Raw genomic sequence first — 115,343 nt, 5'->3', positions numbered from 1 at the left:
GGGCTGATCAACGGCGTCATCAGCCGCTACGCCATCCGTACCGGCCTGTCGGTGGCGCTGTTCTCGCGCCGGCTGTTCGGCACCTCGGGCGCGGCGCTGGCCACGCTGATCTTCTTCGCCACCGCCATCTACTACGCGGTGTTCGAAGGCGCGGTGATGTCGGTCGCGGCGCATCATCTCTATCCGGCCGTGCCGTACTGGCTGGTGGCGCTGGTGGTGGTCATCTACAGCGTGCTGCTGATCTTCGGCAGCGTGCAGCGCTGGCTGGACAAATTCAACGGCGTGCTGCTGCCGTTCTATCTGCTGGGCCTGTTGCTGGCCGTGGTGATGGCGACGCAGGAATACGGCTACAGCGACGCCTGGCTGTCGTTCGGCCCGCCCGAGGGCCCCGTCCCGGGAGGCTGGTGGGACGCCTTCGTCTACTACATGGGCGTGTGGGTCCTGATGATGTTCACCTTCGACTACGCCCGCTTCGGCAAACGCGAGGACCAGGCGTATCACAGCCGCTACAACTTCGGCATGCCGTTCTACCTGGTCACCTTCCTGCTCAATGGCGTGGCCGGCATCTACCTGGTCAGCACCATCCCCAGCGACGCCGCGCTGTCGGAAGTGTCGGTGGTGCTTGCGCTCCTCAAGCTGATGGGGCTGGGTGGACTGCTGTTCGTCTGGATCACGCAGACCCGCATCAACACGGCCAACTATTACCTGGCCACCATCAACATGCAGGCGTTCTTCGCGCGCTGGCCGGGCATGCGCTGGCCCAAGGCGATGTGGGCGGTCATCGTGGGCGCGGTGACGTATGCGCTGATGCTGCTGGACGTGTTCTCGTACCTGCTGCAAGCCCTGGCCTATCAGGGTATCTTCGTGGTGTCGTGGGTGGCGGTGGCGCTGGTGCACATCCTGGGCGATCAGGAGTCCGCACCGCGCCACGGTGACGGCACGGCATTCAACCGCGCCGGCCTGGCCGGCTGGTTCGCAGGCGCGATCTGCGGCCTCGCGCTGATGCACATGGCAGGTTTCGCTGCGACGCTGGCCGCGCCGGCCAGCTTCGTGGTGTCGGCGCTGGTGTACCGGATCTGCTCCACGGCGGCGGAACGGATGCAGGCGCAAGGCGGCTGATGCCGCGCCCGGGCCGCGCCGCGCGCCGGCGCGTCCCGAAAGCGCCCTGTGTACACTTTCCCCCAGTCCCGAACCTGGTGGAAGGAAGTGAACATGCGTGTGGATTTGGCGGCATTGCGGCCGCAGCTCATACAGATCGCCCAACGCGCCGATACCGGCGACGGCGCGCATGACCTGAGCCATCTGGAACGCGTGTGGAAGGCCGCCAACCGCATGCTGGCGCACCATCCCGAAGCCGACGCCATGACCGTCATGGCCGCCAGTTACCTGCACGACCTGGTCAACCTGCCCAAGAACCATCCCGACCGGGCGCGCGCTTCGACCATGGCCGCCGGCCAGGCCGTGCGCGAACTCCAGGCCATCGGCTATCCGCCAACCCGGCTCGAAAGCGTGCATCACGCGATCGAGGCCCACAGCTACTCCGCCAACATCGGCCCCCGGACCATCGAGGCCCGCATCGTGCAGGATGCCGACCGCCTGGACGCGCTCGGCCCGGTGGGACTGGCCCGCATGTTCCATGTCGGCGGGCTGTTGGGGCGCGCGCTGGCGCACCCCACCGACCCCATGGGTGCGCACCGGCAACTGGACGACGGCGTCTATACGCTGGATCACATCGAATTGAAGCTCGCACGCATCGCGGGAACCATGCAGACGGAAGGCGGCCGCGTGCTTGCGGCCGCCCGGCTGGACTGGATCCGGCGCTTCCGTGACGAGTTTGTGACGGACTGGTCCGCATGACGGCAGGCGGCGGCGCCAGGACTTTTTGGAAACAAGAAGCAAGCGCCGCCAGGGAACGCCGTAGGGCCCGGGGGATTTCCGCCATGGCGCAGATGTGCCCGCTCTGACTATCTTGGATAGCCCAGCCTACCGAGTCAGGAGATCTTCCATGGCACAGCAAACGGACAGCAAGCAGCCCACGCCGGACCCCGCCGAGCGCAACGCTTTTTTTCCTTCGCCCTACTCGCTATCGCAGTTCACTTCGCCCAAGTCGGATCTGTCGGACGCCGATTATCCAGACGCCTATCGCGGTGGCCGCTGGAAGATCCTGATGATCGCGGCCGACGAGCGCTACCTGCTCACGGGCAACGACACGTTCTTCTCGACGGGCAATCATCCGGTCGAGACCCTGCTGCCCATGTACCACCTCGACCAGGCGGGCTTCCAGATCGACATCGCGACGCTGTCGGGCAATCCGGTCAAGTTCGAATGGTGGGCATTCCCCTCTGAAGACACCAAGGTTGCAGCGCTGTACCAGAAGTATGAACAGCAGTTCCGGCAGCCGCAGGTGCTTGCCGACGTCGTCAAGGCGCTGGATCGCGATTCCGACTACCTGGCCGTGTTCATTCCTGGCGGCCATGGCGCGCTGATAGGACTGCCGTCCAGCGCGGACGTCAATGATGCGCTGCAATGGGCGATGCAAAACGACAAGCATGTCATCACGCTGTGCCACGGCCCCGCGGCGCTGCTGGCGACCGGCCTGGACGGCGCGAGTCCGTTCCATGGTTACCGCATCTGCGCCTTCCCCGATGGCATGGACAAACAGACGCCGGACATCGGCTACATGCCCGGCCCCTTGCGCTGGTTCTTTGGAGAAAAGTTGGCGGGACTGGGCATCACCGTCACGAACACCAAGGTCGACGGGAGCACCCTTCAGGACCGCAAGCTGCTCACGGGCGACAGTCCCTTCGCGGGCAATAATCTTGGAAAGCTCGCGGCGCGGGCCTTGCTGGATGAGGCGGCGGCCATCGAGCGCCCCCGGAAGTAGCCCCTCGCGCCAAGGATCTGCAGGGTTGGCGGGCGTCCCGGATCACGGCATGCCCGCCCGCGCGGCATGCGTTCGGAATTTCTATATGCAATAATAATTCTCATAATCAATTGCAACAATAAAATCCAGGTCCGATGCGCGGAAGGGGATTCGCCATGGCGGCCAACAAATACGCATTACCGCAGCAATGCATAGAAGGCCTGTACGTCGAACACGGGGGGTGGCTGAGAGGCTGGCTGCGGCGCAAGCTGGGTGATGCCGGCACGGCGGCCGATCTTGCGCACGACACATTCGTGCGCGTGCTCTCAAAGGACGCGCTGCCCGAAATGCGCGAGCCGCGCGCGTTCCTGACGACGATCGCTCATGGACTGGTCCTGAACCTGCGCAGGCGCCAGCGCATCGAGCAGGCCTATCTGGAGGCACTCGCGCTCCTGCCCGAACCCCAGATGCCGTCGCCCGAAACCCAGGCCATCCTGTTCGAAACCCTGCTCGAAATCGATCGCCTGCTTGACGCCTTGCCCCGGCTGGTGCGGCAAGCATTTCTGCTATCGCAGATCGACGGCAAACGCCAAGGCGAGATCGCGGCGGAACTGGGCATTTCGATTCCCACCGTCAAGCGCCACATCGCCCGCGCGTTGGCCCATTGCTGTTTCACTTGAATCCGGACTCGAGGCCCTCAGGCTCATGAGCCCGTCGCCCCCCTTCGCTCCCGACATCCGCCTCCAGGCCGCGCACTGGCTGGTCGAACTGCAATCCGACCGCGTGGCCGCAGACACTCTCCTGCGCTGGCGGGAATGGCGCGAGGCGAACCCCGAACACGAGCGCGCCTGGCAACACATCGAGAGCTTCCAGGCCCGGCTGCGCGGCGTGCCTGCGCCTGTGGCTCGCGCGGCGCTCACGGCGCCTGGTTCACCAGCACGGCGCAAGCTCGTCAAGGCGCTGGCGCTGGCCTTGTTTGCCGGCGGCGCGGCGTCGATGCTGGACGAGCAGCGCACCTGGCGGCGTTGGATCTCCGATAGCCGCACCGCGGCCGGAGTACGCCTGAGCCGCAGCCTGCCCGACGGCACGCAAGTGGTGCTCAATGCCGGCACCGCCATTGATATCCAGTTCACGTCGACGGAGCGCGCGCTGCGTCTCATCAACGGCGAGCTGCTGGTCGCAACCGCGCCGGACCCGGCATTGGGCGAGCCTCGCCCCTTCCTCGTGCGCACCGGCCAGGGCAGCATCCGCGCCCTGGGCACGCGCTTTTCCGTGCGCGATCTGGACGGACGCAGCAGCGCGGAAAGCCTGGTCGCCGTGTTCGACGGCGCTGTGGAACTCACACCCGCCAGCGGCACGCCGGCTCTCCTGCAGGCCGGCGAACAGGGCACGCTGAGGCGCAATACGGCCGTCGCAACGGGTTCGGCCAACGAGGACATGCTGGCCTGGACGCAAGGCATCATCGTCGCCCAGGATATGCCGCTGCCGGCATTCCTGGCCGAACTCGGGCGCTATCGCCCTGGACGCCTGGCCTGGGACGAAGAGCTTGCCCATATCAAGGTGACGGGCACCTACCCCACCGCCAACACCGACCGCGTCCTGGAGTTACTCGCCGACACCCTGCCCATCTCCGTGAGCTACCTCACGCGCTATTGGGTGACCGTGCAACCTCGTCCGGCCCGGCCGACCGGAAAATTCCGCAGCGGTTGATCCCTTTTCGCTTTTCGCGGGGCAAGAAGAGTAGGACCACACATTGCCTTCACTCTTGCATCCGGGGAACTGCACATGGGTTTGAACCGCCCGACACCAACGCCTTTCATCGCAACCGGCAGACGCTTGCGCCTGCATGTCCTAACCAGCATGGCTACTCGCGGCCTGCTGGGTTGCGCCGCCATCGCTGCGCTTGCCCTGAGCGCCCCGACCGCGCAAGCGCAAATTTCGGATGAACAACGGTACTACGACATTCCCGCCGGTCCACTGACCGCCGCGCTCAACCGCTACGGCCGCGAATCCGGCCTGATGCTGTCCTTCTCGACCGAACAGACCAGCGGCCTCCTGAGCAAGGGCATCCAGGGCCGCTACACGGCGCACAACGGCTTGCAGGCATTGTTGGCCGATACCGGCCTCGAGGCTACCGCAAGGCCTAGCGGCGGCTATGTACTGAGGCCTAGCGGCGCCCACGAGCTCTCTCCCGTCGAGGTGGTCGGCGCGCACGAGACGGCCACCGGCCCCTTCTACGGCTATGCCGCCACGCGCAGCGCCACCGGCACCAAGACCGACACGCCCCTGATGGAAACACCGCAGTCCATCACCATTGTCGGCGCCGAGGAAATCGAAATGCTCAAGCCGCAGAACCTGCAGGACGCGCTGGGCTATGTCGCCGGGGTCAACCGCTCGGAAGGACAGGACCGCACCTCGGACACCTTGATCGTCCGCGGCTTTCAGCTCGATGGCAACGGCAACCAATACCGCGACGGCACCAAGTACACGGTCAATATCTTCAACGGCCAGCAGGAACCCTATGGCCTGGAACGCATCGAAGTTCTAAAAGGCGCATCCTCGGTGCTCTATGGCGCCGCTGCGCCCGGCGGCATCATCAACACCATCAGCAAACGGCCTCCGGCCGCGGCCCTGCGCGAACTAAACGTCGAAACCGGCAGCTTCGACCGCAAGCAGGTATCAGGCGATTTCGGCGGACCGTTGGACGAAGAAGGCGTCTGGTCATACCGGCTTACCTTTCTCGGCCGCGATGCGGACACATTTATCGACCACATTCCGGACCGACGCGCCTACGTGGCGCCCGCATTGACCTGGCGGCCCAGCGCAGCCACGTCCTTGACCTTGCTCGCCGATTATCAGAAGGACAGGACAGGCTATGTCTACGGCCTGCCCGAGAGCGGCACCATCCTGCCCAACCCCAACGGCAAGATTCCCCGCGAACGCTTTACCGGCGAACCCGGCTATGACAAGTTCGACCTGGAACGCTATTCGGCCGGGTATCTGTTCGAACATGCCTTCAACGACCAGGTGAAGCTGCGCAACAGCCTGCGCTACATGCATGCCAGCAACGAATACCGCTCGGTCTGGATCAGCGGCCTGCAGGATGACGGCCGCACGACCGCCTATCGCGGCGCGGCGCCGCGCTGGGATCGTTCAACGGGCGTCGTCTCCGACACATCGCTGCAGTACCAGTCCCGCACAGGTCCGGTGGAACATACCTTCCTCGTCGGTGTCGACTATTCCGTCGCCCACCACGAATCCGAACGCTACCAGCGCGAACTCGGCAACATCGACATCTACGATCCTGTGTATGGCAGCCCGATAGGCAGCATCGAAACGCAAAACCCCTACTCCTGGAAAAGCGATACCAAGCGGCTGGGCCTGTACGTCCAGGATCAGATGAAGATTGCGGATCGCTGGGTCGTGCTGCTCGGCGGACGCCAGGACTGGGTACGGTTCGACTCCAGCAATTTCTTCACCGGAGAAAAAACCGCCGACAACGAGAAGAGCAAGGCCTTTACGGGCCGCGCCGGACTGGTCTACCTCGCCCCGAACGGCCTCGCGCCCTTCCTCAGCTACAGCGAGTCCTTCGAGCCGACCGAAGGCAACGACCGCAGCGGCGGCCGCTTCAAGCCCACCACCGGCCAGCAATACGAAGCCGGCCTGCGCTATCAGCCGCCGGGCTCCAGCACCATGGTGTCGGCGGCCGTCTACCAGATCACCCGCAAGAACGTGCTGGTCGCCGATCCCTCCGATCCAACGATGACGCACTCGATACAGGCAGGCGAGGTACGCTCGCGCGGCTTCGAACTGGAAGTCCGTTCGGCCCTGACCCGCAACGTCAACCTCATCGCCGCCTACGCCTATACCGACGCCCGGACCACGCAAGCCAGCCCCTTGCAGCCCGAGCAGGAAGGGCTCCGCGCGCCTGGCGTGCCGTACAACCAGCTCTCGCTCTGGGCCGACTACAGTTTCGGCAGTCTCGGGCTGCCCGGCCTGAAGGCAGGCGCCGGCATGCGTTATGTCGGCAGCACCCGCAGCCAAACCAACGCCGAGGTGCCCGCCTTCACACTGTTCGACGCCATGATCAGCTACACCACCGGCCCATGGCGCTTGGCGCTCAATGGCACCAATCTTGCGGATAAGACCTATATCGGGAATTGCACCTACGGGTGCTTCTACGGCGAGCCCAGGCGAGTGATCGGGACGGTGAGCTATCGGTGGTAGGCGAACTCAGAACTTCACCGAACAGCGGATGCCTGACGGAATCACATTCCCCTCGTTGGGCACGCGCAGCAGCACGGTGAAGGTGCCGCTGGCGGCGTCCATCACCCGGTCGATCCGCCAGACCTTCGCTTCCAGCGGCTTGTCGGTGATCGCCTGGTTGACGCTGACCTGCGCCTGCGCGTCGGCCTTGATCTGGCCATACAGGCCTTCCGGCATCACTACCCTCACCAGCAAGGGATTGATCTGCGCCAGCTTGACGATCTTGTTGTCATTGACGCGGTCCCCCGGACCGGCGTAGCGCTCGGCGACGACACCATCGAAGGGGCTCTTGATGCTGCGTTCCGCCAGGATTGCCTGCTGCAGCGCCACCTGCAGATGCGCCTGGCGACTGCGCGAGGTCATTTCGTCGTAATCGCCTGCGGGCAGCAACTGGCGCTTGAACAGGTCGGTGTTGCGGTCGACGACGCGGCTCAGGTAGGCCGCTTCGGCGCGGCGCAGTCCCAGCGTGGCCTCGTCGACGCTGGTGTTCAGCTCGGCCACCACCTGGCCTTTCTTGACCACGTCGCCGCGTTGCACCAGCACGCTGCTCAGCACGCCCGCCGAGGCGCTGCCCAACTCGGACACCTGGAAGGGTTCGATCAGGCAGGCCATGGGGGCATGCGGATTGCCGGCCTGCGCCGACAAGGCGGGCTCGGCCAACACCGGCAAACGGGCATCGGGCGGCAAGCCCTGCGCGCCCGATGCGGTGGCGGCGGCGAGCATGCAGGTCAACACGAGCGGGCGGAAACAGCGATGGCGGGTCGTCATGGGATCGGGTCTTTGCATGTCAGTCGCCCTGCCCCGAAAAGGACAGGGAATTCTCCAGTTCTTCATCCGCGGCCACCATCTGGCGGCGCTCGCGGGCCAGTTTTCGTTCGGTGCGGGCCTGCGCGAATCGCAGCCAGCGTGCGGCCAGCCAGTTGCTGTCCTGCCGGCTTCGTGCGCGCAGCAGCCGAGAGGGAGCGGCCCAGACACCGTTTGCGACGCTGTCCAGCACGGAGTCTTCCAGCGACAGGATGGCTTCGACATGGCCGGGATCGCCCTGGCGGCCACTACGCCCTTCCAGCTGACGGTCGATGCGGGCGGATTCGTGCCGCTCGGTCAGGATGACGTGCAGGCCGCCGGCTTCGCGCGCGGCCTCGGACAAGGGGATGTCCGTACCCCGGCCAGCCATGTTGGTGGCGATCATGATGCTGCCCAGTTCGCCGGCGCGCGCGATCATGTCGGCCTCGTCGGCATCCTGCTTGGCGTTGAGCACCACGGCGGGCAGGCCGGCCTGGGTCAGCACCTGCGCCACCTGCTCGGAAGCGGCGACCGAGCGCGTGCCGATCAGGATGGGCACGCCTTGCTGGTGCAGGGTGCGCGCGCGGTCGCGCACGGCGGCCCACTTCTGGTCCAGCGTGGGGTACACGGCATCCGGCGCATGGCGCCGCCGCGACTTGCGGTGCGTGGGGATGCGGACCACCGGCAGGTCGTAGACGCGGCCCAGCTCGGCGCGGATTTCGGCGGCGGTTCCCGTCATGCCGGACAGCAGCAGATAGTGCTTGAAGAAGCGCTGATAGCTGATGCTCTTGAGGGTGGCGCGCGGTTCGCTCAGTTCCAGCCCCTCTTTGTGTTCCAGCATCTGGTGCAGGCCCTGGCCCCAGGACCGGTCCGGCATCACGCGTCCGGTGAACTCGTCGACGACCATGATCTTGCCGTCGCGGATGATGTACTGCTCGTCCAGCCGGTACATGTGCAGCACGGTCAAGGCGCTGAGAACCAGCTCTTCGCGCCGGAACGGAATGCTCCACGGAGCCGGCAGCGCGGCGCACAGTCCGCGCAGATGCTCCCGTCCCAGTTCGGTCAGAGTCACTCGGCGTTCGCCGCGGTGCAGGCGGTAGTGCTCCGGCGCCATGCCGCCGGCCAGCTCCATGGCCTGGCGCGTCACCTCGGCGGTGTCGTCCTCCTGCACGCCGGAAATGATGAGCGGCGTGCGCGCCTCGTCGACCAGCACGCTGTCCGCCTCGTCGACGATGGCGTAGCACAGGCCGCGCAAGTACAGCTGAGCCAGCCTGCCTTGTTCGCCGCGCAGCCGCTCCAGGCGCAGGGCGTCTTCGTCCTTGTCGCTGTCCAGCACGATCAGGTCGCGCAGATAGTCGAATACCAGCGTCTTGTTCGAGCAGTAGACCACGTCCGCCTGATAGGCCTTGCGCCGCGCGGGTATGTCCATTTCCATGCTGACCCAGGCCACCGACAGGCCCAGCGCCTCATAGATCGGCCCCATGATCTGCGCGTCGCGCTCGACCAGGTAGTCATTGGTGGTGATGACGTGCACCGGCAGGCCGGCCATGGCAACCGTGGCGGCCGGCAGGGTAGCCGTCAGCGTCTTGCCCTCGCCGGTGTTCATCTCCGCCACCATGCCCTGCAGCATGGCCCAGCCGCCCAGCAGCTGCACGTCGAAATGCGCCTTGCCCAGCGCCAGCCGGCCCGCCTGCCGGATCAGCGCGAAGGCGCGCGCCGCGCTTTCCTGGTTGATGCCGTTGGCGCGCAGGTCGAACGCGATCTCGTCCGCCCGCTGGCGCACGCCTGCCAGATCGATGTCGCCCAGCGCCTGGGTCTCGCGCCGCACCCGCGCCAGGATGCGGCGGGTGCGCCACAGGGGCTGGCGGCGCTTGCGGCTCAACCAGCGCAGGGCGGCCGTACCCCAGGCCTCCAGCTTGTTGGCGTGGCGCTCGCTTTCCTTTTCAGGATAGAGCGGGTCGGGATCCAGGGCGTCGAAGGCGCGCATATCAGAGGCGGAACTGGCGCAGCACCATCTGCCGCACCGCGTCGTAGGCTTGCAACGCCAGCGGCCGGGGCTCGTGCGAGAACTTCACGTAGACCCTGGCGCCCAGGTAGGCGCGCGGCGCGTCCTCGGGCAGCGCCAAGTCCATCACGAACAGGTTCTCGGCGGACTTGGCGCGCCCTTCCTGGGACTTGCGCGGGTCTACCCCTATGCTGCCCCCGCCCTGCAGGCTGAGCGCCAGGCTGGGCAGTTCATCGGTGGCGGCCGGCACCTCGCGCGCGATCGTGGCCGGAAATTCCTCGCCGCTGTCCTGCACCAGCCGCACGCGCACGTTCCTGAGCGATCGATGGATGCGCTCCAGGCTGGATTGCGGCACCACCACGCGCACGGCTTCGGCGTCGGTCAGCACATAGCCCAGCAATTCGCCGCGCTGCACGTAGCGGCCCGTCATGTCCTCGGGCTGTGCCGGCACATAGCGCCCCGCGTGCGGGCTGCGCACCTGCTGCGCCTGGACCTGTTCCTGGATCGCCCGTCTCTCGGTCTGCAGGCTGGTCCATTGGTGGCGCATGATGGCCGCCTGCACCTGGTTCTGCGCGTAGGCCTGCACATAACGCGCCTGGTACTCGTCGACCTGGGCGGCCAGCATGGCGTCGCGGCGGATCAGCTCGTCGTTTTCCAGCGTCAGCAGGGGCGCTCCCTGCCCCACCGGCGCATCGTCGGCCGCTTGCCGCGCGCGCACGAAGCCGGCCACCGGCGCCCTGACCTGGGCGGAAGGCGGCACCCAGACCACGCCCTCCGTGTCGGTGGACGAGGGCAGCGGCACCGCGCCCACCAGGCCTGCCGCGCCCAGCACGCACAGCCCGCAGATCAGGTAGGAGCGCAAGCGGTGCGCCTGGATCTGCGGGTCGGCATAGAACTGCCGGCCCAGGCGCCACAGCGGCATGACGATGGTGTTGAACAGCGCCCACATGGCCAGCAGCACGCCGAAGAAGAAAAACTGCCCGGCCATGATGAAGATGGCGAGGAACATGATGAACATGCGATAGCAGAAAGACAGCACCGCATAGCCCGCGAACCAGGCGCGTTCTCCCGGCGTGGCGCGCGGCGCTTCCACCCCGCGCAGGCCCAGCGCATAGCGCTTGAACAGATAGCCCAGATAGCCGTTGGCCCGCTGGCCCAGATTGGGAATCTCGATGGCGTCGGACAGCACGTAGTAGCCGTCATAGCGCAGCAGCGGATTGCCGTTCATGAACAGCGTGGAAACGCCGCACAGGACGATGACGGTATAGGCCAGCGAACGTCCCAGCCCGGGGTCCAGCTGGGTCCAGACTATCATCGCCACGGCCGCCAGGAACAACTCGACCAGGATGCCGGCGCCGCCCGCCAGCATGCGCCAGCGCTTGTCGGCGAAGGCCGACGCCGCCGAGGCGTCCACGTAGGGGATGGGCACCAGCAGCAGGAACATCAGGCCTATCTCGTGCACCTCGCCCCCGCGCGCCTTCACCGCGCAGGCGTGGCCGAGTTCATGGATGGCCTTCACCACCGGATAAACCAGCGCCATCGCCAGCACGTTGCCCGTGGAGAACACTTGGTCCCAGATGTTGTGCGTCAGGGTCTGCCAATGCATGGCGCCCAGCGCCGCGCCCGCGCCGACCACGCCCAGCCAGAGCAAGGCGCCCAGCCAGGTGAACAGCCAGCGGTAATACGGCAGCGCCCGCGTCAGCCAGCGGTCCGGATCCAGCAGCGGCATCTTCAGCGCGCTGGGGTTGCCGATGTACTGCTTGATCTTCTGCATGCGCTGGCGCTTGCGTCGCTCGACCAGGTCGCGCACGTCCGGCGCGCGGTCGGTGGTCAGCACATCGGCCCGGTGCAGCTGGGCCATCAGGCGGATGACCTCGTCCTGCGGCATGGCGTCGCCGTCCAACTGGCCGCAGGCGATCTCCCAGATCTCCTGCACCGTGCGGCGGCCGTCCATCAGGCTGATCATCAGATTGGCCTCGGGCGTATAGCGATGGAATTCGCCATTGCTCTGGTCCTGCATCACATACCAGACCTGCTCGCGGTACACGTGGCGGTGGATGTGGATGTGCGAGCGCAGCCGCGGGCGCAGCGCGCTGACCCGGTGCCAGGAATTGCTATAGAGCGCGGTACCAGACATCTTCTGCTCTTCAGCCGAACCAGGCCCACCATTTCAGGCGGAGCCAATCGAAAAATCCGTGCGTCCAGATCCAGACGTAGCGGCGCTCGTCGATATCGATGCGGCCCACGCCTTCCATGCCCGGCCGCAGCGTGGGCGCCGCCTTCTCATCCAGGCTGGCCTCCAGCCGAAACACCGTCTTGCCCTCCTGCACCTGGGCCAGCGGCACGATGCGCGTAACTGTGAATGGGATTTGCCTGTCGGGCATGGCTGCAAGCGCCACCCGCCCCGTCTGGCCCACCGCCACGTCGTCGATCAACCGGTCCTCCACGTCCAGCCACAGCCGGTAGCCGTCCGGCGGCGACAGCTTGAACAGCTCCTGCCCGCGCTTGACGGCTTCGCCCAGCTGCTGGCTCAGGTCGCCGCTGACTATCGTGCCGTCGAACGGCGCGCGCAGGGTCGAACGCTGGATCTGTTCGCGATGGAACTGCATCTGCGCCATGGCCTGGCGCGCCTGCGCCTGCGCAATCGCGGCCGCCGCGCTATCGCCGCGCGCCGAGGCCTCTTCGGCCTGGCGGCGGTACTGCACTTCCAGATTGCCGGCGCGCAGCAGTTCGAGTTCGGTCTCGCGGGTATCCAGAGCGGCCAGGGCATCGCCCTGCTTCACCTCGTCGCCGGCCCGGCGCGTCGCCTCGCTGATGTAGCCGTCGAAAGGAGCCGCCAGCACCCGCTGCACCACGCCCTGCACCGTGGCGGTCGCGCTGATGCGGTACGGCCCGTGCGCGAACACGCCCAGCGCCACCGCGGCCACCAGAGCCACCGCGGCCAATTTCCGGCCGATGTAGCGCGGCCCCAGCAACCGGCCCGCTTCACGCAGCGTGCCATCGCGCCATTTGCGCCAGAAGGGGCGCTCCTGCCGCAGCCGCTGATACAGCACGCGGCCAGCCAGCAGCACCACGCTCTGGCACAGTTCCACGCTCTGCCGGTCGAACGGCAGCTTGTCCGGCCGTTCGAAAACGAGTGCGCCGCGCGCCTCGTCCTCGGGCGCGAACGGCACGGTCAGCACATTGCCGTTGCCGAACTCGCGCGCCAACTTCTGATGCGCGCGCAGCTGGATGGTGCGCGCTTCATCCTGTGGCAGGCACAGCGTCGTGTTCTGGTCGATGGCTTCGTCCATGGCCTCGGCCACGGCGCGCATCAGGTTCATGTTCTGCACCAGCCGGCTGCTGTGCGACAGCGCATATACCTTGGAGCGTCCGTCCTGGCGAAAGCCGATGCTGACGCGATCGCACTCCAGGCGGGTCGCCAGATCCGTGACCAGCGTCAGCGCCACGTCCTTGAACTGCCCTTCCTTGAGCGCGCGCGCCACGCTGTTGATCACCACCATCAGCCGCTCGACCGTCTGCGCGCTGTCGGTATCCTGGCGTTGCAACAACCAGAGTTCCAGCACGCCCGCGCCCCAGCGCAGAGCCTGCACCAGCGGTTCGGGCGCCTGCATGGCGGTTTCGAATGCGGCCACGCCATGGATGCGTCCATCGAGCACGATGGGATAGGCGACCACCAGCCCGGTCGCGTCGGCCGACACCACGACCTCCCGTCCTTGCAGCGATTCGTCGACCGCGCCATAGAACACCGCGCCGGCGCGGCTTCCCGGCGGGTATTGCGAGGCCACTTCGAACGGACCGGCATCCGGTTCGCCCAGGATCAGCGCCGCATGACGCACACCCGCCAACTGGCCGGCCTGCAAGGCCAGCCAGGCGTCCAGGAAAGACTGGCGGTCGCTGGCGGCCGACAGCGCCGACCACCAGGCCAGGTCCGCGCGCTTCACCTGCGCGGGCACGACTGCATCATTCATCCTCGCTTCCAACCTCCGTCAGCTCGGGTTCCTGGCGCCGCACGCTCAATCCGCGCTTGCGGGCCGCCTTGGGTTCCCACGTATTGGTCTTCGAATTGAACACGACCGTGCCCTTGCCCGCCGCGCCCAAAGCCCCGCTCAAGCCCAGCAAGCCCACCCCGGCCGCCATCGCCGCCCGCTCGGCCGCGGAAGCGTCGGACACCGGAACCTGGGCGTGCGCCCTGGCGTCCGGCTGCACGGCTTGCGCCGCGCCCTCAGCCGCCGGCGCGGCATCCAGTGGCACGGAGTCGGCCGCCGGTTCGGACTGCGGCGCCGGAACCGCCGATGCAGCCTGCGCGCCGCCGGCATGGCCTTGGCCGCCATCCTGCACCGTCTGATCCGTGCGCATCGACACCTGATGCGGCGCGGCCGACGAAGCATAGTCGGAAAGCCCGCCGTCGTGGCGATCGATCACGATGTCGGGTCGCGCCGGGCCCAGGCTGACGCGGACGGCCAAGGCATGCCCATCCGCGCTCGGGTGGCCGTCCGTGGCCCCCCTGCCGGCAAGCGCGCCGGACGCGGGCAGCGGCCAGTCGCCGAAGTTGCCGCTCCAGGAGTACAGGTTCTCCATGGCCCGCGTGATCAGGTCAGGCGTATTGCCGCCCTGGCCGAAGCGGATCAGGTTGATGATGCGACCGCTCGCCGGGTCGATGTAGATCGCCGCGAAGTCGCCCACCATCACATCCTTGGAGAAGTCGCCGCGGAACTTGTCCGCGCCCAGGCCGCCCAGCAGGTAGTTGCCGCCCGGCCCCGCCAACAGAATGTCGTCGCCGCCAAAAGCGATATCGGTGGTTTCGATCAGGCTGACGCGGTCGTTGACGAAGGCCACGCGGCCGTTATCGCCCAGCATGACGTTGTTGCCGGCGCCGCTTTCCAGCTGGTCGGCTCCCATCCCGCCCAGCATCACGCCCTCGCCATTGTTGTACAGACTGTCCGCGCCGCCCGCCGACGGGTACAAGGATTCGAACAGAGCGATGCGGCCACCGGCGGTGTACAGCGCCCGGGCGCCATCGCCGGCGATCAGGTTGAAGCCGCCTGCGCCCGCCGCGCGGATGACATCCTCGCCCATGCCGCCAAACAAGGCATTGCGGCCCGCGCCCACCGTGATGGTGTTCAACCCGCCCGCCGGCAGATTGATCGTCTCCAGCATCCGCAACCCAGCGCCCGCCAGATAGCGCGCACCGACGCCCGGCGCCGCCGCGTCGATGAAGTCGCCGCGGTCGCGCAGGTAATTCACCGGATCCACCGTCACGATGCGGCCGAAGTTGGCAAACACGATGTTGTTGCCGTCGCCCGCCGTAATCGTGTTGCCACCGGCGGCCAGCCTGTCCGCCGCACCGCCCACGGCCAGGCCCGCGGCTTGCTCCGGCGTCAGCGCCAGGGTCAGCGCCGCCAGCGATTGCAGATCCGCTCGCGCCGCCGCGCCCATGTCCATCGGCGCGCCCAGGTCGATATTCATGCCGGCATTGCCGAACACGATATTGTTGCCCTGGCCCGCATCGATGACGTTGCTGCCGCCGCCGCCCGCGATCAGGTCGTTGCCCTGGCCGCCAAGAATGCGGTCATTGCCCGCGGCGCCGTACAGGATGACGCCCTGCGTGGTCGTGCGCGCGTCCAGCACGTTGTTGCCGGCCGCGCCGAAGCTCAACGCCTGGCCCGCCTGGCGCTGGCCGGGCTGCGCGGTGTAGTAGGCGTCGTCCTGGCTGGTCGAACCGAACAGCAGCACAGGACGGTCGGCGCCGCCCACCGTGCCGCCTTCGGCCGCCAGCAGGTTGTTGCCGCCGCCGCCCTGCACCAGCGTCACCGTCCCGACCGTGGCGTGGCGCACCGTGTAGGTGTCATCGCCCTGGCCCAGCATGGTGTTGACCGACTGCACGCCATGGAAGATGACGCCGCGGTCGTACACGTGAGTGCCAGCCTGGCCGGACAGCGACACCGTGCCGCCCGCGCCGCCCTGGCCCGGCGTCATGCCCAGTCCGGTGATGCGGCCGAAATCGGCCGCCTGCGCGTTGTCGTACAGCCGGCCCAGGCCGCTCAGGTTGTCCACCTGGTCCTGCATGCCGGCCTTGCCGGCCGTGGTGCCGTCGTCGAAGATCCGGATGCGGTCATTGACGGGCGCGGTCGAAACCGCCCCCTGATCGCGCGCGGCCAGCGCGCCGTCCGACTCGCCCGGCAAACCCACGCCCGCGTGCAGCGCACCGTCGTAGCCCGGACGGTCCAGGGTGCCGCCTTCAACCAAGAGGCTGCCCTGGATGCCCGATACGTCGTGCGGCTGATCGCCATAGTTGGCATAGCTGACGCCCGTGGCCGGATCCACCGCGATGACCGCCTGGTCGGTGGCGCGCGGACTGCGGACCTTGCCCGGCTCGTTGGCCGCACCGGCATAGGCCGGATCCGCCACGCGCACCAGGATCGGCGGCAGCGCCACGTCCTGCATCCCCGGCAAGGTAGTAAAGAGCGACGCCGACAGATGCAGGTCCTGGCCGGCCAGGCTCAGCGGCGGCAGGCCGACGCCGGCTCCGCCCTCGACCTTGATCAACACCTGCTGCGCAGCGCCCCAGGCGTGCGCGCCTGCGCCATTCGCGTCGAACGCCAGCACCACGCTCTGGTGCCAGGTCTGTCCGCCGTCGGTCGACAACAGCACGCCGCGGCCCTGCAGGCTCTGCATGGCCGCCGCCAGCGCATCCGACGAAGACAGGCCGGCGCCCTGCGACACCGATCCATACAGCGCCGATGCCACCATGGCGCTGCTCAGGGACACGTAGGCCTGGCCGGATGCCGGGCGTGGCAGCACACCGGCGTCCAGGCTCACCGACAGCGACAAGGTATTGCCGCCATCGGCGTTCAGTTCGCCCGGCTGCGCCGTGATGCTGACCGGCTGCGCGCCATCGAACACATCGCGCGAACCCCTGCGGCCCGTGACGATGGTGTTGCCCGCCACATCTCCCGACAGGTCGAAGGTATCGCTGCCACTGCCGCCGATCAGGGTCGTGATGACGTTGCTGCGGGTGGACAGCACATAGATGTGGTCATTGCCTTCGCGCGCATCCAGATTGACGCGCTGGATGTTCTGGTAGCTGGTGTTCAGCCCCGCGCCGCGTATGCCTTCCTGCGTCAGCGCAAAGGCGTCGGCGTCCTCGGAACCCAGCATGGTGTAGGTGTTCAGGCCCGCGCCGCCGTCGATGGCCACCGGGCCATTGATGACATAGCCGCGTTCGCCGTTGGCCTGCGCTTGCGCCTCCTTGAAGGCGTACACCATGAACTCGTCGTCGCGCTTGCCGCCGTGCAGGGCCAGTGGCGCGGCATTGCTGTAGATGCGGAACACATTGCTGCTGTTCTCCGCCCCGTACAGCGTCATGCCATAGCTGTTGCCGCGCGACAGATAGCCCTGCGTCGTCAGCACCGTGTCGATCTGGTCGCCGGCCGCCACTTGCGGAAGCTGGCGGTCCAGCGCGTACAGCTGCCCGACCTGGTACTCGTTGCGCTTGGCCGGGTCGCTGCCCAGGCCGCCGTCGATAACCACATGGGTGCCGGTATCGTCGATATAGAAGCGGTTGCCGCCATCCACCGCATTCAGGCGCAGGCCGCCCGTCATGCTGCGGTCATAGTTCACGCGCTGCACCGCATCGGCGTAGCCGACGCCTTGCGGCGTGATCCTGGCAACGTAGTTGGCGCGGACCAGGAAGCTCTCGTCCTGCGCCGTGCCGTTGATGGTCAGCTTGTTGACGTCGGCCAGGTTCTCGCGGCCGTTGTCGTCGGAATCGTGAACGTTGACGATGATGGAGGTCAGCGCCGCGTTCAGGTTCACGACGATGTGATCGGCCCCTCGGCCCGCGTCCACGTCCACCCGGTCCGTCACGCCTGGAGCGCCTTGCAGGCTGGTCAGCGACGGCAGTTGATCCAGCACGATGAGATCGTTGCCGTCGTTGCCACGCAGCGAAATCCCGCCCGCCAGCGCGCGCGCCGACAGGTAGATGTAATCATCGCCCTCTCCCCCTTGCACGGCGGCGCCCCGGGCCAGCAGGATCCGGGACATCCAGACCTTGTCATCGCCCGCGCCGGCATCCACGGCCAGATGGCCCAGGAAGTCGGACTCCAACAGGGTAAGCAGGTCCGCACCGGAACCCGTCGTGATGACGGTATTGCCGCCTACGGTCACGGTGTCCAGCAGCACAGCATTGCCGCCATCGCCCGCGTCCACCGTCAGTGCGCCGGCCAAGCCGGTATCAAGCAAAGTGATCTGATCGACGCCAGAGCCGGTCGTGATCAGCGTATTGCCTGCGACTGTCACCATGTTCAGCAGAATGGCGTTGTCGCCCCCGCCCGCATCCATGGTAAGAGCGCCGGTCAAGCCGCTATTCTGCAGGGTGATCTGATCGACGTCAGAGCCGGTCGTAATGACGGTATTGCCGCCTACGGTCACGGTGTGCAGCAAAACGGCGTTGTTGCCATTGCCCGCATCCACCGTCAGTGCGCCGGCCAGGCCGCTAGCCAACAAGGTGATCTGGTCGACGCCAGAGCCGGTCGTGATCAGCGTATTGCCTGCGACTGTCACCGTGTTCAGCAGAATGGCGTTGTCGCCCTCGCCCGCATCCATGGTAAGAGCACCGGTCAAGCCGCTATCCCGCAGGGTGATCTGATCGACGCCAGAGCCGGTCGTGATGATGGTATTGCCGCCTACGGTCACGGTGTGCAGCAGCACGGTGTTGCCGCCATCGCCCGCGCCCACCGTCAGCGCCCCCGTCAGGCCGGAATCGCGCAGCGTGATCTGGTCTACGTCGGAACCGGTCGTGATCAGCGTATTGCCTCCGACTGTCACCGTGTCCAGCAGAACGGCGTTGTCGCCATCGCCTGCATCCACCGTCAGTGCGCCAACCAGGCCGCTATCAAGCAAAGTGATCCGATCGGCGCCAGAGCCGGTCGTGATCAGCGTATTGCCTCCGACTGTCACCGTGTTCAGCAGAACGGCGTTGCCGCCATCGCCCGCATCCACCGTCAGTGCGCCAACCAGGCCGCTATCAAGCAAAGTGATCCGATCGGCGCCAGAGCCGGTCGTGATCAGCGTATTGCCTGCGACTGTCACCGTGTTCAGCAGAATGGCGTTGCCGCCATCACCTGCATCCACCGTCAGTGCGCCGGACAGGCCGCTATCAAGCAAAGTGATCCGATCGGCGCCAGAGCCGGTCGTGATCAGCGTATTGCCTCCGACTGTCACCGTGTTCAGCAGAACGGCGTTGTCACCATCGCCCACGCCCACCTTCAGCGCACCCGTCAGGCCACTATCCAGCAGCGTGATCTGGTCGACGCCGGAGCCGGTCGTGATGACGGTATTGCCGCCCACGGTCACAGTGTTCAGCAAAACTGCGTTGTCACCATCGCCCGCACCAACCGTCAGCGCTCCCGTCAGGCCGCTATCCCGCAAGGTGATCTGGTCGACGCCAGCACCGGTCGTGATGACGGTATTGCCGCCTACGGTCGCGGTGTCCAGTAGAACAACGTTGCCGCCATTGCCCGCATCCACCGTCAATGCGCCGGCCAGGCCGCTAGCCCGCAGCGTGATCTGGTCGACGCCAGAACCGGTCGTGATGACGGTATTGCCGCCCACGGCCACGGTGTCCAGCAGAACGGTGTTATTTCCATCGCCCGCGTCCACCGTCAGTGCGCCCGTCAGGCCGCTAGCCCGTAGCCTGATCTGGTCGACGCCGGCGCCGGTCGTGATGACGGTATTGCCGCCTACCGTCGCGGTGTCCAGTAGAACGATGCTGTCACCATTGCCTGCGTCCACCGTCAGTGCGCCGACCAGGCCGCTAGCCAGCAGGGTGATCTGGTCGACGCCAGAGCCGGTCGTGATCAGGGTGTCGCCGCCCACGGTCAAAGTGTCCAGCAGCACCGCGTTGTCGCCATTGCCCGCATCCACCGTCAGCATGCCGGTCAGGCCGCTAGCCAGCAACGCGATCTGGTCAGCGCCGGCACCGGTCTTGATGGTGGTATTACCGCCTACGGCCACGGTGTCCAGCAGAACGATGTTATCGCCATCGCCCGCGCCCACCGTCAGCGCCCCCGCCAGGCCGCTATTCCGCAGCGTGATCTGATCAACGCCGGAACCGGTCGTGATGACGGTATTGCCGCCTACGGTCACCGTGTTCAGCAAAACGGCGTTGTCACCATCGCCCGCGCCCACCGTCAGCGCTCCCGTCAGGCCGCTATCCCGCAAGGTGATCTGGTCGACGCCGGTACCGGTCGTGATGACGGTATTGCCGCCCACGGTCGCGGTGTCCAGCAGAACAACGTTGCCGCCATTGCCCACATCCACCGTCAACGCGCCGGCCAGGCCGCTATCCCGCAAGATGACCTGGTCGACGCCCGCCCCGGAAACGACCAGGGTATCGCCGCCCACGGCAGTCGCATCCAGCAGCACTGCATTGTCGCCTTCTCCGGCCTGTACCGTCAGCGAGCCGGCAATGCGCGTGTTCAGCAAGGACACGGCATCATCGCCCTGCCCGGTCTGCACCAGGGCATTGCCGCGCAGCTCGGCGGTATCGAACACCACCGTATCGTCGCCGTCCAGGGTGCGCACAACGGTCTCTTGCTGATCGATCAACTGCGCCCGCAGCATCACGCGATCCCGGCCCGAACCGCCGGTCACGTCCAGCAAGACGCCTTGGGTCAAGGCCCCATTTCCATCCACGCCGCCGCCGATCTCGGCGGTGGTGCCGAATATGATGGTGTTATCGCCGGTCTGGCTGCCGTAGACATGGACCTGCGGCGCCAGCAAACGGCCATTGATGTCCGCCACCGCGGCCTTGCCGTAGCCGGCCATGCCGCGGTCGTCGCGATCCACCCTCAGGTTCATGCGTAGTCCCGCCTGAATCAACGCGCCCGGCAGCAAGCCGCCGCGGCCCGCCGCCGACAGATTGTTGCCCGCCAGCAGACTGAGCACGCCCACGGCGCTGATCACGGAATCCGCCGCCAGGACGATGTCGCCCGACGCCGTGGCCTGGCCGGCTTCGTGGCGCGCCACCAGCCATGCGTTGTTCGCCTCGATGCGGCCGACGTTCATGGACAGCGCCTGCGACACGCCTTGCGCGTCATCGGCCGCGCCCACTTGCACCAGCGCCACATCGCCGCCCGCCAGGGCGTTGATCGTGGCCTGCGGCCCCACCGCCGCCACGATCAGCGCATCGTTGACCTGCGCGCCAGCGGTGTCGGATTGCGCGTAGCCACCCACCGAGCCGCCCGCCCTGAAGTACAGGCTGCCGCCCGTCACGACCGCGCCCGTCCGGCTGCTGGAAACTCCCGGATGCGCCGTCTTGTCGTTGACGATGCTGGCCTGGCTGGCCAGATGCACCTCATCGCGTGCGCGCGACTCCACCCGCGACAGCGTCAGGTCATGGACGCCCAACTGGCTGAGCGATATCGAGCCCTGCGCCGACGCCACCAGATAGCCGGACATGTCCGTCAGCAGCGGCGAGCCCAGCTCGCCTATCGTGCCCGACAGGGTTTCCAACCACACATTGCGCGCCGTGATGGCGGCCTGGCCGGACGGCGTGCCGTTCAGGATCGAATCCAGCGCGTAGATGCGCGCATCCCCGCGAACCCCGTTGGCATCGACCACATCGATGCCGCCCAGGCGCAGGCTGTGCATGCCGTACAGATTGACGCCTTGCGCCGCCGAGGCGCGCACCACCGCCTGCGCGTCGCCCTGCGAGATGCTGATCAACAGCGGCGTGCCCTGCTGCGACAGGTCCGCGCCCAACTGGCCCACGGACTTGCCGGCGATCAGGACCACCTCCCGCGCGTAGCCCAATGCGGCGAGCTCCGCCGCGCTCAGATCCGACAGCACCACGTTCGCATACTGCCGCTGCCCTGCGGCCGTGGCGTTCAGGATCGATTGCCCCGCCTGCAACGTCACGCTGCCGGCCGACACCACCTGACCGACCAGCAGATTGGCATCCGCCTGGTAGGACGAGCCTCCTGCCGCCGTGCCCTTGGTGTGTGCCAGGACCAGGTTCAGGTCCTGCCCGCCCAGCTGCGACACGCGCGCCACGCCGCCCGCTTCCACGTACAGGGAATGGCCGGCGCCCAGATTCAGCTGCAGATGCTTTTCGCCATCGTATTGATAGATGCCGTTGGCGTCGCGCGTGCTGCCCACGACGTCCTTGTCGGCCACCAGGCTGACCTGCCCGGCGCTCTCCAGCGTGCCGGCGTCCGTGCCGATAACGGAGCCGCCCTGCGCGCTGACCGTGATGGTGATGCCTTCCTTGGCATGGATGTCGCCCAGGCGGATGCTGCCCTGCGGCGAGTCCAGGCCCACCGTGGTGTCACTGTACGCGGAGACCACGCCATTGACGGCCTGCACCGCGAGCGAGCGCGTCAGCTTCAGCGTCAGATAGCGCGGGTCACGCATATCGCCCACCAGCATGCCGGCGCTCAGCGCCTGCGGGCTGGCGCCGTCCTGGGCCATGTACGGCACGCTGATCTGGCTCCAGACCGGATCCAGGAAACCGCTGCCGATGTCCACCACCTGCACGCCGTTGGCGCGCGCGGCATCGATATTGGCCTGCAGCTGGCTGCGCTGGCCGGCCGTTGCGCCTTCCAGCATCTTGCTGTTGTAGATGAAGACGTCGCGGCTGTTCTGGTACAGGTCGAAACGGTCCGCAAACAGGAACTGGACGGCGCCATTGGCCGCCAGCGTCCTGCCCAGCATCAGCGACGCATCGTTGGAGAACAGCGGTTCAAAGCGCTGCCACAGCGACGTGTCGGAGAAATCGACGCTGGCGCGGTCCAGCGGCATGGTGCCGGCCGGGCCGATGTAGCGGTAAAGCGTGTGGTAGACGCCCGCCAGATTGACCGCATTGGCGCGCGACAAGATGGCCTTGTCGGCCTCCGGCAACGAGTCGAATACGTTGGCGCGGTCGGCTTCCGACAGCCCGCCCAAGCTGGGCAGCTGCAAGGTGTAGTCGCCGAGTTCGGCGCCGATCGAGCCCTGGCCCGAGGTGCGCAGCACGATGTCCGCGCCCGCCTTCACATTCAGGAAACGATCGGCCGGTGGCGCGCCCTCGCCGCTACCCTCCAAATCGAAGACCTGTTCGTTAATGGCCGCCGACACCGGATACAACAGGTTGTTCTCGATATTGCGCAGCGTTGCCGTCGAGAAATAGAAGAAATGGCCCGCGTCATACGTCTGGCCGTACAGGGCAATCTCCTGCGCGGTTTGCGCGGGCGCGTCGGCACGCATCGAGTAGACGCGCGTGTACGCCTCCACCCCCGCCCCGTTCAGGCTGGACGCGTCGAACGCCAGCGTGATGGCCTGGCCCATGTTCGGGTACAGGGCCAGCAGGCCGTCGTTCTGCCCCGCGCCAGTCTGGTAGAGCATGGCGTCGGCCAACGATGCCGCCAGCCGGATCGTGCCGTCCGCGCCAACGATGGCGTAGTAGGCCGTGTCCGCCCGCACGTCGCCCACGGAGTGCCGGAAGTAGATCTCGTCGCCCGTGCGCAAGGCACGCAATTGCCCGGTGCCGTCATCGACGATGTTCATGTTGGCCAGCTTGAAACTGCCATCGGCCACGGCTATCAGTCCGGAGACTGCCGTTCCAACGGTGGATTCCAGCCGATCGCGCCAGTAGTTGTGGTACTCGGCCGTCTGCGCCAGTTCCTTGTCGACCACATAGTCGTAGACGACCTGATTGCGCGTCGACTTGACCAGGTCCTTGGCCGCGGCGATATCCAGCGCGGCAGGCAGGTAGTTGGGATCGAAGCCCTGATTGCGCAACTGTTCATGCAGCGCTTGCAGCTGGGCGCTCAGGCCTTCGGTGGAACCCGCCGCCTGCGTCTGGAACAGATGCGTGGAGACGGTGAACATCCCGCGCACGTCCGCCGCCGCGAAGCCGCGCAGCAATTCGCCGGTGATGCCGGCATCCGTGAACAGCGCCTTGGCCAGCGCCCGCCCTTCCGCCGTCTGGTTCAGCGCCTGGATCTGCTGGTACAGCACCGCCTGTTCCTTGGAGGCGAACAGCTGGATCGTGTTGTTGGCGCCCACCAGCACGTAATAGGCCACGTTGGTCTGCAGGCTCGACACCTTGCCCGTCTGCAGGCGCACGTCATTCAGGTACACCCGGTCGAAGTCCTGCAAGCCGCGGTAGCCCGTCACCTGGCCGTTGGCATCCGTGACCGGCACGATGTTCATGTCGGTCAGCGTGATGACGTTGTCGGCCTGCACCGAAGCGCCGCTGGCAGCGGCGTCCAGCAGCCTGACGGTGACCGCTCCCGGGGAGTTGCCCGCCAGGGCCAGGATCTTGCCCAGCGTGACGGGGTCGCCGCCGTTGAAGGCGCCGTCCACGCTGTCGGACAGGGTCACCACGCGCCCGTTCACGCTCTGCACGTAGAAGATGGCGATCTGCGTCGAATTCGCGAAGCTCAGTTCGACGCGTTGGCCCTGCACCAGGCGGTCCGTGCCCGGCAGCGTCAGCGTGGCCACGCCGAACTGCGTCAAGGACTGCTGTGCGAAGCCCGAATCGACCAGGCGGATGCCCGCGTTGACGGTCTTGCCCTGCAGGGTCGGCGTATAGGCGCCGGTCGAGGCCGGGTCGTGGACGTTGGTGTTCTTGTATACGTCCAGGTCCATCAACTGCGACTTCTGTGCGTAGACCTTGCCGCTGAAGGTGATGCGGCCGGTCAGCCAGTCGCTATCGGAGCTGGAGGACGTCAGCGGATTGCCGTTGGCGTCGACGACGGTCAGGATGTGCAGCGTGCCGTTGTCGTAGACGCCCAGCTCGTGGCCCTGCAAGGCGCCATTCTGGTTCGTCATGTACAGCTCCAGGCCCGCCAGCGAGATCGACTGCCCGCTCTGCAGCAGCGCCTTGATGCTGTTGGCCAGCTGCGTGCGTGCGCTGTCGCTCAAGCCCGCGCTGGTCAGATCCCAGCTGAAGCTGTTGCCCATGTCCACGTATTCGGCGTAGCCCGCGCCAGTGCCCGACTTTTCCGTATAGGAGTGGAAGGGCAACAGGTTGCTGCCGTACCAGCCCCAGTAGGATGTCGGCGTGTCCGAGGTCAGCACGCCCTGCTTGAGCGCCGAGGCGCCGAAGCCGCGCTGCACCGTGTAGGCCACGGCCAGCGAGGCCGCGCCCGAACTCGTACCCATGCCCAGACCGGTCAAACCGTACACCAGTTCCGTCGGCAGGCGAGTCGAGACCACCGTGCCCAGACCGTTGCGGATGTAGTAGTTCTTCGTCTCCACCGCCGCGCCGGAGAAGGTCACGGACACGTGGTTCTGCGAGTTGTACAGGCCATTGGCGGGCGAACCGTCCGCCTGGACCAGGCTCAGGGACTCGATGCGGCGGGTGTAGTTCACGCCGTCTATCGTGAAGGTGATCTCGCTGCCGATCAACCCGTTGCCGGCATTGTTCATCCACTGGTTGTAGGCCTGCACCGAGGAGACGTTGCCTGGCATGCTCCAGCCCAGCTGTGTGCCGGAAAGCAGCAGCTGATTGGAAACGACCGAGCGTTCGATGACGGACCATGCGCTGTTCGGCGCGGTGGCAGTCAGGTTGGCGTACAGCGAACCTGCGCCCGTGCCGATCTGGTCGTTCGGGTTCGCCAGGTTGTGCTGCAGGATCGCGTTGACGATGGCCGACGTGATGTCCTGGTCCCCCGCCTGCGGCATGCCGCTGGCCCCCGTGGCCGGCACCACTGGCCGCACCGTGTCGGTGGTGCCGGTGTAGCTGCCGGCCCCGACCGTATCGGCGCCATTGCTCAGCACGATGTTCAGTTCGCGGTGACCGTTGGGATCGGCAATGGTCAGATCGCCCACATACGGCGACTTGAGCCGGATGAGGACGGTATCGAAGCTGTTCGATCCCCACCACGATCCCGTGGGCAAGATCTGGTCGATCGCCAGCACCTGCCCGCCCACCAGTATGGTGGTGTAGCCGCGCATTCCCGCCAGCACGCGCTGGGCGTAATCGACGATAGCTGGATCCGCCTTCGCGGCGAACTTCGTCATCTGATCGGCGGTGAGCTGCAGGCGCAGCGTGTCGGAGCCCTGCTGCGTGGTCAGGGCGCCCGTAGGCAAAGTAAAGGAGATTGGCAGATTGGCGTTGGACTGCTCCGCCGCGCCCGCAAGCGCGTACGACGGTCCGTACAGCACGCCCTGGCTGCCGGCGGTATAGCCCAGCGAGGCCAGCGACACCGCGCCCGCGCCCGGGTTGGACGGATCATACGGCGTGAAGCTGAACTGATAGACGCCATTTGCGCCGCTGCCCGCCACCAGTCCCAGATACCCCAGAATTTCGGTGCGGGCGTTGCCGTTCAGGCTGTTGTTGTACGCCAGGCGCACCAGGCGATGACCGTCGACGGCCGCCTGCAAGACCGCGGCATACTCGGCGGCCGTCATGCTGATCGCCAGGTACTGGCCGCCTTCAGCCTGCGTGCTCAGGTAGGTACCCGCGCCGCCCAGCGTCACGCTGGCGGTCTGCAGCGAACGCACGCCGGACCAGTAACTGTCGTACTGCGCCAGCTGCGCGCGCAGTTCGGCCAGGATCTTGGCCGTGACCGTGGGGTAGGCTTTTTCCGTCGCGGTCCGCGTGTCGGCCAGTTCGCCGTCCAGCAGCGAGCCGCCGTTCAGGCTGATGTGCACGCCGCCCAGTTCCGCATACACGGCTGCCTGCGGGTTGCTCCAGTTCACCGGTTTGACCAGCGTGAGGTCGGCGTTCAGGACGTTCTGCGCCAGATAGATGCTCTTGTCGGCGCCAGCGGGGCCGCCCGCCAGGCCCGCCTGGGCCGCGAAGCCCTGGCGCGCATGGATGACCAAGGACTTGGACGCCGTGCCGATGGCGCCATAACCGGCGTTCAGCTCGATCCGGTTGCCCGAGACCACCGTATCGTTGCCGGCGGACGCGTGGCTGAAGATGCCGTTGAGCGCTTCGATGTAGACCGTGCCCGCCGACGAGGCGACCTTCTTCAGCGAGGCCCAGGAACTGGCGCCGCCGTCCGAGAAGTAGTTCAGGCGGATGTCGTTGCGCGCTTCGGCCCGGGTATAGCCGTTCGATCCCATGATGTTCAGGTTGATCGCGCCGCCCAGCGCGATGGCGTCGACGTTGACCACGGCGGATGCGCCCGACGGCATCTGGCCGTTGGCCTCGCGCGCCATGATGCCGACTTCGCCCTGCATCGTGATGGAGGTCGGCTTGGAAGCCGACACGGCCTCGATATGCACCGTCTTGCCGTTGCCGACGATCAGATTGCCGGCCAGCGTTACGTTGCCGTTGCTGCGGATGTAGATGGCGTTGTCGCTGTTGCTGGAACCCAGGAAGCTCAGCGTGATCTCCTGCGACGCCGGCACATAGAAGGTGAACAGTTCCTGCTGCTTCTTTTCGACCACTTGCGTGAGCGTGGTGGTCTTGGTGCGCAGCCAGCCGCCGCCGCTGGTGTGCGGGCCGTCGTTGCGCACGATCACGCCGGTGTTGAACTTGCGGTAGGCCACGCTGAACGCGGATGTGTCCAGCGCCGTTCCGCCCGACGATTCCAGGCGGTAGTGCTTGCCGTCGGGGCCGACGATGTCGCCGTTGGCGTCCTCGACCAGGCTCTGCGTGCCGCTGCCTTCGATCGTGGACGGCAGCAGCGCTTCGTTCAGCTTGCCGCTGGCCTGCAACTGCTGCTTGAGCGCGTCCGGCACCGAATTGATGCCATCGTAGGCAAGAACAGTGGACACCAGCACCGGGCGCGGCGTCTCGTAGACCGTCACCGGGCCGGACTTGGTCGTGTCGTTGTCCGTCAGCCAGCCCAGCGGGTCCCAATCCCCGAACAGATTGAAGCGCTTGGTGGTGTAGACCGTGGTGGTGGTCTCTCCCGACGTCCAGCCCATGACCCAGACCATCATCTGGCCGGTCTGCGGCTTGTATGACAAGGTCAACGTCCGGCCGTCCTGCAGCGTGCCGGCGGAGTTCTGCAACCCCGCCGCACTGCGCTGGCCGGCGCCGTTCTCGTAGACCCAGATCCAGCTCAGCGCCAGGGGATCCGCCGGATCGGGCGTGACCTGCACGAACTTGTTCCAGACTGTATGCACGACATTGTTCAAGCCTTGCAGCTCGTACAGATCCTTCTGTCCGCGCGATGTATCGATGATTTCGATGCGGCCACGGCGGTAGGTGCTGACGTCGATGTCGTGCGTCACCAGCGCATAGGTGGTCTGGTTATCGATATGGACCGAGGCGTAGCCGTTGGCCACGACCAGGTTGCCGTTGCCCACCGACACGATCTGTCCGGTCAGTGAAATGCTGCCGCCCGCCAGCCTGATCGGGTCCAGGATGATGGTCTGCGTGGCGTAATCGAAGCGGCCCGTGATGGCGCCATAGCGGTTCAGGGAGCCGTCCGCGCTGAACGATACGCCATTGATGGCGTAGCCATTGCCGTCCTGCAAGGCCTTGTCCTGATCGCCGCGGAAAGAGCTGTCGATCTTGATGTAGGCATCCGTGACGCCGCTCTGGATCTTGCCGTCGATGTTCAGCGTCAAGGCCGAAATGCTGATGGCGCCCAGGGCGAAAATGCGCGAATCCCGCGCCGCCGAGTTGTCGTTCAGGTACTTCGAGAAAGGATCGAGCTTGGTGTAGCCCCATTTCAACAACACATTCTGCATCGTGTCGTCGATGCCAGTACTCGCGCCGTTGTTCTTCAGCGCATTGATGACGTTCTGCCACTTGTCGTTCAGGAACGTGGGATCGGCGCCCGAGTTGTACCAGCCCTCGCTTTGCAGGCTGAAGTTGCCCTTGGCCACGATGTCCAGGCTGAGCGCCTGGATGGTGCCCGACACGTTGATGCTGCCCAGCGCGTTGATCACCGACACCTTGCCCAGCGGGTTGACCACCGCGCCCATCAGGCTCAGGTCGACCGGCGCGTTCGCAATCATCTTCGCCACGCTGTTGGTCGGATCCGCCGGGTCGTTCAGGGCCCCGCCGAACGGGTCCGCGGCCCAGCCGTTCTTGAGCTGGCTGATGCTGACCTCGGCCGTCTCGGCGCCCGACGCGCCCTTCACCGACACGTCGTTGACGTACAGGTGCCCGGTCTTGAAGACCTTGAGCTGGCCGTCGGAACCCGGGCGGATGATGGTGCCGTCCAGCACGACCGCGTCCCTGACGTTCATCAGCATCGGCGAATCGTTGACGATATTGATCTGGGTGTTGGCGCGGGCGTCGATGCCCGAGCGGTACACGCCGCCGGTATCGGTCGCGTTGACATAGACCGAACCGCCGGACGCATACATGTCCGGCATGTCGATGAAGAAGGTGCTGAACGAATCCAGGTAGCGGATCTGACCGTTCTGCAGCTTCACGCCCATCTGGATGCTTTGCAGCTGCTGCTGCAAAGCGGCGATATTGGCCTGATAGCGCGCCACGGCCTGCGGATTCGAGGCATGCTCGGCCTGCATCCGCGTCAGCGTGCGGATCTGCTCGCTGATGACGTTCTGCTGGCTGGCGTAGCGCAGCGTGGGCTGGGCGATATCCACCGTCTTCAACACGAAATACAGCCTGCCGACATTGCCGGCGGCAAACGCCCCGAAGCCCGATGTCAGGGCATCTTCCTTCTGCGCTTGCGTCGGATTGCTCAGCCGCATCCAATAGCTGTTATTGACGTAGTCTTCCGCCGCCAAGTCCAGGTCGCGGCTGTTCGGGCTGTTGTACCGGTAGTAGCTGCCGTTGTGCTCGATGATCATCCCGGCCGTGACGTTGACCTTGATGTCGCTGGCGCTGAATGCCGTCAGCTCATAGCGCACGTCGATGTTGACCGTGCCCGGCGCTCCGTCCAGGCTGGTCTTGCCCGCGCCCAACAGTTTCTCCAGGATCGCCCTGACCGCGGGCGAATTCGAGTCGAACCGCAGCGGTGCGCCCGCGGCGGGCAACGTGGCGCTGGTGTAGCCCAGTTGCTCCAGCAGTTCCGCCGGAATGACGAACAGGTTGGCCGCATTGTTCACGCCCGCGATGATGCGCGTGGCCGCGCCCGTCGCCACCCTGCTGGACGTGGTGTCCACCACGCCGTCGGCCAGTTTGACCGTGGGATTCAGGTTCAGGCCGATCACCTGCACCGAACCGTTCACGCGCGCCTGGTCCAGCGTCGAGGGATTGGTCTCCAGCCGCACGTTGCGCTGGGCCTTGAGCAACGAACCGTTGGCCGCCACCCCGTCGATCAGCACGGTGTTGATCTGGCGCGCCTTGGCGCCGCTGTCCACCGCCGGCACCTGGGCGATGCCCACCAGCGTGAACGATACGTTGTCGTTGGCCAGCAGATAGCCGGTCGACAAGGGATCGGTCGCCTTGCCGTTGCCCGCCAGCGCCAGGATGTTGTCGCCTTCGATCGAGGCGTTGTCGATCTGGATGGCGTTGCGCACCGTCAGATTGTTGTTGCTGTCCGACTTGCTGAAGCTGGACACGGACACCACCAGCAGATCGCTGATGGTGGTCGTCACGCCGCGCGTGTTGGCGGCCATGACCACGTCGCCGAAGGCATTGCGCAGGAACGCGCCGTTCACCTTGACCTGGGCCAGCGCGCCGTCGGTACTGAGCTTGTTGGTCGACAGCGTCACGGACACGCCCGCCACGCCGGTGATCTTGTTGCGCTGGGTGTAGATGATGTCGTTGGTCGCCACCAGGTCCAGCATGCCCGGCGTATCAAAATTGCCCCGCGCCTGCACGACGGTCATGCCCGCCGTATCGATGGTGCTATTGGCCTGCCGCGCGCCACTGACGGTGATGCTCGACTCGGGCTTGATCGTCACCGTGTGCTTGCTGATGTCGGCGCCCGCCACCCTGACCGAATAGCCGCTCAGGGTGGACGTGCCGCGCACGGTGTTGTTGCTGCGGATGTCCAGCTTGTTGCCGATCACGTGCGCGCCGCCGCCGATGTCGATGGCGGCCTTGCCGCCCAGGTCGACGTCGACCTTGCCTTGCCGTCCAGCCACCAGCGCGATCGTGCCGGCGTCCATTTTGACGTCCACGGACTGCACCTGGTCCGCCGTGATGCTCAGCAGGGTGCCGTCAATGCGGGCGTTGTTGCCGATCTGCACGCGCGTGTCCAGCGTGGTCGTGAGCGTAGCGCTGTCTATCGATACCGTCACGCCGCCCACTTCCAGCGAACGGGCCTCGGCCAGCAAGCCGGCCTCGCCGTTGCGCTCGGTGGTTCCCTTCGCGGTCACGCCGATAATGGCGCCCTGCAACGTCGCATTGTCCACCGATGCCTTGAGCGAGCCGCCCAGGCGGGTTTCGGCGCTCATCACACCCACGCCGATCACGCCGCCGGTGATCGCCTTCGAATAGGCCCGGCCGTAGTACGTGCCCTGCGCATTGATATTGACCATGCCCGGGGTCTCGCCCAGGCCGGGCATGGTGACCGACAGACCCTGCAACGTCGCGCCGTTGCGCGCTTCGGCCAGGGTCGTCGTGGCGATGTCCACCAGCGCCTTGTTCACGTTGACGGCCAGGCCGGTGGTGGCGGCCACGCCGGCCGTCTGCGTCTGGGCGAAGTCCACGCTGACCAGCGCGTTCATGTCCACCAGCGGCGCGCTGACGGTCGCTGCATCCACGGCCGCCGTGGTCACGTCGCGCGCGATGTTTTCGGCGATGCCCACGCCGATCGCCGCGCCCACCATGCCCACCGCCACGCTGACCTGGGTCAGGTCGATTTCGGCGCGGACCTGGGTATCGGCCTTGATCTCGACCTTGCCCAGCGCCCCCACCTTGCCTGCGCCCGTAATCCGCGCGCTGACATTATTGCGGGTGGTGTTGGTCACCCGTACCCCCGCGCCCGCGGCTGCGATGCCGCCGCCCACCGCCACCGAGGCGGTGACCGCGTCCAGGCCCCTGAAGTCGGTCTTCTCGACGGCCACGACGGAGACGGCGTCTTGCGCGCCAACATTCTTGCCGTTGGCGGTTTCGATATAGGCGCTGACTTCGTTGGCCGCCACGCTATCCACCAGCGTCACCGCCAGGGCCAGGTTCAAGCCAAAATTGCCCGGCACGGGCAGCGAAGCCGCCACGGCCACGCCGTAAGCGGCGGACTTCAGAATGGTGCTGCTGTCCTGGGCACGTACATTCACGGACCCGGCCCCGCCTGCGATGCCGGCAATGGCCTGCGAACCCGCGACATAGGCCGAGGTGGCCGTGGCAAAGCGGTTGCTGACCTGCACCCCGGACCCGGCGGCCGATCCGCCGAAGCCCGCCACCGCCACGCTGCCGGCGAAGTTGACGCTGGTCAGCGTTTCGCTGGACGTGGCCAGCACGTCCACATTGCCGCGGTTGACGGAGATGGCGCTGTTTTCAATATAGGCCAGCGCGCGGTTGGCGCGGTTCACGCCGTCGCCGGCATGGACGCCGAAGGTGTTCCGGGCGATCGACACCCCTATGCTGGCCGCCAGGCCCGCGCCCGTGGCGCTCACCGACACCGCGCCGGTAACCGCCTTGATGCTGGAGCTGTTGTCCGCCTTGACCGACACGCCGGTGCCGGCCGTGACGGCGGACCCGCTGATGTAGCCGCCCACGTCGTTGGCAACCGTCTGCGTGCTCTCCGCTCCCGCGCCAGACACCGCCACGCCCGCAAAACCCGCGGCCACGGATGCCGCGACCGACACGCCGTCCAGCGTCGCCGTTTCCTTGGCCGACACCATCACGGCGTCCGACACGTTCAGTGTCGACCCGGTCACGGAGGACTGCACGCTCATGGCAACGACGTTGCGCGCCACCGAGGCGCCCACCGACAGCGATCCGCCCTGCATCGCGAACGCCAGCGATGCGCCGATGGCCTTGGCCTCCAGCGTCGTGGTGTCCACGGCCGTGATGGCCGCCCGCGTCATCTGCGCGCCCGCGCCGGCGCTCAGCACCGAGTTCGACAGCGCCGCCTCGACTGCGCCCAGCGCCTTGTTGCTGGCCAGGGCCACGCCAACCGACAGCGCCAGCCCTTGCGAGGTACCCGCCAGGCTCGCGCCCGCGGCAGTCGCCTTGAGCGTGGACTGGTTCGACGCCCTGATGCTCAGGCTTGCCGCGCCCCGTACGTTGGGGTCGACCTGCGTCAGGCCGTTGACCTCGGCGCGCGTGACGGCGCGAGAGGTGTTGTAGGCCGATGATCCGGCTGCGGCGAGCGCCGCCCCTTGGTACGCAATCCCCACGGCGCCAGCCACCACTACCGCTTCCAGCGTCTGCACGGTATCGGCAGTGACGTTGATGGCGCCCAGGTGGAACACGCGGGTGTTGACGAGGCTGGCGCGCGCGCCTGCCGCCTGCGTGATCTCATTCTCGGCCAGCGAAGCGCCAATGGCCAGCGATCCGCCCGCGACCGTGAAGGCCACGCTGGCGACCACTACCGTGGCCTTGATGGTGCCGCTCATGTCGGCGTCTATCGTCAGCGCATTGGCGCCATCGCCGCTGACGCGCGAGTTTTCCATGATCGCCACGGCGGACGAGCCGATCACGTTGCGCGCATCGGCGCCTCCGCCCGCCAGCGAAATTCCGCCCAGGCTGACGCCGGCCGCGATCGACACCGCCACCGCAACGGTATGGATGTCGGCCTTGCTGTCGGCCTTGACGGCGATCACCGGAGCGCCGGTGAAATTCACGCCGTCCACCTTGGCCAGCGTGTCGTTGGCGATCTCGTTCTGGGCCAGCGACACAGCCACCGACAGCGACGCGGTCGCGCCCAGCGACACCGCCACGGAGATCGCCACCGCGGCGATCGTGCTATCGATGCGCGACTGATCCGTCGCCATGACGGACACACTGGCCGCGTTCCAGGCATGGGTCTGGTTCTGGTCGGTGATGCGGGCGGTGATGGCGGTCTTGATCTTGTTGACCGCCCGCGCGCCCGCGCCCGCGCCCGACACCGCCAGACTGGCGCCGTCGACGATGGGCGGTGCGTAGGCCACCGATACCGCCACCGCGCCCGCCACCACCACGGCGTCTATGCCTTGCTGCCGGTCGACGCTGCCGTCGGCCTTGAATTTCACATTACCGGCGTTCACCGTGACCGCGCCCGCGGTCACGGTGCTGCGGTCGATCGACGCCGCGATTTCATTGGCCGGACGGCCCGCGCCCAGCGCGACCACCTGGCCGGCGCTGTTGACCTCGTAGCCGATGACGTTCTCGGCCATCGCCACGCCGACGGATGCCGAAGCCGCGGCGTAGTGGCTGACCGAGACAGACGCGGACATGCCTAGCACCACCGCGTTGATCTGCGACAGGCCCAGCGCTTGCACATCGAGCGCGCCCTTCGCGCCGCCCGAGCCCTCGGTGCTGATGAATGCATCCGAGATACCCGCCTGCACGCTGGCCGAGATGACATTGCGTGCCAGCGCGCCACCTCCGCCAATGGCTGCATTGGCGCTGTCGCCCACCGACACCGCCACCGAGGCGCCCAACACCACCGACAGAATGTCGGCCTGCTGGCTCGCCCTGACGGACAGCCCGGCTCCTGCCGTCTGGATGTTGCCGCCCCGGATATTGGCGTGCACCGTATTGAAAACCTTGTTGACCGCGACGCTGGTGCCAACCGCGATCGCCACGCCTGCGCTGCCGGCCTGCACACTGACCGCGCCGCCAACTGCGATGGCCGTGATCGTGGCCCGGTCCGACGCCAATACCGTTACACCCTGACCCGCGCCATTCGTCCAGATCACGGCGTTTTCGACCAGCGCACGCACCGTCGTGCTGATTTCACTGATCGCCACCGACACGCCCACCGACGCGCCCGCGCCCATGCCGCCGGCGGAAACAGCCACCGCCAAAGCGCCTGCGACCGTCACGATGCTGCCCGTGTTTTCGGCGTTGACGCGTACGTCTCCGGCGATGTATCCATTGTTCAGCGGCACCACATTCTTCAGCGTGGCCTCCACCGATCCGCCGATGGTATTGCCGCTGCCCGCGCCGGCGCCCGCCCCGGCGAATCCTTGCCCCACGGCGACTGCCGCCGCGACGCCTATCGATACCGACACGATGCGCGATTCGTTGATCGCGTCCACCGCGATGCCATGCGCCGACCCTATGGCCGTGTTCAGGTTGCCGTTGCCGGCGCTGCTGCCATCGATATAGGCCCGGGTCTGGTTGTTGACGGCATTGTGGGTAGCCGACACGCCGGCCGCGATGCCCGCGCCGCTGCCCGGCGACACCGCCACGCCCAGACCGCCAGCCACGGCCAGCACGTAGCCGTCGTCGCGCGCCTGCACGGCCACGCCCGGCGCACCGCCCGCCGACAGCGCCTCGACCAGGCGCGCGTTGCGGATGCCGGCCTCGTTCTTGCTGTTCAGGCGGTTCACCGACACCGCGCCGCCCACCGACACCGCCGCCGTGCCCACGGCCACGCTGCCCGCCACGGTCACGTTATGAATCTGCCCCTTGAAGAGCGAGGCTACCTGCACGTGCGCGCCGCGCACAGCGCCCTGCGTGTCGCGGATCTGCGCCGAAATCGAATGCTCGCGCGCGTTGCCCGCGGGCGCGCCGCCCAGATAGTTGTAGGACAGGCTGGCGCCCACCGCGACGCTCGCGCCCTGCGATCCCAGCCCCAACGCCACCGCGCCAGCCAGGCTGTTGATGGTGGATTCATCGCTGGCTTGGACCACGATGTCGCCGCCAGCCGTGATGTCCTGCCCGGCCGCGGTCTCGCCGATCTCAGCCTTGATGCTATTGGCAATCCAGTTCAGGACAGCCGATCCGCCAAAACCCACATTGGCGCCGGACCCGCCGGCCGCGACCGCGCCGCTGACCGCCATGGCCGAAATCTGCGCGTTCAACCCCGGCGACAGGTCATCGGGCTTGGCAAAGGTGGCCAGCGCCACGATATCGCCCGTGGCCGACAGGGAAGAACGCAGCGCGCCCGCGTACACCGTATCGAAGATCTGGTTGACCGCGAACGCCATGCCGGCGGCCACCCGGCCGCCCACGGATACCGCCACATTGCCGGCCAGCGCCGCAATGCTGGCGACGTCGCGCGCCGCGATGCGGATATCGCCCGAGGTCGCCGTCACCGACGAGTCGCGGATCTGCGCATGCACCGTGTTCTTGATCGTGTTGACGGCCAGCGATCCGCTGACCGCCACGCCCGCGCCGCCGGCCAGACCAACGGAGACGTTGTAGATGCTGGCGCGCTCTTCTGCGCGCACCTGCACGGCCTGGGCCTCGACGCTCGCCTGCGCGATCGCCGCGCGCACATCGTTGCGCATGTCCGCCACGCTCACGGACGCGCCGATGGCGGCCGATGCTCCCTGGGTGAGGGAGATGCCCAGCGCGCCCGTGGCCGTCACGATGCGGCTGGCGTCCTGCGCCGACACCGACACCGCGCCAGCCTCGGCCCGCACCTTCTGTCCGGCCGCCGCGCCCGTGTTGTCGATGATGGCGCTGACCTCGGAGCGCGAGATGTTCACGCCCACGGCGCCCGCGCCGCCGAGCGACTTGCCGCCCGCGCCGGCCACCGTGATGCTCAGCATGCTGTTGCTCAGCGCATGGCCCTGCGTCAGCGAACCGATGTCCAGCGAGATCAGGCCGCCGGACGTGATGCGGTCCACCGCCTTCTGCAGGCTGATGCCGCCCGCGCCCGTGGCCGCGCCCAGCTTCATGGCGATGCCGTCGCGGGCATTTTCCAGCGAGCTCGCCAGCTGATAGCGGAAGGCGCCGCCTTGCGAGGCGTTGATCACGTAGTAGCGCTGGCCATCGACCAGGCCGGCGATGTTCGCGCCCTGGCTGCGGTAGATGACCACGTCGCCCGTGGCCAGGCCCGCGTCGCTGGCGAACGAGAAGCTGTTTTCGCCTATGACCTGGCTCTGGGCCGCAGAAGCCGACAGCGTCGCGTCGGTCGGCGTGCCCTGGGTGATGCTGGTGTTCTGGGTGCCGTCGCTGCCCGTGCTGGTCGAGGTCTGCGAAGTCTGGCGCACCAGGGCCACCTGCGTGAACGCGATCATCGCGTCCGGGTTGACCGAAATCGGCTTGTTCTGCGCGTCCAGCTGCTTGACGCCGTTGGCGTCCGCCAGGAAATACTCGTAACGCTTGGTGCCGGCGTTGAACTCCGACACGTAACCCTGCGCCCCCAGCGCCACCGGCGCGCCGTTCACGTCCTTGAAGCGCAGCGTGGTGCTGTTGACGACTTCGACCACATAGACGTGGTCATTGGACAGGCCCGTCAGCACGCCGTTTGCCGCCAGGTTGACGACCACCTTGTCGCCCGTGGCCAGGCCATGGGCCTTGGGCAGCGTCAGGCTGCCGTCCGGGTTCAGGGCCGCACCCGCCGGATTGTTGACGCTGAAGCGCTGCAAGGCGCCGCCCACGGCCGCGCCGCTGAAATCAACCAGGTTGCCCTGGCCGTCGCGCAGCTGGAACGAGCGCTGGTCTGCGCTCAGGTTGAACACGTAGTAGGTCACGCCGACCTTCAGCACATCCTTGCCCTGGGCCAGGATGCGATTGGCCAGCACGTCCTCGATCTGGCCGTTGCCGCCGACAGAGCCGCTGTAGACGATGGCCGAGCCTTCCTGCACGCCCGCGAACGGCTGCACCAGGGTCAGCGTATGGGTGGCGGCGTTCACCGTCACGCCGGCGTCCACGCCGTGGAAGGGCTGCAGGTTGACGCTGGTGGCCTCCTGCATGCGCACATGCGCGAAGCCTATGGCGGACAGGTTGGCCACGCTGCCGAATTGCAGCGCCTTGCCGCGCAGCGCGTCTTCCTGGGTGTCCGCCAGCTGGATGATGGCCTGGCCGTTGGGGGCTTCGCGCCGGATCACGTAATACACGCGGTCGTTGCGCAAGGCCGTGCCGTTGGCCAGCGTGATGTTGCCCGCGCCCGAACTCAGGTAGACGCCATCGCCGGTCTGCCAACCCGAGAACTCGCCGCCCGTGGCGCCGGCTGGCGCCGGCATGCCGGCGTTGCCGCTGTCGTCCTTGGTGCCGTTGATGACGGCCGCAGCTTGACCGGTGAAGGTCAGCGTGCTGCCGCCCTGGTCCACGCGGATATCGCCGTCGCCCACCGGCAACTGGCCACCGCCGTTGAGCTGGGCATTGCCGCCCGCGGCCATGGGGTCCACCAAGCCGGCGAATACGTTGACGTTGCCCTGCACCGCATGCACGTCGCTGCGCAGGATGGAGGCCGCGACCTTGGGATTGGCGGCGGCGCCGCCGTTGTCGGCCACGCCCACCGTGGTGACGGCCGCGCCCGAATCGGCCAGCGTCGTGTTATCGAAGGCCAGCAGATTGCGGTCGAAAGCCGTGTTGCCGCCCATGATATTGACAGCCACGGCCAGTCCCACCGCCGCGCCCTGGGTCGCGATCGCGCCCGCCACCGTGATGGCGTAGAGCGCCGAGGCGTCCGAGGCATTGACGCGCACGGCGTCGCCCGTGAAGCCTGCCCGGCTGCCGGCCTTGACGGTGCTGTCGCCGATGCGGGCCTCGGTGGCCGCGCGCATCATGTTGACGTTGACTGCGCCGGCCAGCGCGAACTTCTTGGACAATGCGCCCGCCGCCCCCACCGATACCAGCAACGGCGACGAATGCGCCGATACGTCCACCTTGCCGGTAACGTCCACATCCGCATGCTCGACCAGCGCACTGGTGCGCGAGCTGAACTCGTTGACGCTGACCGACGCGCCCACGGCCACCGAGCCGCCGGCCGTGACCGCGACCCCGCCCGTCACCGCGACCAGCGTATTGTTCTCGGTCGCCTCGACCGTCAGCGACGAGGCGTCGATGCGGCTGCGCGCCGTGACCGCGCCGTTGATGTCGCGGCTGGGCAGCACATAGGCCGCCACGGCGGAGCCGACGCGGTTGACCTGCACCGAGCCCGCGCCCGCGAACTTCGCCTCGCCCATGCCCACGCCCACGCCGACCGCGCCCCCACCCAGGGAGGAGGTATCTTTGGCGCTGACCTTTACCGCGCCATGCCCGCCGGTATCCACGGTCGAACCCTGGATGCCGGCCATGACGGCGTTGCCGATCTCGTTGTAGCTGACGGCGATGCCCACGCCCGCCTTCTTGCCTACGCCCGCGGCGCCGGTGACCGCGACCAGCGTGGTCTTGTCCTGCGCCCGCACGGTGACGTCGTGGCTGCCGCTGGCCGCGCCGTTGTAGACGACCTTGCTGTTGACCAGATAGCTTTCGACGCGGTTGGACATGACGTTGACGGATACCGATCCGCCCACGCCCGTACCATCGCGCGCCGCGCCGAGCGCGCCCGCGAAGCCCACCGCGACCTGGGTCGATTCCGCCGACACATCGACACGGCCCGTGTACAGCAGCTCGGTCACCTGGTGGATGCCCGCCTCGACCTTGCTGGTGCTGACATTGACCGCGACCGCCGCGCCCACGCCCGCCTTGCCGTCCGAACTGGCGACCGCGCCCGCCACCGTGGCCAGCACGCTCAGGTCGCGGGCCTCCAGCGTCACATCGCGCGCGCTGACCTTGGCCGCATTGCCCAGCAGCGCGATGTTGGCGTAGTCCGCCAAGCCGACAGCGGCCGAACCGGCCACCGCCACGCCCTTCTGCCCCTTGGCACCCGCCATGCCGGCGGCGATGGTCACAGCCACGCCTGTGCGTCGCGCCGCCAGCGCCAGATCCGCCGCCACCACCAGTTCGCCCACGGCCAGCACCTGGGCGCGCGCCTCGCCGCCCAGCATGTTCATGCTGTACGCACCCGCGACAGCCACATTGGACTTGGCCGTATCCGATTGCGCCAGCGCGGCCGAACCCGACAGCGCCAGACCATGGGTGCCGTTCAGCGCCTCGATCTTGGCGTCTCCGCCTATCGTGATCGTCATGCCGGCCGCATTCACATAGCCCTGCGCGAAGTCGTTGACCATGTTCACGGCCACGGCACCGGAAATCGCCACGCCCGTCTTGGACTGCTGGCTGGCGGCGCCGCCTCCTGGCGCTGGGCTACCCGGCGCCGCGCCCGCGTCCTGCGTCAGTTGCGTGGCCTGGCCGCTCAGGCCTTCCAGCTTGTCGCCCAGATTCGTGCTCGGCGCAGGCGCGGGATCGCCCTGGCCCTTGGGCAGCTTGATGTCATCGATGCTGGTGCCCGTGCCTCCCGCGCCGCCCGTGCCGCCGGCGCCCGCCCCCGCGCCGCCGCCCGCGCCGGCCACCGGGCTGGACACACGCGAACCCGCCACGGCCAGATTGCCGACGAAGCCCTTGTTCTCCGCCCGGATCGTCAGCGAAGCCGCCGAGAACGAGCCTACCGGCAAGCCCGTGGGCGCGCCATCGGCCACGCGCAGCGTGTCGCCGATCAGGGCCTGCGTCCAGCGGTTGACGTCATTGATGGACACGCTCATGCCCACGCCCACGGCCTGCGATCCGGCGGCGGCGCCCGCCACCGTGCCGACCCAGGTCGCGTCCGTCGCCTGGATGTCCGCCGCGCCCGCGGCCGCGATCCGCGCGCCCCGGCCGACCTGCGCCAGGGTGGTCGCGCTGGTGGAATTGACCAGCACCACACCGTTGAGCGCCAGGGTCTTGGCCTGGCCGCCCGATGCGCCCAGCGTCACCGAAATCAGTTCATTGTCCGCATCGACCGTCAACTTGCCCGAGTTGATCTCGGCCGTGTCGCTGACCACCGCACGGGTTTCGTGCTTGGCCGCGTTGACGTACACCGACACGCCAATGGCCGACCCTTCCTTGGAGCTGCTGCCGTAATCGAAACCCTGGAATTTCGGAGTCAGGAAGCCCTTGACCCGGTCCTTGCCATAGCTGAAGCGGCTCTCGGACGGGCCACGGGGAGCGGCCTGCTGGAGCGACTTGGCCCCGCCCAGGGAAATCGACGGCAGGATGATGTTGCCGACCAGGTTCAGGCGCTGCGAGGAGTTCTCCGCCTGGACTGTCACATCGCCCGCCGTACCGCCGGACAAGGTGGTATTGATCTTGCCCGCCACCTGCGCCTGCGTCTTGGTGTCCTGCACCAGCACCGTGAACGCGCCGGACAGGGCCAGCTTCTTGCTCTTGGCCGTGGCGCTGGCCCAGCTGCTGAAGCTGGACGAGATGCCGCCCGTGCTGGTCAGCGTGGCCTGCAGATTGTTCAGGAAGGACGCGGCCGCCTTGCCCGCGACCTCTGCCTTGGCCTTGGTGCCGTCGGCATCGTTCCACTTGGTGTTGATGCCGTCGAACGGGGCGTACAGATTGACCAGCCACAGCTTCTTCGGGTCGATCTGGTTCAGGGTGCTGGCGGTGACCGCCACGTCGCCGCCCTGGGTGGTGATGGTGGCCAGCGGGTTGACGGTCGCTCGCGTCGCGACGTCGTCGATGCCGATGACCACGGCCGCCGCCGCGCCGAAATCGGAACCGTCCGGGCCAGCCGCACGCTCGGGCTGATTGGTCGTCAGGTTGTTCTTTTTGTTCAGGAACGCCTGCTTGTCGGCAATCGCCTGGTCGTCCACCCCGCTCATGATGGTGAGCCGGGTGTTGTATTGCGTCTGCGCGTTGACGGTGACGTCGCCGCCCGCGGTGCTGACCGTGGCAGCCGTCACGCCGTTGCCGATGCGGGAGGTCGTGGTGATGTTGTTCATCGACATGCCCAGCGCCGCGCCGATCTGGAACTCGGTGGACGGATTGTCGATTTCCTTCTGGATGTCCGAATCGTATTCGGCGCGGTCCGCGAAATCCTTCTCCTGCTTGATCTGCTTGATCTTGTCGCCGAACTTGCCGCCCCGGCTTTCCGACACCAGCGCGCCGAAGAAGCTCTTGACGTACTGCACGCCCGTCCCGAGGCCGCTCACGGCGCCGCCCACGACGGGACTGACGGTCTTGGCGATGGCTGCGTTCTTGGCCTCGGTCTGCGCCGCCGTAAGGAAGTCACTGCCGGTGGCCGCGCGGCCGCCCAGGATGGTCTTGACGGCGATCGCGCTGCCGGCGTCCTGCGCCCGGGCCTCGACGGTCACCTTGCCCGCATTGCGCGTCACCACCGTGCCGTCCATATAGGCTTCGGTGGTCAGTCGGTTGTACGCAAAGCCCACCGCCACGCCGACCTTGGCGTAGCCGGCCTTGTACTTGCCCGTCTCCTTGGACGGATCGATCTTGCCGTCGGCGCCGGTCACCGGCTTGGTGTCGTCGCTTTCGGCCATCGCGCCGGCGGCGGTTATGGAAATCGTGCTCTTGTGGCTGGTCAGCGCCTGGATCGTGACGTCTCCGCCCACGCCGCTGACGGTGCCGGTGTCCGGATTGGCGGTATGCAGCAGACCCGTTTCCAGCCTCGCGCCCGTGCCTATGTGCACGGTGGATTCGCTGATGATCACCGCCACGCCCACGCCTATCACCGCCGGCACCGCGCCCACGTGGCCCGGCAGCAACCCGATCTCCATCTCGTTGGTCAGGTCGGACTTGATCGTGATCGCGCGGGACGCGATCACCGTGCCCTGCACATCGATGGTGGACTTGTTCTGCAGCACGCCCACGGCGATGCCGGCGATCTTGGCGACCAGCGGGCTCAGCTTGACCGTGGCCGACGTGGTGGACGTGATGGTCACATCGCCGTTGGACACCAGGCGCGCCTGCGTGCCGACCTTGATCGACGAGTTGTATTCGATGCCGGCCCAGGCCGCCATGGCGCCGGCGCCGTCCAGGAACTTCAGCAAGGCGTCGAAGGCCGAGTTCACGCCGCTCGCCAGCGTGCCCAGCACGCCGCCCTGGTTCGCGCCGTTCTTGATCAGCGGATCCAGGTCGTAGTCCTTGCTGTCGATCTTGCTGGTCAGGCTGACGCCGGATCCGCCCGTATCCTTGGCCCACAAGGTCGCGTTGTTGATCGTGATGGCGGCATCCAGCTTGTAGATCTGGGCCACCGCGCTGCGCCACGGACGGTAGCGCTGCGCGGCCAGTTCGACCGCGCCGGCCGCCAGCACGATGTTGGCGCCGCTGCTGGCGCCGACGGTGATTTTCTCGCCTTCCAGACGCAGGGCGTAGCCCGCATCCAGCGTGATGTTCTGCAGCACCGAATACGACTGGCCGCGGATGATCACGTTGCGGCCGCCGACCGTCAGCGCCTGATCCAGCGTGCCGCTACCGATGTCCAGCACGTAGTCCAGCTTGTCCGTGTTCGCGCCCAGCGTCACCCCGGCGATGGTGCCGGTGGTGGAGATCAGGTTCGACAAGGCGGCGCTGCCGCCCAGCGCCATGACCTGCAGGCTGTTGCCGCTGCCGCTGTTGGACGCCAACGTCACGGTCACGCTGCCGCCGGCGGTGTCCGCCGGCTGCGTCACCACGAACGACACATTGTTGGTATTGCCCTTGAGCGTGTCATAGCCGCCGCGGGTGGCCAGTGTGACGGCCGGGGTCCAGGCGCTGGCGTCCAGCGTGGTCGCGCCGCTGGTGTTGGTGGCGATGACCGTGGCGTCCGAGAACAGCGCGCCCGCGAACGTCACCAGGCTCGCATTTGAGCCACCGTCGACGTAATGCACGTTGCCATTCGACAGCACCGCGCCGACACTGGTACTGACCAACAGGCTGTTGCGCGCCCCCGCTTGCGTGGCGATGCTGTTGCCGACGCCGGTGTTCAGGGCAGGCTGGCCGTAATTCACGACGAACGTATTGTCGCCGCCGCCCGAGCGGATGGCCGAGTTGGAACCCGCCAGCACGAACTGCGTCTGATGGCCGATGGCGAGCGCCGCGCCGGTCAGGATACCGGCGCCGTCGGAGCTGCTTTGCACCTGGCCCTGGGCGATCAGGCCCAGCTTGTAGGCTGCGTCCGACAGGCTGACCGTGGAGTTCGACACCGTGCCGTCGGCATTCAGCGCCGTCTGCATGCCAGGGGCCAGCGAGAACACACCGGAGAAGCCGGCCGCGATCGCGGCCTGGCTGTAGCCGATCTGGAGGCGCCCCTGCGCGTCCAGGCTGGCCGTCAGCGCGTAGAGATAATCCCAGGGCGTGGTGCTGTCGCTGGCCGGAATCAGCTTGCCGGCATTGGACCCGCCGACCGCGATGCGCAGCGGCTCGCCCGCCGCGTTGACCATGATGCCGGCGCCGATGGCGTCGAGCAGATCCTGGATGGTACGCACGCCTTCCAGGCCGACGTCGACCCGCGCGTTGGCGTGGTTGGGAAACAGGAACGCCAGCGCCGGCCCTTCCGCCGGCGTGTAGCCCGAGGTCAGATTCGACAGGTAGGTCCGCGTGGTCACGCCCGTGTAGGCCGTGGTGTCCACCGTGTTGGCGCTGCTGCCTTCCACCACGAAGCGGAAGTCGTTGACGTTGGTGTAGGCGCTGCCGATCTGCGCCCCGACCGAGCCGATCTTCACCTGGCTGTTGTCCAGGGCCACGCTCTTGCCGCCCGTGGACAGCTCTATCGTGTTCGCCCCCGCGGACCCGATCACCTGGGTGGCGTAGGCGTTGCTGATGATGAAATAGTTGGACAGCCCCGCAGTGCCGTCCAGCACCGCCGTCCCGGCGAACCTGGAGGTATCGATCCAGTTGCCATACTCGCCGCCGATGACGCGCACACTGGTGATGCCGGCATACGTCGATGCCGTGGCCTGGGTCTCGTCGGACGTCCGCTTGATCCAGCCGGCGGCTCCCGCCTGCTGGAACGACACATAGCCCACGCCACCGCTGATATCCAACTGCGCCTTGTATCCCGTGCCGTCCGTGCCGGTCAGGCCGTCGGCCGCCACCGCCAGTTCGGTGGTCGCATTGGCTCCCACGCCGCCATAAACACCGTAACGGCCGCCCAGCAGCATGATCTGGTGCCGGGTGTTGTCGCCCGAGCCCGCGCGGATCACGCCGCCCGCCATCAGGCCGCTGACCAGCACGGTATTGCCACTGAAGGCCGACGCGTCTATCAACGTCGAACCCAGGCCGCCGTTCAGTCGCGCGTCGCTGAAAGTGCCATGCAGCGAGTTGCTCAAGGTCGGGACCGGCAGCCCGGTACCCAAGGGCGTGCCGTCGGAAGCGTAGCTCGTCGATAGCTGCGTGTTGGTCAGGGTGTAGTTCCACTGACCGTTTTCATCCAGCGTGTTGCTGAGTGCGCCGGCCTGCGCCCACAGTTCGTTCGCACCCTGGTAGCCGGTAAAAACGTTGTGGCCCAATCCGCCGCGCAAAACGTTGGCGCCGGCGCTGCCGATCAGGGTCAGGTCGCCACGGTAATTCGAGCCGTCCAGCGTGACGCTGGTGGCGGCGTGATTGCTGCTGCCCGCCGCAGCCGCGGCGTCGATGGTGCGGTAGTCCTGCAAGGTTACGGCGTTCACGCCGCGCAGGGTCACCGTGGTCGCGCTGCCCGCGCCCGGCTGCGTATTCGTCAACGTGGCCCAGGTCTTGTCGCCACTGAGCAGGGCGTCGCTTTCCAGGCCCGCGATGTATTCGGTTGCGCCGCCCACGGCCAGGTTGCCGATCACCAGATCGTTGCCACCGCCGCCGCTGATGCGGTTCTGGCCGCGGCTATTGGCCACGGTGATGATGTTGTCGCCCAGGCTGCCGACGATGTCGTTGCCGTACTCGCCGCCCGCGCCGATGACGTTGCTGATGTTCAGCACGCCCGCCAGGCCACTGGCGTCGTAAAGGCCGGTATTGCCGTCCTGGAAGTTCAGGTTGACGGTGACGTTGTCTTCATAGGCCGAATAATCCAGCGTGGTCTTGCCCGCCACGCCGAAGAACATCTGCACGTCGAGATTGCTGACCAGCGCGGTCGTCAGGCCGTTGACACTTGCGTCGGCCGCCAGGCCCGCGCCCATGAAAACGCTGATGCCCCCGCCGGTCTGCACGCGAGCCGTGACGTCTGCACCGAATTGGGAAAGGTCCAGTGTGTTGCCGCTTTGGCCGGCCTGCTGGGTCAGGTTGAAACCGAAGGTGCCGCCGGCGGCGATGTAGGTGTTGCCGCCGCCGCTACCCTTGATGATGTCTTGCGAGCTGTTGATTGTGACCGTGGTGTCGCCCACCACGGTAATCCTGTTGCCGCCTTGCGTGGAACCCTTGACGCCGCTGATCGCCCGCACATAGCCGAACCCGGTCGGCGGCGGCGGCGGAATCTCTTCGCCATTGGAGTCCGCCGTGGGGCCGGACAGGTCCACCGTCACGCCGGTGGCATAGCCGCTGTAGTCCAGTATCGTCTTGCCGCTCTGGGCCGTGCCGATCAGGTTGAAGGTCTTGTCGCCGATCTTCAGGCTTTGCGAGCCATCGGCGGACTTGAACACCACGTTGACGACGCGCTGGGTCCAATTGTTGCCAGCGTCGACCGTCGAGTATGTGATCTGGTAGGCATCGTTGTTGCTGATGAGAGCCGTGACGTTGCCGCGGATGCCCGAGAAATCCAGCGTGTTGTTGCTGTTGTCGTCGTCTTCGTTGCGCACCCAGACGCCGTTCTCCAGCTTCATTCCCTGGCGCACTTCGATCGTCGTCACCGCCGCGGTCGAATTGTTGTCGAACACGAATGTGTTATTGCTGCCGTAGCCGATCAAATGGTCATTGACCGCCACACCCTGCAGGGTCGAGCCGCCGCTTTGCAGGCCGGCAGCGCTGGCCATCACGCCGTTCCAGCTGGCAACCGTCACCGTGTTGGCATCGATCACGCCGTTGCGGTAATCCAGCGCCCAGTCGCCGCCCAACGCGGCGCTGCCCACCGTGTGGGTGGCCGCCGCCACGTCGGCGCGCGTGATGGCCGCGAGGCTGTCGACGAAGGCGATGCCGCCGCGGCCGGCCGCCACGTTGCAGCCGTAGAGCAGGATGTCGCCATCTTCCGACATGGCGTCGCCCCAGGCGCGCAACTGGTTCTTGTAGGCATCCAGCTGGCCCGAACCCAGGGTGGCCGTGCCCAGCGTCAGGGATCCCACGCTGCCGTGGCTCATGATCTGCACCGCGGCCAGGTCCCGGTGCTGGCCCAGCACCTGCGTAATCTGGTCCACGCCGTCATAGCGGCCATCCAGCACGATGATCTCGGTGTCGTGGCTGCGCAGCACCTGCAATTGCGGGCCATCGCCGGTGGGCCTGGCCAACCCGTCCAGGCCTTCCGTCTTACCGCTGATCAGGCCGTACAGGCCCTGGACAATCTGCTCGGCATTGTCCACCGCCGGATCCACGAAGATGATCTGGCGCACCGGCGTCTGTTCGGAGTTCGTGGTGTAGCCGGGGATATTCGCGGCCGGCTTGGGCTGGCTGGACTCCTGCCCAGGCAGCCAGGCCTTGGCGTCGCCCTGGCGCGTGGCGTTGGCCTTGGCGTACTGCTCCAGCGTCAGCATCTCGCTGTGCTGCGTGACGGCCTTGAAGGCAGCCCGTTCCACCAGATAGGGATGCGAGCCGGGCGCGCTGGGCTTCTTGCCCTGGGCGCCGGCCGCGGGGTCGGCGGGCGCCACCACGGGAGCCTGGTCGCTCGTGGGCGGAGGCGGCGGCACCAGCAGTTCGGCCGACATGAGATAACGGCGCTCCAGCGCCTCGAAGAGCGGCCGCCTGCGGAACAGGGACTGCTGCACCTCGCGGGAGGAACGGCCGGTCCAGAGTTTGCGCGCCAGTTTCTTCATGCTCATATCGTCGCTCGACATTTCTTATGCGGGCGCATGAAACGCCCTGATTTAAACGATTCCGAGCCATCCGGCTGACCGCCGGATGGCCCTGCTGTTGTCTTGCCTGCGTACCACCCCGGCCTGCGTGTCGTGCCGCAAGCCCCCCTCTTGTGCTACAGCATCTGCTGGCTGATCGCCGCGATGTCCGCCGCGTTCAGCGTGCCGGCCGCCTGCTTGAGCTTCAGCCCATCCAGCAAGAAGTTGTACCCAGCCTCGGCCTGTTGACGCTTGGCGTTGTACAGATTGCGCGATGCGTCCAGCACGCTGACGATGTCATTCAGCCCCGCCTGGAAGCCCTCTTCCTTGAGCTTCAGCGCCAGTTCGAACGATTCCACCGAGCTGTTCAGCGCCTTGATCCGATCGATGCCGATCACGATGTTCTGGAACGACGAGAACACCTGGCGCTGCACTTTGCGGCGCGTCAGGCTCAGGTCGGACGAAGCCGCGCTCAGGCGGCTCGCGGCCGCGTGGCTCATGCCATACGTGTAGCCGCCCTGAAAGATCGGCACCGACAGATTCACCGTGAAGCGGGTGTCGGCAACCGTGCTGCCGCCGCCGAACAGGCTGCCGCCGGTTTCGTTGCGGCCGGTGGAAGCGCGCAGATTGACGCTGGGGTAGTAGCCAGCCTTCTGTACCGACACTTCCTTTTCCGCCACCGCCACACCCGCCGAGGCCGCGCGGATCGACCAGTTCTGGTCCAACGCCGTGCGCAGCCAGGTCTGGGGATCGTTGGGCACCGGCAGCGTCATCGGCAGGTCCTTGCGCACCGGACGCAGCTTCAGGTTGCCGTAGCCGACGATCTCCTGCACGGCCTGCTGCTTGTCCAGGTAGTCGTTCCTTGCCAGCAATGTGTTGGCATCCTGGATGTCCAGGCGAGCCTGCACTTCGCTCAGGCCGACGCGGGTTTCCTGGCCGCTGTGAAAGCGCGCCTGCACCAGCTCCTTCTGCTTCTGGGTAGTGCGGCGCTCCGCCTCGGTCAGGTCGATCTGGTCCTGCGCGGCCAGCACGCTGAGATAGGCGGTTGCCGTGCGCAGCATCAGGTCTTGCTGCGCGTAGGCGTAGCTGGCCACTTCCTTGCGCTCGGCCTCCTGCGACTGGCGCCACTTGTGATAAGCGCCCAGCTCGAAGATCGGCTGGTTCAGGGTCAGCGCCCAGCCATTCTCGGCCCAGTTGGCGCGGCCGGTCTGGTAGACGGTGTTTTCGCTGTCGACCACGTTCTGGCGGACGCGGCTGCGATTGACTTCGCCGCTCACGCTGGGCAGAAGGCCCGCGCGCGCGGAGATCACGCCATAGCCCACGGCCTGCAGTTCCTGGTAGGCCCCCTGCATCTGCGGGTCGTTCTGCAGCGCCATCATGTAGATCTGGTCCAGCGTCATGGGATCGGACTGGTCCGGCAGCTGCGCGCCGTTGTACGCCGGCATGTCTTGCGCCAGATACGACGCGGGCGCCGGGAACACGGTGTTCTCGTCGAAGCGCGGCGCGGGCGCGGGCGCGACTTCGTCCATCTGGGCGCTGGGCGTCGTCTTGCCGAAGCCGGAATCCTCCTGGGGCGTGGGCTCCCCCAGCTTGAGCGGGCCGCTTTCGGTTTGCGGCGCCGCAGAAGCCGCCGGCGTCGTCGCAGTGGCTGGCGCGGATGCCGCCGGCGTCGCCGGGCCGCGCGAAGCGCAGCCCGCCATGCTCAATGCGCCCATGACCGCCGCCACCAGCATGCCCTGCCGCGCGAGCGCCGGACGGAAGAAAAACTTGTCGTTATCAGTCATAGTAAACAGTCAAGAATTCATGTCCGTCGCGCGCGGCGCCCGCAGCCAGGCTGTAAAGGCTGCGGGGTTCGTCGGGCAGCAGGAAACCAAGAACATCGCTTTCCGCCAAAGCCAGACTGGCGGCCAGACGCAGAAGATCGGGAATGAACGCCCGCAACGGCAGGTCAGCCCCACGAAAAGTCACCGTGAACGAATCGCGCCGGGTATCGGCCTCGTCCACTTCCAGGAACATGAAGCCCGCCGGATCGGCCTGCCCGCAAGCCTGCGCCACGATGGTTTGCGCGACCTGCCGCAGCACCGGGTTGGCAAGCCTGGCCAGATAAGGTTCCAGGTGCGCATCGAATGCCGCACGGTCTTGCAGATAGCGCATGCGGTAAGCCGTCACCGCCGCCTCGCGCTGCGTCGCCGGATGCCATTTGTAGCCGCAGCCCAGGGGCAGGACGCCGTGCTGGCGCAACGCCTCGGGCGTGGGCATGAACTCCAGGTAGACGCGGTACGTGCCGGCCGCGCCATCGGGCTCGTAGGCGAAGAACATGGCACGCGCGTGCTCCATGTCCTGCGCGACCCGCATCCACAGCGACTGAGGCATGGCGAGCGCGCGCGACAAGGTGGCCAGATCCAGCTGGCGCCAGTTTTCGCGCTGTATGCCCAGCATGAAGCGATTGCCGACCAGGCCCGCGGCCGAGAACTTCATCGACCATTCGACCCCGTCGATCCGCCTATCCTTGAAGACCGCGAGCAGGCGGTCCGCCCAGATCCGCTGCTCCCCCCGCAGCGTATGCAGGGGGATGTGGATCTCGGGTTCGGCGCCGGCTTGGCTGGGGGCCGGGCCGATCGCGGGAGTCAATGTGGCGGTCAGCATGGCCCAGCGGCGGGAATCAGGCCGCGGACTCGACGGGCGCGGCGTCCTGCTGCTGTGCCTTCAGGCGGCGCTGCTCGTCCAGCTGCATCGCCAGGCGCTGGACGTTGCCCAGCGAGGCGCGATGCAGTTCGATCAGGCGCATGATGCCGGCGCGGTGCAGTTCGAGCACGCGGGCGTCATCGATGCCGGCAAACTTCTGCTCGTCCACGACCCAGAAGCCGCTCAGATAGCGGTCGCCGTCGGCCTGCGAAATCGTGATGGTCTTGGCCGTGAGCAAGCCCAGCTCGTTCAGGCGCTGAGCCATGTTCTTGGTCAGTTCCATCTCGCCCTGGAACACCCGCAGGAATTCCATCATCTGCGTCAGGTAACCGGTTTCCTTGCCGTCCTCGAACAAGGCCACGCCATCCGCGGCATTGACGCCGGGATAGGACTCGTCGATGCACACGGCCAGGCGGTCGGCCTCGGCCGTGGTGCCCAGCACGAAGGGATAACGACGGGCAAAAGCGGGCACGTAGGTGTCGGCCTTCCAGGTGCCCAGCTCGGTCACGAACAGATTGGACTTGTCTTCCAGCCCCAGCAGCACGGCCACGTGGAAATTACCGGCGTCGTCACCCACGAACACGATGGGATAGTGGCGGCCGGCATCCGCGAACTCGCTGGCGGCGATGGGCAAAGCATTCGTGTCCTGCGCGAATGCGTAATGATCCGGCTGAATCTGGATCTTGGTGTCCTGGTGCGCCGCCCGATCCAGCGCCACAGCCCGTTCATAAAACACAGTCGCTGACATGCCTCTACCCTCCTTGCCTGTTTTTTCGCCATTCACCAACCCGAGCATCGCGTAAAGATTGCATACACTGTTGCTGATAAGCAGCCTTTTTCGCTCAAGTCAATGCATCATTTTGTCTATTGACTGCAAGCATTAGACGAGGATTGAAACTCTTCGTCTATACCTGAAACTAGGTATATCTGCTTATGGCATAAGGGCTTTTTTTGAGTTACAACTGATAACATTGCAATAAATTGACGTATTCCGCATTAATGCGATGGGTCGGCTAGCGGGAAAAATCGACAGGCAACATTTAGCCTCGTCAGACGGGAGCCATCGGCATATTGGGCGTGGTCGCCCGTCCCGGCATCCTCGACCTCAATGAGGTCAACTGCGGAACCGACCAGGATGTAGCGCTCATGGAGACCGGACAGCAGGCGTGCGAGATCCGGGAAGCGCGCACCCGCCGGCGCCTGGCGGGTGGCGTACCTGCTTATAGAGTGCGACTGATGATTTCCTTCATGATTTCGGACGTGCCGCCATAGATGCGCTGTACTCTGCTGTCGACAAACGCGCGGGCAATCGGATATTCCCGCATGAAGCCATAGCCCCCGTGCAACTGCAGCAGCTCGTCCACGATCTGGCCCTGCAATTCGGTGGCGTAGAGCTTGACCATCGCAGCCATCTCGGATGTCAGCTGCTGTTTGAAGTGCAGCGCAATGCAATGGTCCACGAACACGCGGCAAGCGGTCGCCCGGGCCTTGACCTCAGCCAGTTTGAAGCGCGTGGCCTGATGATCAAAAATGGCTTGCCCAAAGGCCTTGCGATTGCGCGTGTAGTTGACCGTCTCCTCCAACATGGCTTCCATGACGACGGGACTGCGCGTGGCGACCATCAGGCGCTCCTGCGCCAGTTGATGCATGAGATAGCCGAAACCCTTGCCTTCGTCGCCCAGCAAGTTGCCGACAGGCACTCTCACTGCATCGAAAAACAGTTCGCAGGTGTCTTGCGCCTTCAGACCGATCTTTTCCAGCAATGGACCTTTGGTGTATCCCGCGGCGCCGGCTTCCACCACGATGAGGCTGATGCCGCGCGTTCCCTGCTCCGGGTCGGTCTTGCACGCGAGGATTACCAGGTCCGAGTTGGAACCATTAGTGATGAAAGTCTTGGCGCCGTTGATCACATAGTGATCGCCATCTCTGCGCGCCGTGGTGCGCATGGCCTTGAGGTCGCTGCCGGTGCCAGGCTCGGTCATTGCAATCGCGCCGATCTTCTCGCCTCGGGCCATGGGTGGAAGCCAGCGTTGTCTCTGTTCCTCGGTCCCATATGCCAGCAGATAGGGCGCAACAATGTCGGAGTGCAGCGGGAAGCCCGGACCTGTGGCCAGGACGCGCATCAACTCTTCGATCACGACTATCGAGTGGCCGAAATCGCCGCCGCCCCCGCCGTACTCTTCCGGAATCGCAGGAAGCAGCAATCCGTCGCGACCGGCCTTGAGCCAGGTTTCGCGGGGAACGATGCCGGCTTTTTCCCATTCTTGATGATAAGGCGCGATCTCGCGTTGAACGAATTTCCGGACCTGGTCGCGGTAATGCTCGTGATCTTCTCGCAGCGCAGTACGCATGATGGATAGGGCTCTTGGGTTAGTGGACAACGGTTTGCCTGCCGTACTGGTTCATGAGCAGACGCTTGTAGATCTTGCCGTTCTCCAAGCGCGGCAGCGATGACACGAAGTCCACGCTGCGCGGGCACTTCAAGTTCGAAATCTGCCGCCTGCAATGTTCGATGAGCGCAAGGCCCAGCTGGGGACTGGCCAGGCTTGCGTCGTGCAGGAGCACCACTGCCTTGACCTCCTCGCCGTACTCGGAATGCGGCACGCCAATGACGGCCACGTCGGCCACGGCCGGGTGAGCCGCGAGCACATTCTCGATTTCCTGAGGATAGATGTTGACCCCGCCCGACAGGATCAGATCGACGCGCCGGCCGGATATGTAGAGATAGCCGTCCTGGTCCACGTGGCCGATGTCACCGAACGTTGCCCAGCCATTGGCGTCATAGGCAGCCTCCGTCTTGACGGGATCGTTGTGGTAGCTGAAACGCGGCGTGCCGGAAAAGTAGATACTGCCTTGTTCGCCAGCGGGCAACTCCCGCCCTTGCTCGTCCTTGATGTGAATCGATCCGAGTTTGGCCCTGCCTACCGAACCCGGGCGCTCCAGCCACTCCCGGCTGTCCAGCGCCGTCAGCCCCACGCCTTCCGAGCCTCCATAGTATTCATACCAGACCGGCCCCCACCAATCGATCATGCGCCGTTTGATGTCCGGCGGACAAGGAGCCGCGGCATGAATGGCCGCGTGCATGCTGGAAAGGTCCGCGGCGTTGCGCACCGTCTCTGGCAGCGCCAGCAGCCGAACCATCATGGTCGGCACCCACTGGCTGATGGTGACGCGATACTGCTCGATCAATTGCAGGGCCTGCGCGGCGTCGAAGCGGCTGGCAACGATATTGCTGCCGCCCCAATCGATATTGCGCATGGCGCTGCGCAACGGCGCGGCGTGATACAGCGGCGCCATGGTCAAGTAGACGGAGTCGCGCCCAAACCCGAAAAACTCACGCCACACCACAGCGTCGTAGGCGTCTTTGAAGCGGTCTTCGTAGGCTGCCATCGGGCGCTTGATGCCCTTGGGTTTGCCCGTGGTGCCGGAGGAATAGAGAAAATCCCGTCCGACCTTGCGCTGTGGCAGGGGCCTCGCCTGCAAGGCCTCCAGAACAGGAATCACGGGAACGAATTCGGGCTGGGGTCCCGCGTCCGCGGCCATGACAAAGCGCAAACCGTCCCATTGCGAGGCTTCCGGAATCAATGGGATGGTCTGCGGCGTCGCGACCACCATGCGCGCGCCACAGTCCTTGAGGACATAGGCGATCTCTTCGGCGCGCAGGTGGGTGCTGATCGGCGTGTAGTACAGGCCCGTTCGGCGCGCGGCCCAGGCCAGCGCAAACAGCTCGGGCTGGTTTTCCATGATGAAAGCAAAGCCGTCGCCCTCTTGCAGGCCCAGTCCAAGCAGCCACTGGGCCATGATGTTTGCACGAGCATCGAGCTCTCCATAGCTCAGATGAGTCGTGCTTGCGCCATCCACCAGGCGCACTGCCACCCGGTCCGGCTCGACCATCGCCCAATGCGCCAACCGGTCAATGGCGTTGCTGTATGTCTCCATTCTAGTTATCCCTTACGTCAGTAGGACTTTGGCAATCCCAGTACTTTCTCGGCGATGAAGCACAGGATCAGCTGTGGACTGATGGGCGCCAGCCGGGGAATCATGCTTTCACGCAGGTAGCGTTCAACGTGGTATTCCTTGGCATAGCCATAGCCGCCATGCGTCATGACGGCTTGCAAACATGCCTGATAGCCCGCCTCCGCGCCCAGGAACTTGGCGGCATTGGCTTCGGCGCCGCAAGGCAGGCCGCGGTCGAATCTGTCCGCGGCTTTCAACATCATCAGATTTGCGGCTTCCAGATTCATCCAGCACTCCGCGAGAGGGTGCTGAATGGCCTGGTTCTTGCCGATGGGCCGGTCGAACACGATGCGCTCATTGGCGTAATGGGAGGCGCGCCGCAGCGCAGCCTTGCCCAAGCCGATCGCCTCCGATGCAATCAAGATGCGCTCCGGATTCATTCCGTGCAGGATGTATTGAAAGCCCTTGCCTTCCTCGCCGATGCGGTCCTCTACCGGGACCCTCAGCCCATCAATGAATAGCTGGTTGGTGTCCACCGCCTTGCGCCCCATCTTGTCGATGACGCGCGCCTCGACAAAACGGCGATCCAGGTCGGTGTAGAACAAGGTCAGACCTTCGGTGGGCTTCTTTACCTGGTCCAGCGGCGTCGTGCGCGCCAGTATCAGCATCTTCTCCGCCACCTGCGCGGTGGAGATAAATACTTTCGAACCATTGATGACGTAGTGATCGCCATCTCGGACCGCCAGCGTCTTCAAGCGGGTCGTATTTAAGCCGGCATCCGGCTCGGTCACCGCGAAACACGCCTTCTCCTTACCCGCGACCAGAGGCGGCAGCATGCGTTTTTTTTGTTCGGCGTCCCCGAATAGCACCACTGGCTCCAGGCCGAAGATATTCATGTGGACGGCCGAAGCGCCTGACATCCCCGCTCCCGACTGGCTGATCGTCTGCATCATCAGAGCCGCTTCGGTAATGCCCAGACCCGAACCGCCGTACTCCTCCGGGATGCAGATGCCAAGCCAGCCCGCTTGCGCCAACGCGCTGTGCAGCTCCAACGGAAAACCGCCTTCCTCATCCTTCGCTAGCCAATATTCATCATCGAATTGGCTGCAAATTCGAGCTACGGCATCACACAACGCGTCTTGTTCGGGTGTCAGGTCAAAGTTCATGGCGCCTATCGGGGAGGGGGGGAAGTGGGTAAGAAATCCGCGGACTGAGGGAAACCGTCCACGGCGTAAAGCGGGGGCAGCCCCAAGGCGGCCTCAATGCTGCGGGCCAACGTAACCAGGCGCGGCCCGACATCGTCCAGAAGCTGGTCGGGCTGCAATTCGAAGCTGGGCACCGCGCAGTTGATGACAAATACCTCGTCGGAACCGGGCACGGAGCGCAGAGGCACCGCCACCGCATGAATCTGGCGATTCAAGTCCCCCAGGTTGACCGTGAAGCTGCGCTGCTCGAGGTCTTGCCGCGCCTTGGCCAGGCGCTGCCTCAACATCTCTGCCATGGCTGGGTCGTTCTGAGACAGCTGACTCAAATATTCCTGCTGCTTTTCGGCGGACAAGGCGCACAGATACGCCCGTCCCGTTGCGGTCCGAGCCAAGGAAATACGGCTGCCCATGCTGGGACGAACCGTGACGCAATCCTTGGACTGCGCCAGTTCGATAAAGACCAGATCGAATCCGTGCCCCAGTCCCAGTGAAACCTGAGCCCGCAAACGATCGGCCAGCGCTTGCATGGGACCGAATGCCAGTTGACGAATAGACGTGCGCGCAAGCACCGGAGCGGCCAGATTCGCCAGACCAGCAGCGGGCACATAGCACCCATCCGCCTCGTTGTAGCGGAGCAAGTGCGCCTCGCACAGCGTGGTCAGCAGGCGGAACATCGTGGGCTTGGGCAAGCCCGTCAGCGCCATCAGCTCCCGGCCGGTCAGACGAGTCCTCTCGGAGCTGAACGCCTGCAACAAGGCAATGCCACGGGCCAACGCGCCGCCACTGCCCTTCTCGGCATCCGCACCATCAACTTGAAATTGAGACTCTAGGTTCATTTTTTCTGCACCGTTTTAAATATTATGCGCCAATAAATTGACATCATCAAATTTTATCAAGACAATCGACTCACTTTTTAGGTGAAACCATGTCCGACGCACTGATATTTGACGCCATTCGCACCCCCAGAGGCAAAGGCAAGCCAGGAGGAGGGGCACTTTATGAGACGAAGCCTATCGATTTGGTCATGACCTTGCTGGACGCCCTGCGCCAGCGCAACACCCTGGATCCGTCGCGCGTGGATGACCTGATCATGGGCGTCAGTTCCGCAGTGGGAGATCAGGGTTCTTGCCTGCCCCGGATCGCCGCGCTGTCTGGCGCGGGAGGCTGGGAACATGTTCCTGGCATGGCGCTTCAACGCTTTTGCGGAGCGGGTCTTGAAGCGGTGAACATGGCTGCCGAAAAGGTGAAATCGGGTTGGCACAGCCTGATCGCGGCGGGGGGAGTCGAGTCCATGTCACGGCTCGGGCTGGGCGCCAGCGGCGGCGCGTGGATCTACGATCCGGCCACCAGCATGCGCATCAACTACGTCCCCCAGGGTTACGCGGCCGACATGCTGGCAGCCCTCAATGGCCTTGACCGCGAGCAGCTCGACGCCTACGCCTTGCGATCGCAAAAGTTGGCGGCCAGAGCGAGCGAAGCTGGCCACTTCAACCGCTCTCTTGTCCCTGTACGGGATTTCAACGGCTTGCCGGTCCTGAGCAGCGACGAGTATGTGCGCGGCGATACGTCGATAGAAAGCCTGGCCGCTCTGAAGCCAGCCTTTGGCGGCGCGTCCGCCGCGGCGAACCTTACCGTCGCCCGCCAGCGATACCCGCAGCTGCATCAGATCCCGGCCGTCCACACCGCCGGCTCTTCGTCCGGCATTGTGGATGGCGCTGCCCTCGTGCTTGTGGGAACCGAACAGGTCCAGCGCGACCTCGGCTTGCGTCCGCGCGCCCGAGTTCTGGGAACCGGCCTGTGCACGGTCGAAGCAACGTTGATGCTGACCGGGCCTGTCCCCGCCACCCTCAAGGCCCTGGCAAAGGCAGGCCTGACCGCGGACCAGATCGACCTGTTCGAGGTCAACGAGGCTTTTGCCGCGGTCCCCCTGTACTTCGCCAAGGAACTCAGTGTTCCGCTGGAAAAAATCAACGTCAACGGCGGCTCCATCGCCATGGGACATCCGATCGGCGCTACCGGCGCCATGCTCATCGGCACGCTCATCGACGAGTTGGAGCGCCGCCAGCTGCGCTATGGCGTGGCCACTCTCTGTGTTGCGGGCGGCATGGGTGTCGCTACCGTGATTGAACGCGTTTAAGGAGTAGTTCCGGTGCAAGCCCCCATCCGTTACAACAAGTCCGAGGACGGCATCGTCACGCTGACCTTCGACGCGCCCGAGCAAAGCGTCAACACCATGTCCGACGCCATGCGCGAGACCTTCGCCCAGTGCGTGGAACAGCTGATCGCGGAAAAAGACGCCATCGTCGGCGTCATCCTGACTTCCGCCAAGGACACTTTCTTCGCGGGCGGCGACCTCAAGCGCCTCTACAACATGCAGCCCGCCGATGCGCCGCAGCTGTTCCACGCCACCGAACAGGGCAAGCGGACGCTGCGGCGCCTTGAGACCCTGGGCAAGCCGGTCGTGGCGGCACTGAATGGCACCGCGCTTGGCGGCGGCTTCGAGATCGCCCTGGCCTGCCACTACCGCATTGCACAGGACAAACCCCGAGCGCAGTTCGGCCTGCCCGAGGCCTCGCTGGGGCTCATGCCGGGCGCGGGCGGTACCGTGCGCATGACGCGTCTGCTGGGTCTCGCGGCCGCGCAACCCTACCTGCAAGACAGCAAGTTGATGTCGGCGGCCGAAGCGTTGGAACATGGCTTGATCCACGCGCTTGCGAGCTCGCCCGATGAGATGCTGCGACTGGCCAAGACGTGGATCCTGGCCAACCCCGTCTACCGGCAGCCCTGGGACCAGACGGGCTACGAGCCGCCCGGCGGCTGGAACGATGCTACCGAGCCCAAGCGCTGGATTTCGACGGCCGCGGCGCAGGTACGAGCCAAGACCAAGGGCTGCTACCCGGCGCCCGAAGCCATTCTGTGCGCCTGCGTCGAGGGCATGCAGGTCGACTTCGATACGGCTGCGCGCATCGAAAGCCGCTACTTCGTCAAGCTTGTGACAGGCCCCGTGGCCAAAAGCATCATCAAGACCTTCTGGTTCCGCGCCAATGAGATCAAGGCGGGCGAACAGCGCCCCCAAGGGATTCCCAAGAGGGAAATTAAAACCCTGGCCGTTCTTGGCGCTGGCATGATGGGCAAGGGCATCGCCTATGTCGCCGCCCTGCGCGGCATGGACGTGTGGGTGAAGGACGCCACGCTGGCACAGGCGGAAGGCGCCCGAACCCACGCCGACAAGCTGCTGGCCAAGCGCGTCGAGAAAGGCGAAATGACCGAGACCCGGCGCCAGGACGTCCTTGCACGCATCCACGCGGCGGCTGGCTACGACGAACTGGCCCATGTCGACATGGTCGTGGAAGCGGTGCCCGAGAATCCCGCGCTCAAGGCCGATATCACGAGAGCATTGCAACCCTTGCTGCGCGATGAGGCGATCTGGGCCTCCAACACTTCGACACTGCCCATCACGGACTTGGCCAAGTCGTCCAGCCGAGCAGGACGGTTCATCGGAACCCACTTCTTTTCGCCGGTGCACCGCATGCAATTGGTGGAAATCATCAAGGGCGCGGAGACGTCCGATGAAACGCTGGCGCATACCTTGGACTTTGTCATGCAGATCGGCAAGACGCCGATCGTCGTCAACGACAGCCGCGGCTTCTTCACCAGCCGCGTTTTCAGCACCTTCACGCGCGAAGGCGTTGCCATGCTGGGTGAAGGGCAAGATCCCGCCTCGATTGAAGCGGCAGCCATGTTCGCGGGCTTTCCGGTCGGTCCGCTGGCCGTACTGGACGAAGTCAGCCTGTCCCTGTCCTACAACAACCGCCTCGAAACCATCAAGGCATACGCGGCCGAAGGTCGGCCCCTGCCCGCTCACGGCGCCGACCAGGTCATGGAACGCATGCTGGAGAAATTCCGCCGCAAGGGCCGTGCCGCGGGAGGAGGATTCTACGATTACCCCGCCGACGGCCAAAAGGTGTTCTGGCCTGGCCTGGCCGAGCATTTCCTCAAACCAGAAGCGCAAATTCCACAGCAGGACAAGATCGACCGCCTGCTGTTCTGCATGGCCATCGAATCGGTACGCATCCTGCAGGAACGCGTGCTGGAGAACGCGGGGGACGGCAACATCGGTTCGGTCCTTGGGATCGGCTTTCCGCGATGGACGGGCGGCGTATTCCAGTTCCTCAACCAGTACGGCTTGAAAAACGCCGTCAGGCGGGCTGAGTACCTGGCCGGCGCCTACAGCCAGGATCGCTTTTCGCCACCGGATCTGCTGCGCCAGTTGGCAGAGGCCGACGGCAGTTTCTAACCCCATACACCAAAGGAGACAACCATGAATAAAAGAGCTGCACTGCGCACCCTCGGCGCAACCGCGATGGCCATGATGTTGACGACCGTCCCCGCCTGGGCGGCGGACGCCTTCCCCAGCCGCCCTATCAAACTGGTGGTGCCGTATGCTGCCGGCGGCACGATCGACAACATGGCCCGCATCCTGAGCCCCAAGCTGCAAGCATTGCTGAAGCAGCCCGTGATTGTCGAAAACCGCGCGGGCGGCGGCACCACCATCGGCGCCGACGCCGTGGCGCGCGCCGATGCCGACGGCTACACCATTTTCCTTGGGTCCAACGCCGCCTTCACCATCAGCCCGCAGATCATGCCGAAGGTGAACTACGACCCGCTCAAGAGTTTCGCTGCCATAGGCACGATAGCGTCCTTTCCCAACCTGATCCTGGTCAAGCCCGACTCGCCATTCAAAACATTGGCCAGCGTGATCGAAGCCGCCAGAAAATCGCCAGGGACTCTCTCATATGCGTCCTTTGGCATCGGCAGCACGGCAGAAATCTCCGGCGAGGCGATCAAAGCCAGCGCCAAGGTCGATATCGTCGAGGTCCCCTACAAGAGCGGCGCGCTGACTGTTCAAGCCGTCCTGGCGGGTGAGGTGAATTTCGGTTTTGATACGGCCGTGGGATCGGTGTCCCGCGTCAAGAACGGGCAATTGCGCGCCCTGGCGACGACCTCCGCACAACGCTACCCAGAGCTGCCCGACGTACCCTCCATCAGCGAGGCCGGCTTCCCCGGCGCCGAGATGGTAGCCTGGGTGGCCGCGTTCGCGCCCGCGCAAACCCCGGCGACCGTGCAAGCAACGTTGGCTACGGCCTTTCAAGCCGCCGTGGCCGATCCGGAGGTCAAGGCAAGCTTCTCGAATCTCGGTGTCGTCGTCAAGTATGTCGGCGGCGAAGAGACCATGAAGGAAATCCGCAAGGAGTACGACCGGGTCGGCGGCCTGCTCAAGCAAGTCAAGATCCAGATGAACTGACGGCTGATAATCCACGGGCGGCGTTTAATCCCGCCGTGGGAAAACCAATCCTGCTTTTACGGTTTCCCACTGCTATCCGCCGTCCCTGGAATCCCTCGCCTGCACTACCGGAGCAAGTCAGCATGGGCGGTCCCGCATGCAATGCACATCTGGGCCACCCTGCTGGCGCCAAGATTCCGCTGGAGTCGTGGCCGGCCCATCAGGCTCGGCCCGCCCATGCTGACTGAAGAGTCCGAGCCGCGCGATCAGCTGGCAGCCTGACAGGCCAACAGCTCCTTGTCGGTGATCACCCATTTGTCGGCGCCGTCGATCTGGACCTCTTCGAGCACGCACTCATCGCCGTCCTCGTCGACGACGCGGACGTCCCACTTGCCCCGGCTCACGCCAGACAGGGTGAGTGAATCGCCCTTCTGCAGCACTTCCTTGTCCAGGTGGTCTTCGCCCCAGCTTTTCTGCTTGGCGGGCGAGAAGTAGATCTCGTGGATTTCCCAGGATGACTGATTGACGAAAACAACATCCGCTGCCGAGGCGGCCATGGGAACACATGCCAAAGCCGCAATCGCAAAACGCCTGACTTTCATTGCTACACCGTTGGTTGAGAGTTGGTCTGAAAAAACTTGCAGACTCTAACCAATATTTACATCCGCGCATATCACTGAAATCAGTGATGTTGGCGTCCCATCCTTCTGCCCCTTTCAGAGCACGGCAAACGCTTGAGCAGTGGTAGGAGAGATGCCCTGCCCATACCCAAAATGAGGCATTCAACAGGATTACTACCAGGATTACCGTACTCGCCTGGCTTGAACTATTCAGCGGCATCCAACGCTTGGTGACGATCGGATGTCTGACGTGAGCACCTGACTTGGGGGATCTACTTGCTCCGCAGACCGCCGCTCGGATGGATGCTGCTTGAATGCGGCGCAAGACTTGCGCTCGCGCGGCCAGATCGGTCCGGCACAGCGGGTAGTGCCTGACGGATACCCCAACTCGAGAAAATCACTATCGGCAGCAAAACGCCCGCAGTAGTAATGCCAGTTGATTAGTACGACTTTCTTGAACCCTGCGGACAATTGGCCACGGCTCGCGAGTCCCATGGGTGCCTGACTACCTTTCTCAATCTGCACGATTTTTTCTAACGCTTGTTCGTTGGAGGATATAGTCATGTCAGAAAAGAACAGCAATTCCACACGCGTGGACAACCCGGGCGAAGGCGATGACAGCGGCCCGGCCAGCGGTAAATCCGCCGCAGGCTCCCCCGAAAACCCCGATTCCGACTCCGCCGGCCTGGACGCGCTGAGCGAAGAAGCGGAACAGCAGGCCACGCTTACCGAGGCCGGCGTATCAAAGGACCTGCTGGCGCTCAGGGACGCGGTCGAAGCGACCTTGCTCGCGGCGTCTGGCGAGTTCGCGACACTCTCCGAAGCGCCTTCGACCGAAGGTATCGTGGGCGTGGGGATCCGCGGTGAGCAATACTATCTGTCGGGCGGCAGAGCGGCCTACTACCGAACCGGCACGGCCCCCCTGGCCGCCTCGCTCGGCCTCATCGTTGGCAAGAGCGGCCGCACGACAGGACTCACCCAAGGCCGCGTGACGCAGATCGGCGTGTCGGTCAACGTGAACTACGGCGGCGGCCGCGTCGCGCTCTTCCGCAACCAGATTGCCATCCAATCGGTGAATGCCAACCCCTTCTCCGCTGGCGGAGATTCCGGCTCGCTGATCTGGCACTGGGCGACTGGCGTGCGGCCGGTCGGCCTGCTGTTCGCGGGCGGTGGCGGCACCACGTTTGCCAACCCGATTGGCGCCGCGCTATCCTCGTTGAACATCAGATTGCTGCCGTAACCGTGGTCCCGGCCGCTCGTGCATCGCAGCGGCCGGTGTTTCCCAAATCCCGGCGAGGCCAGAGGAGTTGACGCCATGAGCAACATCCAAAAACCAGGGCCGGACTTTTCGGGTGCGGGACCTGTCGAATACAACCCAGTTGAAACCCCGCCAGGCGGAGCAGCCGAAGCGCTGTTGGCCAGCGACGGCCAGCGACTGCTTGCCATTCCCGGCGTCGTCTCGGTCGGCATTAGCACCGGCCGCCCGGGAGAGGAAGCGCTTGCGGTGGGCGTGCTGGACGCTCAAGTAGCGGCGCGCCTGCCCAATGAGATAAACGGCGTGCCCTTGGTGATCACGGTCACCGGACCGGTGGATGCCTTGCGGACGCGCTGAGGGAAACACAGCCAGCGTTTTGCCGTCTTGTCCCAAAACACGAAGGGTCAGCTCAGAAACTGAACTGACCCCACGATCGCTACCACATGCTCCGTTCCTTTTCCTGCGTTCGCTTGAAAAGCTCGGTCATGAGCTCGTCCAGCGCCCTTCGTTGCAGTGTTTCCTGCTGCAAGCGACGGGTTTGGATCCAGAGCGCGACACAGGCAAAGGGGGATGCCAGCGCTGCGAGAAGCACCAGTTCGTCGAGTTCAAAGTGCTCGTGTTCAATCAGGACGCTGCGAACCTGCTCGTAGGCATCGGTGGCGGCCAAGATTTGATGGACAGCGATCAAGTATCCAAGCGTGACGCACGAGATCGCGCCCCTACGCCGCCACATCTCTCTGGTTTTCATCCAAGCGTTCGCCCAAGCCATTACGCCCTCCGACCAGTTGTGTCTAATTATATCTGTCGCCTCGCGATATTAATCCAACATCCCTGATCTGACCAAGACCCAGCCCCTCTTTCGCACTCTTGCACCGCCAGCCGGAAACAGACGTTCCCCTCAAAGCACGAAGCAATCCGCCGAAGCGCGTACCGTCATGTCGCTGAGCGAAACACCCCAGGGTTGATCAATGGCGAGCAGTACCGCGTCGGCGATGGATTCGGGCTCCAGCGGCATATGCGATATGTTCTCCGGATCGCGCAGATCGGACGGCAAGGAACCTTCCTGCAGGCCCTTTGCCATGGTCAGGAATTGCTCCATGTTGGGCCCGACGATACCGACGACGGCCGCCTGGTTGACCACGGACCCGCCGAGCCCGGTGCTGGGCACGCCCGTGGGTTTGATCGTCGTGACCTTGATCTTTCCGCGCGCTTCCATCCGCACGGCTTCCGACATGAAATTGACGGCGGCCTTGGTGGCGCCGTAGATTGCCGCGCCCACCACGGGGAAATTTCCGTAAATGGACGAAATGTTGACGAAGTGACCGCGCCCCTGGGAAATCATTACATCGTGCGCGGCAATCATGCCGTTGACCACGCCCTTCATATTGATGTCGATGCAGCGCATCCAGGCATCGTAGGCGATGGCGTGATCGGCGACGAAGGCCAGCGGCATGATGCCCGCATTGTTGAGCATCACCTCAACCGAGCCGTATTCCCGAACGCTGGCTTCGACGAGACGTTTCAGATCATCGAGAATTCGGACATCCGCGGCAATGGCCTGCGCCCGGCCGCCGGCCGCGACAATGCCCGCGACGGTCTCCTCCGCCGCCGCCACATTGACGTCTCCGCATGTCACCAGCGCGCCGCGCGCGGCGGCCTTCTGCGCGACGAGGCGTCCGAAACCGCCGCCAGCACCGGTAATGACTATGGTCTTGCCTGAGATGTAATCGCTCATGGGCTTCCTCCTTGGCTACCTTGTTGTGGTTTTCAGTGCGCTCGTTTCGATGACACGGTCTTGGTTACGGTGTACTCCAGCACGCCGTCCACGCCGTTCTCCACGCCTATGCCCGATTGTTTGTGGCCGGCCATGGGCTTTCCGGCTTTAAGGGTGTGGATCTGGTTGACCCAGACGGTGCCGGCCTGCAAGCGCAGCGCAACCTTTGCGGCCGCCTCGGCGTCACCCCCCCATACCGATCCGCCCAAGCCGTATTCGCTATCGTTGGCCCGCGCGATAGCCTCCTCCACATCGCGGAACTTGAGCAGCGGCAAGATCGGACCGAAAGGCTCCTCGCGCACCACACGCGTCGTATCTGGCGGGTTGTCCACCAAGGTAACGGGAAAGAAATATCCCTTTCCCTCGGGCACTTCGCCGCCAGTCAGAAAGCGGCACCCCTGACTGCGCGTGTCTTCAAGCAGATTCTTGAGCCGTTCAAACTGGCGGCGATTCTGCACCGGGCCGAGCAGGACGCCCTCGGCATCCCCGGGTCCGACCCGGGTTGTGCGCGCCAACTCGGCCAGCGCCTGCGCCATCCGGTCGTAGACATCCTCGTGGACATACAAGCGTTTGATGGCCAGGCAGAACTGGGCATTGTTGTAGAACGCCCCCCAGAAGATGGCGGGCGCAATCGCGTCGACATCGGCATCCGGCAGGACGATGGCCGCGTCGTTCCCGCCCAGTTCCAGCGTCAGGCGCTTCAGGTTGACCGCGGCGGAAGCCATCACGGCGCGGCCGGTCTGGGTCGAACCGGTGAAACTGAGTTTATCTATGCCGGGATGCGCGGACATCAACGGACCCAATGCATCGCCCCCACTCACGACGTTCAGCACCCCCGGCGGCAATACGTCGCGCAACAACTCGCCCAGCTTCAAGGTAGTCAAGGGCGTGAATGGCGAAGGCTTCAATACCAGCGTGTTGCCCGTGAGCAGGGCCGGCGCAGCCTTCCATACCGCCAGCACCACCGGAAAGTTCCACGGCACGATGCTGCCCACCACGCCTAGCGGCACACGCAGCACCCTGACCCGCTCCTCGGCCGACTCGATGGTCTCCTCCATGGGCAGATCGAACCCCGCCATCTCGACGCACCAATGCGCCGCCGCCTGCACTTCCTGGCGGGCGGCCGCGATCGGCTTGCCTTGCTCACGCATCAACAACTCCGCCAACATTTCCTGGTTGGACAGGAGGACTTCACTGATACGGACGACAAGCTGCCGGCGCGATTCCAGTGGCAGCGCGGCCCAGGCCGGCGCGGCGCGCCTTGCGCTGGCTACGGCTTCATCCAATTGTTCTGCCCCGGCATCGGGCGCGCTGGCCACAACGCTCTCGGTGGCCGGATCGAGCACGTCGAAGCGCCTTGGCGCATGAACGGCCTTTCCATCGATGGTCATACTGAACTCAATAGGAGTTTCCATGGTGATTCGGACCTCAATGTTGTGGGCCGGGCGAAGTTCGATCGGCCGCGCGTTGGCAGACAGCCCTCGCATCCGAGCGCTGTGGAAAAGAGTTCAAAGATCAAGCACCAGCAGCGGCGATTTCGCGCGCGAGCAGCATGGGGTGAACTGATTGCCGCATCCGTGCTCCTCATCAGTCAGGAACACGTCGCGATGGTCAGCCTCGCCCTCCAGCAGGCGCATGACGCACGAACCGCAGGAGCCCTCGCCGCAGGAGGTATAGATGTCGACGCCCGCGGCGAGCAGCACGGAAGCCACGGATTGGTCCGCAGGGATATGGAAGAGCTGGCCGGAGCTGGCGATTCTTACGTCGAAGGCGCCGTCCTGCGAGGTATCCACGGGTTTGGCGCTGAAGTGCTCGTACCGCACCCGGTGCTTCGGAATGCCCGCCCGGTCCGCCGCCAGGCAGACCCATTCGATGAAACCGGCAGGGCCGCAGACGTAGATTTCCTCGGAGGTTCCCAGTTGAGAGAACAGTTCGTCCGGATGCAATCTCTGCTCATCATCCTGGTCGTCGTAATGAAAGACCACGTTTTCACGGAACGGCGATTGGACAACGCGATCAAGAAAAGCCGCCCTGGCCTGATCGCGGGCACAGTAGTGCAAAGTAAATGCCGTCCCAGCCGCATGCAGGGCTTCGGCCATGCACAGCATGGGCGTAACGCCGATGCCGCCGGCGATCAGGAGGCTCGGGGATTGCAGCTTGAGCGGGAAATGGTTGCGCGGCGCGCCGATCACGACGATGGCCCCCGGTTGCAACCGTTCATGGATCGCCACCGAACCGCCACGCGACTGAGGATCCCGCAAGATGCCGATGACGTAGCGATGGCGTTCCGACGACGCGTTGCACAGCGAATACTGCCGCACCAAGCCGGGAGCGATGTGTACATCGATATGAGCTCCTGCCTCGAAGGGCGGCAGGATGCCGCCGTCCAATGCCTGCAGCTCCAGACTGATGATGTCTTCGGTTTCCTGACGCCGATGCGCAACGCGCACCGAACTCGTTGACTGACATTGCATTGAGAATGCTCTACTGAAGGAGACGAGGAACAGCTAGTTCATGACGCATCGAACAGGCAGATGCTTGGGGCCGCCGACGAAATACGAGGCGCTCATGATCATCTCGCCCGCAAGCTCCACTCGCTGCAACCTTGGAATCATCTCTTCGAACAGAATGCGCATCTCCATCTTTGCCAGGTGTTGCCCCAAGCAGATATGCACCCCGAGCCCGAATGACAGATGACGGTTCGGCTTACGGTCGATGTCGAATGCAAGGGGGTTCTCGAAGACTTCCTCGTCCCGATTCGCCGAGCCGTAGCACAGCATCAGCCAATCACCCTTGCGGATCTGGCGGCCGCGGATTTCGGTGTCCGCCACGGCTGTGCGCATGAAATGCCGTACCGGCGACGCCAGGCGCACCGCTTCGTCGATGAACTGCGGGATCAGGCCAGGATTCGCCTGAAGACGGGGCAACAACTCGGGGTACTGGCTGAGCGCCCACATGGCGACGGCAGTCGAGGATGAAGTCGTGTCGTGTCCCGCCGTGGCGATGATCACGTAGTAGCCCAATCGGCTGTCCTCGCTGATGGGCGCACCGTCTACGACCGCGTTGGCGAGCAGCGTCGCCACGTCATTGCGCGGAGTCTCGCGCCGGTCGGCCGTGACTTTTTCAAAGTAGGCGCGAAAGTCGGCCACGATGGCCAGCGTGCTCTTGGCCAGCTCGTCAGCATCGCTGACCTGTGCCTGCCCCGCGCGCTTGAGTTCGGGGTCTTCGCTGCCGAACAGCTCCTGCGTCAGCAGCAGCATCCTGCCCTCGTCCTCGGGCGGCACGCCCAGGATGTCCATGATGACGTGCAGCGGATAATGCAGCGCAATGTCCGTGGCGAAGTCGATGACCTCGCCGTCAGCCGCCGCAAGCTTGTCGACGGTGCGGCCGGCCAGGTCGCGGATACGCTCATCCAGCTTGAGTATGTTGTTAGGCATGAACCAAGCCTGCGTCAACGACCGCAACCCCTTGTGTTCGTCGCCGTCGACATGAACCATCGATCTGATGCCGCCGTTGTGACTCCCGGACGTGGCCGTCATCTGCTCGATCATCGCCTTGGGGGCGCAGACAACCGCGTAGTCACCGTTGCGGAAAGTCTGGGTATCGCGCGAGATGGCAGCCACGTCCGCGTGCTTGGTTACTACCCAGAAGGGATCGAATCCGTCATTGACCGCGCGCCCCAACGGGTTGTTGGAGCGCGCCCATGCGTAGGTGGCGTGCAATTCGTCAATGTCAGCATAGGCCTGTGCATCAACCAGGGCTTTCGCGACATCGCCGGGCAGATCGAAATCGGTATGGTTCATGATGTGGGACGAGAAGGTTAGGGTCGGTTCGGGGCGGCAATGCCTGACTGGACGACAGGGACGATCCTGTCGGCACAACTTGCCGTTAAATTAGAATTCAAATTCTGATTCCATTATTGAGATACACTCATGCGCCTTCAATGCGTGGTTTCCCTAGGTCGGATAGCAGCGTGACGCCACGCTCCAGTTTCCGCCGCGGAAGCGGCGCCTCCTCCCAAAGCGGCGGCATCCCATGCAAGATCGACACAAGGGCCACCGCAGCCACGAACGCTAAATGCTTCTAATTATTCTGACTTGGAATTTTGTTGCCATGTCCGCCCCTGCTGCGGGCTACGGCATAATGTTCCGCACTGCTTCAAACTAGGATTGTTGCTGCCATGGCCGTCCCCTTAACGCCGGAAGAAAAAATCAAGACGGCGCAGTCCCCCCGCGAACGAAAGGCGGCTGGTGCAGCCCCAAGATCCATAGCCCCGCCTCGTCCTCCGCGGCAGTTGCGCAGCGAAGAGTCCCTGGCCAAGATGATCCGGGCCGGACGCGAGTTGATCGAACAACACGCAAACCTGGACCTGGTGCTGATCGGCGACGTCATACGCCTGGCGGGCACATCCATTGGCGCGTTTTACGGCCGGTTTCAGGACAAGGAGGCATTTCTTGCGGCCGTCCTGGAAGCGGCGGTCGCGGAATCCCAGGCGGAGGCAGACAACCTAGTGTGGCAAAACGTCGTCTGGACCGAGGGCACCGCGTCGGAGATCATCGCCGCCATGGTCGATTATTACGTCGACAGCTGCCGCCAAAATCAGGGGACATTCCGGGCTGTGATCAAGGATTTTTCGCTGGACAACCGGGAATCGAGCCTGTTGTTCGCCTTGAATCGTCACTTGCATGCCCTGTTCGTTCCTGCCCTGCTGCGAAAAATACAGGCCCGGGCAGGCGAAGACATTGAAGCGGAAATCCAGATCGCGATGCAGATGTTGCTGGGTACGCTCAGCTCGATGATGTTGACGGCCCCGGGCCCGATGCACCTTGCGGACGATGCCATCAAGCCGCAACTGACCGAAAGAATGCGGCGGCTGCTGCGGCTGGACTAAAAGCAGGCAGTTTTTGGCGGCGGCCCTGCCACGGCCTGTTTCACCAACGGAAAGCAAAAGGCCGTCAGCGACATGTCGCTGACGGCCTTTCTTCATTGGTCGGGGCGGTGGGATTCGAACTCACTACCCTCTGCTCCCAAAGCAAAAAAGAACCTTTCCGCCGAAGTCCGCCCACGTCCGCCGGGAAACGCTACACTCGCGTCTTTATTGGCTTTCTAGCCATTTGAGGTCCGCCAAGGTCTTCCAGCATCCGCCAGCAGCCGCAAAACGCTGGCCCCCCAAATGGCCCCCCAAGATCCAGGCTTTCGATGGCGACCAACCTACTGACCGACACGGCACTACGCAATGCGCGGCCCAGCGAGAAGGAAATCGAATTGAACGATGGAGGCGGCCTCATCCATCGCATTCGGCCTGATGGCCGGCGGGCCTGGATCTTTCGCTACACCGGGCCGACCACGGGCAAGAGGGAGCGCATTTATCTAGGAGCCTATCCGCTGCTGAGCCTAAAGGCCGCGAGAGAGATGCGCCAGGCGCGCCAGGAAATGCTACAGAAAGGCATGGACCCCAAGCACGCCGCCGCCCTTCTCGATGCTGAGGGCGACGCGATTCCGGAGACTGTAGGCCGCTTGTTCAATGTCTGGTTTTCCCAGGAGATCGAGACCAACCGGAAAAGCGAAAACGACCACAAATCCATCAAGGGCCGATACCTCATCTACGTCGCTCCGTTCCTGGCCGATGTGCCTCTTTCCATGGTCCGCCGTGGCCATGTGATGAAAGCCATCGACAAAGCCAGATTGGAAAAGAAGATGCGGACGGCCAATCTTGTGCTGGCCAATCTGCGCCAGATGTTCCGGTTCGCTGTCGCCCGCGAGTGGATGCAAGGCGATCCCACCGCAGCCATCGCGCGCAAGCAGGCTGGTGGGCAAGAGAATGAAGGCGAGCGCGTGCTGTCGGACGCGGAGCTGCCCATGCTACGCAGCATGCTGGCCAAGCCCCCGGTTCAGAAATCACGCTACTACGTCGCCTGCCGTCGCGTGCTACCCGTGCATACTGAGTTGATGGTCTGGTGGACACTAGCCACGGCAGCGCGCCCTATTGAAGTGGCCTCAGTCCGTCGCAAGGGCGCCGTGAACGTCCGAGCCAGGAATTGGACCATCCCGGCCGAAGTGTCAAAGAATGGGAAACCGCACCTTGTTCACCTCAGCGACTTTGCCTTAGCCGTCTGGAAACGAATGCTAAAGCTGCCAGGCACTGGGGAATATCTCATTCCGGGTAAAGAAGGCGGGCACATCTCAGAAAAGGAAGTCACCCGGCGCCTTACCGACAGGCAAAGGCGCGCCAAGGCCATCCGCGGACGAAAGAACACAACCGACTTAGATCTACCCGGCGGCCATTGGACGCAACACGATCTACGTCGCACTGCGGCGACCATCATGGGCGAACTCGGCTTCACCCAAGACGTGATCGATCGCTGCCTCAATCACAAGGAGCCGAAGAAAGTGACGCGCACCTATCAACGTCAGACCATGCTGAGCCAAAGGCAGGATGCCTTTGAAGCCCTTGGTGCACACCTAACCCAGATCCTTGGCGACCCACAGGACTGGCTGCCGGACATCGACCCTTCTCACATTAACGATGGCATCCCCCCCAACTGAACGGACGGACGAGATCGTTATCTTGAGCAGGTGGGCAATGAGCCAAGTCTCTAATGCAGATAGCGCCAAACCCAACTCCATCGTTGAATTGAACCAAGAAAACGGACCCTATCCCCCAGCGGGCATCTGCGCTAAAGCGGTATTTGAACTGCGGAGTTACGTCCATCCGCTGCCATCTGATCTCAGGAACATTGACTGCCATTTGGGAGAAGACTTCAAGCCCCTGCTGCTCTATCGTAGCGACGTTGCTAAACTCGGAGAGGACAATTCCCCCTGTGGAAGGCAGAATCTTCTTGGTGTGTAAGTAATGAAGACTGAGAAACAACTTTGTCGCACACCGTCGAATGCGGGCCTTCAGATTAGGATGCGCCAACGAGACAACCGGGACATCGCTCGTTCCCAATCCTGGTGGAAGGGTGATGTCGCGTTCTTTCAGCCATTTTCGTTTCTGATTCGCGGGCATCAGAAACGACCTATAAATCTCTGGCTCTCGCTCCGCCACCGCCCTCATCAATTTATTAGTTGCACCAAAGGCGGAAGACTGTTCCCCTGGCGCGGTCATTCGGCAAATCAGCGCAAATAGAGCCTCATCATTTGGCGTCGCCATCTGGCAACGATCACACGCCGGGAAGACGTACCCATCAGGCCACTTCCTCTCGTTGAACACAGATCTCGGAGGCCAATGGTCTTCCGTTGTCGCTGGCTCATTGCCTCCACAGTAGCAACACAAAGGATGCTCTTGAAGAAAGGCTTGCAAGCGCCTATTTTTCGTTCCCACTTTTCCCTCCCGTTGCCGACGCTATTCCTCTTTTTTGAAAGGCGACGACTAGAGCACGCCGGCACGCCTCCAAGATCACTCTAGCACCGTCCATGGGAAAGGGACTTATGTTCGAGTGCTCATAGGCATATCGCCACTCAACAAACGCCCTATTGATCTGTGGCAACGCCGCTTGAAGCCCCCCCGGGAAATGTCGGCCGTCCACATCAACGCTCCGAATTTCAGCATTCAGTTGCGCCCGCGCAGCGACGGGCAGAGCGTTGAACAATTTATCTAGCTCGTGCACTTTTTTAATATTTGTTCCATGAATCTCAGCCAGGGCTTTGAGCATAAGTTCTATGGCCAAGCTTGCGTTGACGCAGAACGGCGAAAGAAATTCTGGCCGAAGAAAAGACGGCATACCCGGCATCGTTGATGTGCGGTGGTTGTTGTACAGATGAAGTGCAACGGTGGCAAACGCGTGCGCATGGCTAGCCATGCGCTCCGCTTGACTAATTGGCGCTTTGGCTGTCGCGAAGGGAGCCAAGATATCTGCAATCCTTGCCTGATCCGCAGGCGAATTAGCCCAACGCGATTCAGCGTCGAACTCACCTACTTTCTTGCCATTATGGAAAACTTCATGGGCCATGATGTATGTACTGTGGTCAATGAACTGGCTGCCAGCTTACACAGCTTGAGTGGTCAAGATCAAAATTTCTGGGACGGGCTGGGAAAAACCTAACCTTCCTAACCGAATATGCCGAATTGACCGGAGAGCCTTTATTCATGCGAGTTTCCGGACTTTGCAGAAACCTAACCTTTTCCTAACCAAAGCCTAACCTGGTTAGGTTTCTATACCCTAACCTTATAAAAAATAGATATCCAAATAAATCAATGGCTTACGTCGAGGTTAGGTTTTAGGTTAGGCCAAGTTAGGTTTTAGACCTAACCAATATTATTAATATAAATCAATGACTTAAACATCACCTTCAGGCCTGGTTAGGAAGGTTAGGCTTTTCCCAGCCCCTCCCCCGATCTGCGCAGAAATTAATCAACTTCTGGTACAGCCCTATGAGTAGAGACAAAGATGGGCGAAGCCAACGCGGCGTGATACAACTCCGCCGACTCGAACATCTTGGGGAAGCACATGCATGGCTATGGCAAGCGGAATTTTGTAATCAGTGTCGTGATAGCGATCGCGCTGTACTTCACCATCGCGGGGGCCGATGTTCCTCTGCCCAGTGGGCTTCAAGGCACCTCTCTAGAAGGCCCGTTGTATGCGCTTCACATAGGCAACCCCATCCTATTCAACCTGGGGAGCGGGTTGTTCATCACCCTCGTCTTCTGGTTTCTAGTCGTGGAGCTACCCGAGCGGAAAACGCGCGCGATGGTTCGCGATGGCATCCAGATCGCATACAAACAGTGTCGAAGCGACTTGGCGACAGTCTTGCTCGACGCTGCCAAGCCGCACAATTTCAGTGCTACACGAGCGGCTGTCGTAACGGATGAAGGTTTTGTCGAGTACTTCCAGCACGTTGTAGACCCTGCGCACAGTAAAAGTCGCTGGGACAACGCCACGGCAGCACTTGCAGAAAATGACTTCTACATCCGCCGAATTCACGCAGCATTGGAGGTGCTTGCAAATGAGATTTCTTATGCGATGGTAAGGGCCATTCCCCGGTCCCGTAAGTGTCACGATGAATTGCGCGACTTCGTTGCCAATTTGTTTGAAATTCGAGCAACTCACATCCCTGGACGCCCCTTAGGCATTGTGGACGTCAACTTGCTTGCTTCGGCAATTTGGGGACTAATGGCGGGGGTAAGAGCATCAGCAGGTCAAAAGCCGTTCGACATTGAACGGGTAGCCGCCAGCTTCTAAGTTCGGCGTCTTTACCGCATCGAATTGCGTCAGGCGGCAATGGCCTCAATCCAGTCGCTGAGGCACTTAAAGCCTAGCGGCAAGGGGTGACTCAAGGGTGAGTCTTTTGTCGCCTATTTAGCGCGCAGGCGTGGAGGGGGGAAGACTGCGCGCCAGGGGGTGCACACCCTCGTTTTACTGTATATTTGTACAGTGCCTCGAGGTACCCCATGGATTTCATCGACCGACCGCCGCCCGCGCCTATGCCTGCGGCTCGCATACGCACGCTGTACGCGCAAAACCCCACGGACGAGGCCCGAGCTATGGCCTGGGAGATCTGGCGCCTACAGCGCGTTATCGTGACGCTAGAAGCGGGATTAGCGCACGCCGCCCGGCTGCGTCATCGGCAAGACATCCTCGACCGGGTGAACGAACTGCGCGAGTACGTCCAGGCAGAACCCTGTTTGAATGAGCCAATGGCGGTGCGCCCTGGCCAGCGGCGCGGTGGCAACAAGCCCGAGTCGGCGCGCTGACGACGCGCAATAAAAAAAGCCCGCCATGCAAGGCGGGCTAAGGGTCAGCAGTCCACCGGTTCTAGGCGTCGTCGCCCTCGATCACGTAGGGCCTGAACCGGACCGCCTCGACGCCCAGCCAATCGTTGAGCGCCAGAAACTTGGCCTGTAGCGGCTCCAGCTCGTTGCGAGCGAAAACCTTGGCGGCGGCTATCGGCGTCCCGAAGCCGCCGCTATTCGTCGGCACCAGACCAAGGAGCTGCGGCGGCACGCGGTGCGCTGCCAGCACATCATCACGGCTGACGTTCTTGATGTTGAAAAAATCATCACGCGCCGCGACTTCGCTGATGGGAATGATCTGTAGGCCGTCCTTCTTGCCGCCCGGCGCATACACGAACATATTGCGAAAGTTGCCCGGCCCCTTCGCATCCTTCATCGCATTGCGGATCCCGTCCACATACTTCTGATCCTGCAGCGTGTCGGTCACGTACATCACGAAGCCGGCATGACTGCCGTTCAGGTAGTACTTGCGGCGGAACAAGGTGGCCGACTCGTTCAACCAAGCCGAATTCAGCGCCGCCAGATACTCGGGCATACCGTAGATTTCTTGGTCAGGGTCCGGCTGCAGGATGCTGAACACCTTGCCGCGCGGAAACTCATGCTCCAGACCAATCGACGGCACGAAGAAGAATTGATCTTCCTCCACGCCGCGCCGCGTGTACTTGGCTAGCGCGTGCTGCAGCGTCAACGGCTTGCCCGTGAGACTGTCGCGCCGTTCCGCGTAGGCGTTGCCGAATATCTGATAGTCGATTGCCATCTTGTGGCATGTCTCGCGCGAGAAAAGTGACGTAGGTTCCAACGTTGACGCCAGGATGTTGGCCTTGAAGTAGATCGCCGAACTGTGGTGAACGCTCGCGCGGAATGACTTGGACAGGCCGCTGTAGTTCACAGGCGGCTCATACCATTTTCCGTTTCGCCAGGACTCCAGATAGTCCAGAATTTCCCGCCGATCAAGCACCGGCTCAGGATCACCGAAGGAATACGCTTCGACCGCTGCTGGTGCCGTCGCATGCTGCGCGGCCTGCGCGCGCTCGGCCGCATCGCGGCGGATGTTCTTTCCTCGCTTCACTGGTAGATCTCCATAAATCCTTGTTGTGCACCGCTCGCACCTTCGAGCGGTTCAAAGTCCAATGCATGCATGAGCGCCCAGGCCAGGTCCGCATGACCTGTGTCATTGGCGCGGCCCGCGTCATACGTCACGCTGCGGCCGCTCGCGGTCATCGTCTTGCGAATTGCCATCATGGCCTGCGCCAGATCCGTGGCGCCGGCGTCGAACTCCAGTCGCTTGTCCCTAGTGACATCAAGCGCTTTCATGACAAGGCGGCCTTTGACTTCGGGCGAGTACGTATAAGCACGCGTACTAGGGAAGAACTGCTTCACCAACTGATAGACACCCTGCCCTATCCCGGTCGCGTCTACACCGATGTAGACGACGGCGTATCGCTCCGTAATTTCCTTGATCTTCTGCGCCTGTGCCTTGAAGTCCATACCCCGAAACTGGTGACGCTCCAGCACGCGAAATTTCCCTCCCGGAGTCAAGGGAGCGGCCAGTACCACGCAACCAGCTGAATCGCCCGAAAGTGCCGGGTCATAGCCGACCAAGACCGGGTTGTAGCCGTAGGGCCGCTGCAGGAACTGCTGCACGTCGATCCACTCAACCATTGAATCAACCATGCACCCTTGCAACATCGCCAGAGGGAAGAGGGACGCGGTGTCATCGATGAACCCGCACATCAGCAGGTTTTCGAACTGATCCGGGCTGTACTCAAGCCGCAGATCGTCGATGTCGAACAGATCGCAGCCGCCGGCCTCCGCGTCCAGAATGGTGACGATCTGGCGCCAGATCTTGTCATCGCATCGGTGGCCATTTTTCAGGATCGAATGCGCCAGCTCGATGGCCACCTGTTCACGCTTAGCTCGGCGCTTGTTGAACGCGTCCCCAGTCCAAAGCGGGTACGCCTCATGCGCCATGTTCGACGGCGTAGAGAAATAGGTTTTGCGCCAGCGCTTATGCAGCGCCATCCCGCTGGCCACCTTGTTCAACTCGCCGAACTTCGGCACCCAGAAAAACTCATCGAAATAGAAATTGCCGTGGTAGCTCTGCGCCGTCCGCGCATTCGTCCCCAGGAAATAGAGGTGCGCGCCATTGGGCAACACGATGGGATCGCCCTTCAAGTCCACGTCCGCGGCTTCGCGTGCAAACTGCACGATGTATTGCTTGAAGACGTGGGCCTGCGCCTTCGACGCGGACAGAAAGATCTGATTCCGGCCTGTGCGTATCGCGTCTTCCAGCGCCTCGCGCGCAAAGTACCAAGTAGCGCCGATCTGCCGAGACTTCAAGATCATGCGTGTGCGCTCATCGGCATTCCGCAACCAGACCTTTTGATACTCAAACAGCGATTCACGGAAGACCGTCATCAAGAATGACGGATTTTTTCCTGACTTCGACATGGAAGCCGCGCGGCTTGCCCTGCGGCTTGATGGCACAGTGACGAACCCGCGCCTACGCCACGCATTACTGGGCGCCATTCTGGAAGTCGCCAACGATCTGGCCGCCTGGAAAGAGGACATGCAAGGCCAGGGCCACGCGTCCCTGGCGGACGTGCCGGCAGGCGCGCAGATCGACGGCAGGACGCGCCGTGTAATCGCCTACGAGCGCGCCGTCTACAGCTTGGCCAAGGCCGATCTCATCGAACGCATGGCCGACTACGACACGACCGCAGCGGGCCAGAAGCGTGCGGACTGGCTGGCTGACACACCGGAAGATCACCGACGCAATGCGCGCTGGTCCGTCGCCGACGTTCAGGACCGGCGCCGCACCGTCGTGGAGCTGATCTGATGCAGGTACGGGCGCAACAAGGCGACACAGTCGACGCAATCTGCTGGCGCCACCTTGGCACCACGCGCGACGTGGTGGAACAAACCTATGAGCTGAATCCCGGCTTAGCGGATCTGGGGCCAGTGCTGCCGCATGGTCTGCTGCTGACGCTTCCAGATTCGGCCCCTCAACCTTCGACGGCGCAGACCGTCACCCTCTGGGACTGAAAGCATGGCCGAACCCTCGACCGTTACCGGCGCAATGGCCACCACGCTCATATCGGGCGCGGCCATAGCGCAAATCCTGCCTCTCGTTGATGCAAACGCCGTATTCGGCGCGGTCATCGGCGCAGCGCTGGTGGCCAGCACGAAAAAGGACCTGACCGCCTGGAAGCGCTTCGTTTCCTTTCTGCTGTCCGCGTTCTGCGGTTACGGCGGCGCCGGCGAAATCGTCGCCCGCGAGCTGGCCAAGGAAACCTTCCTGCCCGCGCTCATCGGCGCCCTGGTCATCGTGCCGTTCGCGCTCAAGCTGCTGGCCATCGCGCCCGATATCGACCTGGGGGCACTGCTGCGCCTGCCTCGCAACGGGGAAAAGAAATGAACGCTCTGACCGTCGCCCCTACCCTTTCCGCCGTGGCCGTGGCGTGCGCGCTGGTCTACGTCGCCACCGCCGCCCGCTTCCTCTGGTATGTACAACGAACTGGGGCGGTTGATCGAAGGAACGAAGCGCCTCAGCCAGCACATGATCGGCCTCGCCATCGCGATGGAAATCCGCGCGCCACTGAACTACGCCATCGCGGCCTATGACGGCGACGTGATGACCGTTTACCCCTATCAACCCTCACCCGTAGAAGTCCCGGCCGACATCGGCGGCGGCCTGACCACCCACATCATCGACACTCTGACCGTATACCCATGACTACCTATTTCGGAATTCTGACCAAAGTTGGCGAAGCCAAAGAGGCCAACGCCAAGGCACTGGGCATTCCCGTACACATTACGGAGCTTGAAGTTGGCGATGGCGGCGGCGTTCTTCCGGTCCCGGATCGGGAACAGACTGCGCTGATTGGCTCAAAGCGGCGCGCCGCAATCAATCGCAAGTTCGTCGATCCTGTCAATCCAAACTGGCTTGTCATTGAACAGGTCATTCCCGAACAATTCGGCGGCTGGTGGATCCGCGAACTGGGCCTGCGTGATGCCGACGGCGATCTGGTGGCCGTGGCCAACTGCCCGCCGACCTACAAACCGCAATTGGCCGAGGGGTCTGCGCGCACTCAGGTGGTGCGCATGGTCTTGCTGGTATCCAGCACCGCCAACTTCACGCTCAAGATTGACCCAGCCGTGGTCTTGGCCACACGCAGCTACGTGGACGAGGAAACGGCCAAGAAGCTGGGCAAGACGGAAACGGCCGTAGCCGCCACCAAGCTGGCCACGGCCCGGAAAATATCAGTGTCCGGCGCCGCCAAGGCCGCCGCGAAGGAGTTCAACGGCGAGAAAGATATTGACCTGGAGCTGTCCGATCTGGACATGGGCAAGGCCGCGAAGGGCACCCTGCCGGTCGCCCGTGGAGGAACGGGTTTGACCGACGTTCCCGATGGACACCTTCTCATCGGCGCGCCTAATGGAAAAATGCGGACTGCCACGTTTTTTTCGATGATCCCCGCGCGCCACTTTCCGCTGATCCATTCCATCACCGCACTGCCGTCCGAGGATGTGGGGCCGATTGTCGTAGCGGAAGTCTCCGAAGTGTGGATATGGCAGGAAACCGCTTACTTTGTAGGCTACCGTTCGCCGCTATGCGGCCGCCCGGTAGACGGTCACACAGTCGCGCCACTCGCAAGCGAAGTTGACGCGTTGGGCGGACTGCTGCCCAAGGCCGCGTATGGTCGTTTGTGGGGATATGCGCAAGAAAACGGACTTGTCGCAAGTCAAGAAACTTGGTCCTCCAATATCGGCGCTCACTACTTCGTAGACGTGAATTCCACTCAGTTTCGCGTGCCTGACCTACGCAATATGTTCCGCCGCTACACCGGAACCGATGCCGACACCACAAGCTCGCGCTGGTCCGGAAGCCGTCAGCTGGACGCTCTGCAACGGATTACCGGCGGCTTTCACGCCATCTCAGATTTCAACTCTGAGTTTCCTGTTGTGTGGAGCCAAGACGGCGTATTCATAGATGGAGGAAACGGACTCACTGCACCATCCATTGAGGACATCATCAGCCAGGAAAAGCCAACGCGGCGGACCGGCTTTGACTCCGCGAGGGTGACGCGCTCGTCTTCGGAAACCCGTTCGATGAACGTGGCCTATCACCCTCGAATTCATGCCTAATGCAGCGAGCGCCGCAAACTCGAAGACATCGAGTGGTGCAGCTATCTGAACTGGAGATATCCATGCCCAAAACGAAAACTGTGTATCAGACCGACCAGAACGGACTATTTCTCTATGAGCTGGAGGCCAATGAATTGGCGCTGGCCGAAGGCTTCTTCAATGTCCCCTATGGCGCGTATGAGGATCCGCCGCCCATCGCTCCTGCGGGCATGGTGGCCATACGAATGCGGGATGCCTGGACGTTGTCCGCGGACTACCGTCATGTCGATCTCTGGCTGACCTCCACCGGTGCGCTCTACGTCACGGGAACCAAGACCATCGTGAATGGTTCCGCTGCGAGCTACCCGGGCTGGGGAATGCTGCCGGATTGGCTCACGCTGGCCAAGCCGATGGGAGCGATCTAAGGTCACGGCGCACAACTGACCTTTCAGCGCATGTAGCAGCCTCATCGACAACACCAGCCCCGTGCGCGCGCGAGGGCATGCCCTCAGACTGAGCATCACATACCCCGCGCGATGTCGAGCGGGATATCTGCTCACCATCACAGAGGGCTTTCCATGGCTGCACTTGACTCCTACCACCACGGCGTCCGGGTTGTCGAAACCGACGACGGCACCCGGCCGATCCGCACCGTATCTACCGCCGTCGTCGGCTTCGTGGCTACCGCCGAAGACGCTGACCCGCTCACCTTTCCGCTGAATACTCCGGTGCTGGCCACCAACATCGCCGCCGCTGCCGGTAAGGCCGGCACCAAGGGGACGCTTGCCCGGACGTTGCAGACCATCGGCGCCCAGACCAACCCCGCCACCATCATCGTGCGCGTAGCCGAAGGGGCCACGCCGGCGGAAACCACTTCCAATGTCATCGGCGGCACCGACCCCGACGGCCGCTACACCGGCATGCGCGCCCTGCTGGCCGCACAGAACACGGGACCGAGGCTGAAACCTCGCATCTTGGGCGCGCCGGGTCTGGAGAATGCCGCCGTCGTAGCGGCCATGGCCGAGATCGCGCAGAAGCTGCGCGGCTTCGCCTACGCCAGCATTCCCGACTGCCCGACGAAGGAAGAGGCCGCCGCCTTCCGCGAGGGGCTGGGGCAGCGCGAGCTGATGCTGATCTGGCCCGACTTCCTGGGCTGGGATACGCGCGCCAACGCAGAAGGCATCATCACCGCGTCCGCGACCGCCCTGGGTCTGCGCGCCAAGCTGGACAAAGAAGTGGGCTGGCACAAGACCCTGTCCAACGTCGTGGTCAACGGCGCCACCGGAATCAGCCGGGATGTCTTCTGGGATCTGCAAGACCCTGACACCGACGCCGGCTATCTGAACGCCAAGGATGTCACCACACTGATCAACCGCACGGGCTACCGCTTCTGGGGCTCTCGTACCTGCGCAGGCCCGCAGAGCTTGTTCCCGTTCGAGAACTACACCCGCACCGCCCAGATCATTGCTGACACGATGGCCGAGGGTCATATGTGGGCGGTTGACGCCGCGCTGAATCCTTCGTTGGCAAAGGACATTATCGAAGGCATCAATTCGAAGTTCCGCAGCCTCAAGGCCAACGGCTACATCATCGACGGCAGCGCCTGGTACGACGAAGAGCCGAACACCAAGGAAACACTCAAGGCCGGCCAGCTCACCATCGACTACGACTACACGCCGGTTCCACCGCTCGAAAACCTGGGCTTCCGCCAGCGCATCACGGATCGCTATCTGCTCGACTTCGCGCAACGAATCGGTGCCTAACCCTCCGGCGGCGCACTCAAGCGCCGTCGCCTCTTACTTCCCGGAGCATCAAACATGGGCATGCCTTCCAAGCTCAAGAACATGAACCTCTTCAACGACGGCCAGAGCTATATGGGCCGCGTTACCGCCGTCACTGTGCCGAAGCTCACGCGCAAGATGGAAGCGTTCCGCGCCGGCGGCATGCTGGGCTCTGCCAAGGCCGACTTCGGTCTGGACGATGACGCCATGAAGATGGAATGGACCATCGGCGGCTACGTCAAGCAGATCCTGCAGCAGTACGGCGCGGTGGGCGTTGACGGCGTGCAACTTCGCTTCGCCGCCGCGTACCAGCGCGACGACACGCAAGAAGTGGATGCCGTGGAAATCATCGTACGTGGCCGCCACTCCGAAATCGACCGAGGGGAAGCCAAGGTAGGCGATGACACGGAAGTGAAGATCACCACCGAATGCGTCTACTACAAGGAAACGCTCAACGGCGAAACCCTCTACGAAATCGACCTGCTCAACATGATTCACATGGTCGGCGGCGTGGACGTGTCCGAATCCCTGCGCCGCGCCATCGGCCTGTAACCCCTCCCCCCTATTGCATCTGGAACCCTCATGACCAACACCACCAAACCCATGCCGATCATCGAAGCCCAGCAGCCTGCCGACGCGCCGGCCCTCAACAATCCCGATGTGCAGGTTGTTGTGCTGGACTGCCCCATCACGCGCAGCTCCGGCAACATCACCCAGCTGACCATCCGCAAGCCCAAGGCCGGCGCGCTGCGCGGCGTCACGCTCATGGCCCTGGCGCAGATCGACGTGCAGGCGCTCAAAGTCGTATTGCCCCGCATTTGTGACCCGATCCTCGCGCCCGGGGAGATCGACAACCTGGACCCGGCCGACCTGATGTCGATTGGCGCCACGGTGGCCAGTTTTTTTCTGAGCAAGGCGGACAAGTCCGCCTTCCAAACGTCGTAGAAGACGCCATGGCGGATATCGCGGCCGTGTTTCATTGGCCCCCAGCCACGATGTATCCGATGGACCTGCAGGATCTGGCCAACTGGCGCGAGCGCGCCCGCGTTCGCATCGAGAGTGAATAGGTTTACGCCATGGACAAGGCGCTACAGCTGCGCGTCATCGCGGCCCTGCAGGACAAACTTTCAGGGCCGCTCAACAAGATCAAGGGATCGTCCACGGCTTCCGCTCAGGGCGTAGCGGACCTGCGCAGCAAGCTCAAGGCGCTGGATAATGCCCAGCGTGAAATCGGTAGGTTCCGGGAAGTGTCGCGGGGCCTGCAAAGCACGCGCGGAGAGCTGGCGGCGGCCCAGCAGCGCGTGGCCGGCCTGGCACAGCAGATGCAAACCACCGCATCGCCCACACGGGCCATGACGCGCGAATTCGATAGAGCGGTACGGACGGCCCAGCAGCTCAAGGAAAAGCACGGGCAGCAGTCCACGGAGCTGCAGCGCCTGCGCGAGAGCCTGGGGCGCGCGGGTGTATCCACGTCAAACCTTGCGCGCGATGAGCGCGGCCTACGCCAGCGTATCGACCAGACTTCCCAGGCGCTGGACAGGCAAACCACCAAGCTGCAAGCGGCAGCGAAGCATCAGCAGCGCTTAGCCGCCGCGAAAGATCGCTACGGGTCAGGGCGCGCCGCCGTGGGCGCCGCTGCTGGCACGGGCGCGGCAGCGCTCGCCGCCGGCGGCGGCATGCTGTACGCCGAGAGCAAGTTCGTCATGCCGGGTATCGATTTTGACGCGAGCATGAGTAAGGTTCAGGCGCTGGCCCGCCTGGAAAAGACCAACGAAGAAATGCGGGCGCTGCGCAAACAGGCCCGCGACCTGGGCGCGGACACCATGTTTTCGGCTGGCCAGGCCGCCGACGCGCAGGGCTTTCTTGCCATGGCGGGTTTCACGCCGAAGGCGATTCTCGCGGCCATGCCCGGCATGCTTTCGCTAGCAAAGGCCGGCGATACCGACCTCGCGCAAACGGCGGATATCGGCTCAAACATCTTGACCGGCTTCAAGCTTCCGGCCGATCAGATGGGCCGCGTCGGCGACGTGCTGACGGGCGCATTCACGCGATCAAACACCAGCCTGTACATGCTGGGCGAGACGATGAAATATGTGGCGCCCGTGGCCGCCGGCCTTGGCGTGAACATCGAGACGGCCGCCGCCATGGCGGGCAAGCTGGGCGACGCAGGCATCCAGGGCAGCATGGCAGGCACGGCGATGCGCGCAATCCTTGGGCGCCTTGCCGCGCCGCCCAAGGCTGCGGCCGACGCCCTGGCCGAGCTGGGAGTAAAGACCAAGGACGCGAAAGGCAACCTGCGCGACCTGCCCACCATCCTGGCCGAGATCGACAAGAAGACCCAGAAAATGGGATCGGCGAAGCGTGCCGGCTACTTCAAGCACATCGCCGGCGAGGAAGCGTTCAGCGCGCTGCAGGTGCTGGCCGATCAGGCGGGCAACGGAGAACTGCAGAAGTTCGTCGGGACGCTAAAGACCAACGCGGGCGAGGCCGACAAGACGGCCGCGACAATGGCCGACAACATGCGCGGCTCGCTGGACGAGCTTTCCAGCGCATGGGAAGACCTGGGCATTCAGGTGTACGAGCAACACGACGGCGCCTTGCGCAAGATGGTCATTCGCCTGGCGGACCTTATCGGCAGCGTGAAGAATTGGGCAGCGGCCAACCCTGAGCTTGCCAGCACCCTCACCGCGATGGCGGGCGGCCTTGCCGTGCTGGTCGCGGCGTTTGGCGCGCTCACGCTGGCGCTGGCCAGTGTCTTGGGGCCATTCATCATCGTCCGCTATGGCCTGTCGCTGCTGGGCATACAGGCCGGCGGCTTGTTGGGCGTCCTGGTGAACCTCGCGCGCGGTGGCTTCGGCCTGCTGGGCAGCGCCATCATGTTTGTTGGCCGTCTGCTGCTGGCCAACCCCATAGCCTTGGCCGTCACGGCCATTGGCTTGGCCGCCTATGCGATCTACCGCTATTGGGAACCTATCAGCGGGTTTTTCAGCGGCCTATGGTCTGGTATCACCGCCACCTTTAACTCGGCCGTGCAATGGCTTTCCGGGCTTCTGGCGGGCTGGGATCCGCTATCGGTCCTGGGTGCGGCCTGGGGCGCCGTATCGGGATTCTTTGACCAGATCTGGCAATCGGTCGCGCAGGTCTTTGACGGTGGCCTGGCCGGCGTCGGTGCGCAGCTGCTCAACTGGTCCCCGCTGGGGTTGCTGTATCAGCCGATAGCGGCCGCGCTGGCGTCCTTGGGTGTGGCACTTCCGGGCAACTTCTCGGAATTCGGCTCCAATCTGGTCCAAGGTCTCATCAACGGCATCACCAGCATGGCCGGCGCGTTGAAGGAATCCATCTCCAATATGGGAAGCGGTGTTATCAGCTGGTTCAAGGAAAAGCTAGGAATTCATTCGCCTAGCCGCGTCTTTGCGGACATGGGCGGCTATGTGTCGGAGGGCGCGGCTGTGGGCATCAAGTCCCAGCAGCCCGAGGCCATGAAGGCCGCCCAGGCGCTCGCCGCGTCGGTGGCGCTCAGTGGCGCCATGGGCGCATATGCCGCGCCGGTCATGCCTCCTATGCCGGTGGTTCCGACCCCGCCCGCCATTGCGTCCATGGCAGCCATACCCGTCGCTGCTGCCGTACAGGCGTCACCCGTCCTGCCGGCGATGTCCACCATGCCCCCCCTGCCTACAGGGATCGACACCGATCAATCCACAATTGGGGCCAGGTTTGATATGCGCACGCCCATGGCCACCGCGCCGGCAAGCGCACCGCGCCAGATCACCGTCCAGGGCGACACCATCAACATCACAATTCAAGGCGCCGGACTGACGCAGGCGGACCTGCAGCGCGCAGTGGAAGCCGCCCTGCGCCGCGCCCAGGCGGACAAGGATGCGCGCTTCCGCTCCGCCTACATCGACCGAGACTAGGAGATTTCGCCATGATGATGGCTCTTGGCATGTTCGTATTCGGCCTGCCCACGGTCGCGTATCAGTCGCTGCGCCGTAGCACCGAATGGCGCCACCCGTCCAATTCCCGGATGGGCACGCGGCCCGCCTATCAGTACGTGGGGCCGGGCGAAGACACCATTACGTTGAGCGGGATCGTCATTCCGCAGATTATGGGTTCGTCCGGTTCGCTGCAGCTGCTGCGGCGCATGGGCAATACGGGCAAGGCCTATGTCATGGTGGACGGCCTGGGAACCGTGCACGGCGCATTCATCATCGAGCGGCTGGAAGAAGAGGGATCCATGTTCGTCATCAACGGCGTGGCGCAAAAGACGGACTTCACCATCACCCTAAAATGCGTGGACGATTCCCAGGCGCGCGGCCTGCTCGATGACCTGCAGATCCCCATCGACAAGATGGACGGCTCTGTCATGAATTGGGGGGTCTGATGTTTGCCGCTCAATCCGCAGAGTCCGCGGCCGCTAGCCAGCAGCCCGAGGCCTACCGCTATCCCCGCCCCATCTGGCGCGTGATCGTTGCCGGCCAGGACGTGACGGGCGAGGTTCGGCCTCGCCTCCAAAGCCTGACCATCACGGAATGCCGATCCGACCAGGCGGACCAGCTCGACCTAGTTCTTGATGACCATGACGGCCGTCTGGAGCTGCCCGCCCGTGGCGTTTCTGTGCGCGTCCTGCTGGGCTGGGAAAGCACGGGGCTGGTGGACAAGGGAACCTTCGAAGTCGACGAGGTGGAATTCAGCGGCCCGCCCGATGTCATCACCCTGCGCGCTCGCAGCGCCGACATGAAATCGGCCTTGCGCACGCGCTCCGCGCGCAGCTTCCACGGCACCACCATCAAAGCCATCGTGGAAACCATCGCCAAGGCGCATGGCCTTACTGCCGTTGTCGGCACCTTCGGCAATACGAAGGTGCAGCACATCGACCAGACCGACGAATCGGACCTCGCATTTCTCAATCGCATTGGCAAACGTTACGACGCCGTGGCCACGGTCAAAGATCAGCGGCTGCTATTCCTGCCCATCGAACACGGCAAGACCGCCAGCGGCAAGGACATGCCCACCGTTACCCTGTCGCGCCGCGATGGCGACCGCATACGGTTTCACATCGCTGACCGCGATTCCTATACCGGCGTGCGCGCGTCCTGGCAGGACAAGGGCAAGGCCAAGCGCCGGCATGTGCTGGCGGGCGTGATCGGCAATGCTAAGCGCCTGCGCCAGCTGTACGCGAGCGAGACTGACGCACTGGAAGCCGCGCGCGCGGAGTGGGCGCGCATCAGACGCGGTATGGCCACGTTTGAAATGGACCTGGCCTATGGCCGCCCGGACCTGTCCCCGCAGACCAAGATCCGGCTCCCGTCCATCAAGGCACCGCTCAACGAATACACATGGCTCAACGTGAAGCTGGTTCATCAGCTTGACGGCAATGGCCTGACAACGAAGCTGGAAGCGGAAACCGCAGAAGCGGCAGACGCGCGCGCAGAGGACGAGGCCCAACCCGGCGGCGACCTGCCTGCGGTAGACATCGAGGACGCGGACTAAGCGCCGCGCGCTCCTACCGCTGAACGTTCACCATCACCTGCACCACCAGCTGCACTGCGCCGATCTGAATATTGTTGTTGCCTGTGATCGACTGGCGCGGCGCAGCTTCCCCCGAGATCTGAGTATTCCCCTCTCCCTCGATCGTCTGGGAAGCGCTGGCGCCGTCATAGGCGGGGCGCTCCGGGCGCTTTTCCTTCGCGGTTTTTAATGCCGCGTGCAGTACGCCCAGCACATCCGCCTGCGGGCTCCCGCTGTGGCGCTGGTCAAGAAAATGAACGTTCGAACCGGGGTCATGAGGCTTTTGCATTGCTTTTCTTCCTACTGTGCGATGCCAGCTCCATACGGGCATTCAAACCGGGAACACCCGCAGCCCTTGCCGGCTTATGAGGGCGTCTCCCCCCCCTGCCTCAGCCCCGTCGACGCTCTACGCCGCCAGCTCTAGAACCAGGTTCACGAGCTGGTCATTGGTCGGCGCCATCTGCTCTTTGCTGGCGCGGAAAAGCGCATCTGCTGCCTTGCGCTTCTTGGCCGCGCTCATCTCCCGGCCCGTCGCTTCAAGAGCCATTTCCAGGGTTTCCCAGGCTTTGCCGTAGCGGTCTAGATCGGCTTCCAGATCTTGTTGGGTAAGGGCGTGCGCACCCGTCACCACATAAAGCACGTCCACCCCCATCGCAGCGAGCCTTTCAAGGTAGCTCGCGTCCGGGCTGCGCTTGCCAGTTTCGTAGTTCCGCTGAGCGAGCACTTTCACGCCGCCCAGCTCACCGAAGGCTGTCTGGCTCATTCCAAGACGGATTCGCTCTTCTTTCAAACGCTCGAATAGTTCCATATGAATCCTATATACATTGACAATAGATTCAATTGAATCTATATTTGAACCGTCGCAACATGATTCAAGGTGTCACACACATGGAACATACACCAAGCCGGCGAAAGGACATGCCAAAAGCGCCTAAGCGCCAGATGATTTCGCTTCGTATGAGTGCATCGGAAATCCAACAATGCCGAGAGTTTGCGGCGGTGGAAAACCGGTCGGCGTCTCAGTTTTCCTACCTCATGTACCTCCGTGGCCTGGAAGCATGGATGGCTGAACGCCCCGCTAGACCGACCCGCCGACGCTAAGGCCATCAAATGAATCAGCTAGGCCAGCGCTGCCCGCATTGCAATACCTGGGCGACGGTCAGACACAGCGTTGAGATGTCCGACACCGTCCGCGCCCTTTACTTCCAGTGCCGCGCCCTCTTCTGCGGGCACACCTGGAAATCGCATCTCGAAATGGTCTGCACGATTACGCCGTCAGCTGTCGCGCGTCCCTCGATCAATCTCCCCATTTCGCCCAAAAGCGAAAACCTCCGCCTTCTGTCGGCCACCAAGGCCGACCCTCGCCAGCAAAGCATGTTTGGAGACAACGATGAATAAATCTGCCCTTTCCCTGGTGTCGGCGTCCGTTGACTGGAACCGCCCTTTCCTGGCGGATCAAGCGCATCAATTCTTGGCGGTTGAGCTGGAACAGGGCGCCCGCCCCGCCGCATTCCGCGACAACCATTTACTTGAGCGCTGCACCGCACACCTGATGGCGGTGGCCAACTGCTCCAAGCGCACGGCCGCGACGCAAGCCGCTCAAGCAATCGCGGAAATTTCCAGCGCCCGCAGCCGCGTCAGCCTGGACATGGACCGCAGCACAAGCCACGCCCTGTTTGTCGTTGAACGCGCTTCCGGCAATACCCGCGTGATTTCTGCTGCCGAGCTGGCGGCAATTCTGGACGCCCACAACGCCGCACAGGCGCTCCGCCAAACGCGGACCCTCTAACCCCCTATCCCCTGCTTTCCGTCTTGCTGGCGGGCGTTCTGGCGCCCGCCACGGGTAACTGTTTTCCAAAGGAATTGATATGCCCGCCATTCCCGTGCACGCCCGCATCGAAACACACATGAACGACGACGAGGTAAAGGCCTTGGCCAAGCTCACCGAGTACCTTGTTCGAGGCGCCGATGAACCCGGCCAATCCCTCTTCTTGACTGCCGCCGCCGGCGATGCCGCCATGTCCGGCCACATGCTCACCGCTGCCTGCGCCGTCCACGCTGCCGCCATGCGCACCCTGCGCGAACGCAACCTGACGGAATAGTCATGAAGGAGGATATTCACCGCGACGTCATCGAGCGCTTGGCGGAATTCAACTTCAAGGAGGTCAAGGGCTGGCTGCGCCAAGGCCGCTGCCCTGCCTGCGGCAAGAAGGAGCTGTACACCAACGCTGAGCATCCCTGGGTCTTGCGCTGTGGCCGCCTGAACAATTGCGGCTATGAGGGGCATGTCAAAGACCTGTATTCCGATATCTTCGATAACTGGTCTACGCGGTACGCCGAAGAGGCGAAGACGAATCCCAACGCCGCAGCCGATGCGTATCTCATGCACGCCCGCGGCTTCGACATTTCGAAGCTGCGCGGCTGCTACACGCAGGAGACCTACCACGACCGCGAAAAGGGCATCACGTCGGCAACGGTACGCTTCCCCGTTGCGCGCACCTATTGGGAACGCCTGATAGATCAGCCCAGTCGCTTCGGCAAGAAGAAGGCGCGCTTCCAGTATGGCGGCAGCTACATGGGCGAGTGGTGGACCCCGCCCGAATTCGACATCGCCAAGGTTTCCGAGCTGTGGCTTGTTGAAGGCATATTCGACGCAATCGCGCTCTGGTCGGTCGGCGTTCACGCGGCCGCCCTGCTCTCCTGCAACAACTACCCCAGCGTTGCCCTTCGCGCGGTCGCGGATGCACGCCCCAACAACTTGCCGCACCTAGTTTGGGCGCTCGACGGCGATAGCGCGGGCCGCAGCTTTATCCGAAAGTTTGTAGAGCGCGCGGACGATGACGGCTGGACCAGCAGGGCCGCTCTCATTCCGCAGGACGGGCGCCTGAAACGGGACTGGAACGACCTTTATCAGCTCGACCGCAACACCGAGGATCCGGCGAAACGCCGACTTTCTGCCGAAGGGCGCAAGCTGTATCTGCACCATGGCGCCGTGCTGCTGGCCAAATCCGCCACCGAAAAGGCCTTGCTGCTATATGAGCATGACAACAGCCGCACCGAGTTTGATTTTGAATTCGGCAAGCGCCTGTACTGGTTCCGCATGGACATCGACGCGTACCAGAAGGCGATGGATCGCATCGGCAACGAGGCCAAGGAACAACTCTCATCAGAAGAGCTGCGCGCGCTCGCGCTGCGCGAAGCAGGCGGAATCCGGCCGATTTCCAACTGCTATCCCACACCCCTCTACTTCCAAGAAAACAAGCTCACGGACGAGAGCTGGTATTACTTCCGCGTCGAATTGCCTTCTGGCTGGGGTCATTGTTCGCGGAGCAAATACGCGAAAGGCAGAAGAGCTATCCGTTCCTGGAAGTCGTGGGTGAAGCCGGATCCGGCAAGTCCACCCTCATTGAATTTCTCTGGAAACTCTTTGGCCGCAACGATTACGAAGGCTTCGACCCGTCCAAATCCACCACGCCAGCGCGTGCGCGCAACTTCGCGCAGGTGGCTGGCTTGCCCGTCGTTCTCATCGAGTCCGACCGCGAGCGCCTGGGCGAAGAGAAATCCCACGTCAAGTCTTTCGACTGGGACGAGCTGAAAACGGCCTACAACGGCCGTAGCATCCGATCGCGCGGCGTGGCCAACGGCGGCAACGAAACCTATGAGCCACCGTTTCGCGGATCCATCGTGATTTCGCAAAACAATGAGGTGAACGCCTCCGAGGCGATTCTTTCCCGGATCGTGCATATCAACATCGACCGGGCCGGCCAGAACGCCAAGACGCTCGCCGCCGCTGTCGCGCTGGAAACGACGCCCACCAGCGCAGTGTCCGGTTTTGCATTGGCCGCCACCAAGCGAGAAGCGTCGATCATGGAAACGATCCTGAACCGCTATCAGGCCCACCACGACGCCATACGCGACCGTGGCGACGTGAAGATGTCCCGCATCTTGAAGTGTCACGCGCAACTGATGGCCATCGTGGATGCCCTGCGGCTTGTCGTGAAGCTCACCGATGAGCAATACACAGCGGCAATCCAGCTCATCAGCAACATGGCCGCTGAGCGGCAACTGGTCATCAATGCAGACCATCCCATCGTGCAGGAATTCTGGGATGCGTATGCATACCTGAACGGCGATGACGATCAGCTACCCCAGCTCAATCACTCCTGCGATGCGGACGTGATAGCGGTCAACCTCAACGAATTTATCGAGGTCGCGGCCAACCATCGCCAGCAGGTTCCGGCGCTGCGCGACTTGAAGAAAGTTCTTCGTACCAGCCGCCAATACAAGTTTCTGGAAGTGAAGACGGTCAAGAGCCGGATTCGCCAGAACAGCAGTCAGGCCGGCAGCAGCAAAGCATCGACGGTGCATTGCTGGGTCTTCAAGAGGGGGGCATGAGCATGGTGAAGCCCTCTCCCGCAATGCTGGCCCAGGCCCACGCTGCAGCCGATCTACACGGCAGCCTGGCCGAAGCCATGCGCTCGCCCGTGCTGGCCCGCTGCCTGGAAATCACCGCCCTGGCGCTCGCCCACCCGCGAGCTGGTGAAGTTCGGCCCCCACCAGCAGCGCCGCCGCTGCGCCTGTCCGCCGCTAGATCCCCCTACACTAAGCTGCCCCGCGATTACAAGCGCGCAAGTGCAGCAGATACAGAAGAGTGAATCCATGAACACGAAAAAAGATCATTACCCCGCTATCTGCGCCAATCTGTTTTGGGATGCCTTCGGCCCCGAAGGCATGGCTGCCCTTGCCTATTGGTACGGCGTACAGTGCTGCAACTGCCTACTGCAAGAATGGACGCGCTTCCCCCTCATGCAAGTCTATGGGCAGACCGGCACGGGTAAGGAAACGCTCGTTGAATTCTTGTGGAAGCTGCTGGGCCGAACCAGCTATCTAGGCTGGATGCCGCACAAGATGACGGCCGCCGCTCTCGCCCGACAGCTCGATGACAACGACGGTCGGCCCGTTGTACTGATTGAGCTCGATTCGGACCCGGAAGGGGTCGAGCTGATCAACGTGTTTGCAGGCAATCGCCCGTATGAGGTTGCAGATCACACTTCGGGCCAGCCCGCCAAACAACACTGGTTCGATGGCGCGGCCCTGTTTATACCCGCGTCACAGCACTCACTTCCAGCCGAACTGCAACATCGGATGGTCAACGTACAGCTTTGTCATCGGTCGAAAAATGCAGGTGCGCAACTTGGAATGGTCCCCGTTGATCTACTGGCTCCGTTTTCGCGTGACGCACAGCAGTCCGCCAGCGCGGGAGCCGGCCTCATTAGTCGTCGCGCCACAAAGTATCGGCAGGCGCTCACGGATAGGTACAGGCTGAACGATCAAACCCTTGTAGACACGTACTCACGCGTGATGGGAATGGTCGATGCGCTCACGCTGCTTGTTCCACTGTCCCGCGCCCAGTTGGAAACCACCCGAAACCTCCTGGCACATGCCGCCAATCAGCAGCAGCATGTATCCGATAGGGCTGCATCCATGCACCGGGACCAGGATGCACTCGGGCGTTCCACATGACCGACCAACTTGTTTACCGCCTCGCGGATCTGGTCAGGATCCTCAACCTGTCGAAGACAACAATCTATGAGCTTATCCAGCGGAAAGACTTCCCTTCGCCGGTAAGGCTAACCGCCCGCTCTGTGGGCTGGCGCGCGCGCGAAGTCACAGCGTGGCTGGAAAGTAGGCCGCACAGCAGGACATGGCACCCCGCCGAGGATTCCGCCTAGCGCTGGCCCCCCTACTGGCCCCCCAAAGAACAAAGGCTTAGCTCAATATTTGAGCTAAGCCTTTGATTTTATTGGTCGGGGCGGTGGGATTCGAACTCACGACCCTCTGCTCCCAAAGCAGATGCGCTACCAGGCTGCGCTACGCCCCGAAGGGTGGCAACTATACCAGATCCCGGCCGTGCGGCCTATGTCCACCCGGCCGCGGAGAACTGGCCGTCATGCGGGCAACGTCCAGGAACAGCCCGCGGCGGGGACCAAGCAAGCCCTGCAGCAGCAAAAAAAAGCGGCGCGCTTTTCGAAGCGCGCCGTTTTTTTGTGCAGAACCGAAACCCGGCGATCAGCCGAAGCGGCCCGTGATGTAGTCTTCCGTTTCCTTGCGCGAGGGCTTCACGAAGATCTGGTCGGTCTGGCCGAATTCCATCAGCTCGCCCAGGTACATGTAGGCGGTGTAGTCCGAGCAGCGCGCGGCCTGCTGCATGTTGTGCGTCACGATGACGACGGTGTAGTCGTTCTTCAGTTCGGCGATCAGCTCTTCGATCTTGGCGGTCGAAATCGGATCCAGCGCCGAACACGGCTCGTCCAGCAGCAGCACCTCAGGCTTGATGGCCACGCCGCGCGCGATGCACAAGCGCTGTTGCTGGCCGCCCGACAGGCTGTTGCCGCTCTGGTGCAGCTTGTCCTTCACTTCGTTCCACAGCGCGGCCTTGCTCAGCGCCCATTCCACGCGCTCGTCCATTTCACCCTTGGACAGGCGCTCGAACAGGCGCACGCCGAAGGCGATGTTGTCGTAGATGCTCATGGGGAACGGCGTGGGCTTCTGGAACACCATGCCGACCTTGGCGCGGATCAGCGAGATGTCGGTCTTGGCCGTCAGCAGGTTTTCGCCGTCCAGGATGATCTCACCCTCGGCGCGCTGGCCGGGGTACAGCTCGAACATGCGGTTGAACGTGCGCAGCAGCGTGGACTTGCCGCAGCCCGACGGGCCGATGAAGGCGGTGACCTTCTTCTCCTGGATCGACATGTTCACATTGCGGATCGCATGGAACTTGCCGTAGTAGAAGTTCAGATTCTTGACCTCGATCTTGTTCTTGACGGCGTTAGCGGTGTTTTCCATTTGGTTTCCCTTGGCTCCGGCGCGCCCAGCGCGCCGGCAAAGCGATCTTTACTTGCGGAACATGTTGCGGGCAATGATGTTGATGCCCAGCACCAGCAGCGTAATCAGCGTGGCGCCGGCCCATGCCAGGTTGTTCCAGTCCTTGAAGGGGCTGGCGGCGTACTGGTAGATCACGACCGGCAGGTTGGCCATCGGGCCGTTCATGTTCAAGGACATGAACTGGTTCGACAGCGCGGTGAACAGCAGCGGCGCCGTTTCGCCGGAGATCCGGGCGATGGCCAGCAGCACACCGGTGATGATGCCGGTCTTGGCGGCGCGATAGCACACCAAGGTGATCATGCGCCACTTGGGGCAGCCCAGCGCGGCCGCGGCCTCGCGCAGGCTGTTGGGCACCAGCAGCAGCATGTTGTCGGTGGTGCGCACCACGACCGGGATCACCAGGATGGACAGCGCGATGGCGCCGGCCCAACCCGAGTAGTGCCCGACCTGGGCCACGTACACGGCGTAGATGAACAGGCCGATGATGATGGACGGAGCCGACAGCAGCACGTCGTTCAGGAAGCGCGTGGCGGGCGCCAGCCAGCCGCGCTGGCCGTATTCGGCCAGGTAGGTGCCGGCCAGGATGCCCACGGGCGTGCCAATCAGCGTGCCCACGCCGGCCATCATCACACTGCCGAAGATGGCGTTGATCAGGCCGCCAGTCTGCCCCGGCGGCGGCGTGATTTCGGTGAAGAGCGTGTACGAGAGCGCGGGCGCCCCTTTCACCAACAGCGTCAGAATGATCCAGAACAGCCAGAACAGCCCGAACACCAGCGTCCCCAGCGACACGGCCAGCATGATGCGGTTGATCACGCGACGCCGGCGATAGGTGCCGTTCTGCATATTGAGTACGGATACAGCCATGATCTTTTCCTTGTGCTCGCGGCGGGTCAGGTTTTCTTGCCTTCGCCGGCGGACAGGCGAACCAGCAGCACCTTGGCCAGGGCCAGCACGATGGTCGTGATCAGGAACAGGATCAAGCCCAGTTCCAGCAACGCCGACTTCTGTATGCCGCCCGCTTCATTGAATTCGTTGGCCAGCGCCGAGGCGATCGAGTTGCCCGGCGAAAACAGCGAGCCGGACCACTTGAAGGCGTTGCCGATGACGAAGGTCACCGCCATGGTTTCGCCGAGGGCGCGGCCCAGGCCCAGCATGATGCCGCCGATGACGCCCGACTTGGTGTAGGGCAGCACCACGCGCCACATCACTTCCCAGGTCGTGCTGCCCAGGCCGTAGGCGGATTCCTTGAGCATCGCCGGCACCAGCTCGAACACGTCGCGCATGACCGCGGCGATGAACGGGATGATCATGATGGACAGGATCAAGCCCGCGGTGAAGATGCCGATGCCGAAAGGCGGGCCCGCGAAGATGCCGCCGATCACGGGGACGCTGCCCAATGTGGCGATCATGAAGGGCTGCACATACTGCTGAAAAACCGGGACGAAGACGAACAGGCCCCACATGCCGTAAATGATGGACGGAATCGCCGCCAGCATTTCGACCGCGGTGCCCAAGGGGCGGCGCAGCCAGGTGGGCGACAGTTCGGTCAGGAAGATGGCGATGCCGAAGGAGACCGGCACGGCGATGATCAGGGCGATGGCCGAGGTCAGCAGCGTGCCGATGATGGGCACCACCGCGCCGTAGTTCGAATTGACCGGATCCCAGTCGTTGAGCCAGAGGAACGACAGGCCGTATTTGGCCAGCGATTCGCGGCTGCCGTAGATCAGGGAAACAAGAATCGCCGCCAGCAGGATGAACACCAGGAAGGCGAACAGGCGGGTCAGGTTCTTGAATAGCGCATCCATCAGCGCGTTTTTGTTTTGCTTCATAGGCGAAGGCGTGCCGGTAGTCACGGAGTCCGCCACGCTGGGCGAAAGCGGCACACTATTATCCATTACCGCGCTCATGGATGGACTTTCCTTAGGAAACCAGGGGAAGAACTTCGAAGGTCCTGCGGCGGACCGTCCCTGTCGTTCCGCTCGTGCGAAAGCTCAAGGGACGGCCGCTGATACGGCTTGCGCGGTAAAGACTGGGATTGTTACCCGGTCCCCCCCGCGCTCCATCCATTACTGCCAGACGGCCTTGCCGTCGGCGGCCTTGACCTCGCCCCAGGCGGCGCGGATTTCCTTGGTCACGGCTTCCGGCAGCGGCACGTAGTCCATGGCTTCAGCCGACTTGGCGCCGTTCTTGAAGGCCCAGTCGAAGAATTCCAGCACGGCCTTGCCCTGAGCCGGCTTGTCTTGCGACTTGTGGATCAGGATGAAGGTGGCGGCGGTGACGGGCCACGAATCGGCGCCCGGCTCGTCGGTCAGGACCACGCCCATGCCCGGCGCGCTCTTCCAGTCGGCGTTGGCGGCCGCGGCGGCGAAAGCCTTCTGTTCCGGCTGGACGAACTTGCCGTCCTTGTTCTGCAGCTGCGTCCAGGCCAGCTTGTTCTGCTTGGCGTAGGCGTATTCCACGTAGCCGATCGAGTTCTTCAGCTGGCCGACGTAGGCGGCGACGCCTTCGTTGCCCTTGCCGCCTTGGCCCACGGGCCACTTGACGGCCTTGCCTTCACCCACGGTCGACTTCCAGTCCGGCGACACCTTGGACAGGTAGTTGGTCCAGCCGAAGGTGGTGCCCGAGCCGTCCGAACGGTGCACGACAATGATGTCGGCCGACGGCAGCTTGAGGTCGGGGTTCATCGCCTTGATGGCGGCGTCGTCCCACTTCTTGATCTTGCCCAGGAAGATGTCGGCCAGGACCTTGCCCGACAGCTTCAGCTTGCCGGGTTCGATGCCGTCGACGTTCACCACGGCAACCGTGCCGCCGATGACGGCCGGGAACTGCAGCAGGCCGTTCTTTTCCAGGTCGGCTGCCTTCATGGGATCGTCCGAGGCGCCGAAATCAACGGTCTTGGCGATGATCTGTTGCTGGCCGCCGCCCGAACCGATGGACTGGTAGTTGACCGCGTTGTTGCTGGCAGCCTTGTAGTCGGACGCCCACTTGGCGTAGATCGGGTACGGGAACGAAGCGCCGGCGCCGGTCACATCGGCGGCCTGGACGGCAAACACGGCGGCGCTCAGCGCGACGCCCAGGGAAACTTGTTTGAAGACACGTTTGAACATCAGGGTTCCTTCTGTGCTCGTTGGAGGAGTCTGGCAGGCTTGGAAAACTGCCTGTCTTTCAGCGACCTTCGAATAATAGAAGCCCCACATGACAGGATAGTGACAGTCATGATTCCCCCCCGAGGCGCGCAGCGCCTCCCCCAGGGGGCGCCGCTGGCGGACCGGCGGAGCCGGATCCGCGCGGCCTGGATTGGGGGACGCTTTGCTTCGAACGCGACCTTGAAAAGGGGGCCGGAGCAAACAGGTGGAGGAAAGGATGGCCTTGCTTGGGGAGCCGCCCCGGGGCGGGGCGGCAGACGTTACACGCCCAGCTTCTGCATCAGGTACTGGTGCAGGTTGAAGGGCTCGCGGCGGCTCTTGACGCGGGCGTAGTCGCCGTCGGCCTGCTGCTGCCAGGCCAATTGGTTGTCGCGCAGGGCGTAGGTGAAGGCTTCGTCGATGACGCGCTTCTTCAGGGTCTTGTCGTAGATCGGGAACGCGATCTCGACCCGGCGGAAGAAATTGCGGTCCATCCAGTCGGCCGACGACAGGTATACCGTCTCTTCGCCGTCGGCATAGAAATAGAAAACCCGCGAATGCTCCAGGAAGCGGCCGACGATGGAGCGCACCCGGATGTTTTCGGACAGGCCCGGCACGCCGGCGCGCAGCGCGCATACGCCGCGCACGATCAGGTCGATCTTCACGCCGGCCTGGCCGGCCTTGTAGAGTTCCTCGATGATCTGCTCTTCCAGGAGCGAGTTCATCTTGGCCATGATGCGCGAACGCTTGCCGGCCTTGGCCGCGCGGGCCTCCGCGCGGATCAGCGCCACCATGCCGTCATGCATGGTGAAGGGCGACTGCATCAGCGCCTTGAGCGAGCGGCGCGCGCCCAGCCCGGTCAGCTGCGCGAACACCTTGTCCATGTCCTCGCACAGCTTTGGATCGGCGGTGAGCAGACCGAAATCGGTGTACAAGCGCGCCGTGCGCGGGTGGTAATTGCCGGTGCCCAGGTGAGCATAGCGGCGCAAGCGCCCTTTCTCGCGGCGCAGCACCACGGCCATCTTGGCGTGCGTCTTGTGCGCCACCACGCCGTACACCACGTGCGCCCCCACCTCTTCCAGCTTGGAGGCCCAGTTGATGTTGGTCTGCTCGTCGAAGCGGGCCATCAGCTCCACCACCACCGTCACTTCCTTGCCGGCGCGCGCGGCGGCCAGCAGGATCTTCATCAGCTCGGAATCCTCGCCGGTGCGGTAGATGGTCTGCTTGATCGCCATGACGTCCGGATCCAGCGCGGCGGCGGTCAGGAAATCGATGACAGGCTGGAACGACTGGTAGGGATGGTGCAGCAGGCGGTCCTGTTCGGCCACGGCCTCGAACAGCTCGGCAGGCTTGTCACCCACGCGGTCGAATGGCGCCGGCACGGGCGCGCGATAGTCCGGAAACAGCAGATCCGGCCGCGATTCGGAATTGCACAACTGCATCAGGCGCGACAGGTTCACCGGCCCCGGCACGCGGTAGGTGTCCTCCGCCTTGAGCGAGAACTCGCGCTGCAGGAAGTGCTCCAGCTCGACCGGCGTCAGCTTGTCGATCTCCAGGCGCACCGCGGCGCCGAAGTTGCGCTGCGAAAGTTCGCCCTGCAAGGCGTGGCGCAGGTTGGTGACTTCTTCCTCGTCCACGAACAGGTCGCTGTTGCGCGTGACCCGCCACTGGTAGCAGCCCAGCATCTCCAGGCCCGGGAACAGCTCGCCCACGAAGGCCCGCAGCAGCGAGGTCAGCAGGATGTAGCCCTCGGGCTGGCCCGACAGCTCCTGCGGCATCTTGATCAGGCGCGGCAAGGCGCGCGGCGCCTGCACCACGGCGATCGAGGCCTGGCGGCCGAAGGCGTCGGCGCCCGACAGCGACACGATGAAATTCAAGCTCTTGTTGTAGACGCGTGGAAACGGATGCGCCGGATCCAGCCCGATCGGGGTCAAAAGCGGCATCACGTCGCGGTTGAACACTTCGCGCGCCCACTCCTGCTGCTGCGGGTTCCACTCGGACGCATGGTGCAGCGAGATGCCCTCGGCGTGCATGGCCGGCAGGATCTCGTCATTGAGCAGGTTGTATTGGCGGTTGACCAGCGCGTGCACCGCCTGCTGCACGTTCTCGAACGCCTGGTCCGGCGTCATGCCGTCCGGCCCCACCAGGTTGGGCGATTGGCGCTGCTGCTCCTTCAGGCTGGATATCCGGATCTCGAAGAACTCATCCAGGTTGGAACTGACGATGCACACGTAGCGCAGCCGTTCCAGCAAGGGAGTCTTGGTATTCTCCGCCATCGCCAGCACGCGATCGTTGAATTTCAGCAGCGACAACTCGCGGTTCAGAAGCAAAGGCTCGGCAGGAGGGCGTGAGGGCATACCGGATTCCATACGTGGGGAGAGCGTGGAGTTTTACTGCAAAAAAGTGACGGTTCCATGACACTACGCCAAAAACGTAGCGTACGCTAAAACCGGGACGTATAGCAGGCCGATCAAGCGCCGCAAGCCCCTGTTCCATAAGAAAAAAACCGCGCGTGGGAGCGCTGTCACATGGGGTCTCTATAATCGGGCCACCTCTCAGACAATATTTACGAGCCGCATGGATCAACTTCTGGCCGCGGTGGACCTCGGGTCCAACAGCTTCCGCCTCTCCATCGGACGCATCGTTCAACAGGACGGTACGCCCCAGATCTATCAGATCGACCGCCTCAAGGAAACCGTCCGGCTCGCGGCCGGCCTGGACTCTGAAAAAAGGCTGGGCGACGAAGCCATCGACCGCGCCATCGCCGTGCTGGAGCGCTTCGGCGACCGCCTGCGCAGCTTCCACCCCAACCGGGTCCGAGCCGTCGCCACCAACACCTTCCGCGTCGCCCGCAACACCCGCGACTTCCTGCCGCGCGCCGAAGCCGCGCTGGGCTTTCCCATCGAAGTCATCGCCGGCCGTGAAGAAGCCCGCCTGATCTTCTCGGGCGTGGTCCACACGCTGCCTCCCTCGCCCAATAAGCGCCTGGTCATCGACATCGGCGGCGGTTCCACCGAAGTCATCATCGGCCGTGGCCATGAGCCCGGCCTGATGTCCTCGCTTTACATGGGCTGCGTCAGCTACAGCCGCCAGTTCTTCTCGGACGGCGTGGTGGACGCGCATCAGATGAAGCAGGCCGAACTGGCCGCCCGCCGCGAAATCGAAGTCATCGCCAAGCAGTACCGCAAGATGGGCTGGAAGGAAGCCTACGGTTCTTCCGGCACGGCCAAGGCGCTGTTCGCCATCCTGACCGAATGCCGCTTCTCGGACCGCGGCATCACCCGCGCCGGCCTGGCCAAGCTCAAGGACCGCATCGTGCGCTCGGGCCGCGTGATTCCGTCGGAACTGCCCGGCATCAAGGTCGAACGCTCGGACGTGCTGCCAGGCGGGCTGGCCATCATGAGCGCCCTGTTCGACGAACTGGGCATCGACGTCATGCACACCGGCGACGGCGCCTTGCGCCTGGGCGTGCTGTACGACCTGCTGGGCCGCGACGACGAGCATGACAAGCGCGACGAGTCGGTGCGCCAGTTCATGAAGCGCTACCACGTCGACGTCAACCAGGCGCGTCGCGTGCACCACGCCGCGCTGACCCTGTTCGACACGATGTTCCCGGACGGTCCGGAACGCGCCGAGCTGCGCCCCGCGCTGGGCTGGGCGGCCGACCTGCATGAAGTGGGCCTGTCCATCGCCCACAACGCGTATCACAAGCACTCCGCATACGTGCTGGAAAACGCCGACATGCCGGGCTTCTCGCGCGCCGACCAGCAGCTGCTGGCGCTGCTGGCGCTGGGCCACCAGGGCAAGCTGACAAAGTTGGAGCCCCTGGTGCGTTCGCGTCCGCAATGGAAGGCCATCCTCAGCCTGCGCCTGGCGGTACTGCTGTTCCGCCGCCGCAACGAGATCGAGCCGCTGCCGCTGACGGCGTCGGTACGCGACAACTCCATCGTGGTGCGGGTCAACCGCGAATGGCTGGCGCAGCATCCCCTGAGCGACTTCACGCTGCGCGCGGAAGAAGCCGAGTGGAACAAGGTCGGTTTTTCGTTCGAACTGCTGGAGTTCTGAGAATCAGGCGGAGCCGCTGCGCCGCCTGCGCCCGGCTCCGCGCTGCCGGGCCGGCGCGCTAGAACGGCGACAGATCGGTTTCGCGATCCAGCCGCTTGAGTTCCATGCGCAAAGGCCTGGTGGCCCGCCGTATCAGCCTGATCTTCATGCGGCGCAACAGGCGGCGCATGATGGCCTCAGCGCTGGGCGCTGGCGGTTGCGGGCTGGTCCAGCCCGAAGTGGCGGCGGTAGCGCTCGTCCATGCGGTCCATCTTGAGCAGCACCGGAAAATCCGCGGCGTTGAAGTCCGGGTCCCAGGCGGGCTCCCCACAGACCTTGGCGCCCAGCTTCAGATATCCCTTGATCAGCGGCGGCACGCGCGCCGGCAAAGTGCTGTTGAGCTTTTCCACCGGGTAGCGGTGCAACGGCGTCACGCGCGGTTCGTCGCCCTGCGGCAGTTGCTTGGAAATGGTGCGCCACACTTCGGCGGCGGTGACGCCGTCGTCGCGCAGGCTGACGCTGGCGCAGCCCAGCACGTACTGGTAGCCGCCGCGGCGGAGGTATTCCGCCAGGCCGGACCACAGCAACATGATGACGCCGCCGCCGCGGTAGTCGGGGTGGGTGCAGGAACGGCCGACTTCGACCAGCTCATCCTGGATCGAGCCCAGCCCGGACAGGTCGAACTCAGACTGCGAGTAATAACCGCCAGCCTCCCGCGCCTTTTCCGGCGTCAGGATGCGGTAGGTGCCGACCACGCGGCCCGTATCGAGCTCACGGACCATCAGGTGTTCGCAGAACGGGTCGAAGCGGTCATGCTCGATGCCGTCCTGGGCATCGGGGAACACCACGCCCATGTCCTCGGTGAAGACCTCATAGCGCAGGCGTTGAATCTGCTCGATTTCTTCAGCAGTGCGCGCCAAGCCCACCACCAGCACCTTGGCGGCGGCGCCGGTCCAAGGTTCTGCGGCATTACGGCTCGGATTGATGCGTGCTAATTCCAGCATTGCGCGAAGCTCCTAGAGAGTCCAGCCAGTGTGGACGCCCTGTATGTCAAAGACTTGACCAATATGTTACGTGACTATGAAGTTTAGTTCGGGCCAAACAAATCAATCTTCCGCCAAAATCGACAAAGCTTTACAAATATATACAGGCCTTGAACAAACAAGGCCACCCGTCACGCGCCGGGTGGCCTCGCTCGGAATCGGAAGCCGGCATTTACCCCAGGCTGGCCGCAAGCTTCTCGGCGCAGGATACGGCGAGAACTTCATCTTCGGCCTCGACCATCAGGCGCAGCTTCGGCTCGGTGCCCGAGGCGCGGATCAGGATACGGCCACGGCCGTCGAGCTCGGCTTCGACCGCCTTGCGCGCGGCGCTCAGGCCGGCGTGCGTCTTCCAGTCCTGGCCCGGGGCCAGCGGCACGTTGATCATCTTCTGCGGATACATGCGCAGATCGCTCAGCCACTCCGCCAGCCCGACCGAATTGCGGCGCAGCGCGGTCAGGACCTGCAGCGCGGCGACGATGCCGTCGCCTGTCGAATGGCAGTCCAGGCATAGCAGGTGGCCGGAGCTTTCGCCCCCGTACAGCCAGCCGCGCGCCTGCATTTGCTCCAGCACGTAGCGGTCGCCCACGTTGGCGCGCTCAAAGCCCACGCCCAGGCGCTGCATTTCACGCTCGAAGCCGAAGTTGGTCATCAGCGTGCCCACCACGCCGTCCACCTTGCCGCGCTGCATGCGTTCGCGGACGATGGCGTACATGAGTTCATCGCCGTTGTAGATGCGGCCCTCGCCGTCCACCATCTGCAGGCGGTCGGCATCGCCGTCCAGCGCGATACCCAACTGGGCGCCGCGGGCGCTTACTTCCTTGGCCAGCAATTCGGGGTGCAACGCACCCACGCCCTTGTTGATGTTGAAGCCGTCCGGGTTGACGCCGATGGCGTGCACTTCGGCGCCGAGTTCACGGAACACATGGGGCGCAATGTTGTAGGCGGCGCCGTGGGCGGCGTCCACCACGATCGTCATGCCGTTCAGGTCCAGATCGTTGGGGAACGTGCTCTTGCAGAATTCGATGTAGCGGCCTTGCGCGTCGCCCATGCGGCGGGCGCGGCCCAGGGCTTCCGAGCCCACGCAGCCCAGTGGCTCATCCAGGGCGGCTTCGATGTCGGCCTCGATCTCGTCGGGCAGCTTCATGCCCTGCGCCGAGAAGAACTTGATGCCGTTGTCCTGGTACGGATTATGCGAAGCACTGATGACGATGCCCGCCACCAAGCGCAGCGCCCGGGTCAGGTAGGCCACCGCCGGCGTCGGAATCGGGCCGGCCAGCAAAACGTCGATGCCCGCGGCCGACAGACCGGCTTCCAACGCGGATTCCAGCATGTAGCCGGAAATCCGCGTGTCCTTGCCGATCACGACCTGCGGACGGCTGCCGCCGCGCACGGCGTGCTCGCGCGCCAGCACGCGGCCGGCCGCATAGCCCAGGCGCAGGGCGAATTCGGCGTTGATCACCGCACCGCCGACCTCGCCGCGCACGCCATCGGTGCCGAAATATTTGCGTCGAATCATGAACTGATTGCTCCTTGTTCTGCCGCGTGCCATACCTTGAGCGCGTCGACCGTGGCCGCCACATCGTGCACACGCACGATGGAAGCGCCACGCGCCACGCAAGCAAGCGCCGCGGCGATGCTGCCGGGCAGCCTGTCGCCCACGGGCCGGCCGGTAGCCTGACCTATCATGGTTTTGCGCGACAAGCCGATCAGCAATGGATAACCGGCACTGCGCAGGCTGGACAGCCGGCGCAGCAATTGGAAATTCTGGTCGCCCGTCTTGCCGAAGCCGAAGCCCGGGTCAAGCACGATACGGCGAGGATCGATCCAGGCCGCGCGCAGCTTGTGCGCGCGGGCCCCCAGGAAGAGCCCGATTTCACCGATCAGGTCGGTGTATTCGGGCGGGGCGGCCTGCATGGTGCGGGGCTCGCCCTTCATGTGCATCACGCAGAGCCCGCAGCGCGAATGCGCCACTGCCTCGACGGCGCCGGGCTGCCTGAAGCCATAGATATCGTTGATCATGTCCGCGCCGGCGTCCAGCACGGCGCGCATGACTTCCGGCTTGAACGTATCGATGGACAGGGGCACGCCGCAATCGCGCAGCGCCTCCACCACCGGCAGCAGCCGGGCCAGCTCGTCGGCCACCGAAACCGGATCGGCCCCGGGGCGCGTGGACTCGCCGCCCAGGTCCAGGATCTGGGCGCCTTCGGCGATCAACTGGCGCGCGTGCGCCACCGCGGAATCCGTATCGTCGTGCTGGCCGCCGTCGGAAAAGGAATCCGGCGTGACATTGACGATACCCATGACAAGCGGGCGCTCGAGATCGAACTCGAAGCGCCCGCAAAGGAAGTTATTTGCCATAACTCAGGATGAACAACCTCAGACAGCAGCAGCCGTATTGCCACCTGCCGCCAGGCCCGTGGGCGGCGTGTCGGAAGTATCCGACGGGCCCTGAGGCGTCTTCGGGGGACGCGGCGGGCGGCCCTCGACGATGTCGTTGATCTGATCGGCGTCGATGGTTTCCCATTCGAGCAGCGCGGCGGTCATCACTTCGACCTTGTCGCGGTTGTCTTCCAGGATCTTGCGCGCAACGCGGTACTGCTCGTCGATGATGCGGCGGATCTCGGTGTCCACCTTCTGCATGGTGGCTTCCGACATGTGCGTGGTCTTGGTGACGCTGCGGCCCAGGAACACTTCGCCTTCGTTCTCGGCATAGACCATGGGGCCCAGCTCGTCGGTCATGCCGTAGCGCGTGACGATGTCGCGGGCGATGGCGGTGGCGCGTTCGAAGTCGTTCGAAGCGCCCGTCGTCATCTGGTCCATGAACAGTTCTTCGGCGATGCGGCCGCCGAACAGCACGGCGATGGTGGACAGCAGGCGGCCCTTGTCCATGCTATAGCGGTCGGTCTCAGGCAACTGCATGGTCACGCCCAGCGCACGGCCGCGCGGGATGATGGTGACCTTGTGGACCGGGTCGGTCTTGGGCAGCAGGCGGGCGACGATCGCGTGGCCGGACTCGTGGTACGCGGTGTTCTTGCGTTCCTCTTCGGGCATCACGATGGAGCGGCGTTCCGCACCCATGATGATCTTGTCCTTGGCTTTTTCGAAGTCCGACATGTCGACCGTGCGGCCATTGCGGCGGGCGGCGAACAGCGCGGCTTCGTTGACCAGGTTGGCCAGGTCGGCGCCGGAGAAGCCCGGGGTGCCGCGCGCCAGAACGGTCGCGTCGACGTTGGGCGACAGCGGAACCTTGCGCATATGGACCTTCAGGATCTGCTCGCGGCCGCGGATATCGGGCAGCGGCACCACGACCTGGCGGTCGAAGCGGCCCGGGCGCAGCAGCGCGGGATCCAGCACGTCGGGACGGTTGGTCGCGGCGATGACGATGACGCCCTGGCCGGATTCGAAGCCGTCCATTTCCACCAGCATCTGGTTCAGCGTCTGTTCGCGTTCGTCATTGCCGCCGCCCAGGCCGGCGCCGCGCTGGCGGCCCACCGCATCGATTTCGTCGATGAAGATGATGCAGGGAGCGTGCTTCTTGGCGTTTTCGAACATGTCGCGCACGCGGGCCGCGCCCACGCCGACGAACATTTCAACAAAGTCGGAACCCGAGATGCTGAAGAACGGCACCTTGGCTTCGCCCGCGATGGCCTTGGCCAGCAGCGTCTTGCCGGTACCCGGAGAACCGACCATCAGCACGCCGCGCGGAATGCGGCCGCCCAGCTTCTGGAACTTGCTGGGGTCGCGCAGGAAATCAACCAGCTCCTGCACATCTTCCTTGGCTTCGTCGCAGCCGGCGACGTCGGCGAAGGTGATCTGGTTGGTGTTCTCGTCGAGCATGCGGGCGCGCGATTTGCCGAAGCTGAACGCCCCACCCTTGCCGCCGCCCTGCATCTGGCGCATGAAGAATACCCAGACGCCGATCAGCAACAGCATGGGGAACCACGACACGAAGATGCTCATCAGCAGTGACTGCTCTTCGCGCGGCTTGCCCGAAACCTGGACGCCATACTTCAACAGATCGGAGACCATCCAGAGGTCGCCCGGCGAAGTCAGCGTGTAGGCGCGGCCCGCGTCAGGGGTGACGTACAACACGTCGCCCTGGACGTCGACCTTGCGGATACGTCCCGCCTTGGCGTCGTCCATGAACTGCGTGTAGGTCACGCCGTCCTGGGTCTGAGCGCGTCCGTCGAACTGCTTGAAGACGGTGAACAGCACGAGGGCTATCACCATCCAGACAGCGACTTTCGAAAATGAATTATTCAAGGTCGATCTCCTGCTTTCGATTCCGACCCGTGACCATGCACCCGCGTATGGCACAGTCACAAGTATGTCAATAGCTCATTCTACCCTGTCAGACCAGATTGCGTCCCGGGATGGCTGAGCCCCTCTAGGTTTTGTCTGATTCGCGAATTTTCTGGTCGTTGTTCCGGCAGGCTGTGAGTTTTTCGAGTCCGAGGCGGCGCGCCCCGAACCCGGGCTACTTCAGATCGCGCGCAACCAGAAAGGTTTCGGAGGATTTGTCCCGCGATGCCTTCGGCTTGCGTTCGACCACCCGCTTGAAGCGCTGCTTGAAGGACTCCACGATTTGCGAAAAGCCGCTGCCGTGGAAAGCCTTGACGATCAGCGCCCCGTTGGGCTTCAGGTGGGCGCAGGAGAATTCCATCGCCAACTCGCACACATGCTGGATGCGCGCGGAATCGGCAATACCCACCCCTGATAAGTTGGGGGCCATGTCGGAAATAACAAGGTCGACCGCGCGCGATCCGACCATGTCTTCCAATTGTTTCAAAACGTCATCATTGCGGAAGTCGCCCTGGATGAATTCGACGCCCGCGACGGGCTCCATGGGCAGCAGGTCGAGCGCAATGATGCGGCCGTCCACGATGCCGCCCGGCCCCGCCAGGCGCTCGCGCGCCACTTGGGACCAACTGCCGGGCGCCGAGCCCAGGTCGACCACCAGGTCGCCCCGGCGCATCAGCTTCTCGGTGTCCAGGATCTCGATCAGCTTGAAAGCGGCGCGGGCTCTGTAGCCCTTCTGTTGCGCCAGCTTCACATAGGGATCGTTGATGTGCTGGTGAATCCAGTCTTTAGAGAATTTATTCTTGGCCATTACCGTACAATTCCACGCATGCCTATATTAGAACTTACCTCTCGTGAGCGCAGCGACCTTCGGTCTGCCGCTCACCCTCTGCGCCCTGTCGTCCTGATTGGCGACAATGGCCTGACCGAAGCCGTGCTCAAGGAAATCGACCTGGCACTGACTTCGCATGGCCTCATCAAGGTGCGCGCCGGCGGTGATGACCGCGAGGCCCGCGACGCAATGCTGTCGACCATCTGCGACACGCTTTCCTGCGCCCCGGTGCACCACCTGGGCAAGACCCTGATCCTGTTCCGCCCGCTGGCCGGCAATATCAAGCCCGCCGCGCTGGCCGCCATGGAACCCGAACGCCCTGCCAAGCGCCGCGCCTCCGAGCCGCACACGCCCAAGAAGCTGGCCGCCGAAGGCAAGACCCTGGCCAAGCGTCCGCGCCGCAGCGAATCCGAGGAGCCCAAGCCGAAGACGCGCTTCGTGCCCCAGGACCAGCTCAACAAGAACGGCAAGCCCATGCGCCCCGGTACCAAGAAGACCACCGCCAGCGGTCACGGCATTCCCCGCCGCGCGGGCAGCGCGCTCAGCCTGCGGGCCGGAGCACGCAGCGGCACCAGCCGCAAGTCGTCGAAAAGGTAAGCGCCAGGCACAAAAACGGGCGCTTTACGCGCCCGGTCCACCATAGCGATCCGCATTAAACCGCGGAATTCAGTCGAACGCACGGTTCGGACTATGGTGTTTTGACAGTTTCCAGCTTACTACGTTGGCGTCAGATGTAGCGCACGCCCAGGACTTCATACTCGCGAACGCCTGCCGGGGCCTTGACCTCGACCACATCGCCTTCGCTCTTGCCGATCAACGCGCGCGCCACCGGGCTGGACACGGAAATCAGGTTCGACTTGATGTCGGCTTCAACGTCGCCGACGATTTGGTACGTCACACGATCGCCCGAATCCAGGTCCTCGATGTCGACAGTAGCGCCAAACACGGCGCGTCCTTCGGCATCCAGGGCGGTAGGATCGATCAGATGGGCATTGGAAAGCGTGCCTTCAAGCTCGGCAATCCGGCCCTCGATAAAGCCTTGGCGCTCGCGAGCAGCATCGTACTCGGCATTTTCCGACAGATCACCCTGCGCACGCGCTTCAGCGATCGCGTTGATAACGGCAGGACGTTCCACGGTTTTCAGCCGCTGGAGCTCTTCTTGCAAGCGCTCGGCCCCGCGCACGGTCAAAGGAATGGCAGACATGTCGTTTCCCAAACAAAAGTAGAAAACGCCCCGGACGGAGCGTTCTCGGTGAAGGTCGGAATCCTGGCGCGCGCAGGCAGCCGGGTGAAAGCAATACGGGCGAGCGGCGCGGCCGACCAAAACAAAACCCCGGCTCGGGTCGGAACCGGGGCAATCAAGGCCATATTGTGGTCAAAGTCCACGCGAATTGCAAGCCGCCGGAGAAAACGTCGTTTTCGCCGCATTTCGCCGCTGTAACCCGCTAAAACCCGTCATTTTTTACGGTTTTTTTCCAATCCGCCCGAGAACCGGGCGGCATGGCCCGTGGCCGCGCCTTCGTGGCTGACATGTTGCATAAAAACTACTCTTCGATAGTTTTTTGCAACACAGCCAAAGCACAACTCTCAAAAACGCCAGAAAAATCAGACTGACGCAGTATAAAACAACAAATTGTGTCATTAATAACAATTAAATACATTTTGGATTCAACGAACTATCGTCTGGCCAGGGCTGGCAGACCGCAAGCACGTGCAAGACGCAAGAGACATGTTTTTGCGGGTATTTGCAGTGGTGTGGCGGACGCATCGCAGCCATCCGGCGCGACGTTCGCCGTTCCGCCGCGCGGCGGGCGGCCTGGCCCGCTCCCGCGCGTCGCGGATCGCGTTCAAGAACGAGGAGCTCTCATGCTGGAAAAACTGAAAGTCCGTACCGGAATGCTATTGGTTCTGGGCTGCTTCGTCGTCGCCCTGGCTCTGGCTTGCGGCCTGAGCTGGATGAACGCCGAGAAAAGCGTGACCGAGATCAAGGACCTGAACAATGTCGCGGTCCATCAGGTCGACCCGCTCTACGAGGCCAACGCCGCCCTGCTGCGCGCGCGGCTGGCGCTCGGTGCGGGCATGGCTGCCATGCAGGCCGGCGGCATGGACCAGGCCGGGCTGGCCGGCGAGGAAGCCGCCGGCCATCTGAAGCAGGCGCGCGAGCGTTTCGCCCGCTACATGGCCGTACCCAAGAGCCCGCGTGGTCAGCAGTTGGCCCAAACGCTGCAGGGGCGCTTCACCGAGTACGCCGCCATCCTGGATACACTGGAAGCCGACCTCAAGGAACGTTCGCCAGCCAAGTACCGCCAGGACGAGGGGCGGCTGCCCCAGGCCGACGCCTACTTCATGAAAGACATGCAAGCCTTCCTGGGCCGGGTCCAGGAGCGCAGCGACGGCGTGCTGGCAAGCTCCGAGCAGACCTACTCCACCGCCCGGATCTCGGCGGTCGCGCTGATATCGGCCGCCCTGCTCCTGGCCGCGCTGTGCTGGGCCTTCATCCGCCGCGCCGTGCTCCGTCCGCTGCAGGAGGCCGGCAGGCACTTCGATCGCATCGCGGCCGGCGACCTGACGAACCGCGTGGAAACCCGCTCCAACAATGAGATCGGCGTCCTGTTCGCTTCGCTCAAACGCATGCAGGAGAGCCTCACCCGCACGGTGACGTCCGTGCGCCAGGGAGTGGACGAGATCAACGTGGGCGCGGCGGAAATCGCGGCCGGCAATTCCAACCTGTCGGTGCGTACCGAAGAACAGGCCGCGGCGCTCGAAGAAACCGCGTCCACCATGGAAGAGCTGGCGGTCACCGTCAAGCAGAACGCCGAAAATGCCGCCCAGGCCAACCAGCTGGCGGCGGTCAGCATGGACGTGGCGCAGCGCGGCGGCCAGAACGTGGAACAGGTGGTGGCGACCATGCACGGCATCTCGGACAGCTCGCGGCGGATCTCGGACATTGTGTCCGTGATCGACAGCATCGCTTTCCAGACCAACATCCTCGCGCTGAACGCCGCCGTTGAAGCCGCGCGCGCTGGTGAACAGGGCAAGGGCTTTGCTGTGGTCGCGGGCGAGGTCCGTTCGCTGGCCCAGCGCGCCGCGCAGGCCGCCAAGGAGATCAAGACGCTGATCGAGGCCTCGGTGGACACCGTGGCCGCCGGATCGGCCCAGGTCGCCGCCGCCGGGCAGACCATGCAGGAAATCGTGGATTCGGTGCAGCGCGTGGCCGCGATCATGGCTGAAATCTCGGCCGCCTCGACGCAGCAGGCCGGCGGCATAGACCAGGTCAGCCTGGCGATCTCGCAGATGGACGAGGTGACACAGCAGAACGCGGCGCTGGTCGAGGAGGCGTCGGCCGCCGCGGCCGCGATGGAGGAACAGGCGCGGCGCCTGGCCGAAGCCACCTCGGTATTCAAGACGCAATCGGGACAGGTGATCGAGGCGGCGCCGGTAGCATTGACCGGCACGGCCGCGGCCTCGCGGCTGTCGCGCACCTAGATGCGCCAGCCGGCCATGCGCGGGACACGGAGTCCGCGCATGGCCGCGCCGCCTATTTCCTGCGGCGCAGCAAGGCGTACAGGATGATGGCGCCGAAGGTGGCGGTGCCGATGCCACCCAGCGTGAAATTGCCCAGCTTGATGGTGAAGTCGCCCGCCCCCAGCACCAGCGTGACCGCGGCCACGATGAGATTGCGGTTGTCGCTGAAGTCCACCTGGTTGACCACCCAGATGCGGGCGCCGGCGATGGCGATCAGACCGAACACCACCACCGACATGCCGCCCAGCACGGGCCCGGGGATCATCTGGATCAACGCGCCGAACTTGGGCGAGAAGCCCAGCACGATGGCGATCAGAGCCGCAACGACGAACACCAGCGTCGAGTAGATGCGCGTGACCGCCATCACGCCGATGTTCTCGGCATAGGTGGTGACGCCGGTGCCGCCCACGGCGCCGGACACCATGGTGGCGACCCCGTCGCCGACGAAGGCGCGGCCGAGGTAGCGGTCCAGGTCCTGGCCGGTCATGGCGCTGACGGCCTTCACGTGGCCCAGGTTCTCGGCCACCAGAATGATGGCGACGGGCACGATCAGGCCCATGGCCTCGGCCTTGAACACCGGCGCGGCAAAGTGCGGCAGGCCGAACCAGGCCGCGGCGGCCACGCCGGAGAAATCGATGGGCTTGCCCAGCCCCATGCCGTTGGCGAGAATGCCGTACACCACGCAGGCCAGGATCATGCCGACCAGGATCAGCAGGCGCTGCACCATGCCCTTGGTGAACACCGCAATGCCGCCCACGCAAAGGATGGTGACCATGGACATCACGCTGTCGAAGCCCGATGCGCCCATCGCGCCCTTGGCGGCGATGGGCGCCAGGTTCAGGCCGATGACCGCGACGACGGCGCCCGTGACGACAGGCGGCATCAAGGTGTCGATCCAGTTCGCCCCGCCCCCGGCGCGCGCGTTGACGAACCAGACGATCAGGCCGATCAGCGTGTAGGCCAGGCCGCAAGCGATGATGGCGCCCAGGGCCACGCCGATATTGGCGTTGGCCCCGCCGCCGGCATAGCCGGTCACCGCGATCACGCCGCCGATGAAGGCGAAGCTGGAACCCAGGTAGCTGGGAACCCTGCCGCCCACGAACAGGAAGAAGATCAGCGTGCCTATGCCTGACATCAGGATGGCGACGTTCGGGTCAAAGCCCATGAGCAGCGGCGCCAGCACGGTGGAGCCGAACATGGCGACCACGTGCTGCGCGCCCATGGCCACGTTCTTGGGCCAGGACAGCCTTTCGTCGGGCGCGATGATGACGCCGGGCTCGGTGTCGTCGGCCAGGCGCCAGCGCGGAAAGTAGGAATTGGACATGGATATCCCAAAATAGGTGTTGGGTGTGAGCGGGCGCCAGTGTAAAGGGGGCCGCAAAGGGGCGGCAATGCTTAAGTTCGCCGCTGGAATGCCGTACTAGTGAAAACCCCGACCCCTTGAGAAGGCAGGAACAATCATGGCTATCAATCCCATCGGCGGCATCTCCCGCGCCACCACGCTGGCGGACATGTGGGCCGAGAAAATCCAGGCCAACAAGGAAGCCAAGAGCGCCTCCGGCGAAGAAGCGAGCGCGGCGTCCCCGGACGGCAAGATCCGCATCAACAACCCCGGCGGCCTGAAGGTGGGCAACGCGCAGGCAGCCGCGGAAACCGAGGACTCCAGCAACGACGACGCCTACACGCGCCAGATCAAGGAACTGCAGAAGCAGCTCAAGCGCGTGATGGACCAGATCGCCAAGGTCAAGGCCAGCGGCATGCCGGCCGAAATGAAGGCCCAGCAACTGATGGCGCTCAATGCCCAGGCGGTGCAGATCCAGAGACAGATCACTGACGTGATGGAGCAGCAGGCCCGGGCCATGCAAGGCGGCGTATCCGCCACGGCCTAGCAGGCAAGGCCGGGCCCCCGCGCGGCCGGGGCGCCCGCATTGATGGCGCGCATCAAAATTTCTGATTGGACGCTGCCCAGGCCGGCCAGTACTGTCTCCGGACAAATCTAAAACCACGGAGACAAACCATGCATGCAATGCGCACAGCCCTTGCAGGTGCGGTGCTGGCCGTTTGCGCGGCCCCTGCCCTCGCAGGCACCGTCACGGTGATCACGTCATTCCCCAAGGACCTCACCCAGGCCTACAAGACGGCCTTCGAAAAAGCCAATCCCGGCATCACGCTGGAAGTCCTGAACAAGAACACGGTGTCGGGCATCGCCTATGTGCGCGAAACGCCCGCCGGCCAGCGCCCCGAGGTGTTCTGGGCCAGCGCGCCCGATGCCTTCGAAGTACTGGGCCGCGACAAGCTGCTGGCAAGCTCCGCCGACGTGGCCAACAAGCAGGTGCCGGACAAGATCGGCAACTACCCCATCAACGATCCGGGCGGCATGTACCTGGGCCAGGCCCTGGCCGGCTACGGCATCATCTACAACACCCGCTACATTGCGGCGCACAAGATCCCCGCGCCGGTGGAATGGAAGGACCTGCTGTCGCCGCAATGGTTCGGCCACGTCGGCATCACCTCGCCGTCGCGCTCGGGCACCATGCACCTGACCGTGGAAACCATCCTCCAGGGCGAAGGCTGGGACGAAGGCTGGAGCACGCTGCTGCGCATGTCGGGCAACAGCAGCGCCGTCACCGAGCGCTCGTTCGGCGTGCCGGACGGCGTGAACAATGGACAGTTCGGCGCGGGGCCGGTGATCGACTTCTTCGGCCTGTCCAGCAAGTATTCCAAGTTCCCGGTGGAGTTCGTCTACCCCTCCGAAACGGCCATCGTGCCGGCCAACATCGCGCTGATCCAGGGCGCGAAGAACACGGAGGAAGGCAAGAAGTTCATCGCCTTCACGCTCAGCCAGGCCGGGCAGGAGCTGCTGCTGGAACCCAAGATCTCGCGCCTGCCGGTGCTGCCCTACTCAATGCTGGCCGGGAAGATTCCGCAGGGCTACCCCGACCCCGCTGAAATCGCCAAGCGCAGCAAGGTGCAGTTCAATGCCGACCTGTCGCAGTCGCGCTACTACGTCGTGCAATCGCTGTATGACCAGACGGTCACGTTCCGCCTGAAGGAACTGCAGGCCGCCACCAAGGCCATCTACGACGCCGAAGCCAAGCTGGGCGACAAGGCCAAGAGCGGCCGCGCTGCCGAGCTGCTGGCGCAGGCCCGCAAGCTGACCTGGGCGCCGCTCATCGACGGCAAGAAGGCCGCCGACCCGGCCTTCCTGGCGATCTTCGCCGGCAACAAGAAGGACGCCGCCGTGAACCAGCAGATCACCCAGCTGGAAGGCGAATGGAACGGCCGTTCCAAGGCGAACTACGAAGAAGCCGTCAAGCTCGCCAAGCAGGCCGCGGCGCTCTAGGCCGCGGCACCCGCAGGACGCGCGCGGACCGGGCGGGCCCCTTCCCGTCCGCCGCCGCGGTTTCCCCTGGCAACGATTTCGGGAATCTCGATGAATTCTTCGGGCCACTCGCGCCTGCCCGTCGGCCCTTTGCTGACGGCGCTACTGGTGTTCGGTTTTCTGCTGCTGTTCCTGGCCGTGCCGGTGGGCACGGTGTTCTACACCGCCTTCGTGAACGCCGACGGCAGCTTCACCATGGGCCACTTCGGCGCCTTCTTCAACCAGCCGCTGATGAAGGAGGCCTTCTTCAACAGCCTGTACGTGGCGGGCTGGTCGGCCTTGCTGGCATCGCTCATCGCCGTGCCGCTGGCGTACTTCACGGTGCGTTTCGACTTCCGCGGCGCGCTGTTGATCCAGACGCTGGGCGTGCTGCCGCTGATCATGCCGCCCTTCGTCGGCGCGGTCGCGATGCAGCTGATCTTCGGCCGCTCGGGCAGCGTGAACTTGCTGCTCAACGACTGGTTCGGCTTCACCATCCCGTTCATGGAAGGTTTGAACGGTGTCATCTTTGTGGAATCGCTGCACTACTTCCCCTTCATCCTGATGAACCTGGTGGTGGCGCTGCGCAACATCGACGGCGCCATGGAGGAAGCGGCCTTCAACCTGGGTTCGCGGGGTTTTCGCCTGTTCCGCCGCGTGATCTTCCCGCTGGCGCTGCCCGGCTATGTGGCCGGCACATCGCTGGTGTTCGTCAAGGTCTTCGACGACCTGGGCACGCCGCTGGTCCTGGGCACCACCAACATGCTGGCGCCGCAAGCCTACCTGCGCATCACGCAGGTGGGCCTGGAGGATCCGCTGGGCTATGTGATCAGCGTCATCATGGTGGGGTTCTCGATCCTGGCGCTGTGGCTGTCTGCGCGCGTGCTCAAGGGCCGCGACTACTCTACCCTGCAGAAGGGCGGCAACTCCATCCAGAAGCGCAAGTTGCGCCCCATGGAAAGCGTGCTGGCCTATGGCTGGATCATCCTGGTGCTGCTGCTGGTGCTGTCGCCGCACATGGGCGTGCTGCTGCTGTCGCTGGCCAGCGTCTGGAGCTTCGCGCCGCTGCCCGACGGCTATACCCTGGCGCATTACGCCGCGGTGTTCTCCGAATCGCAGGGCATGATCGCCAACACCCTGCTCTATTGCGGCCTGGCCGCCGGCGTGGACGTGATCCTGGGCACCGCCATCGCCTACCTGATGCTGCGCACCCGGCTGCCGGCGCGGCAGTGGCTGGACTTCCTGGCTTCCGCGGCGCTGGCGATTCCCGGCATCGTGCTGGCCATCGGCTTTCTGCGCACCTTCCGCGGCATCGAGCTGCCCGGCACCGGCACGCTGCTGACCTCGTCGTGGATCATCATCATGATCGCGTACTCGGTGCGGCGGCTGCCTTATGCCTTGCGTTCCTGCGTGGCTTCGCTGCAGCAGATCAACATTTCGCTGGAAGAGGCCGCGCAATCGCTGGGCGCGACGCGCATGAGCACCATCCGCCGCGTGGTCGTGCCGCTGATGGCGGGCGGCATGCTGGCGGGCTTCGTGACCAGCTTCGTCACGGCGGCGGTGGAGCTGTCGGCCACCATCATGCTGGTGACCAAGGACAGCCAGGCGCCCATGAGCTACGGCATCTATCTGTACATGCAGAGCGCGGCGGGCCGGGGTCCCGGCGCCGCGCTCGGCGTCCTGGCGGTGGCCGCGGTGGCCATCGGCACGTATGTATCGCACCTGCTGGTGGAACGCGCCCAGGTGCGCCAGCGCCCGGCTCGCAATGAAGGGGAATCCGCATGAAGAAAGTCAGCGTCGAATGCCGCAACATCCGGCTGTCCTACGGCAAGACGGAAGTGCTCAAGGACGTCAACATCAGCATCGAGCCCGGCGAGTTCTTCGCGCTGCTCGGGCCGTCGGGCTCGGGCAAGTCCACGCTGCTGCGGCTG

At 64.2% G+C, this 115,343-nt stretch carries 78 protein-coding genes, 1 tRNA gene and 1 pseudogene (2 of these 80 running past the window's edge); 44 read left to right on the top strand and 36 right to left on the bottom strand.

Annotation, left to right across the window (positions count from 1 at the left end; all coding sequences use genetic code 11):
- The 6 genes from FOC84_RS21405 to FOC84_RS21380 form a co-directional block, all read left to right on the top strand.
- Window positions 1–1,119, top strand: partial view of a purine-cytosine permease family protein gene (locus tag FOC84_RS21405; protein WP_173146201.1) — the 3' portion only. It extends 213 nt beyond the left edge of the window; 1,119 of the gene's 1,332 nt are visible here — the last part of the coding sequence; its start codon lies off the left edge, out of view; its stop codon occupies window positions 1,117–1,119.
- A 93-nt stretch (window positions 1,120–1,212) separates the two neighbouring features.
- Window positions 1,213–1,857: an HD domain-containing protein gene (locus FOC84_RS21400; protein WP_173146200.1), complete on the top strand. Its 645-nt coding sequence runs from the start codon at window positions 1,213–1,215 to the stop codon at window positions 1,855–1,857.
- A 148-nt stretch (window positions 1,858–2,005) separates the two neighbouring features.
- A complete protein-coding gene (hchA, locus tag FOC84_RS21395; RefSeq protein WP_173146199.1) occupies window positions 2,006–2,884 on the top strand; it encodes a glyoxalase III HchA in 879 nt (292 codons plus the stop codon).
- Between the two features lie 155 nt (window positions 2,885–3,039).
- Window positions 3,040–3,543, top strand: coding sequence for a sigma-70 family RNA polymerase sigma factor (locus FOC84_RS21390; RefSeq protein ID WP_173146198.1), 504 nt, complete (start codon window positions 3,040–3,042; stop codon window positions 3,541–3,543).
- Between the two features lie 25 nt (window positions 3,544–3,568).
- Window positions 3,569–4,573 (top strand): FecR domain-containing protein, encoded by a 1,005-nt coding sequence (locus FOC84_RS21385; RefSeq protein ID WP_173146197.1) that lies wholly within the window; start codon window positions 3,569–3,571, stop codon window positions 4,571–4,573.
- A 150-nt stretch (window positions 4,574–4,723) separates the two neighbouring features.
- Window positions 4,724–7,090: a TonB-dependent siderophore receptor gene (locus FOC84_RS21380; protein WP_254241730.1), complete on the top strand. Its 2,367-nt coding sequence runs from the start codon at window positions 4,724–4,726 to the stop codon at window positions 7,088–7,090.
- A 6-nt stretch (window positions 7,091–7,096) separates the two neighbouring features.
- Here FOC84_RS21380 and FOC84_RS21375 read toward each other — a convergent pair whose 3' ends face one another.
- From FOC84_RS21375 to FOC84_RS21320, 12 genes are all read right to left on the bottom strand, one after another.
- Window positions 7,097–7,915 carry an efflux RND transporter periplasmic adaptor subunit gene (locus FOC84_RS21375; RefSeq protein ID WP_254241729.1) on the bottom strand — a complete coding sequence of 273 codons (819 nt, stop codon included), beginning with the start codon at window positions 7,913–7,915 and terminating at the stop codon, window positions 7,097–7,099.
- A gap of 1 nt (window position 7,916) precedes the next feature.
- A complete protein-coding gene (locus FOC84_RS21370) occupies window positions 7,917–9,899 on the bottom strand; it encodes a preprotein translocase subunit SecA (protein WP_173146195.1) in 1,983 nt (660 codons plus the stop codon).
- Between the two features lies 1 nt (window position 9,900).
- Complete coding sequence (locus FOC84_RS21365) at window positions 9,901–12,054, bottom strand: efflux RND transporter periplasmic adaptor subunit (protein WP_173146194.1); 2,154 nt, start codon at window positions 12,052–12,054, stop codon at window positions 9,901–9,903.
- A 10-nt stretch (window positions 12,055–12,064) separates the two neighbouring features.
- Window positions 12,065–13,888: an efflux RND transporter periplasmic adaptor subunit gene (locus tag FOC84_RS21360; RefSeq protein WP_173146193.1), complete on the bottom strand. Its 1,824-nt coding sequence runs from the start codon at window positions 13,886–13,888 to the stop codon at window positions 12,065–12,067.
- A complete protein-coding gene (locus FOC84_RS21355) occupies window positions 13,881–47,357 on the bottom strand; it encodes a DUF4347 domain-containing protein (protein ID WP_173146192.1) in 33,477 nt (11,158 codons plus the stop codon). The genes FOC84_RS21360 and FOC84_RS21355 overlap by 8 nt, the downstream gene beginning before the upstream one ends.
- 149 nt (window positions 47,358–47,506) lie before the next feature.
- Complete coding sequence (locus tag FOC84_RS21350) at window positions 47,507–49,153, bottom strand: TolC family outer membrane protein (protein ID WP_173146191.1); 1,647 nt, start codon at window positions 49,151–49,153, stop codon at window positions 47,507–47,509.
- Complete coding sequence (locus tag FOC84_RS21345; protein ID WP_173146190.1) at window positions 49,146–50,015, bottom strand: hypothetical protein; 870 nt, start codon at window positions 50,013–50,015, stop codon at window positions 49,146–49,148. The genes FOC84_RS21350 and FOC84_RS21345 overlap by 8 nt, the downstream gene beginning before the upstream one ends.
- 16 nt (window positions 50,016–50,031) lie before the next feature.
- Window positions 50,032–50,802, bottom strand: coding sequence for a SapC family protein (locus tag FOC84_RS21340; RefSeq protein ID WP_173146189.1), 771 nt, complete (start codon window positions 50,800–50,802; stop codon window positions 50,032–50,034).
- Between the two features lie 472 nt (window positions 50,803–51,274).
- Entirely contained in the window at window positions 51,275–52,405 is a 1,131-nt protein-coding gene (locus FOC84_RS21335; RefSeq protein WP_173146188.1) for an acyl-CoA dehydrogenase family protein, read from the bottom strand.
- 19 nt (window positions 52,406–52,424) lie between these two features.
- Window positions 52,425–53,993: an AMP-binding protein gene (locus tag FOC84_RS21330; protein WP_173146187.1), complete on the bottom strand. Its 1,569-nt coding sequence runs from the start codon at window positions 53,991–53,993 to the stop codon at window positions 52,425–52,427.
- A 17-nt stretch (window positions 53,994–54,010) separates the two neighbouring features.
- Window positions 54,011–55,177: an acyl-CoA dehydrogenase family protein gene (locus FOC84_RS21325; RefSeq protein WP_173146186.1), complete on the bottom strand. Its 1,167-nt coding sequence runs from the start codon at window positions 55,175–55,177 to the stop codon at window positions 54,011–54,013.
- Between the two features lie 5 nt (window positions 55,178–55,182).
- Window positions 55,183–56,052: an IclR family transcriptional regulator gene (locus FOC84_RS21320; protein WP_173146185.1), complete on the bottom strand. Its 870-nt coding sequence runs from the start codon at window positions 56,050–56,052 to the stop codon at window positions 55,183–55,185.
- A gap of 89 nt (window positions 56,053–56,141) precedes the next feature.
- Between FOC84_RS21320 and FOC84_RS21315 the strand changes: the two genes are divergently transcribed.
- Genes FOC84_RS21315 through FOC84_RS21305 form a run of 3 tightly spaced genes read left to right on the top strand, consistent with a single transcriptional unit; the run spans window position 56,142 to window position 60,521 of the window.
- Window positions 56,142–57,353 (top strand): acetyl-CoA C-acetyltransferase, encoded by a 1,212-nt coding sequence (locus FOC84_RS21315; protein ID WP_173146184.1) that lies wholly within the window; start codon window positions 56,142–56,144, stop codon window positions 57,351–57,353.
- Between the two features lie 12 nt (window positions 57,354–57,365).
- On the top strand, window positions 57,366–59,513 hold the full coding sequence (locus FOC84_RS21310; protein WP_173146183.1) for a 3-hydroxyacyl-CoA dehydrogenase NAD-binding domain-containing protein: 2,148 nt from the start codon (window positions 57,366–57,368) through the stop codon (window positions 59,511–59,513).
- A gap of 24 nt (window positions 59,514–59,537) precedes the next feature.
- Window positions 59,538–60,521 carry a Bug family tripartite tricarboxylate transporter substrate binding protein gene (locus FOC84_RS21305; protein ID WP_173146182.1) on the top strand — a complete coding sequence of 328 codons (984 nt, stop codon included), beginning with the start codon at window positions 59,538–59,540 and terminating at the stop codon, window positions 60,519–60,521.
- A gap of 245 nt (window positions 60,522–60,766) precedes the next feature.
- Here FOC84_RS21305 and FOC84_RS21300 read toward each other — a convergent pair whose 3' ends face one another.
- Window positions 60,767–61,057, bottom strand: a complete 291-nt coding sequence (locus FOC84_RS21300) for a hypothetical protein (protein ID WP_254241728.1) — start codon at window positions 61,055–61,057, stop codon at window positions 60,767–60,769.
- A 625-nt stretch (window positions 61,058–61,682) separates the two neighbouring features.
- Between FOC84_RS21300 and FOC84_RS21295 the strand changes: the two genes are divergently transcribed.
- Window positions 61,683–62,360 (top strand): S1 family peptidase, encoded by a 678-nt coding sequence (locus FOC84_RS21295; RefSeq protein ID WP_254241727.1) that lies wholly within the window; start codon window positions 61,683–61,685, stop codon window positions 62,358–62,360.
- 75 nt (window positions 62,361–62,435) lie between these two features.
- Entirely contained in the window at window positions 62,436–62,732 is a 297-nt protein-coding gene (locus FOC84_RS21290; protein WP_173146180.1) for a hypothetical protein, read from the top strand.
- 79 nt (window positions 62,733–62,811) lie between these two features.
- Here the strand turns inward: FOC84_RS21290 and FOC84_RS21285 are convergent, their stop codons facing one another.
- The 5 genes from FOC84_RS21285 to FOC84_RS21265 form a co-directional block, all read right to left on the bottom strand.
- Entirely contained in the window at window positions 62,812–63,123 is a 312-nt protein-coding gene (locus FOC84_RS21285) for a hypothetical protein (RefSeq protein WP_173146179.1), read from the bottom strand.
- Window positions 63,124–63,273: 150 nt separating this feature from the next.
- On the bottom strand, window positions 63,274–64,110 hold the full coding sequence (locus FOC84_RS21280; RefSeq protein ID WP_173146178.1) for an SDR family oxidoreductase: 837 nt from the start codon (window positions 64,108–64,110) through the stop codon (window positions 63,274–63,276).
- 32 nt (window positions 64,111–64,142) lie between these two features.
- Window positions 64,143–65,540: an aldehyde dehydrogenase family protein gene (locus FOC84_RS21275; RefSeq protein ID WP_254241726.1), complete on the bottom strand. Its 1,398-nt coding sequence runs from the start codon at window positions 65,538–65,540 to the stop codon at window positions 64,143–64,145.
- 117 nt (window positions 65,541–65,657) lie between these two features.
- Complete coding sequence (locus FOC84_RS21270) at window positions 65,658–66,623, bottom strand: PDR/VanB family oxidoreductase (RefSeq protein ID WP_173146176.1); 966 nt, start codon at window positions 66,621–66,623, stop codon at window positions 65,658–65,660.
- A 33-nt stretch (window positions 66,624–66,656) separates the two neighbouring features.
- Window positions 66,657–67,952: a cytochrome P450 gene (locus FOC84_RS21265; RefSeq protein ID WP_173146175.1), complete on the bottom strand. Its 1,296-nt coding sequence runs from the start codon at window positions 67,950–67,952 to the stop codon at window positions 66,657–66,659.
- A 377-nt stretch (window positions 67,953–68,329) separates the two neighbouring features.
- Between FOC84_RS21265 and FOC84_RS21260 the strand changes: the two genes are divergently transcribed.
- From FOC84_RS21260 to FOC84_RS21250, 3 genes are all read left to right on the top strand, one after another.
- A complete protein-coding gene (locus FOC84_RS21260; RefSeq protein WP_254241725.1) occupies window positions 68,330–69,040 on the top strand; it encodes a TetR/AcrR family transcriptional regulator in 711 nt (236 codons plus the stop codon).
- Window positions 69,041–69,348: 308 nt separating this feature from the next.
- On the top strand, window positions 69,349–70,695 hold the full coding sequence (locus FOC84_RS21255) for a tyrosine-type recombinase/integrase (protein WP_173146174.1): 1,347 nt from the start codon (window positions 69,349–69,351) through the stop codon (window positions 70,693–70,695).
- Between the two features lie 37 nt (window positions 70,696–70,732).
- On the top strand, window positions 70,733–70,999 hold the full coding sequence (locus FOC84_RS21250; RefSeq protein ID WP_173146173.1) for a hypothetical protein: 267 nt from the start codon (window positions 70,733–70,735) through the stop codon (window positions 70,997–70,999).
- A 457-nt stretch (window positions 71,000–71,456) separates the two neighbouring features.
- On the opposite strand, the gene FOC84_RS21245 is transcribed toward FOC84_RS21250, so the two are convergent.
- The gene (locus tag FOC84_RS21245) at window positions 71,457–72,101 is read right to left on the bottom strand and encodes a hypothetical protein (RefSeq protein WP_173146172.1); all 645 of its coding nucleotides are present in this window, start codon (window positions 72,099–72,101) and stop codon (window positions 71,457–71,459) included.
- 498 nt (window positions 72,102–72,599) lie between these two features.
- On the opposite strand from FOC84_RS21245, the gene FOC84_RS21240 reads away from it, so the two are divergent.
- Both FOC84_RS21240 and FOC84_RS21235 read left to right on the top strand, forming a co-directional pair.
- Window positions 72,600–73,331, top strand: a complete 732-nt coding sequence (locus tag FOC84_RS21240) for a hypothetical protein (protein ID WP_173146171.1) — start codon at window positions 72,600–72,602, stop codon at window positions 73,329–73,331.
- A 209-nt stretch (window positions 73,332–73,540) separates the two neighbouring features.
- A complete protein-coding gene (locus tag FOC84_RS21235; protein ID WP_173146170.1) occupies window positions 73,541–73,843 on the top strand; it encodes a hypothetical protein in 303 nt (100 codons plus the stop codon).
- A 61-nt stretch (window positions 73,844–73,904) separates the two neighbouring features.
- Here the strand turns inward: FOC84_RS21235 and FOC84_RS21230 are convergent, their stop codons facing one another.
- A complete protein-coding gene (locus FOC84_RS21230) occupies window positions 73,905–74,951 on the bottom strand; it encodes a phage portal protein (RefSeq protein WP_173146169.1) in 1,047 nt (348 codons plus the stop codon).
- Window positions 74,948–76,303, bottom strand: a pseudogene (locus tag FOC84_RS21225) (terminase large subunit domain-containing protein); the annotation flags it as partial. The gene FOC84_RS21230 and the pseudogene FOC84_RS21225, both read right to left, overlap by 4 nt.
- Window positions 76,304–76,331: 28 nt before the next feature.
- Between FOC84_RS21225 and FOC84_RS21220 the strand changes: the two are divergent.
- The 13 genes from FOC84_RS21220 (at window position 76,332) to FOC84_RS21160 (ending at window position 86,280) form a co-directional block, all read left to right on the top strand.
- On the top strand, window positions 76,332–76,721 hold the full coding sequence (locus tag FOC84_RS21220; RefSeq protein ID WP_173146168.1) for a head completion/stabilization protein: 390 nt from the start codon (window positions 76,332–76,334) through the stop codon (window positions 76,719–76,721).
- Window positions 76,721–76,927, top strand: coding sequence for a tail protein X (locus FOC84_RS21215; protein WP_173146167.1), 207 nt, complete (start codon window positions 76,721–76,723; stop codon window positions 76,925–76,927). Before FOC84_RS21220 ends, FOC84_RS21215 begins: the two co-directional genes overlap by 1 nt.
- A gap of 4 nt (window positions 76,928–76,931) precedes the next feature.
- The gene (locus FOC84_RS21210) at window positions 76,932–77,300 is read left to right on the top strand and encodes a putative holin (RefSeq protein ID WP_173146166.1); all 369 of its coding nucleotides are present in this window, start codon (window positions 76,932–76,934) and stop codon (window positions 77,298–77,300) included.
- Window positions 77,301–77,387: 87 nt separating this feature from the next.
- On the top strand, window positions 77,388–77,618 hold the full coding sequence (locus FOC84_RS21205; RefSeq protein WP_173146165.1) for a hypothetical protein: 231 nt from the start codon (window positions 77,388–77,390) through the stop codon (window positions 77,616–77,618).
- The gene (locus tag FOC84_RS33410) at window positions 77,615–79,030 is read left to right on the top strand and encodes a phage tail protein (RefSeq protein WP_254241724.1); all 1,416 of its coding nucleotides are present in this window, start codon (window positions 77,615–77,617) and stop codon (window positions 79,028–79,030) included. The genes FOC84_RS21205 and FOC84_RS33410 overlap by 4 nt, the downstream gene beginning before the upstream one ends.
- Before the next feature lie 62 nt (window positions 79,031–79,092).
- Window positions 79,093–79,434 (top strand): phage tail protein, encoded by a 342-nt coding sequence (locus FOC84_RS21195; RefSeq protein ID WP_173146164.1) that lies wholly within the window; start codon window positions 79,093–79,095, stop codon window positions 79,432–79,434.
- A 153-nt stretch (window positions 79,435–79,587) separates the two neighbouring features.
- Complete coding sequence (locus FOC84_RS21190; protein WP_173146163.1) at window positions 79,588–80,772, top strand: phage tail sheath protein; 1,185 nt, start codon at window positions 79,588–79,590, stop codon at window positions 80,770–80,772.
- A gap of 54 nt (window positions 80,773–80,826) precedes the next feature.
- Window positions 80,827–81,342, top strand: a complete 516-nt coding sequence (locus FOC84_RS21185; protein WP_173146162.1) for a phage major tail tube protein — start codon at window positions 80,827–80,829, stop codon at window positions 81,340–81,342.
- Window positions 81,343–81,372: 30 nt separating this feature from the next.
- Window positions 81,373–81,735 carry a phage tail assembly protein gene (locus tag FOC84_RS21180; protein ID WP_254241723.1) on the top strand — a complete coding sequence of 121 codons (363 nt, stop codon included), beginning with the start codon at window positions 81,373–81,375 and terminating at the stop codon, window positions 81,733–81,735.
- A gap of 8 nt (window positions 81,736–81,743) precedes the next feature.
- Window positions 81,744–81,857 carry a GpE family phage tail protein gene (locus FOC84_RS21175; protein WP_173146161.1) on the top strand — a complete coding sequence of 38 codons (114 nt, stop codon included), beginning with the start codon at window positions 81,744–81,746 and terminating at the stop codon, window positions 81,855–81,857.
- Window positions 81,858–82,112: 255 nt separating this feature from the next.
- Window positions 82,113–84,704, top strand: a complete 2,592-nt coding sequence (locus FOC84_RS21170; protein WP_173146160.1) for a phage tail tape measure protein — start codon at window positions 82,113–82,115, stop codon at window positions 84,702–84,704.
- An 11-nt stretch (window positions 84,705–84,715) separates the two neighbouring features.
- Window positions 84,716–85,171, top strand: coding sequence for a phage tail protein (locus tag FOC84_RS21165; RefSeq protein WP_173146159.1), 456 nt, complete (start codon window positions 84,716–84,718; stop codon window positions 85,169–85,171).
- Entirely contained in the window at window positions 85,171–86,280 is a 1,110-nt protein-coding gene (locus tag FOC84_RS21160) for a contractile injection system protein, VgrG/Pvc8 family (protein ID WP_173146158.1), read from the top strand. The genes FOC84_RS21165 and FOC84_RS21160 overlap by 1 nt, the downstream gene beginning before the upstream one ends.
- Window positions 86,281–86,293: 13 nt before the next feature.
- On the opposite strand, the gene FOC84_RS21155 is transcribed toward FOC84_RS21160, so the two are convergent.
- Window positions 86,294–86,587: a hypothetical protein gene (locus FOC84_RS21155; RefSeq protein WP_173146157.1), complete on the bottom strand. Its 294-nt coding sequence runs from the start codon at window positions 86,585–86,587 to the stop codon at window positions 86,294–86,296.
- A 117-nt stretch (window positions 86,588–86,704) separates the two neighbouring features.
- Window positions 86,705–87,106, bottom strand: a complete 402-nt coding sequence (locus tag FOC84_RS21150) for a helix-turn-helix domain-containing protein (RefSeq protein WP_173146156.1) — start codon at window positions 87,104–87,106, stop codon at window positions 86,705–86,707.
- Window positions 87,107–87,408: 302 nt separating this feature from the next.
- Between FOC84_RS21150 and FOC84_RS21145 the strand changes: the two genes are divergently transcribed.
- From FOC84_RS21145 to FOC84_RS33560, 8 genes are all read left to right on the top strand, one after another.
- Window positions 87,409–87,696, top strand: a complete 288-nt coding sequence (locus FOC84_RS21145) for an ogr/Delta-like zinc finger family protein (RefSeq protein WP_173146155.1) — start codon at window positions 87,409–87,411, stop codon at window positions 87,694–87,696.
- On the top strand, window positions 87,689–88,087 hold the full coding sequence (locus FOC84_RS21140; RefSeq protein ID WP_173146154.1) for a hypothetical protein: 399 nt from the start codon (window positions 87,689–87,691) through the stop codon (window positions 88,085–88,087). Before FOC84_RS21145 ends, FOC84_RS21140 begins: the two co-directional genes overlap by 8 nt.
- A 79-nt stretch (window positions 88,088–88,166) precedes the next feature.
- Entirely contained in the window at window positions 88,167–88,400 is a 234-nt protein-coding gene (locus FOC84_RS21135) for a hypothetical protein (protein ID WP_173146153.1), read from the top strand.
- A 2-nt stretch (window positions 88,401–88,402) separates the two neighbouring features.
- On the top strand, window positions 88,403–89,893 hold the full coding sequence (locus tag FOC84_RS21130; RefSeq protein ID WP_254241722.1) for a toprim domain-containing protein: 1,491 nt from the start codon (window positions 88,403–88,405) through the stop codon (window positions 89,891–89,893).
- Entirely contained in the window at window positions 89,809–90,693 is an 885-nt protein-coding gene (locus FOC84_RS33405) for a hypothetical protein (protein WP_254241721.1), read from the top strand. The genes FOC84_RS21130 and FOC84_RS33405 overlap by 85 nt, the downstream gene beginning before the upstream one ends.
- Window positions 90,690–90,953, top strand: a complete 264-nt coding sequence (locus FOC84_RS21125; RefSeq protein WP_173146152.1) for a hypothetical protein — start codon at window positions 90,690–90,692, stop codon at window positions 90,951–90,953. The genes FOC84_RS33405 and FOC84_RS21125 overlap by 4 nt, the downstream gene beginning before the upstream one ends.
- 4 nt (window positions 90,954–90,957) lie before the next feature.
- Window positions 90,958–91,821, top strand: a complete 864-nt coding sequence (locus FOC84_RS21120; RefSeq protein WP_173146151.1) for a hypothetical protein — start codon at window positions 90,958–90,960, stop codon at window positions 91,819–91,821.
- Complete coding sequence (locus FOC84_RS33560) at window positions 91,818–92,030, top strand: helix-turn-helix transcriptional regulator (RefSeq protein WP_173146150.1); 213 nt, start codon at window positions 91,818–91,820, stop codon at window positions 92,028–92,030. The genes FOC84_RS21120 and FOC84_RS33560 overlap by 4 nt, the downstream gene beginning before the upstream one ends.
- Window positions 92,031–92,102: 72 nt before the next feature.
- Here FOC84_RS33560 and FOC84_RS21110 read toward each other — a convergent pair.
- The 6 genes from FOC84_RS21110 to ppk1 all read right to left on the bottom strand — a co-directional run bounded on the left by FOC84_RS21110 (window position 92,103) and on the right by ppk1 (window position 98,665).
- Window positions 92,103–92,179 (bottom strand) — tRNA-Pro (locus FOC84_RS21110).
- A gap of 188 nt (window positions 92,180–92,367) precedes the next feature.
- Window positions 92,368–93,144, bottom strand: coding sequence for a phosphate ABC transporter ATP-binding protein PstB (gene pstB, locus FOC84_RS21105; protein ID WP_088142208.1), 777 nt, complete (start codon window positions 93,142–93,144; stop codon window positions 92,368–92,370).
- 48 nt (window positions 93,145–93,192) lie between these two features.
- Window positions 93,193–94,047: a phosphate ABC transporter permease PstA gene (gene pstA, locus FOC84_RS21100; protein WP_173146149.1), complete on the bottom strand. Its 855-nt coding sequence runs from the start codon at window positions 94,045–94,047 to the stop codon at window positions 93,193–93,195.
- A gap of 26 nt (window positions 94,048–94,073) precedes the next feature.
- Window positions 94,074–95,090 carry a phosphate ABC transporter permease subunit PstC gene (gene pstC, locus FOC84_RS21095; RefSeq protein ID WP_173146148.1) on the bottom strand — a complete coding sequence of 339 codons (1,017 nt, stop codon included), beginning with the start codon at window positions 95,088–95,090 and terminating at the stop codon, window positions 94,074–94,076.
- Between the two features lie 159 nt (window positions 95,091–95,249).
- Window positions 95,250–96,290: a phosphate ABC transporter substrate-binding protein PstS gene (gene pstS, locus FOC84_RS21090; RefSeq protein ID WP_173146147.1), complete on the bottom strand. Its 1,041-nt coding sequence runs from the start codon at window positions 96,288–96,290 to the stop codon at window positions 95,250–95,252.
- 299 nt (window positions 96,291–96,589) lie between these two features.
- Window positions 96,590–98,665, bottom strand: coding sequence for a polyphosphate kinase 1 (gene ppk1 / locus FOC84_RS21085; protein WP_173146146.1), 2,076 nt, complete (start codon window positions 98,663–98,665; stop codon window positions 96,590–96,592).
- A 220-nt stretch (window positions 98,666–98,885) separates the two neighbouring features.
- Here ppk1 and ppx point away from each other — a divergent pair, with 220 nt between their 5' ends.
- The gene (ppx, locus tag FOC84_RS21080) at window positions 98,886–100,373 is read left to right on the top strand and encodes an exopolyphosphatase (RefSeq protein WP_173146145.1); all 1,488 of its coding nucleotides are present in this window, start codon (window positions 98,886–98,888) and stop codon (window positions 100,371–100,373) included.
- A 176-nt stretch (window positions 100,374–100,549) separates the two neighbouring features.
- On the opposite strand, the gene FOC84_RS21075 is transcribed toward ppx, so the two are convergent.
- The 5 genes from FOC84_RS21075 to FOC84_RS21055 form a co-directional block, all read right to left on the bottom strand.
- Window positions 100,550–101,356, bottom strand: coding sequence for a GNAT family N-acetyltransferase (locus tag FOC84_RS21075; protein ID WP_173146144.1), 807 nt, complete (start codon window positions 101,354–101,356; stop codon window positions 100,550–100,552).
- 211 nt (window positions 101,357–101,567) lie between these two features.
- A complete protein-coding gene (glmM, locus tag FOC84_RS21070; protein WP_173146143.1) occupies window positions 101,568–102,911 on the bottom strand; it encodes a phosphoglucosamine mutase in 1,344 nt (447 codons plus the stop codon).
- A complete protein-coding gene (folP, locus tag FOC84_RS21065) occupies window positions 102,908–103,753 on the bottom strand; it encodes a dihydropteroate synthase (RefSeq protein WP_173146142.1) in 846 nt (281 codons plus the stop codon). Before folP ends, glmM begins: the two co-directional genes overlap by 4 nt.
- A gap of 18 nt (window positions 103,754–103,771) precedes the next feature.
- Window positions 103,772–105,658 carry an ATP-dependent zinc metalloprotease FtsH gene (gene ftsH, locus FOC84_RS21060; protein WP_173146141.1) on the bottom strand — a complete coding sequence of 629 codons (1,887 nt, stop codon included), beginning with the start codon at window positions 105,656–105,658 and terminating at the stop codon, window positions 103,772–103,774.
- A 214-nt stretch (window positions 105,659–105,872) separates the two neighbouring features.
- Complete coding sequence (locus FOC84_RS21055) at window positions 105,873–106,505, bottom strand: RlmE family RNA methyltransferase (RefSeq protein WP_173146140.1); 633 nt, start codon at window positions 106,503–106,505, stop codon at window positions 105,873–105,875.
- 18 nt (window positions 106,506–106,523) lie between these two features.
- Here FOC84_RS21055 and FOC84_RS21050 point away from each other — a divergent pair, with 18 nt between their 5' ends.
- Window positions 106,524–107,123, top strand: coding sequence for a YhbY family RNA-binding protein (locus FOC84_RS21050; RefSeq protein WP_173146139.1), 600 nt, complete (start codon window positions 106,524–106,526; stop codon window positions 107,121–107,123).
- 130 nt (window positions 107,124–107,253) lie between these two features.
- Here the strand turns inward: FOC84_RS21050 and greA are convergent, their stop codons facing one another.
- Complete coding sequence (gene greA / locus FOC84_RS21045; protein ID WP_054451366.1) at window positions 107,254–107,730, bottom strand: transcription elongation factor GreA; 477 nt, start codon at window positions 107,728–107,730, stop codon at window positions 107,254–107,256.
- Between the two features lie 662 nt (window positions 107,731–108,392).
- Here greA and FOC84_RS21040 point away from each other — a divergent pair.
- The gene (locus tag FOC84_RS21040) at window positions 108,393–110,012 is read left to right on the top strand and encodes a methyl-accepting chemotaxis protein (RefSeq protein WP_173146138.1); all 1,620 of its coding nucleotides are present in this window, start codon (window positions 108,393–108,395) and stop codon (window positions 110,010–110,012) included.
- 52 nt (window positions 110,013–110,064) lie between these two features.
- On the opposite strand, the gene FOC84_RS21035 is transcribed toward FOC84_RS21040, so the two are convergent.
- Window positions 110,065–111,375 (bottom strand): solute carrier family 23 protein, encoded by a 1,311-nt coding sequence (locus tag FOC84_RS21035; RefSeq protein WP_173146137.1) that lies wholly within the window; start codon window positions 111,373–111,375, stop codon window positions 110,065–110,067.
- Window positions 111,376–111,511: 136 nt separating this feature from the next.
- On the opposite strand from FOC84_RS21035, the gene FOC84_RS21030 reads away from it, so the two are divergent.
- The 4 genes from FOC84_RS21030 to FOC84_RS21015 form a co-directional block, all read left to right on the top strand.
- Window positions 111,512–111,940, top strand: a complete 429-nt coding sequence (locus tag FOC84_RS21030; RefSeq protein WP_173146136.1) for a FlxA-like family protein — start codon at window positions 111,512–111,514, stop codon at window positions 111,938–111,940.
- 128 nt (window positions 111,941–112,068) lie between these two features.
- Entirely contained in the window at window positions 112,069–113,394 is a 1,326-nt protein-coding gene (locus FOC84_RS21025) for an ABC transporter substrate-binding protein (RefSeq protein ID WP_173146135.1), read from the top strand.
- A 90-nt stretch (window positions 113,395–113,484) separates the two neighbouring features.
- The gene (locus FOC84_RS21020) at window positions 113,485–115,197 is read left to right on the top strand and encodes an ABC transporter permease (RefSeq protein WP_173146134.1); all 1,713 of its coding nucleotides are present in this window, start codon (window positions 113,485–113,487) and stop codon (window positions 115,195–115,197) included.
- Window positions 115,194–115,343, top strand: partial view of an ABC transporter ATP-binding protein gene (locus FOC84_RS21015; RefSeq protein WP_173146133.1) — the 5' end (the start) only. Its footprint extends 936 nt past the window's final position; only the first 150 of its 1,086 coding nucleotides appear in the window; the start codon lies at window positions 115,194–115,196; its stop codon lies off the right edge, out of view. Before FOC84_RS21020 ends, FOC84_RS21015 begins: the two co-directional genes overlap by 4 nt.

The sequence above is a fragment of the Achromobacter pestifer genome (genome assembly GCF_013267355.1).
Classification (GTDB): domain Bacteria; phylum Pseudomonadota; class Gammaproteobacteria; order Burkholderiales; family Burkholderiaceae_B; genus Achromobacter; species Achromobacter pestifer_A.
This window is presented reverse-complemented; position numbering and strand designations above follow the sequence as displayed.

Excerpts from the sequence above, each read along its gene's own strand:
- FOC84_RS21330 (WP_173146187.1), bottom strand. The coding sequence starts at position 53,993 with ATGGAGACATACAGCAACGCCATTGACCGGTTGGCGCATTGGGCGATG.
- FOC84_RS21205 (WP_173146165.1), top strand. The coding sequence starts at position 77,388 with ATGTACAACGAACTGGGGCGGTTGATCGAAGGAACGAAGCGCCTCAGC.
- FOC84_RS33410 (WP_254241724.1), top strand. The coding sequence starts at position 77,615 with ATGACTACCTATTTCGGAATTCTGACCAAAGTTGGCGAAGCCAAAGAG.
- folP (WP_173146142.1), bottom strand. The coding sequence starts at position 103,753 with ATGGCAAATAACTTCCTTTGCGGGCGCTTCGAGTTCGATCTCGAGCGC.
- FOC84_RS21130 (WP_254241722.1), top strand. The coding sequence starts at position 88,403 with ATGAAGGAGGATATTCACCGCGACGTCATCGAGCGCTTGGCGGAATTC.
- FOC84_RS21195 (WP_173146164.1), top strand. The coding sequence starts at position 79,093 with ATGCCCAAAACGAAAACTGTGTATCAGACCGACCAGAACGGACTATTT.
- FOC84_RS21255 (WP_173146174.1), top strand. The coding sequence starts at position 69,349 with ATGGCGACCAACCTACTGACCGACACGGCACTACGCAATGCGCGGCCC.
- FOC84_RS21160 (WP_173146158.1), top strand. The coding sequence starts at position 85,171 with ATGTTTGCCGCTCAATCCGCAGAGTCCGCGGCCGCTAGCCAGCAGCCC.
- FOC84_RS21150 (WP_173146156.1), bottom strand. The coding sequence starts at position 87,106 with ATGGAACTATTCGAGCGTTTGAAAGAAGAGCGAATCCGTCTTGGAATG.
- FOC84_RS21050 (WP_173146139.1), top strand. The coding sequence starts at position 106,524 with ATGCCTATATTAGAACTTACCTCTCGTGAGCGCAGCGACCTTCGGTCT.
- FOC84_RS21385 (WP_173146197.1), top strand. The coding sequence starts at position 3,569 with ATGAGCCCGTCGCCCCCCTTCGCTCCCGACATCCGCCTCCAGGCCGCG.
- FOC84_RS21235 (WP_173146170.1), top strand. The coding sequence starts at position 73,541 with ATGGATTTCATCGACCGACCGCCGCCCGCGCCTATGCCTGCGGCTCGC.
- FOC84_RS21020 (WP_173146134.1), top strand. The coding sequence starts at position 113,485 with ATGAATTCTTCGGGCCACTCGCGCCTGCCCGTCGGCCCTTTGCTGACG.
- FOC84_RS21025 (WP_173146135.1), top strand. The coding sequence starts at position 112,069 with ATGCATGCAATGCGCACAGCCCTTGCAGGTGCGGTGCTGGCCGTTTGC.
- FOC84_RS21340 (WP_173146189.1), bottom strand. The coding sequence starts at position 50,802 with ATGTCAGCGACTGTGTTTTATGAACGGGCTGTGGCGCTGGATCGGGCG.
- FOC84_RS21075 (WP_173146144.1), bottom strand. The coding sequence starts at position 101,356 with ATGCTGGAATTAGCACGCATCAATCCGAGCCGTAATGCCGCAGAACCT.
- greA (WP_054451366.1), bottom strand. The coding sequence starts at position 107,730 with ATGTCTGCCATTCCTTTGACCGTGCGCGGGGCCGAGCGCTTGCAAGAA.
- FOC84_RS21260 (WP_254241725.1), top strand. The coding sequence starts at position 68,330 with ATGGCCGTCCCCTTAACGCCGGAAGAAAAAATCAAGACGGCGCAGTCC.
- FOC84_RS21120 (WP_173146151.1), top strand. The coding sequence starts at position 90,958 with ATGAACACGAAAAAAGATCATTACCCCGCTATCTGCGCCAATCTGTTT.
- FOC84_RS21250 (WP_173146173.1), top strand. The coding sequence starts at position 70,733 with ATGAGCCAAGTCTCTAATGCAGATAGCGCCAAACCCAACTCCATCGTT.
- FOC84_RS21135 (WP_173146153.1), top strand. The coding sequence starts at position 88,167 with ATGCCCGCCATTCCCGTGCACGCCCGCATCGAAACACACATGAACGAC.
- FOC84_RS21165 (WP_173146159.1), top strand. The coding sequence starts at position 84,716 with ATGATGATGGCTCTTGGCATGTTCGTATTCGGCCTGCCCACGGTCGCG.
- FOC84_RS21180 (WP_254241723.1), top strand. The coding sequence starts at position 81,373 with ATGACCAACACCACCAAACCCATGCCGATCATCGAAGCCCAGCAGCCT.
- FOC84_RS21280 (WP_173146178.1), bottom strand. The coding sequence starts at position 64,110 with ATGAGCGATTACATCTCAGGCAAGACCATAGTCATTACCGGTGCTGGC.
- FOC84_RS21240 (WP_173146171.1), top strand. The coding sequence starts at position 72,600 with ATGCATGGCTATGGCAAGCGGAATTTTGTAATCAGTGTCGTGATAGCG.
- FOC84_RS21125 (WP_173146152.1), top strand. The coding sequence starts at position 90,690 with ATGAGCATGGTGAAGCCCTCTCCCGCAATGCTGGCCCAGGCCCACGCT.
- FOC84_RS21245 (WP_173146172.1), bottom strand. The coding sequence starts at position 72,101 with ATGGCCCATGAAGTTTTCCATAATGGCAAGAAAGTAGGTGAGTTCGAC.
- FOC84_RS21400 (WP_173146200.1), top strand. The coding sequence starts at position 1,213 with ATGCGTGTGGATTTGGCGGCATTGCGGCCGCAGCTCATACAGATCGCC.
- FOC84_RS21390 (WP_173146198.1), top strand. The coding sequence starts at position 3,040 with ATGGCGGCCAACAAATACGCATTACCGCAGCAATGCATAGAAGGCCTG.
- FOC84_RS21285 (WP_173146179.1), bottom strand. The coding sequence starts at position 63,123 with ATGAAAACCAGAGAGATGTGGCGGCGTAGGGGCGCGATCTCGTGCGTC.
- FOC84_RS21030 (WP_173146136.1), top strand. The coding sequence starts at position 111,512 with ATGGCTATCAATCCCATCGGCGGCATCTCCCGCGCCACCACGCTGGCG.
- FOC84_RS21210 (WP_173146166.1), top strand. The coding sequence starts at position 76,932 with ATGGCCGAACCCTCGACCGTTACCGGCGCAATGGCCACCACGCTCATA.
- FOC84_RS21345 (WP_173146190.1), bottom strand. The coding sequence starts at position 50,015 with ATGCTGACCGCCACATTGACTCCCGCGATCGGCCCGGCCCCCAGCCAA.
- pstC (WP_173146148.1), bottom strand. The coding sequence starts at position 95,090 with ATGAGCGCGGTAATGGATAATAGTGTGCCGCTTTCGCCCAGCGTGGCG.
- FOC84_RS21370 (WP_173146195.1), bottom strand. The coding sequence starts at position 9,899 with ATGCGCGCCTTCGACGCCCTGGATCCCGACCCGCTCTATCCTGAAAAG.
- FOC84_RS21305 (WP_173146182.1), top strand. The coding sequence starts at position 59,538 with ATGAATAAAAGAGCTGCACTGCGCACCCTCGGCGCAACCGCGATGGCC.
- ppx (WP_173146145.1), top strand. The coding sequence starts at position 98,886 with ATGGATCAACTTCTGGCCGCGGTGGACCTCGGGTCCAACAGCTTCCGC.
- FOC84_RS21170 (WP_173146160.1), top strand. The coding sequence starts at position 82,113 with ATGCAAACCACCGCATCGCCCACACGGGCCATGACGCGCGAATTCGAT.
- FOC84_RS21140 (WP_173146154.1), top strand. The coding sequence starts at position 87,689 with ATGAATAAATCTGCCCTTTCCCTGGTGTCGGCGTCCGTTGACTGGAAC.
- FOC84_RS21275 (WP_254241726.1), bottom strand. The coding sequence starts at position 65,540 with ATGACCATCGATGGAAAGGCCGTTCATGCGCCAAGGCGCTTCGACGTG.
- FOC84_RS21035 (WP_173146137.1), bottom strand. The coding sequence starts at position 111,375 with ATGTCCAATTCCTACTTTCCGCGCTGGCGCCTGGCCGACGACACCGAG.
- FOC84_RS21335 (WP_173146188.1), bottom strand. The coding sequence starts at position 52,405 with ATGCGTACTGCGCTGCGAGAAGATCACGAGCATTACCGCGACCAGGTC.
- FOC84_RS21295 (WP_254241727.1), top strand. The coding sequence starts at position 61,683 with ATGTCAGAAAAGAACAGCAATTCCACACGCGTGGACAACCCGGGCGAA.
- pstA (WP_173146149.1), bottom strand. The coding sequence starts at position 94,047 with ATGGCTGTATCCGTACTCAATATGCAGAACGGCACCTATCGCCGGCGT.
- FOC84_RS33560 (WP_173146150.1), top strand. The coding sequence starts at position 91,818 with ATGACCGACCAACTTGTTTACCGCCTCGCGGATCTGGTCAGGATCCTC.
- FOC84_RS21365 (WP_173146194.1), bottom strand. The coding sequence starts at position 12,054 with ATGTCTGGTACCGCGCTCTATAGCAATTCCTGGCACCGGGTCAGCGCG.
- FOC84_RS21290 (WP_173146180.1), top strand. The coding sequence starts at position 62,436 with ATGAGCAACATCCAAAAACCAGGGCCGGACTTTTCGGGTGCGGGACCT.
- FOC84_RS21315 (WP_173146184.1), top strand. The coding sequence starts at position 56,142 with ATGTCCGACGCACTGATATTTGACGCCATTCGCACCCCCAGAGGCAAA.
- pstB (WP_088142208.1), bottom strand. The coding sequence starts at position 93,144 with ATGGAAAACACCGCTAACGCCGTCAAGAACAAGATCGAGGTCAAGAAT.
- FOC84_RS21040 (WP_173146138.1), top strand. The coding sequence starts at position 108,393 with ATGCTGGAAAAACTGAAAGTCCGTACCGGAATGCTATTGGTTCTGGGC.
- FOC84_RS21360 (WP_173146193.1), bottom strand. The coding sequence starts at position 13,888 with ATGAATGATGCAGTCGTGCCCGCGCAGGTGAAGCGCGCGGACCTGGCC.
- FOC84_RS21190 (WP_173146163.1), top strand. The coding sequence starts at position 79,588 with ATGGCTGCACTTGACTCCTACCACCACGGCGTCCGGGTTGTCGAAACC.
- hchA (WP_173146199.1), top strand. The coding sequence starts at position 2,006 with ATGGCACAGCAAACGGACAGCAAGCAGCCCACGCCGGACCCCGCCGAG.
- FOC84_RS21145 (WP_173146155.1), top strand. The coding sequence starts at position 87,409 with ATGAATCAGCTAGGCCAGCGCTGCCCGCATTGCAATACCTGGGCGACG.
- FOC84_RS21325 (WP_173146186.1), bottom strand. The coding sequence starts at position 55,177 with ATGAACTTTGACCTGACACCCGAACAAGACGCGTTGTGTGATGCCGTA.
- FOC84_RS21175 (WP_173146161.1), top strand. The coding sequence starts at position 81,744 with ATGGCGGATATCGCGGCCGTGTTTCATTGGCCCCCAGCCACGATGTAT.
- FOC84_RS21215 (WP_173146167.1), top strand. The coding sequence starts at position 76,721 with ATGCAGGTACGGGCGCAACAAGGCGACACAGTCGACGCAATCTGCTGG.
- FOC84_RS21300 (WP_254241728.1), bottom strand. The coding sequence starts at position 61,057 with ATGGCCGCCTCGGCAGCGGATGTTGTTTTCGTCAATCAGTCATCCTGG.
- FOC84_RS21055 (WP_173146140.1), bottom strand. The coding sequence starts at position 106,505 with ATGGCCAAGAATAAATTCTCTAAAGACTGGATTCACCAGCACATCAAC.
- FOC84_RS21320 (WP_173146185.1), bottom strand. The coding sequence starts at position 56,052 with ATGAACCTAGAGTCTCAATTTCAAGTTGATGGTGCGGATGCCGAGAAG.
- FOC84_RS21220 (WP_173146168.1), top strand. The coding sequence starts at position 76,332 with ATGGAAGCCGCGCGGCTTGCCCTGCGGCTTGATGGCACAGTGACGAAC.
- FOC84_RS21350 (WP_173146191.1), bottom strand. The coding sequence starts at position 49,153 with ATGACTGATAACGACAAGTTTTTCTTCCGTCCGGCGCTCGCGCGGCAG.
- FOC84_RS21155 (WP_173146157.1), bottom strand. The coding sequence starts at position 86,587 with ATGCAAAAGCCTCATGACCCCGGTTCGAACGTTCATTTTCTTGACCAG.
- FOC84_RS21355 (WP_173146192.1), bottom strand. The coding sequence starts at position 47,357 with ATGAGCATGAAGAAACTGGCGCGCAAACTCTGGACCGGCCGTTCCTCC.
- FOC84_RS21265 (WP_173146175.1), bottom strand. The coding sequence starts at position 67,952 with ATGAACCATACCGATTTCGATCTGCCCGGCGATGTCGCGAAAGCCCTG.
- pstS (WP_173146147.1), bottom strand. The coding sequence starts at position 96,290 with ATGTTCAAACGTGTCTTCAAACAAGTTTCCCTGGGCGTCGCGCTGAGC.
- ppk1 (WP_173146146.1), bottom strand. The coding sequence starts at position 98,665 with ATGCCCTCACGCCCTCCTGCCGAGCCTTTGCTTCTGAACCGCGAGTTG.
- FOC84_RS21375 (WP_254241729.1), bottom strand. The coding sequence starts at position 7,915 with ATGCAAAGACCCGATCCCATGACGACCCGCCATCGCTGTTTCCGCCCG.
- FOC84_RS21380 (WP_254241730.1), top strand. The coding sequence starts at position 4,724 with ATGGCTACTCGCGGCCTGCTGGGTTGCGCCGCCATCGCTGCGCTTGCC.
- FOC84_RS21270 (WP_173146176.1), bottom strand. The coding sequence starts at position 66,623 with ATGCAATGTCAGTCAACGAGTTCGGTGCGCGTTGCGCATCGGCGTCAG.
- glmM (WP_173146143.1), bottom strand. The coding sequence starts at position 102,911 with ATGATTCGACGCAAATATTTCGGCACCGATGGCGTGCGCGGCGAGGTC.
- FOC84_RS21185 (WP_173146162.1), top strand. The coding sequence starts at position 80,827 with ATGGGCATGCCTTCCAAGCTCAAGAACATGAACCTCTTCAACGACGGC.